The 115,343-nt window shown below is 70.5% G+C and carries 105 protein-coding genes, 3 tRNA genes and 2 pseudogenes (1 of these 110 running past the window's edge); 40 read left to right on the top strand and 70 right to left on the bottom strand.

What is annotated here, in order from left to right:
• Positions 1-364: the beginning of an FAD-binding oxidoreductase gene (locus ACG83_RS25070; RefSeq protein WP_054568731.1), read on the bottom strand. It extends 1,100 nt beyond the left edge of the window; the window shows 364 of its 1,464 coding nt (coding positions 1-364); the start codon lies at positions 362-364; the stop codon falls past the left edge of the window.
• Between the two features lie 402 nt (positions 365-766).
• On the opposite strand from ACG83_RS25070, the gene ACG83_RS25065 reads away from it, so the two are divergent.
• The gene (locus tag ACG83_RS25065; RefSeq protein ID WP_054568730.1) at positions 767-1,969 is read left to right on the top strand and encodes an amidohydrolase family protein; all 1,203 of its coding nucleotides are present in this window, start codon (positions 767-769) and stop codon (positions 1,967-1,969) included.
• A 168-nt stretch (positions 1,970-2,137) separates the two neighbouring features.
• Here the strand turns inward: ACG83_RS25065 and ACG83_RS25060 are convergent, their stop codons facing one another.
• A complete protein-coding gene (locus tag ACG83_RS25060; protein WP_054568729.1) occupies positions 2,138-3,055 on the bottom strand; it encodes an NADP-dependent oxidoreductase in 918 nt (305 codons plus the stop codon).
• A 461-nt stretch (positions 3,056-3,516) separates the two neighbouring features.
• On the opposite strand from ACG83_RS25060, the gene ACG83_RS25055 reads away from it, so the two are divergent.
• The 8 genes from ACG83_RS25055 (at position 3,517) to ACG83_RS25020 (ending at position 11,769) form a co-directional block, all read left to right on the top strand.
• Positions 3,517-4,686 carry an IS30 family transposase gene (locus tag ACG83_RS25055; protein WP_083473546.1) on the top strand — a complete coding sequence of 390 codons (1,170 nt, stop codon included), beginning with the start codon at positions 3,517-3,519 and terminating at the stop codon, positions 4,684-4,686.
• A 563-nt stretch (positions 4,687-5,249) separates the two neighbouring features.
• Complete coding sequence (locus ACG83_RS25050) at positions 5,250-5,840, top strand: NADPH-dependent FMN reductase (RefSeq protein ID WP_054568727.1); 591 nt, start codon at positions 5,250-5,252, stop codon at positions 5,838-5,840.
• Between the two features lie 170 nt (positions 5,841-6,010).
• A complete protein-coding gene (locus ACG83_RS25045; RefSeq protein ID WP_054568726.1) occupies positions 6,011-6,745 on the top strand; it encodes a TNT domain-containing protein in 735 nt (244 codons plus the stop codon).
• A 206-nt stretch (positions 6,746-6,951) separates the two neighbouring features.
• Positions 6,952-7,734, top strand: a complete 783-nt coding sequence (locus ACG83_RS25040; protein WP_054568725.1) for an enoyl-CoA hydratase/isomerase family protein — start codon at positions 6,952-6,954, stop codon at positions 7,732-7,734.
• 11 nt (positions 7,735-7,745) lie between these two features.
• The gene (locus ACG83_RS25035; protein WP_152991528.1) at positions 7,746-8,621 is read left to right on the top strand and encodes an SDR family oxidoreductase; all 876 of its coding nucleotides are present in this window, start codon (positions 7,746-7,748) and stop codon (positions 8,619-8,621) included.
• Positions 8,618-9,385 (top strand): TetR/AcrR family transcriptional regulator, encoded by a 768-nt coding sequence (locus tag ACG83_RS47635; protein ID WP_054568724.1) that lies wholly within the window; start codon positions 8,618-8,620, stop codon positions 9,383-9,385. The genes ACG83_RS25035 and ACG83_RS47635 overlap by 4 nt, the downstream gene beginning before the upstream one ends.
• Positions 9,386-9,415: 30 nt before the next feature.
• Entirely contained in the window at positions 9,416-10,633 is a 1,218-nt protein-coding gene (locus ACG83_RS25025; protein WP_152991517.1) for an acyl-CoA dehydrogenase family protein, read from the top strand.
• Positions 10,633-11,769, top strand: a complete 1,137-nt coding sequence (locus ACG83_RS25020) for an acyl-CoA dehydrogenase family protein (RefSeq protein WP_054568722.1) — start codon at positions 10,633-10,635, stop codon at positions 11,767-11,769. The genes ACG83_RS25025 and ACG83_RS25020 overlap by 1 nt, the downstream gene beginning before the upstream one ends.
• A 255-nt stretch (positions 11,770-12,024) precedes the next feature.
• On the opposite strand, the gene ACG83_RS25015 is transcribed toward ACG83_RS25020, so the two are convergent.
• The 7 genes from ACG83_RS25015 to ACG83_RS24985 form a co-directional block, all read right to left on the bottom strand.
• Entirely contained in the window at positions 12,025-15,903 is a 3,879-nt protein-coding gene (locus ACG83_RS25015; RefSeq protein WP_054568721.1) for a diguanylate cyclase, read from the bottom strand.
• A gap of 319 nt (positions 15,904-16,222) precedes the next feature.
• Entirely contained in the window at positions 16,223-18,109 is a 1,887-nt protein-coding gene (locus ACG83_RS47775; protein WP_054568720.1) for an Ig-like domain-containing protein, read from the bottom strand.
• A gap of 190 nt (positions 18,110-18,299) precedes the next feature.
• Complete coding sequence (locus ACG83_RS25005; RefSeq protein ID WP_054568719.1) at positions 18,300-19,382, bottom strand: hypothetical protein; 1,083 nt, start codon at positions 19,380-19,382, stop codon at positions 18,300-18,302.
• Positions 19,383-19,677: 295 nt separating this feature from the next.
• Positions 19,678-20,790 carry a hypothetical protein gene (locus ACG83_RS25000; RefSeq protein WP_083473545.1) on the bottom strand — a complete coding sequence of 371 codons (1,113 nt, stop codon included), beginning with the start codon at positions 20,788-20,790 and terminating at the stop codon, positions 19,678-19,680.
• Positions 20,787-24,353 (bottom strand): AAA family ATPase, encoded by a 3,567-nt coding sequence (locus ACG83_RS47770; RefSeq protein ID WP_054568718.1) that lies wholly within the window; start codon positions 24,351-24,353, stop codon positions 20,787-20,789. The genes ACG83_RS25000 and ACG83_RS47770 overlap by 4 nt, the downstream gene beginning before the upstream one ends.
• Positions 24,353-25,522 (bottom strand): exonuclease SbcCD subunit D, encoded by a 1,170-nt coding sequence (locus ACG83_RS24990; RefSeq protein ID WP_054568717.1) that lies wholly within the window; start codon positions 25,520-25,522, stop codon positions 24,353-24,355. The genes ACG83_RS47770 and ACG83_RS24990 overlap by 1 nt, the downstream gene beginning before the upstream one ends.
• An 83-nt stretch (positions 25,523-25,605) precedes the next feature.
• The gene (locus ACG83_RS24985) at positions 25,606-27,537 is read right to left on the bottom strand and encodes an ATP-binding protein (protein ID WP_054568716.1); all 1,932 of its coding nucleotides are present in this window, start codon (positions 27,535-27,537) and stop codon (positions 25,606-25,608) included.
• Positions 27,538-27,934: 397 nt separating this feature from the next.
• Here ACG83_RS24985 and ACG83_RS24980 point away from each other — a divergent pair, with 397 nt between their 5' ends.
• Positions 27,935-29,341 (top strand): DUF234 domain-containing protein, encoded by a 1,407-nt coding sequence (locus tag ACG83_RS24980; RefSeq protein ID WP_054568715.1) that lies wholly within the window; start codon positions 27,935-27,937, stop codon positions 29,339-29,341.
• A gap of 103 nt (positions 29,342-29,444) precedes the next feature.
• Here ACG83_RS24980 and ACG83_RS47630 read toward each other — a convergent pair whose 3' ends face one another.
• Together ACG83_RS47630 and ACG83_RS24975 are read right to left on the bottom strand one after the other, a co-directional pair.
• Complete coding sequence (locus ACG83_RS47630; protein ID WP_255354773.1) at positions 29,445-29,570, bottom strand: hypothetical protein; 126 nt, start codon at positions 29,568-29,570, stop codon at positions 29,445-29,447.
• A 55-nt stretch (positions 29,571-29,625) separates the two neighbouring features.
• A complete protein-coding gene (locus tag ACG83_RS24975; RefSeq protein WP_235498168.1) occupies positions 29,626-30,441 on the bottom strand; it encodes a carotenoid biosynthesis protein in 816 nt (271 codons plus the stop codon).
• A gap of 359 nt (positions 30,442-30,800) precedes the next feature.
• On the opposite strand from ACG83_RS24975, the gene ACG83_RS24970 reads away from it, so the two are divergent.
• Positions 30,801-32,003: a pyridoxal phosphate-dependent aminotransferase gene (locus ACG83_RS24970; RefSeq protein WP_054568713.1), complete on the top strand. Its 1,203-nt coding sequence runs from the start codon at positions 30,801-30,803 to the stop codon at positions 32,001-32,003.
• 16 nt (positions 32,004-32,019) lie between these two features.
• On the opposite strand, the gene ACG83_RS24965 is transcribed toward ACG83_RS24970, so the two are convergent.
• Complete coding sequence (locus tag ACG83_RS24965) at positions 32,020-32,670, bottom strand: cysteine hydrolase family protein (RefSeq protein WP_158230813.1); 651 nt, start codon at positions 32,668-32,670, stop codon at positions 32,020-32,022.
• A 254-nt stretch (positions 32,671-32,924) separates the two neighbouring features.
• On the opposite strand from ACG83_RS24965, the gene ACG83_RS24960 reads away from it, so the two are divergent.
• Complete coding sequence (locus ACG83_RS24960; RefSeq protein ID WP_054568711.1) at positions 32,925-35,021, top strand: FAD/NAD(P)-binding protein; 2,097 nt, start codon at positions 32,925-32,927, stop codon at positions 35,019-35,021.
• A 151-nt stretch (positions 35,022-35,172) separates the two neighbouring features.
• Positions 35,173-35,559 (top strand): annotated as a pseudogene (locus ACG83_RS46930) (hypothetical protein); the annotation flags it as partial.
• Positions 35,560-35,563: 4 nt separating this feature from the next.
• On the opposite strand, the gene ACG83_RS24950 reads toward ACG83_RS46930, so the two are convergent.
• From ACG83_RS24950 to leuC, 3 genes are read right to left on the bottom strand one after another with little or no spacing between them, the layout of a single operon-like run.
• Positions 35,564-36,550: a LysR family transcriptional regulator gene (locus ACG83_RS24950; protein ID WP_054568709.1), complete on the bottom strand. Its 987-nt coding sequence runs from the start codon at positions 36,548-36,550 to the stop codon at positions 35,564-35,566.
• Positions 36,551-36,567: 17 nt separating this feature from the next.
• Complete coding sequence (leuD, locus tag ACG83_RS24945) at positions 36,568-37,155, bottom strand: 3-isopropylmalate dehydratase small subunit (RefSeq protein WP_054569126.1); 588 nt, start codon at positions 37,153-37,155, stop codon at positions 36,568-36,570.
• A gap of 11 nt (positions 37,156-37,166) precedes the next feature.
• Complete coding sequence (gene leuC / locus ACG83_RS24940; RefSeq protein WP_054568708.1) at positions 37,167-38,567, bottom strand: 3-isopropylmalate dehydratase large subunit; 1,401 nt, start codon at positions 38,565-38,567, stop codon at positions 37,167-37,169.
• Between the two features lie 247 nt (positions 38,568-38,814).
• On the opposite strand from leuC, the gene ACG83_RS24935 reads away from it, so the two are divergent.
• The 3 genes from ACG83_RS24935 (at position 38,815) to ACG83_RS24925 (ending at position 41,517) form a co-directional block, all read left to right on the top strand.
• Positions 38,815-39,819 (top strand): TauD/TfdA family dioxygenase, encoded by a 1,005-nt coding sequence (locus ACG83_RS24935; protein ID WP_054568707.1) that lies wholly within the window; start codon positions 38,815-38,817, stop codon positions 39,817-39,819.
• 94 nt (positions 39,820-39,913) lie between these two features.
• Positions 39,914-41,092: a pyridoxal phosphate-dependent aminotransferase gene (locus ACG83_RS24930; protein WP_054568706.1), complete on the top strand. Its 1,179-nt coding sequence runs from the start codon at positions 39,914-39,916 to the stop codon at positions 41,090-41,092.
• Positions 41,093-41,310: 218 nt separating this feature from the next.
• Positions 41,311-41,517 (top strand): hypothetical protein, encoded by a 207-nt coding sequence (locus tag ACG83_RS24925; RefSeq protein ID WP_054568705.1) that lies wholly within the window; start codon positions 41,311-41,313, stop codon positions 41,515-41,517.
• A 10-nt stretch (positions 41,518-41,527) separates the two neighbouring features.
• On the opposite strand, the gene ACG83_RS24920 is transcribed toward ACG83_RS24925, so the two are convergent.
• The gene (locus tag ACG83_RS24920; protein ID WP_198955628.1) at positions 41,528-42,349 is read right to left on the bottom strand and encodes a helix-turn-helix transcriptional regulator; all 822 of its coding nucleotides are present in this window, start codon (positions 42,347-42,349) and stop codon (positions 41,528-41,530) included.
• 65 nt (positions 42,350-42,414) lie between these two features.
• Here ACG83_RS24920 and ACG83_RS24915 point away from each other — a divergent pair, with 65 nt between their 5' ends.
• Positions 42,415-43,857, top strand: coding sequence for an MFS transporter (locus ACG83_RS24915; RefSeq protein ID WP_054568703.1), 1,443 nt, complete (start codon positions 42,415-42,417; stop codon positions 43,855-43,857).
• A gap of 36 nt (positions 43,858-43,893) precedes the next feature.
• Positions 43,894-44,919 (top strand): type I glyceraldehyde-3-phosphate dehydrogenase, encoded by a 1,026-nt coding sequence (gene gap / locus ACG83_RS24910; protein ID WP_054568702.1) that lies wholly within the window; start codon positions 43,894-43,896, stop codon positions 44,917-44,919.
• Between the two features lie 59 nt (positions 44,920-44,978).
• On the opposite strand, the gene ACG83_RS24905 is transcribed toward gap, so the two are convergent.
• The 6 genes from ACG83_RS24905 to ACG83_RS24880 form a co-directional block, all read right to left on the bottom strand.
• Positions 44,979-45,779: a response regulator transcription factor gene (locus ACG83_RS24905; protein ID WP_076830121.1), complete on the bottom strand. Its 801-nt coding sequence runs from the start codon at positions 45,777-45,779 to the stop codon at positions 44,979-44,981.
• 891 nt (positions 45,780-46,670) lie between these two features.
• Positions 46,671-46,743, bottom strand: a tRNA-Glu gene (locus ACG83_RS24900).
• 166 nt (positions 46,744-46,909) lie between these two features.
• The gene (locus ACG83_RS24895; protein WP_054568700.1) at positions 46,910-47,752 is read right to left on the bottom strand and encodes a hypothetical protein; all 843 of its coding nucleotides are present in this window, start codon (positions 47,750-47,752) and stop codon (positions 46,910-46,912) included.
• A 108-nt stretch (positions 47,753-47,860) separates the two neighbouring features.
• Entirely contained in the window at positions 47,861-50,224 is a 2,364-nt protein-coding gene (locus ACG83_RS24890; protein WP_054568699.1) for an ATP-binding protein, read from the bottom strand.
• A gap of 388 nt (positions 50,225-50,612) precedes the next feature.
• Positions 50,613-52,646 carry a serine/threonine-protein kinase gene (locus tag ACG83_RS24885; protein ID WP_054568698.1) on the bottom strand — a complete coding sequence of 678 codons (2,034 nt, stop codon included), beginning with the start codon at positions 52,644-52,646 and terminating at the stop codon, positions 50,613-50,615.
• Between the two features lie 31 nt (positions 52,647-52,677).
• Positions 52,678-57,432, bottom strand: coding sequence for an AAA family ATPase (locus ACG83_RS24880; protein ID WP_235498167.1), 4,755 nt, complete (start codon positions 57,430-57,432; stop codon positions 52,678-52,680).
• A 473-nt stretch (positions 57,433-57,905) separates the two neighbouring features.
• Here ACG83_RS24880 and ACG83_RS24875 point away from each other — a divergent pair.
• From ACG83_RS24875 to ACG83_RS24845, 9 genes are all read left to right on the top strand, one after another.
• Positions 57,906-57,980: transfer RNA gene (locus ACG83_RS24875), tRNA-Asp, on the top strand.
• A 28-nt stretch (positions 57,981-58,008) separates the two neighbouring features.
• A tRNA-Phe gene (locus ACG83_RS24870) sits at positions 58,009-58,085 on the top strand.
• A 751-nt stretch (positions 58,086-58,836) separates the two neighbouring features.
• Positions 58,837-59,040, top strand: coding sequence for a hypothetical protein (locus ACG83_RS24865; protein ID WP_054568697.1), 204 nt, complete (start codon positions 58,837-58,839; stop codon positions 59,038-59,040).
• Positions 59,037-59,960 (top strand): hypothetical protein, encoded by a 924-nt coding sequence (locus ACG83_RS44520; RefSeq protein ID WP_152991515.1) that lies wholly within the window; start codon positions 59,037-59,039, stop codon positions 59,958-59,960. Before ACG83_RS24865 ends, ACG83_RS44520 begins: the two co-directional genes overlap by 4 nt.
• 81 nt (positions 59,961-60,041) lie before the next feature.
• Positions 60,042-61,163, top strand: a complete 1,122-nt coding sequence (locus ACG83_RS44515) for a hypothetical protein (RefSeq protein ID WP_152991514.1) — start codon at positions 60,042-60,044, stop codon at positions 61,161-61,163.
• A gap of 8 nt (positions 61,164-61,171) precedes the next feature.
• On the top strand, positions 61,172-62,200 hold the full coding sequence (locus ACG83_RS42805; protein WP_083473542.1) for an ImmA/IrrE family metallo-endopeptidase: 1,029 nt from the start codon (positions 61,172-61,174) through the stop codon (positions 62,198-62,200).
• A 231-nt stretch (positions 62,201-62,431) separates the two neighbouring features.
• Positions 62,432-62,704: a multiubiquitin domain-containing protein gene (locus tag ACG83_RS24855; protein ID WP_054568695.1), complete on the top strand. Its 273-nt coding sequence runs from the start codon at positions 62,432-62,434 to the stop codon at positions 62,702-62,704.
• Between the two features lie 59 nt (positions 62,705-62,763).
• A complete protein-coding gene (locus ACG83_RS24850) occupies positions 62,764-63,087 on the top strand; it encodes a hypothetical protein (protein ID WP_235498166.1) in 324 nt (107 codons plus the stop codon).
• Positions 63,069-64,496: a ThiF family adenylyltransferase gene (locus tag ACG83_RS24845; protein ID WP_054568693.1), complete on the top strand. Its 1,428-nt coding sequence runs from the start codon at positions 63,069-63,071 to the stop codon at positions 64,494-64,496. Before ACG83_RS24850 ends, ACG83_RS24845 begins: the two co-directional genes overlap by 19 nt.
• A 66-nt stretch (positions 64,497-64,562) precedes the next feature.
• Here the strand turns inward: ACG83_RS24845 and ACG83_RS24840 are convergent, their stop codons facing one another.
• The 5 genes from ACG83_RS24840 to ACG83_RS24825 all read right to left on the bottom strand — a co-directional run bounded on the left by ACG83_RS24840 (position 64,563) and on the right by ACG83_RS24825 (position 68,694).
• Positions 64,563-65,798, bottom strand: a complete 1,236-nt coding sequence (locus tag ACG83_RS24840; protein ID WP_054568692.1) for a site-specific integrase — start codon at positions 65,796-65,798, stop codon at positions 64,563-64,565.
• A complete protein-coding gene (locus ACG83_RS42800) occupies positions 65,795-65,980 on the bottom strand; it encodes a helix-turn-helix domain-containing protein (protein ID WP_083473540.1) in 186 nt (61 codons plus the stop codon). The genes ACG83_RS24840 and ACG83_RS42800 overlap by 4 nt, the downstream gene beginning before the upstream one ends.
• 411 nt (positions 65,981-66,391) lie before the next feature.
• Positions 66,392-67,081: a recombinase family protein gene (locus ACG83_RS24835; protein WP_054568691.1), complete on the bottom strand. Its 690-nt coding sequence runs from the start codon at positions 67,079-67,081 to the stop codon at positions 66,392-66,394.
• A gap of 74 nt (positions 67,082-67,155) precedes the next feature.
• Positions 67,156-67,830 carry an SAM-dependent methyltransferase gene (locus ACG83_RS24830; protein ID WP_235498165.1) on the bottom strand — a complete coding sequence of 225 codons (675 nt, stop codon included), beginning with the start codon at positions 67,828-67,830 and terminating at the stop codon, positions 67,156-67,158.
• 135 nt (positions 67,831-67,965) lie between these two features.
• A complete protein-coding gene (locus tag ACG83_RS24825; protein ID WP_054568690.1) occupies positions 67,966-68,694 on the bottom strand; it encodes a hypothetical protein in 729 nt (242 codons plus the stop codon).
• Between the two features lie 501 nt (positions 68,695-69,195).
• Here ACG83_RS24825 and ACG83_RS24820 point away from each other — a divergent pair.
• The 10 genes from ACG83_RS24820 to ACG83_RS24775 all read left to right on the top strand — a co-directional run bounded on the left by ACG83_RS24820 (position 69,196) and on the right by ACG83_RS24775 (position 82,619).
• Positions 69,196-70,065 (top strand): hypothetical protein, encoded by an 870-nt coding sequence (locus ACG83_RS24820; protein WP_235498164.1) that lies wholly within the window; start codon positions 69,196-69,198, stop codon positions 70,063-70,065.
• Positions 70,062-70,481 carry a pilin gene (locus ACG83_RS24815; protein WP_054568689.1) on the top strand — a complete coding sequence of 140 codons (420 nt, stop codon included), beginning with the start codon at positions 70,062-70,064 and terminating at the stop codon, positions 70,479-70,481. The genes ACG83_RS24820 and ACG83_RS24815 overlap by 4 nt, the downstream gene beginning before the upstream one ends.
• 3 nt (positions 70,482-70,484) lie before the next feature.
• On the top strand, positions 70,485-72,692 hold the full coding sequence (locus ACG83_RS24810; RefSeq protein ID WP_235498163.1) for a hypothetical protein: 2,208 nt from the start codon (positions 70,485-70,487) through the stop codon (positions 72,690-72,692).
• Positions 72,689-73,984: a PrgI family protein gene (locus tag ACG83_RS24805; protein ID WP_054568688.1), complete on the top strand. Its 1,296-nt coding sequence runs from the start codon at positions 72,689-72,691 to the stop codon at positions 73,982-73,984. The genes ACG83_RS24810 and ACG83_RS24805 overlap by 4 nt, the downstream gene beginning before the upstream one ends.
• Entirely contained in the window at positions 73,981-75,867 is a 1,887-nt protein-coding gene (locus ACG83_RS24800; RefSeq protein WP_054568687.1) for a VirB4 family type IV secretion system protein, read from the top strand. Before ACG83_RS24805 ends, ACG83_RS24800 begins: the two co-directional genes overlap by 4 nt.
• Positions 75,868-75,902: 35 nt before the next feature.
• Positions 75,903-77,993, top strand: coding sequence for a type IV secretory system conjugative DNA transfer family protein (locus tag ACG83_RS24795; protein ID WP_369812920.1), 2,091 nt, complete (start codon positions 75,903-75,905; stop codon positions 77,991-77,993).
• Positions 77,994-78,608: 615 nt separating this feature from the next.
• The gene (gene ltrA / locus ACG83_RS24790) at positions 78,609-80,045 is read left to right on the top strand and encodes a group II intron reverse transcriptase/maturase (protein ID WP_054568686.1); all 1,437 of its coding nucleotides are present in this window, start codon (positions 78,609-78,611) and stop codon (positions 80,043-80,045) included.
• A gap of 11 nt (positions 80,046-80,056) precedes the next feature.
• The gene (locus ACG83_RS24785; RefSeq protein WP_235498161.1) at positions 80,057-80,620 is read left to right on the top strand and encodes a type IV secretory system conjugative DNA transfer family protein; all 564 of its coding nucleotides are present in this window, start codon (positions 80,057-80,059) and stop codon (positions 80,618-80,620) included.
• A gap of 16 nt (positions 80,621-80,636) precedes the next feature.
• Positions 80,637-81,653, top strand: a complete 1,017-nt coding sequence (locus ACG83_RS24780; protein ID WP_054568684.1) for a replication-relaxation family protein — start codon at positions 80,637-80,639, stop codon at positions 81,651-81,653.
• Positions 81,654-81,710: 57 nt separating this feature from the next.
• The gene (locus tag ACG83_RS24775) at positions 81,711-82,619 is read left to right on the top strand and encodes a bifunctional lysozyme/C40 family peptidase (protein ID WP_054568683.1); all 909 of its coding nucleotides are present in this window, start codon (positions 81,711-81,713) and stop codon (positions 82,617-82,619) included.
• Between the two features lie 322 nt (positions 82,620-82,941).
• Here ACG83_RS24775 and ACG83_RS24770 read toward each other — a convergent pair whose 3' ends face one another.
• The 30 genes from ACG83_RS24770 to ACG83_RS24635 form a co-directional block, all read right to left on the bottom strand.
• Complete coding sequence (locus ACG83_RS24770) at positions 82,942-83,424, bottom strand: hypothetical protein (protein ID WP_054568682.1); 483 nt, start codon at positions 83,422-83,424, stop codon at positions 82,942-82,944.
• Positions 83,425-83,491: 67 nt separating this feature from the next.
• Complete coding sequence (locus ACG83_RS24765) at positions 83,492-84,052, bottom strand: hypothetical protein (protein ID WP_054568681.1); 561 nt, start codon at positions 84,050-84,052, stop codon at positions 83,492-83,494.
• Between the two features lie 519 nt (positions 84,053-84,571).
• Complete coding sequence (locus tag ACG83_RS24760; protein WP_054568680.1) at positions 84,572-85,087, bottom strand: transcriptional regulator; 516 nt, start codon at positions 85,085-85,087, stop codon at positions 84,572-84,574.
• A gap of 390 nt (positions 85,088-85,477) precedes the next feature.
• Positions 85,478-85,966 carry a DUF3846 domain-containing protein gene (locus ACG83_RS24755; RefSeq protein WP_054568679.1) on the bottom strand — a complete coding sequence of 163 codons (489 nt, stop codon included), beginning with the start codon at positions 85,964-85,966 and terminating at the stop codon, positions 85,478-85,480.
• 68 nt (positions 85,967-86,034) lie between these two features.
• Entirely contained in the window at positions 86,035-86,355 is a 321-nt protein-coding gene (locus ACG83_RS45500; protein ID WP_054568678.1) for a hypothetical protein, read from the bottom strand.
• A 17-nt stretch (positions 86,356-86,372) separates the two neighbouring features.
• Positions 86,373-86,789, bottom strand: coding sequence for a hypothetical protein (locus tag ACG83_RS24745; RefSeq protein WP_063793205.1), 417 nt, complete (start codon positions 86,787-86,789; stop codon positions 86,373-86,375).
• A gap of 57 nt (positions 86,790-86,846) precedes the next feature.
• Complete coding sequence (locus tag ACG83_RS44510) at positions 86,847-87,257, bottom strand: hypothetical protein (RefSeq protein ID WP_054568677.1); 411 nt, start codon at positions 87,255-87,257, stop codon at positions 86,847-86,849.
• A gap of 47 nt (positions 87,258-87,304) precedes the next feature.
• A complete protein-coding gene (locus tag ACG83_RS24735; RefSeq protein ID WP_054568676.1) occupies positions 87,305-88,216 on the bottom strand; it encodes an N-6 DNA methylase in 912 nt (303 codons plus the stop codon).
• 89 nt (positions 88,217-88,305) lie between these two features.
• A complete protein-coding gene (locus ACG83_RS24730; RefSeq protein ID WP_054568675.1) occupies positions 88,306-88,566 on the bottom strand; it encodes a hypothetical protein in 261 nt (86 codons plus the stop codon).
• 114 nt (positions 88,567-88,680) lie between these two features.
• Entirely contained in the window at positions 88,681-88,839 is a 159-nt protein-coding gene (locus ACG83_RS45495; RefSeq protein ID WP_161934791.1) for a hypothetical protein, read from the bottom strand.
• Positions 88,836-89,162, bottom strand: coding sequence for a hypothetical protein (locus ACG83_RS24725; RefSeq protein ID WP_054568674.1), 327 nt, complete (start codon positions 89,160-89,162; stop codon positions 88,836-88,838). The genes ACG83_RS45495 and ACG83_RS24725 overlap by 4 nt, the downstream gene beginning before the upstream one ends.
• Before the next feature lies 1 nt (position 89,163).
• Positions 89,164-90,054, bottom strand: a complete 891-nt coding sequence (locus ACG83_RS24720) for an ArdC family protein (protein WP_063793204.1) — start codon at positions 90,052-90,054, stop codon at positions 89,164-89,166.
• A 189-nt stretch (positions 90,055-90,243) separates the two neighbouring features.
• Positions 90,244-90,678 (bottom strand): hypothetical protein, encoded by a 435-nt coding sequence (locus ACG83_RS24715; RefSeq protein ID WP_054568673.1) that lies wholly within the window; start codon positions 90,676-90,678, stop codon positions 90,244-90,246.
• Complete coding sequence (locus ACG83_RS24710) at positions 90,678-91,118, bottom strand: hypothetical protein (protein WP_054568672.1); 441 nt, start codon at positions 91,116-91,118, stop codon at positions 90,678-90,680. The genes ACG83_RS24715 and ACG83_RS24710 overlap by 1 nt, the downstream gene beginning before the upstream one ends.
• 42 nt (positions 91,119-91,160) lie before the next feature.
• Positions 91,161-91,694, bottom strand: a complete 534-nt coding sequence (locus tag ACG83_RS24705; RefSeq protein WP_054568671.1) for a hypothetical protein — start codon at positions 91,692-91,694, stop codon at positions 91,161-91,163.
• 222 nt (positions 91,695-91,916) lie between these two features.
• Complete coding sequence (locus ACG83_RS24700) at positions 91,917-92,144, bottom strand: hypothetical protein (RefSeq protein WP_054568670.1); 228 nt, start codon at positions 92,142-92,144, stop codon at positions 91,917-91,919.
• A 111-nt stretch (positions 92,145-92,255) separates the two neighbouring features.
• Positions 92,256-92,528, bottom strand: coding sequence for a hypothetical protein (locus tag ACG83_RS24695; RefSeq protein ID WP_235498160.1), 273 nt, complete (start codon positions 92,526-92,528; stop codon positions 92,256-92,258).
• 32 nt (positions 92,529-92,560) lie between these two features.
• Positions 92,561-93,010 (bottom strand): hypothetical protein, encoded by a 450-nt coding sequence (locus tag ACG83_RS24690; RefSeq protein ID WP_054568668.1) that lies wholly within the window; start codon positions 93,008-93,010, stop codon positions 92,561-92,563.
• 2 nt (positions 93,011-93,012) lie between these two features.
• Positions 93,013-93,426: a hypothetical protein gene (locus ACG83_RS24685; RefSeq protein WP_054568667.1), complete on the bottom strand. Its 414-nt coding sequence runs from the start codon at positions 93,424-93,426 to the stop codon at positions 93,013-93,015.
• Positions 93,427-93,430: 4 nt separating this feature from the next.
• Positions 93,431-93,787, bottom strand: a complete 357-nt coding sequence (locus ACG83_RS44505) for a hypothetical protein (RefSeq protein ID WP_054568666.1) — start codon at positions 93,785-93,787, stop codon at positions 93,431-93,433.
• A 46-nt stretch (positions 93,788-93,833) separates the two neighbouring features.
• Positions 93,834-94,205 (bottom strand): hypothetical protein, encoded by a 372-nt coding sequence (locus ACG83_RS24675; protein ID WP_054568665.1) that lies wholly within the window; start codon positions 94,203-94,205, stop codon positions 93,834-93,836.
• 93 nt (positions 94,206-94,298) lie between these two features.
• Entirely contained in the window at positions 94,299-94,637 is a 339-nt protein-coding gene (locus tag ACG83_RS24670) for a hypothetical protein (RefSeq protein WP_054568664.1), read from the bottom strand.
• A gap of 49 nt (positions 94,638-94,686) precedes the next feature.
• A complete protein-coding gene (locus ACG83_RS24665; RefSeq protein WP_054568663.1) occupies positions 94,687-95,055 on the bottom strand; it encodes a hypothetical protein in 369 nt (122 codons plus the stop codon).
• Positions 95,056-95,142: 87 nt separating this feature from the next.
• Positions 95,143-95,919 (bottom strand): hypothetical protein, encoded by a 777-nt coding sequence (locus ACG83_RS24660; RefSeq protein WP_054568662.1) that lies wholly within the window; start codon positions 95,917-95,919, stop codon positions 95,143-95,145.
• 95 nt (positions 95,920-96,014) lie between these two features.
• Positions 96,015-96,485: a hypothetical protein gene (locus ACG83_RS24655; RefSeq protein ID WP_054568661.1), complete on the bottom strand. Its 471-nt coding sequence runs from the start codon at positions 96,483-96,485 to the stop codon at positions 96,015-96,017.
• A 27-nt stretch (positions 96,486-96,512) separates the two neighbouring features.
• Positions 96,513-96,749 carry a hypothetical protein gene (locus ACG83_RS24650; RefSeq protein WP_054568660.1) on the bottom strand — a complete coding sequence of 79 codons (237 nt, stop codon included), beginning with the start codon at positions 96,747-96,749 and terminating at the stop codon, positions 96,513-96,515.
• Positions 96,750-96,791: 42 nt separating this feature from the next.
• Positions 96,792-97,226, bottom strand: a complete 435-nt coding sequence (locus tag ACG83_RS24645) for a hypothetical protein (RefSeq protein ID WP_054568659.1) — start codon at positions 97,224-97,226, stop codon at positions 96,792-96,794.
• 93 nt (positions 97,227-97,319) lie between these two features.
• Positions 97,320-97,532 carry a hypothetical protein gene (locus ACG83_RS44500; RefSeq protein WP_134351612.1) on the bottom strand — a complete coding sequence of 71 codons (213 nt, stop codon included), beginning with the start codon at positions 97,530-97,532 and terminating at the stop codon, positions 97,320-97,322.
• Between the two features lie 742 nt (positions 97,533-98,274).
• Positions 98,275-99,108 (bottom strand): hypothetical protein, encoded by an 834-nt coding sequence (locus ACG83_RS24640; protein WP_054568658.1) that lies wholly within the window; start codon positions 99,106-99,108, stop codon positions 98,275-98,277.
• A 775-nt stretch (positions 99,109-99,883) separates the two neighbouring features.
• The gene (locus ACG83_RS24635; protein WP_054569121.1) at positions 99,884-100,357 is read right to left on the bottom strand and encodes an SRPBCC domain-containing protein; all 474 of its coding nucleotides are present in this window, start codon (positions 100,355-100,357) and stop codon (positions 99,884-99,886) included.
• A 394-nt stretch (positions 100,358-100,751) separates the two neighbouring features.
• Between ACG83_RS24635 and ACG83_RS24630 the strand changes: the two genes are divergently transcribed.
• A complete protein-coding gene (locus ACG83_RS24630; protein ID WP_054568657.1) occupies positions 100,752-101,207 on the top strand; it encodes a helix-turn-helix domain-containing protein in 456 nt (151 codons plus the stop codon).
• On the opposite strand, the gene ACG83_RS24625 is transcribed toward ACG83_RS24630, so the two are convergent.
• The 12 genes from ACG83_RS24625 to ACG83_RS24570 all read right to left on the bottom strand — a co-directional run bounded on the left by ACG83_RS24625 (position 101,199) and on the right by ACG83_RS24570 (position 112,253).
• Positions 101,199-104,165 carry a BTAD domain-containing putative transcriptional regulator gene (locus ACG83_RS24625; RefSeq protein ID WP_054568656.1) on the bottom strand — a complete coding sequence of 989 codons (2,967 nt, stop codon included), beginning with the start codon at positions 104,163-104,165 and terminating at the stop codon, positions 101,199-101,201. The two genes, ACG83_RS24630 and ACG83_RS24625, sit on opposite strands and share 9 nt — an antisense overlap.
• Positions 104,162-104,548 (bottom strand): pilus assembly protein TadG-related protein, encoded by a 387-nt coding sequence (locus ACG83_RS24620; RefSeq protein WP_235498158.1) that lies wholly within the window; start codon positions 104,546-104,548, stop codon positions 104,162-104,164. Before ACG83_RS24620 ends, ACG83_RS24625 begins: the two co-directional genes overlap by 4 nt.
• A gap of 41 nt (positions 104,549-104,589) precedes the next feature.
• Entirely contained in the window at positions 104,590-105,036 is a 447-nt protein-coding gene (locus tag ACG83_RS24615) for a TadE/TadG family type IV pilus assembly protein (protein WP_054568654.1), read from the bottom strand.
• A complete protein-coding gene (locus tag ACG83_RS24610) occupies positions 105,033-105,422 on the bottom strand; it encodes a TadE family protein (RefSeq protein ID WP_054568653.1) in 390 nt (129 codons plus the stop codon). The genes ACG83_RS24615 and ACG83_RS24610 overlap by 4 nt, the downstream gene beginning before the upstream one ends.
• 175 nt (positions 105,423-105,597) lie before the next feature.
• Positions 105,598-105,795: a hypothetical protein gene (locus ACG83_RS24605; RefSeq protein WP_054568652.1), complete on the bottom strand. Its 198-nt coding sequence runs from the start codon at positions 105,793-105,795 to the stop codon at positions 105,598-105,600.
• Between the two features lie 28 nt (positions 105,796-105,823).
• Positions 105,824-106,732: a type II secretion system F family protein gene (locus ACG83_RS24600; RefSeq protein ID WP_054568651.1), complete on the bottom strand. Its 909-nt coding sequence runs from the start codon at positions 106,730-106,732 to the stop codon at positions 105,824-105,826.
• Entirely contained in the window at positions 106,729-107,637 is a 909-nt protein-coding gene (locus tag ACG83_RS24595) for a type II secretion system F family protein (protein ID WP_054568650.1), read from the bottom strand. The genes ACG83_RS24600 and ACG83_RS24595 overlap by 4 nt, the downstream gene beginning before the upstream one ends.
• Positions 107,634-109,079, bottom strand: coding sequence for a CpaF family protein (locus tag ACG83_RS24590; protein WP_054568649.1), 1,446 nt, complete (start codon positions 109,077-109,079; stop codon positions 107,634-107,636). The genes ACG83_RS24595 and ACG83_RS24590 overlap by 4 nt, the downstream gene beginning before the upstream one ends.
• Positions 109,076-109,903 (bottom strand): hypothetical protein, encoded by an 828-nt coding sequence (locus ACG83_RS24585; protein ID WP_054568648.1) that lies wholly within the window; start codon positions 109,901-109,903, stop codon positions 109,076-109,078. Before ACG83_RS24585 ends, ACG83_RS24590 begins: the two co-directional genes overlap by 4 nt.
• A gap of 4 nt (positions 109,904-109,907) precedes the next feature.
• A complete protein-coding gene (locus ACG83_RS24580) occupies positions 109,908-110,681 on the bottom strand; it encodes an SAF domain-containing protein (RefSeq protein ID WP_235498157.1) in 774 nt (257 codons plus the stop codon).
• Positions 110,674-111,447 carry an ATP/GTP-binding protein gene (locus ACG83_RS24575; RefSeq protein ID WP_235498156.1) on the bottom strand — a complete coding sequence of 258 codons (774 nt, stop codon included), beginning with the start codon at positions 111,445-111,447 and terminating at the stop codon, positions 110,674-110,676. The genes ACG83_RS24580 and ACG83_RS24575 overlap by 8 nt, the downstream gene beginning before the upstream one ends.
• A 239-nt stretch (positions 111,448-111,686) precedes the next feature.
• A complete protein-coding gene (locus tag ACG83_RS24570) occupies positions 111,687-112,253 on the bottom strand; it encodes a hypothetical protein (RefSeq protein WP_054568646.1) in 567 nt (188 codons plus the stop codon).
• A gap of 589 nt (positions 112,254-112,842) precedes the next feature.
• Here ACG83_RS24570 and ACG83_RS46920 point away from each other — a divergent pair.
• Both ACG83_RS46920 and ACG83_RS24560 read left to right on the top strand, forming a co-directional pair.
• Positions 112,843-114,321 (top strand): hypothetical protein, encoded by a 1,479-nt coding sequence (locus ACG83_RS46920; protein ID WP_369812919.1) that lies wholly within the window; start codon positions 112,843-112,845, stop codon positions 114,319-114,321.
• On the top strand, positions 114,318-114,968 hold the full coding sequence (locus tag ACG83_RS24560) for a 2'-5' RNA ligase family protein (protein ID WP_054568644.1): 651 nt from the start codon (positions 114,318-114,320) through the stop codon (positions 114,966-114,968). Before ACG83_RS46920 ends, ACG83_RS24560 begins: the two co-directional genes overlap by 4 nt.
• Before the next feature lie 55 nt (positions 114,969-115,023).
• On the opposite strand, the pseudogene ACG83_RS46915 reads toward ACG83_RS24560, so the two are convergent.
• Positions 115,024-115,343, bottom strand: a pseudogene (locus tag ACG83_RS46915) (HAD family phosphatase); the annotation flags it as partial.

Raw genomic sequence — 115,343 nt, 5'->3', positions numbered from 1 at the left:
TGATGACGATCTCCAGCAGGCGGCCGGTGTGCACGAGCAGCGTGGGGCGGCTGCGGTCGAGCAGCTCGAGTGCGCCGTGCCCGGTGGATCGCACCTCGATGTTCAGGTCGTGCGTGTTGGCGAAGTCCACGGCGGCGACCACATCGGCCGCGTCGGAGGCGATGACGACCGCCGCCGGCGTGGACACGACCGCGACGTTCCACGGTGTGGCGGCCTGGGTGTAGGCGTTGCTGCCGGGCAGGGCGACCTCCCCGCGGACCACGGCCGCGAGGTCGGCCAGGGGCAGTCCCAGGGCCAGGCCCTCGGTCACGTCGTGAACGTGGGGCAGGTCGTGGGACGAGTAGTCGGGCGTGAGCGTGGACATGACGCCTCCGTCTGGCGGGGTGGGTGCCGGGCTGGACGGGAATCAGCGTGTGGTCCGGCGCTTGGGCCTTTCCTGCGGCTGCCTGAGAGGCGCTTGCGGCCAGCCGAGACGGCGCTTGCGGCCGGCCGCCACGCCACTTGCGACCGGCCAGGGAGGTGTTCGCGGCCGGCCGGGTGTCCGCGATCCGTGCGCTGCCGCTCGGCCCCGGCGTCGTCTCCGCGGCGCCGTCCGCGCAGGTCAAGCGATTTTGACGTCGAAGTCAATAAGTGTTAGCGTGAGACAACATCGAGAAATGATGTTCTGGGGTGGGCGCATCCATCCCACGGAGGCCTCGCCGGGGGAGTCCTGTGACTGCCTCACGGCGTCGAGCCGGTGCCGGTCAGCCGGCGTACGGAGGTAGTCATGCCCAGGTCGGACGTCGACTTCCCTGTCTTCGACGCGGACAACCACATGTACGAGACAGTGGACGCCTTCACGAAGTACCTGCCGAAGGAACATGAAGGCCTGATCAAGTACGTGCAGGTGAACGGGCGCGACAAGATCGCGGTTCGGGGTGTGATCTCCGAGTACATCCCCAACCCGACGTTCAATGTCGTGGCGCGGCCGGGTGCCTGGGAGGACTACTTCAAGAACGGCAACCCGGAGGGAAAGTCGACCCGGGAGCTCATGGGCAAGCCGATTCGCTCGCCCGAGGCCTTCTTCGCGCCGGAGCCCCGGCTCAAGCTGATGAACGAGCTCGGCCTGGACCGCGCCATCATGTGGCCGACGCTGGCGAGCCTGCTGGAGGACCGGCTGCGGGACGACCCGCGGGCCACCCACATCGTCGTCCACGCGCTGAACCAGTGGATGCACGAGCAGTGGACCTTCAACTACGAGAACCGCATCTTCGCGACTCCCGTGATCACGCTGCCGATCGTCAGTGAGGCGATCAAGGAGCTTGAGTGGATCGTCGAGCGGGGCGCCAAGATCATCCTGATCCGTCCGGCGCCGGTGCCCGGCTTCGAGAGCTTCCGCTCGTTCGCGCTGCCCGAGTTCGACCCGTTCTGGAAGAAGGTCGTCGAGGCCGACATCACCGTCGGCCTGCACTCGTCCGATGACGGCCTGACCCGGTACTACAACATGTGGGAGGGCCGGCAGGACGGCGAGCACCTGCCGTTCGCCACGCCGAGCGCCTTCACCGACATCATGCACAAGCAGCACCGGGGCATCTTCGACACGGTGACCTCGCTGATCGGGCACGGGCTGCTCACCCGCTTCCCCCAGCTGCGGATCCTGCCGGTCGAGAACGGGTCGGGCTGGGTCCGGCCGTTCATCGAGGCCGCCGGCGAGTCCTACGCCAAGAGCCCCAAGCTCTACGACGAGGACCCGATCGAGGTGCTCAAGCGCAACATCTGGATCCACCCGTTCTTCGAGGAGAACACGAAGTACCTCATCGACCTCGTCGGCGTCGACCGGGTCGTGTTCGGATCCGACTACCCGCACGCCGAGGGCCTGTCCGACCCGCTCTCCTACATGGACGACCTTGAGGGCCTGTCCAGGGAGGACAAGGCCAAGATCATGGGCGGCAACCTCGCCACGGCGCTGAAGCTTCCCGCCACCGTCTGAGCAGCCGTTCTCTGAAAGTCTGTTCTCCGCACGAAGCCTGTCGCCCCGGCCGGACAACGAGGTCCGCCGGGGCGGCAGGCTTTCGTCCGCCGCCCACCAGCAGGGCTCAGGCCAGCCCAGGACGTCCTAAGCCAGCTCAGGACGTTCCTCAGCCAGCTTCAGGACGGCTCAGGACGGCAGCATCAGCACGACCTTGCCCCGGCCGTGCCCGGTCCCGACCTCGCGGTGGGCGTCCGCGGCCTGCTCCAGGGGATAGGCACGGCGCAGCTCGACCCGCAGCCGCCCGTCGGCGTACAGCTCGACCAGGTCGGTGAGCCGGGCCGCTGACCGCCGGCTGCCCAGCCACCGCACGCCCAGCTCCTGGACGAGGTCGAAGGCCACGATCGTCCCGATCCGGTCCCGGTCCTCGACGAGCGCCACCGCGGCGCGCAGACCGTCGGCGCCGGCCGCGTCCAGGCTCGCGTCGACGCCGCCGGGCGCGACCGCCCGGACCCGTTCGACCAGACCGTTGCCGTAGGCGACCGGGATCGCCCCCAGGGCGCGCAGGTAGTCGTGGTTGGCCGGGCTGGCCGTCCCGATCACCGTCGCACCGGCGAGCCTGGCGAGCTGCACCGCCACGGTGCCGACCGCGCCGGCGGCCGCGTGGATGAGCACCGTGTCACCGGCGGTGACACGCAGGTCCTCGATCGCGGTGTGGGCGGTCTGCCCGGCGCCGGACAGCCCGCCCGCGATCTCCCAGGGCAGCTCCGCCGGCCTGCGGACGACCTGGCTGGCCGGGGCGACCACCTGCTCCGCGTAGCAGTTCAGGACGCGGAACCCGAGCACCTCGTCCCCGGCGGCGATGTCCGTGACGTCGGACCCGACCTCGTCGACGACTCCGGCGAACTCGTTGCCGGGCACCATCGGGCCCGCCGTCGCCTCGACACCCATCGGCATCCGCCCCTGGCGGACCGACAGGTCGACGGGCTGGACCCCGGCCGCCCGCACCCGGACCCGGACCTCGCCGGCGCCGGGCTCCGGCGAGGGCAGATCCATCACCTGCAGCACCTCGGGTGGACCGGGAGTAACGAACGCGGCAGCCTTCACTGGGCCTTCTCCATCTCACGGTGCATGGTCAGGGGTGCGGCAGGTTCGAGCCGACGACGGAAAAAGCTCATCGCCCGCCAACACCTTCCGATTCGGTCGGGCCGTTCGGTCGGGCCGGCATCGCGGGCACAAGGAGGCGCCATGCCGGTGCGGGACAGCCTGCCGGTTGAAGTGAGGTTGAGGTCAAGAGCTGGTCAAGAGCCGTTGCGGGGCGACGTCCAGGCGACGGTGAGCAGGCGACGGAGGGCGCAACGGCGTAACGGCTCAACGGCGCAAGATCGCTAGTTGGTGCGGGGAGGTTCGCACTCCACGAACGCGGCCGGACTGCCGGACTCCCGGACTGCCGGACCCCCAGTAGCCCGGTGGCGCCGGTGGTCCGGTTTGGTGAGTCGCAAGAAGTGCGAATTTCGGTTGGGTGGTCTCAGTCGGTCATTGCACACCTGTCTTGATAGGGGTGTGGCATGCCTGGTGGTCGGCCGCGGTTGGGGTGGGATGTGCGTGGACGGTTCTGGGATGCGTATGGGGCGGGTGAACCGGTGGTGGTGGCGGCGCGGCGGGCGGGGGTGAGTCCGTCGGTGGGTCGGGTGTGGATGCTGGCGGTGGGTGGGGTCCGACCGCGGCCACCACAGCCGCGGTCGCCGTTGCGGTTGTCGATGGCGGAGCGGGAGGAGATCTCACGGGGCCTGGCGGAGGAGCTGAGTTTCTCCGAGATCGGCCGGCGGGTGGGCCGGCCGGCGTGCACGGTGTCGCGGGAGGTGACCCGGCACGGGGGCCGTGAACGTTACCGGGCGGTGGTCGCGGACCGGGCGGCGGTGGCCGCGGCCCGGAGGCCGAAACCCGCGAAGCTGGCGGTGGATCGGCGGCTGGGCAAGGTGGTGTCCTGGCGGCTGGGGCAGCGCTGGTCTCCGCAGCAGATCGCGCGGAGTCTGCGGGTGGACTTCCCCGACGATGAGGGGATGCGGGTGTCCCACGAGACGATCTACACGTCGTTGTATGTGCAGAGCAGGGGGGCGTTGCGCCGGGAGTTGACCCGGTGTCTGCGGACGGGGCGGGCGGTACGGGTCCCGGCACGGCGCGCAGCGCGTCCGGATGGCCGTGGACGGATCCCGGGCATGGTGATGATCTCGGAGCGGCCGGCGGAGGCCGAGGACCGGGCGGTTCCCGGCCACTGGGAAGGTGACCTCATCCTGGGGAAGGACAACCGGTCAGCGATCGGGACCCTGGTCGAGCGGGCCAGCCGCTATGTGACCCTGCTGTACCTGCCGGGCGGCCGGTACGACGCGGCGACCGTGACCACCGCGCTGGCCGAGGCCGCCGCCGGGATCCCCGAGCGGCTACGCCGTTCGGTGACCTGGGACCAGGGAACGGAGATGACCGGGCACGCCCGGTTCACGGTCGCGACCGGGATCCCGGTCTACTTCTGTGATCCCCACAGCCCCTGGCAGCGCGGGAGCAACGAGAACACCAACGGTCTGCTCCGTCAGTACTTCCCCAAGGGCACCGACCTTTCCGTCCACACCCCCGACGACCTCGCCCGCGTCGCCGCCCAGCTCAACGCCCGACCTCGACAGACCCTGGGTTGGAAGACACCATCACAGGTCTACACAGAAGCCTGTGCGATGACCCCCTGAAGACAAGCGACCGAAATCCGCACTTCTTGCGGGATGTCAGGCGAGCATGCACCCCATTTGTCTCTCTTGAGGTGAATCGCTGGTGCTCTGTGGCCCGTGCGGGATCATCGATTGGTGGCCGTGCGGGCGGAATCCACGTTCCGTCAGGCGCGACTCCGCCAAGCCCAGGCTGGTGGCCCGGATCCGCCGCTCCTCAGGACCCTTTCACCGGCTCCCTGACGACCACGATCCTCAGCTCCTGCCCGGCAGAGCCGCGGCTTCGGGTCGCCGCACGATGCCGGTGCTCGTGTGTGCTTGTCGTGCTCCTGCCGTTGCTCATGGATCGGTACTGGCTGTCCCGCTGTGGCAGGGCGACCGGCTCGACGTCACGGTGAAGGCGCGGAAGCGGCACAGGGTACATCAGAATCCCGCCCTCTGGCAGCCTCACCCGTGCTGGACGGAACCGGACAGCACTTTCTGCGGTTTCCGGGTGTTGGAGCTTGACCTCAACTCGACTTGAGGTTCTAGGTTTTTGGACCAGACCCCGACGAATGCGGGGCCAGCGAGATGCGGGGATTGTTCTCATGACCAGTGCGCCAGCACAGCCGGTAAACCTGACCGTCATCATCGGAAGCAACCGGGTGGGGCGTTTCGCCCCGGTCGTGGCGCAGTGGTTCCTGCGTCAGGCCGCCGGCGACGAATCGATGACGACAACCGTCCTAGACCTGGGTGAGACCAGCCTGCCGGAGCGGCTGGGATCCCCGCGCGGAGCGGAAACCGACGAGCTGACGGCGGTGACCCGGCAGCTCGACGCCGCGGATGCCTACGTCGTCATCACCCCTGAGTACAACCACAGCTTCCCGGCCCCACTGAAGAATCTCGTCGACCTGCACTACACCGAATGGCAGGCGAAGCCGGTGGGGTTCGTCTCCTACGGCGGGCTGTCCGGCGGCCTGCGCGCCGTGGAGCACCTGCGTCAGATTTTCGCGGAGCTGCACGCGGTCACCATTCGCGATGTGGTCAGCTTCCACGGGGCCTGGGAGCGCTTCGACTCGGATGGATCTCCGCGAGACGCCGAAGGCGCCAGCACGGCGGCCCGGACGATGCTCGACGAGCTGCGGTGGTGGGCGACCGCGCTGAAGGAGGCCCGAAGCCGGACCCCGTACAAGTTCTGACCGCGCCTTCGACCGCCCGGTGATCCGGTACCCGAACCGGTTCCCGATCCGGCGCCCGTAAGAGGCGACACGCGGCGCAGTACCGCAACCCGGCCGTGTCCGCGAAAGCCCAGATCGGCTGGCTACTCTCCGTGGCCGCATATTGATTCCAAAAGCCACGGGAGAAGCAGGTGTTCTTTCGCAGAACGCTCATGTCGTTGGTCGCCGGCGGGCTGTTGTTCGCGGCTTCGGCGCAGGGCGCGGCGGATGCCGCCACCAAGCCCCTGATCAAGCCCCTCAACCAGTGTTCGAAGGCCGATCTGCGGAACGATCTCCGCCTCGGCCCGGCCAAACTACCGTTCTTCGGGTCGGTGGCGAAGGAGCTCGACGGCTACGAACGTACCGGAGGGCATTCGATCCAGCAGTTCCTCGGTACCTGGTGGGATCCGTCGCTACCCTCCAAGCCCTATTTCCCTGGAATTGATGGATTCTGGGTCTACCCGCCGCAGGATGGTTACTATCTCAGGCCCGACGGAACGCAGGTCCGGACTACGACGACCTTGGTTCCAGGTCAGTTGATCGACCGTTTCGGCCTGCCAAGCGGCAGTTTTCTCTCCCCACGTGGAACCGACTACGACGCACGATCGCTCCCGCCGTCGAATCTCGATGACACCACCAACCCGGGTGGGTGCAACTATCACGTCTACCAGGTGCTGAAGCCGTTCGACGTCTATTCCGGCCCGATCCGTCCATGGTTCGACCAGCCCGGGAACGGCCTGCAGTACCAGACGGTCTGCGCTCTCATCCCAGAATTCTCGGGAGGGGAAAAATGTGTGGAGACGGGGGGGATCAACCTGCGCGTTCAGTATCTCGTCGACGCGCACTACCTCGTCGAGGTGCCGGTCGTGGACCGGCGCATCCTCTAGCCGGCTCCTGAGCCGACATCCCTGACGGAGCGCCGGCCTGTCGCCGTCCAGCGTCCCGCGACCGGGTCTGCCGGGCGCTCCTGGTCCGCCGGGCCGCTCCGGATGGCTCCGGATGGTCCGAACGAAGGTGGAAAAGCGGCGTTCTCTGCGCTAAAGTGCCGTTCTGATCATCCAGAACGTCATTTTGATCAAGCTGAGGACGGTGCATGGCCGACGCGCGGGTGCGGCTCGACATCGACGGTCCGGTCGCAGTGATCACCAACGACAACCCGTCGAAGCACAATGCCTTCGACGACGAGATGGATCTCGCCCTGTTCGAGATCCTCGGCGAGCTGAAAGCCCGGCGGGACGTGCGCGCCGTGGTGTGGCGGGCCGAGGGGAAGTCCTTCTCCTCCGGCCGCGACGTCGGTGCCCTCGGCGGCGGAGCCGTCGAGATCAGCCATCACGACCTGATGAAACGCGGCCACCGCGGCATCCTGCAGATCCTCGACCTCGAGGCGCCGGTCATCGTCGCCATGAAGGGCTGGTCGATCGGCGCGTCGTTCCAGCGGGCGCTGATCTGTGACATCCGGGTAGCAGCGGAAGGCGCCCGGTTCATGCTGCCCGAGGTCGGCCACGGCGTCATTCCCGACACCGGCGGAATGGCGCGGCTGTTCCAGATGTGCGGCCACGGCGTGGTCAGCGACCTGGTGCTCACCGGGCGGCCGATGGACGCCGCCGAGGCCCTGGCGCACGGCGTCGTGTCCCGGGTGGTTCCGGCGGACCAGCTCGACAGCACCGTGATGGAGATGGCGGCGAAGATCGCCGCAGCGCCGACCGTGACCGTGAACATGGCACGGCGGGTGATCCGTCACCTGTCGGAACCCGCGCTGCGCTCGTCGATGGCGGACGAGTTGATCTACCAGACGTTCGTCAGCAGGTCGGACGACCTGGCCGAGATGAGACAGGCGCGCGCCGAGGACCGGGCACCGCGCTACACCGGGAGCTGACAGCCTTGACCATGACCATCGGCCTGCCCGAACCACCGGCCCCCGGAGCGACCGCGCTGCCGCCGGGTACCTTCGCCGGAGTAGCGGTGGTGATCACCGGCGGCGGCACCGGGCTCGGGCGCGCCATCGCCACCGAGTTCGCCCGGCTCGGCGCCGACATCGTCCTCGGCAGCCGCAAGGACGCGCACCTCGAGGCCGGCCGGGCGGCGATGGAGGAGCTCGGAGCCCGCGTGCTGGCCGTCAACTGCGACATCCGGGACCCGGAGCAGATCGCGGGGCTGTTCACCGCCGCACAGGAGGAGTTCGGCCTGCCGGGCGTGCTGGTGAACAACGCCGCCGCGAACTTCCCCGTCCCGGCCGAGGAGATGTCGCCCAACGCCTGGCGCACCGTCGTCGACATCACCCTCAACGGCACGTTCTTCTGCGCCCGTGAGTTCGCGCGGCGCCATCTGGCGGCCGGCACGCCGGGATCAGTCATCAACATCGGCGCGTCCTACGCCTGGACCGGGGGGCCGGGGTTCGCGCATTCGGCCGCGGCGAAGGCCGGGGTGAAGAACATGGTCGAGACCCTCGCCGTCGAATGGTCGCCGTACGGGATACAGGTCAACGGGCTGGTGCCCGGCATGTTCCCGCATGAGGACCAGACGGCGGACATCAAGGGCAACCTCGCCCGCAGCTCCGACAAGGACGCGACCCAGCCCGCGTTGCGGGTCGGGCGCCTGCGGGAGCTCGGCTGGGCCGCCACCTTCCTGGCCTCGCCCTACGCGCGTTTCATCTCCGGCCACACGCTTGTCGTCGACGGGGCCAACTGGCAGCGGCGATCGCTCACCAACCCGGCCGTGGTCACCGTCCGGGATCAGATGGGCCGCGGCCCCTTCGCACCGTGACAGCGCCGCATAACGTCCCGCCGCCGAACGTCTCGCCCCCGGAGCTCCCGCCACGGGGGGTCGAGCGGGCGCTCGCCCGTCAGCGGCACCGCTACGAGGACGAGGTCGAGCGCCTCATCGACGCGACCTTCCGGGTCATGCGCGAACGCGACACCGCCAATCCGTCCGTCAGCGACATCCTGGCGGCCTCGGGTCTGTCGACGACCGCGTTCTACCGCCATTTCCCGACCAAGGACGACCTGCTGCTCACGCTCCTCGAACGCGCGCACGACATCACCAGGCGGCACATCGAGGAGCGGCTGGCCGCCGAGAGCGACCCGGTCCAGCGGATCGCCGAGTGGGTGCGGGCGATGTTCGACCTGCTGCGCACGGACGACCTGGTGGTGGCTAACCGGCCGTTTCTGCTGGCTCATCCCAGGCTGCTCGAGCGGTTCCCGGCGGAGCTCGGCGCCTGGTTCGACGCCCTGATGGCACCGCTGGCGACGGCGATCGCCGACGCGAGGCGAGCGGCACCCGGGGCGCCCACCCTGCCGGCAGCACCCACCCTGCCGCCAGCACCCACGCCGTCGGCGGCACCCACACTGCCGGACGTGCCCGGGCCCGACGCCGCGGTGGACGCGCGCCTGGCGATGCAGCACGTCTTCGGCATCCTCGTCGATCACGCGGCGCTGCGGCGCCGGCTGGAGGCGCGGACGGTGGATTCGGTGATCTCCTACACCTGGCGTGCCGTTCTCGCCGCCGGCCCGGCGACTCCATCCTCGTGACGAGCTAGGGGCGCGCGGATGGACATTCGGTTGAGCGGCGAACAGCGGATGCTGGCGGACCTGGCCGCGCGGATCGCGGCCGATCTCGCACCGGGCGGCGTCGCCGCCCTGGCGCCCACCGCACGCGGGGACGGGGACGAGGCCCGCTGGTCGACCCTGGTCGAGGCGGGTTTGGTGGCCTTGCACATTCCGGCGGAGCGCGGCGGTGCTGACGAGGGCGGTGCTGACGGGGGCTGCGCCGATGGGGGCGGTGCTGACGAGGGCGGCGGCGATGGGGGCGGTGCCGGCGGAGGCGGGGTCGTGGCGGCCGCGCTTGTCGCCGAGCGGCTGGCGGGAGATCTCGTTCCCGTGCCTTTCGTGGGCGCCGCCGTGTGGGCGCCGACCCTGCTCGCCGCGGCCGGCGACCGGGCGGCGGTACAGGCCGTGGCCGCGGGCACGCTGCGGCTCGCCCCGGTTCTGCGCACCGATCTGACCGGGCTCGCCGGTCCGGGTGAGCCCGGTGTCGCCTTTGACGCCCAGGGCGCCGACGCGGGTCTCCGGCTCGGCGCCGGCGGCTGCCTACGGGCGGTGCGGCTCGGTGAGTCGGCCGGCGGCGCCGACCTGACGAGATCGATGTGCCCGGTCCCCGCCGACGCGCCGGCAGCCAGCGGGATTCCCCCGGTCGGCGGGGCGCTCACCCGCGACGATCTGGCCCGAGCCGAGGCGGTCGTCCTCGCGGTGCTCGCCGCGGACCTGCTCGGGGTGATGGGCCGCGCGCTCGACGACGCCGTCGCCCACGTCCGCGGGCGTGCGCAGTTCGGCGTTCCGGTCGGCTCGTTCCAGGCCGTCCAGCACCTGGCCGCGCATGGCGCCGTCCTCGTCGAAGGCGCGCGCAGCTCGATGTGGCACGCCGCCTGGGCGGCCGGTGAGCTGCCCACCGCCGACGCGCTGCTCGCGGCCCGGCAGGCGAAGGCGTTCTGCGCGAGCGCCGCCCGCGAGGTCGGTGAGATCGCCATCCAGATGCTGGGTGGGATCGGCCTCACCTGGGAGCACCTGGCGCAGGTGCGGCAACGCCGCATTCTGCTTTCCCGGCGTGTTCTCGGGGATGAGAACGCCCAGTACGCAGCGATTGCCGCCACCCGGCTGGCCGGTGTCGGCGCGGGCACGGGCTCGGAATCGGCGGCGGAACCGGGAACAGAACCGGGAACAGAACCGGGAACAGAACCGGGAAATGAATCGCGCGCGGGAGCAGGAGCGGGAGCGGGTTGATGGACTTCTTCGACAGCCCCGCGGAGGAGACGTTCCGTACGGAGCTACGTGCCTGGCTCGCCGCCCAGCAGGTCACGCCGCTGCCATCCGATCCGGACGCGCGCATCGAGGCACTCGGGCAATGGCACCGGAAGCTGGCCGCCGCCGGATATGTCGGCCTGACCTTCCCGGTGCAGTACGGCGGACGCGGGCTCGCCCCAACCTTCGACGCGATCCTCAATGACGAGCTGGGGTTCGGCGGCTATCCACCGCCGCCCGCCATCCACCACATCACCAATGCGATCCGCCTGTTCGGGTCGGATGCGCAGAAGGCGCGGCACCTGCCGGGCATGCTTGCCTGCACGGAACGCTGGTGCCAGGGCTTCAGCGAGCCGGATGCGGGCAGCGACCTCGCGTCCGTCCGTACCCGTGCGATCCGCGGCACCGACGGCGAGGGCCGCGACGTCTACCGCGTGCACGGCCAGAAGATCTGGACCAGCGAGGCGCTGTGGTCGCAGTGGTGCCTTCTGCTGTGCCGGACCGAGCCCGACAGGCCGGCGCACCGCGGACTGTCCATGCTGCTCGTCCCGCTGGACCTGCCCGGCATCGACGTGCGTCCCATCGTCACCGCCGGCGGGGCCCGCGAGTTCGCCGAGGTCTTCTTCGACGACGTCCAGGTGCCCGCAGCCGGTTTGCTGGGCGCGCCGGGGCAGGGCTGGGCGATTGCCATGCAGCTGCTCGGCTATGAACGCGGGCCCGGGGACATCGGCTGGGTCGCCCGCCTGATGCGGATGCTCACCGTTCTCGAGGACGACATCCGTTCCGGTCGGGTGGTCACGGATGAGACCGGCCGCCGGGATGTCGCCCGCGCCTGGGTGACGCTCGAAGCGCTCCGGCTGCACGTCGCGCGGACACTTTCCGCCCGCCTCGACGGATCGCTGCCGGGCCCCGAGGGCTCAATCGACAAACTGCTCGTGACGGAGGCCGACCAGGTTCTCAACCACGTCATCATTGATCTGCGCGGAGCGGTCCCGCTGCTGGCCGAGGAATCCTGGCTCGATGCCTATTTCTGGTCGCGGGCCCAGTCGATTTTCGGCGGGACCCAGCAGATCCAGCGCTCGATCGTCGCCCAGCGTGTGCTCGGCCTGCCGAGATGAAACCGCGCGCCGGGCCGGGCGGCGGCCCGGTGGCCCGGTGCCCGGCGGCGGACGGACCAGAACTTTCGGGGTGTGTTGATCCACAGGACGGTGGTCGGAACGGCCTCCCGGTTGCTGAACTGGTGGGCTCGCTCGCTCTTTGAGGGACGCACCGTGCCCGCACCGGCCTCCCTGCCGACCGCCGGCTGCTCCAACTGATCGGTGGTGCCGTGCCCGGAAATCCCTGACGGGCACGGCACCACCGTCGGCCGATCGTCAAAGCAACGGGAGGATCGCGATGCCGACGGTTCCGCGGGCCGTGTGCTTCGCCCGGTACATCGCGCTGTCGGCCGTTCTCAGGAGGTCACTGGGATCAGTGCCGCCGGCGTGGGTGAGGGCGACTCCGACAGTTGCGCTCAGGCCGATGAGATCGTCACCGTGGTGCACCGGGTCGGCCAGGACCTGCCGGAGGCGACGTGCCACGGCGGTGGCCTGCTCCTGGTCGGCCGCACCGAGAACCACGACGAACTCGTCACCGCCGAGCCGGTAGGCCGTGTCGCCGGGCCGGCAGGCGTGGACGAGCCGGCGGGCCACGGTGCTCAGGACGACATCCCCGGCCTCGTGGCCGAAAGCGTCATTGATCTGTTTGAAGCGGTCCAGATCGACGAACACGATCGCGGTGGTGCCCGCACCGGGCCGGAGTGCGTCCAGGAGCGCGGTCCGGTTGGGCAGGCTCGTCAGCGGGTCGTAGCGCGCCTGGCGCAGCAGCTGATCCTGCATGCTTCTGCGTGCGGTCACGTCGTGAATGGTTGTCAGCCGTCCGCCGATATCGGGGTGGGCGAACTGGTCGGAAGCACGGAGGTCGAACCAGCGGTACACCCCGTCAGCCCCCCGAAGCCGGAGATCGCGCACTGTCGTGACGTCAGTGGGCGGGCTGCGGCCGGTGTCGTCCGCCGGGGCGAGCGCGCGTCGAAGCTGGCCGATGTCGTCGGGATGCACCATGCCCCACTGCTGCCCCCGGACGGCATCGGCGTCGTAGCCGAGCAGACGGGTCACCGCGGAGCTGACGAAGGTGACGTTGGCCTGGCGGTCGGTGACGAGCACGATGTCGTGGACGTTGTGCAGCAGAGCGGACAGCCTGTCGTTCTCCCGGCGTTCCGCCTGGGCGAACAGCCGGGTCGCGAGCGCCAGCCCGAACACGGTCGCCGCCACCGAGCAGATGAGCAGCGCGTTCTGCCACGACTGGTCGGGGCGCAGCCCGGACCGCACGGCCGAGGTCGGAAGTTCCAGCATGACGTACCCCCCGTCGGCCAGGGCGGGATCACGGACGGCGAACGCGGTGGAATCCTGTTCGGTCGTCGCCGCCCTCGGCAGACGTACCGCGCCGGAAGCGGGCAGTGTGGCCAGGACCGCGGGGTCGGCGAGGCGGTGGCCGATGAGCCCGCGGTCCCAGGAGTACCTGGCCACGCCGTTGACGTCCAGTTCGGACAGCCCGCCCGTCGAGCCGAGGCCTACCGACCCCACCGCCTCGTACCCCAGTTGCTGCGGTGAGATGTCGGCCCGCATACCCATGGAGACCACCGCGATCGACACGCCGTTCCTGAGCACCGGGAACAGCGAGTAGTTCCAGTAGGCCCCGTCGACCGACTGCACCGGCAGGTTGCCGACGCGGCCACTCAGCGCGGTGGCGAACGCCGGGTCGGCGGCCCGTACCGGGTTGGGCGCGCCGGTGGGCGCTGCGTCGATGACCTGGCCGTCTCCGCTCATCAGCGCCACCGCCATGCCGTCGGACGGCGCGGCGAACTGGTTCAGCACGACCTCGTTGGTGGCGGACGGGGTGAGCGTCCACGGCACGGCGGAGATGGCGGCGATCAGGTTCTTCGTGGCGCCCGACGCGTCGTTGTAGCGTGCGGAGCCCTCCGCCACCTCGGCGAGCTCGCCGAGCCGCGCCTGCATGGCTCGGCGTTCGGCCGCCCGGTCCAGACTGAGGGCGGTTCCCACCATCACGGTCAGCAGGACCGCGGCGAGGGCCAACGGCCCCCAGGTCTGCAGTCGCCAGGCGAGGCCGCAGTGCCCGCGACCGGCCTTCGCAGCCGGCTGGTGCTCTCTCTGCCGCGGCCGCGCGGCGCCGGCCGGGCGAACCTCTCCGGCGGCGACCCCGCCGCTGGGGAGGTTCGCGGCGGTGCCCTCCTCGCCGGGCGGGACCGCTCGGGGAGCTGGCTCTACCTCACTGAGCGAGATCGGAGCCGACTGCGGTCGGCCCGGACGGGCGGGGGCGGCGCACTCCTCGATCACCCAGCGACTGCCGCCGCCGCGTTTGGCCCGGTACATGGCGTGGTCAGCCTGCCGCACCAGCTGGTCGGGGCTGACGCCGACGCGGGTCGAACCGTCCGGAACGACCGCGCCGACGCCGACGCTTGCGCTGACGCCGACGCCCAGCCGCCGATCATCGACTGTGATCGGGCGCGCGAGAAGGTCGACGACGCGAGCGGCCACGCGGATGGCCTCGGCCCGGCCGACGCCCTGGAGGAGGACGACGAACTCGTCCCCGCCAAGACGTCCGACGACGTCTTCACGTGGCGAGTTGCCGGCACGGTCACTCCTGGTGCGCACGGCGTCGACGAGCCGGTGGGCGACGACCCGCAGAACGTCGTCACCCACCTGGTGACCGTGGGTGTCATTGACCGCTTTGAACCCGTCGAGGTCGACGAACAGCAGGAAGACGGAGGCGTTGGTGGCGACTGTCGCGGCCAGAGCGCTGTCGACCGCGGCCATCACCGCGGTCCGGTTGGCCACACCGGTCAGGCCGTCGGTATGCGCCTGGTCGGTGAGACGGTCCTGGAGATCCTTGCGAGTCCCGATCTCATGGCAGGTGACCAGGACTCCGCCCACGGCGGGATCGTCGCGCAGATCGGCGGCCTCGACGTCGAAGCAGAGCCATCCGGTGGGGCCGATCGCGGGGGAACCCCGCGCGTCGCGCAGGAGCCTGACATCAAGCTCCGGCGGCAACCGCGGGTTGTCGATCAGAGCCCGGACGCGTGGCACGTCCTCGGGGTGGACGAGGTCCGTCAACGGCTGGCCGAGATCGGCCTGCGGAGTGCGGCCGAGCAGGTGGCGGCCGGCCGCGCCGACGAAGGTCAGCCGGTGGCTGTCGGGCTCGGCGACCAGGACGAGATCGAGCGTGCCGGACAGCAGCGCGTCGGTGCGCGCCCGGCGGCGTCGCGCCGCATGGGTCCAGAGCACCCCGAAGAGCGCCAGAGATATCAGGCAGGCGGCGTACACCGTGGCGAGGGTGATGTGACGTTCTCGCTGATGTTCACGCAGGTCGGCGTAGAGGTCGGCCTCGCGGCGCTCCAACAGGAGGTGGTAGCCCGTGCTGGGGACCAGGTGCGCGAAATGGACGACCCGGTCGTCGCCGTGACCTGTCGTCCACTCGCTGGTGGTGTCCGCCGCGATCCTGGCCAGGTCGGCCGGGGCTGTTACCCGCGTCCCGATCAGATCCGGATCCCAGGCGTTCACCACGACTCCGACGCGGTCGATCTTGTAGGTGCCCTCGTCGGCGACGGTCTGGGCGAAGGCCTGGAACTGGGAGTTGTCGTTCGCCGTCACCAGGACCGCCCATGGCCGCGCCCCACCGACCGGCGCCGCCGTGGCGACCAGCTTCCTGCCGGCCAGGTCGAACAGGTTCGACGCGGCTGCTCTGCCTGCCAGCGCCGAGTCCCAGGCATCCCCCAGGTCGGTGACGGTCGGTGACGGCTGCGCCGGGTCGAGGCTGGTGATGACCGATCCGTCCGGTGTGTACAGCGCGACGGCCTGGTTCGGGACCAACGCCGGCGAGTTCGTGAACAGTCGCAGGAGCTGCCTGTTGAGCGCCGGGTCGTCATGCGCGAACGGAGTGACGGCCACCTGGTCCGCGAGCAGCTGCGGATTCTCGAGAAGGTTGGACATGTTCGCGAACTGGCCGACCAGGCGCTCCCGGTCGGCCAGCCGCTCGGCCTCCTCGGCCGCCAGCCGGACCCGACCCAGCACGACCATGGCGATGCCCTGCCCGGCGAGAAGGCACAGCACGCCCAGCAGCAGCAGCCGGACGTGTCGGCCCTGGGTGCGCGGGCCCAGTGGGCGGACCCTGCCAGCCGACGGTCCGCGGCCGGTCATGTGGGTCCGCGTCGCCGGCGCGGGAACCCCCGCCCGCGGTGTCCCGGAGCGCGCGCCACCCTGGGAGCCTTCCCGGATTCGGCCGACAGGATGCACCAGCGTCGAACCCGCTGCTCCAGGAGGTGCCTCTGGTGTGAAGGTGCCTCTGGTGTGAAATGCCGCCTGTCCGGGCTTACACCGGGTGCTGACGACGAATGTCGGGCCGAAGTCGCCCACGGTCGCCTTCACACAGCGGGATGGGTCGGACGGCGCCGCCGGTCGGGCGGCGCCGTCCATTCAGGGATGTCGCCCGATCAGCGACGTCCTGCGTTCACTCGCGTTACCTGCACTGGCCGGAGCGCGGGCCGCCGGCGGTGTTCCCGACCTGCTGCAACGTCGGTTCGTTGCCGCTGCAGCTGAGCGGGCCGGAGATCTGGTTGTAGCTGAATCCGGGCACGATGTCGCCCGGCAGCGGGCCGCTGCCGCTGTTGTCGGTGATCTTCGCCGGGCCGCCGACGGTGTTGCCCGAGGCCTCCAGGCCGCCGGAGTTCCCGGTCAGGGTCAGCGGCCCGCTGACGGTGTTACCGGCGCAGGCGACGGCGTCGCCCGGGTCGGCGCCGACGAGCACGAAGCCACTGCTGTTCCTGATCGTCACCGGGCCGCTGATCGTCGTCTGGCAGATGGAGACGGCGACCGCGCCGTCCGCGGTCACCGGCCCGGCGAGAGTGGCGCCGGAGAGGGCCAGCGCGCCGCCGGCCTTCACGGTCACCGGCCCGTTCTGCCGGCCGCCGGGGCCGAAGCACAGGGCCTGGCCGGCCGCGACCGTCAGCGGGCCGTTGCGCGTCGTGGTGACGCACGGCTGGCTGAATCCGACGGTGACAGCCGTCGGAGCCGAGGTGACACTCCCCGAGTGGGCCTCGTCGCCGCTGTAGTTGACGGTGATCGGGTGCGTGCCGGGCTGCAGCCCGCGCAGGCTGACGCCGGCGGTCCCGTCGACCAGCGTCGCCGTCGCGAGAGCGACGTCCCCGTCCAGGAAGGTGACGGTTCCGGTGGGAGTGCCGGCGTCCGCCGGTGTCGGCGCCACGGTGGCGGTCAGGTCCACGGCCTGCCCGAACAGCGGCGTGGACGTGCTGGCGCCGAGTGAGACCGACGACCCATAGCGGAACGAGACGGTGGCGTGCCCGCCTCCGTGGTTGACACCGGACACGAGGGAGACGTCCGTCAGCGTCGGCGCGGCATAGCCGCTGCCACCGCCGCCGCCCGCGCCGTAGTAGTTGCCCGGGTTGCCGCCGCCGGAGCCGCCACCGCCGCCGCGGTAGCCGCCACCGCCGCCACCACCGCCGTTGCCTCCCCCGCCGCCGTTTCCGCCGGGGCCGCCGCTGCCCGGGTTGACCTGACTGGTGACCGGGTCGAGGTCGCCGCCCGCGATGCCCGGGCCGCCGATGACGGTGTTCGGGCTACCGGCGCCGTGCGCGGTCTGGGTGGCGCCTTTGCCGGCCAGCCCGGAGCCGGCGGGGCCGCCGCCCTCGCCGCCGTCAGCGCCGGCCAGGCCGCCGCCGTCACCGCCGTGCAGCAGGGGGCCGCCGTTGCCGGCGCCACCCCCGCCGCCGGCCACCATGATGCGGTCGTTCGGGCCGAAGGCACCGACACGCACATCCGAGCCGCCGCCGCCGGCCCCGCCACCGCCGTGGGCGCCGCCACCGCCCCTTCCGTGCCCGATCCCGCCGTCGCGGGCGAACTCGCCACGCCGGGACGATCCGGGCACACCAGCCGCGCCGACCGTGATCTGCAGAACCTGCCCCGGGCTCACGGCCACGGTCGCCCGGGTCTGCCCACCGAGGCCGCCCGGAGCCCCGGCGTTCACCGGGTTCGGGGTGACATACCCGGCCGCGCTTCCGCCCTCGGCGCCGTACAGGTCGATGGTCACGCTGGTGACGCCGTCGGGAACGGTGAACGTGTCGGTGCCGGCGGTGGTGTAGACGCAGGACGGCGCCGGCGCCGCCGTGAGAGCACCCGCCGTGCCGCAGGCGGCAAGGCCGCCGCCGGTCTCGGCCGCCGAGGCGGCGGTAAGGGGAAATACGAGTGGAACCGCCGCGGCCGCCGCGACGACACCGACCAGAGCACCGGCCGTCCCGGTGATTCGGCGTCTGCGAACGAGTGAGCCTTTTCCATCGTCGGTTCGGGCCTGTGACCTCGGCCCGACCACCGCGAGATGGAAAAGGCTCAATGGACCACGCTTCAAGGAAGTGCACCGCCTTTTCGGGCCCGGGCGCTGTCGCCCGGGCCCGTGATAACCGCAGATAACAAAGGGACTAACAGTGGGCCTTTTCCATCGCATGACCCACGGCCGGGAACGGCCGAAGGCCCGAGTCGACGATGGAAAAGGCCCACACCGGGTCAGGGGGTCGTAGCAGAGGTCAGACGCCGTCGTCGGCGCACAGCGCCCAGGCCTCGGTATAGGTGTTCGGCGAGCTCGTGCCGCCGGTGTGGCTGTAGGCCGTCCAGTAGGACGCGGTGGTGGTGCCGTCGGCGACGGCCGTCCCGCCGGAGTTGCTCGGGTAGCTGCCGTTGAGGTGCGTCCCCTGCGAGCCGGGCCCGGTGAAGGCTGTGGTCGTGACGCTGCCGCCGCTGACGGCGGCGCCACCGCTGATCAGCTTGCCGTCCTGGCCGCCGCAGCCGACGGTGGCGGTCTGCCCGGAGGTCGCGGACGTCGGACCGCTCACCTCGGTGTACCGGACGGTCACGGTGACGCCGCTGACGTTGATCGAGTTACCGCTGCAGATCGCGTAGGCGTAGGTCGTGTTGCCGCTGTTGCCGCCGCCGCCGTTCCACCCGACCGCCGACCAGGCGTTCGGGTTGGTCTCTCCGTTGCCTGCCGCGATCTGGCCATAGCTGTGGGTGGAGTCGTTGAAGGTCGGGAAGCTGGCGATCGGCTTGAGGCTGCCGATGCTCGCCGGTGTGGTACGCGCGCCTCCCCCGAGCAGGACCGTGTTCGTCGGGCAGACCGCTGTCACCAGGCCCACCGTCGACGCGCTCGCCGGGCCGGCGACCTTGTTCATGACCACCTGGGTGTGATTGATCAGGTTGCTGGTCACGCACATCGCGTAGGGCGTGCTGGAGAACGCGGCGTCGGCCGCGCCACCCGCCCCGCCGATACCGAGCCAGTAAGCGATGTCGGTCCCGACGACGCCGGTCGTGCCGGTGTACTCGGTGCTGCCGTCGGGGCTCGGCGAGGTGCCGTTGACGTGGTTGCCGTTCGACACCGTGCCGGTGCCGATGGCCTGGTTGATACCGCCGCCGAAGGCCAGGCCGCTTGCACAGTCCGCATGGGTGGAGATCTCGGTGAAGGGGGTCCCGGGGCCGCTGGTCGCCCCTGGTGTCTTCACGGTGACGCCGACGGTGTTGGCATGTGCCGCACCGGGAAACGCCACGGCCAGTGCCACACCGAGGGCCAGCGTGCAGCTGACCCTGCGTGCGGGCATGCCAAAGAGCCTTGTCATCGGTTTCCCCCTCGTGACCTTCGCTTCGGTGCACGAGCGAGCGACCGTGCCCGTCCCCACCGGCGAATGACGTCTGTGTGAAACGCAGGATGTGCGACGCTGCACTACATCCGCTGATGCGGAGCAATTGATGACTATAGACCGCACCTACGGAACTTGTGGCAGATTGCTACGACTCACCTGTAGGAGCTGACACGACGAACCGCTGCTCCGGGCAGGTGGCCTCGGTCGCACGATGCCGCTGGCGGACGTCAGCAGCCTCGCGAGATCACTCTCGGTGATGTTGCGGGGTCGGTCAGGCGGTGGCGCCGCGGCGCAGGGAGCGGTACAGCAGCTGGGCGTCGCCGAGGCGGCGGCGTAGCGTTCGTTCCAGGCCGGCGATGGGGTAGAGGTTCTGCGGGGCGCGGGCGTCCTTGAACTCCTGGGACGCGAACCGGGGCAGCGTGGCCTGGCTCAGGTCCGCGAGCTCGACGGCATGTTCGACGGACGTGCCGGAGCCGCACTCGACCCGCACGATGCCCGCCCAGGGCGCGCCGGGGCGGCAGGGCAGGCGCAGGTACCAGCTCGGGCGATCCCAGCTGCGCCCCACCGTGAACACCGGGGTGCGTTCCCCCGGTCCCAGCCGCCCGACGACGGCCAGCGGCGGGCCTTCCAGGTAGGACGAGTGATGGGTCTTGACGAAGCCCAGCGTGCGGGGGAGTGCGCCGGCATGCAGGGGGCCGTCGACGACCAGCAGCGCGTCCGTGAAAGCTCGGTCGGCCCCGTGGGCTTCGGTGGCCGGGAACGGGTGGTGGGCCCGCAGGTCGCGGTGGGCGCCCAGGGCGGTGGTCATCTCCAGTCCGCGCAGTTCCCGCTGGAGGGCGAGGTTCAGGTCGTCCGGGCCGGTGCCGTCCGTCTGATGCAGGTGGTAGGTGCCCTCGGCGGTCCTGACGTCACCGGCCTGGCGAGCCGACGTGAATAGGCCGCGGCGCACATGCGCGGCCAGCAGGTGGGCACCGGCGCCGCAGCAGCAGACGACACCGCCCGCGTAGGAGGCGCAGATGGCCGGTGCGGCGATGTTGGCCGCGGGGGCGCCGGCCGCGGGGGCGCCGGCCGGCTCGGTCTCGTGGATCCAGGCCCGGGCCTCGACACGGCGCACACCGTCGACGAACAGCACCGCGGACGGCGGCGTCACAGCGAGACCACGGGCCGCCGGGGTGGGGACCGGTCGCCAGGCGGGCACCGGCACCTCCACGCCGGCGTTGGCCGGCGTCTTCGACTCCTTCAGGCCGTCGTCGGCGACGGAGGTGCCGTAGCTCGGGTCCCAGGCGTCGACACTGAACCGCATCCCGCCCACGCCGGCCCGCGGGGCCGGCACCGCGGACGCGGTCGTTGCGGCGGTGGTCCGCCGGTGGCTGTCATCGCTCACGTGGACTCCCTCCGGATGGTGGAGGTGCGCTGGTCACGGGTGACGGCGAAGCGTACCGGCACCCGTTCGGCGAGAGCGCCGACGTGGGTGACGATGCCGACCATCCGGCCGCGGCCGGCGCTGGTCCCGCCGCTGGCGAGGTTCTCCAGCGCGGTCGCGACGACGTCCAGGGTGGAGTCGTCGAGGGTGCCGAAGCCCTCGTCGAGGAAGATCGAGTCGAGCCGGGCGGCGCCGGCCGCCGCCATCGTCGTCAGCTGCGCCGACAGGGCCAGGGCGAGCGCGAGGCTCGCCTGGAACGTCTCCCCACCCGACAGGGTCCGTACCAGGCGGCGCGAGTCGGCGTCGGCGTGGTCGACGACGAGGAACTCGCCCTGTTCGTGGGTCAGCTCGAACTGGCCGCCGGACAGCTCGGCGAGGGTGACCGACGCGTCGGAGACCAATGTGTCCAGCGCCGCGGCGACCAGCCATCGCTGGAACCGGTTCGAGCGCAGCAGAAGATCGAGCTGGTGTGCGACCTGCTCCTCCTCCCGCGCGCGGGCCAGGTCGGCACGCAGCGCGGCGGCCTTGGCACGTCGCTCGGTGACCCGACGAAGCTCGGCTTTCGCCTGTTCCAACGCGGACGACGTCGCCTGGGCCGCGGCATCTCCGACGGACCGCCCGCCTGGCCTGGGCCGTGGCACGGCGTCGGAGACGATCCCGCCGCGTGGCTGCCGCTGCGGCTGCGGCGGCGGGCTGTCCTGCCTCGGCAGCGGGATGCCGTGCGCGACGAGGACCTCGGTCAGCGCTCGCGTCACTGCCTGCCCGGCCTGCTCGGCCTGGCTGACCTGTGCGCGCAGGCCGGGCAGCTCGCGCTCGCGCGCCGACGACTCGGCTGCCGTCCAGCTGGTGAGCGTCGTCCAGCCGGCGAGCAGATCCTGGCCGTCGACCGTGGGCGCGCCGAGCGCGACGACGGTGTCCCTGGCGCGGGCGAGCACGGTCTGGGCGTCGCCGCGGGCCCGCTGCGCGGCGCGCAGGCCGGCCTCGGCGGCATCGGCGTCCGCCCGGGCGGCGCGCAGGCCCTGGTCCGCTTCCGTGACCGCCCGGTCGAGCTGGTCGAGCTCGGCGAGCGCTGCCGTCACCTCGTCGGCGGGAGGGGCACCGGCGAGCGTCGCACGCAGCTCGGCGACCTGGCGTTCGGTGGATGCCAGGCCGACCGCCGCGTCACGCTCGGCACCGACCGCCGCGAGCTGGTCGGCTTCCGCCTGCCCGGCGGCCGCGTCGGCGTGGTCGTATGCGCGCCGGGCGTCGTCGCGGGCGGCGCGGGCCGCGGTCTCCTCGACGGCGGCGGCGGTCAGCCGCGCTTCCCGCCCGGTTGCCTGGTCCTCGGCCCAGGCGACCAGCCGCGCCCAGCTTCCGGCCAGGTCCGATCCGCTCCCGCCCCCGCCATCGCCATCGCCCCCGCCATCGCCGTTGCCACCGGCACCGATACCGGGCCCGGGTCCGGGTCCGGTATCCGCGGGCTCGTCGGTGAGGACCGGAGCGCCGAGCACGACCAGCGGGTCGCGGGCGGATGTCAGTGCGGCGCGAGCCTGTGTCTCCGCCGCGGCGAGCTGGGTCACCACCTGACCGGCCTGGTCCGCCGCGCGGCGCGCCGCGGCAAGCTCCTGCCCGGTCCGGGCTACCTCCTGCTCGCGGTGGGCGATCTCGGTGAGTCCCGCGTCGACGCCGGCGGAGTCCGGGGCGTCGGCGAGGGCAGCCCGCAGGTCGTTGACGCGTGCGCCCAGCTGGTGTGCCTGCAGGCCGGCGGCGAGCTCGGTGCGGTCGGCCTCGGTCGCGCGCTCGTTCGCGAGGTCGAGGGCCGCGGTGGCGTCATCCAGCGCCGCCTGCGCCATCGCGAGGGCCGCGGGCGCCCCCGGCTGGCCGTCGCCTGCGGGCTGGCCGTCGCCCGTGGCCTGGGGGCCGGCCGGCTGCCGGCTGCCGGCCGTGGGCAGGGTGACGACGGTCTGCTCGCACACCGGGCACGGTTCGCCCGCGACGAGGTGCGAGCGCAGCGCACCCGCCAGATCAGCGGTTCGCGCGTGTTCCAGCGCCCGCGCGGCCTCGTCGCGGAGCTGTCGAGCGATCTCGACGGCGGCGACCGCGGTGTCCCGGTCGGCACGGGCCGCGGTGTGGACGGATTCGGCTTCGGCGCGGGCGACGAGCTGGCGGGCGAGATCGTCGTGGTCGGCGCGGGCGCGTTGCAGCATGGTGCGGTCGGGGGTGGCGGCGAGCGCGGTGCGGGCGTCGTCGTCGGCCCGTTCGGCGTCGTGGCGGCGCTCGGCGGCGCGGTCGGCGTCGTGCCGGGCGGCACGCAGCTTCCCGGCCAGCTCGACCACGCCCGCCGGGGTGCGCACGGCGGCGAGCAGCTCACGTTCGGCTCGCAGCCGGGCGACCTCGTCAGCCAGTGCCTGGGAGGTCCGTTCCGCGGCGTCCCGCGCCGCGGCGGCGGCCTCACGGGCGCTTCGGGCGCCGGCAACGGCCTGCGCCACCCGGGTCAGCTCGTCCCGCGCGGCGACGTGCGCGGCCCGGGCCCGAGGGAGATCGGTGAGGGCGGTCGCCAGGCCGTCGTGGTGGCGGCGGGCCTGCTCCAGGGGAACGCGGTCGGGCGCGGCGGCGACCGCGGCGCGGGCGGCGGTGTCGGTCCGCTCGGCCTCCTGCCGGGCTTGGGTCGCGTCGCCGGCCGCTGCGACGGCCCGCGCCAGCCGGGCCGTCAGCTCGACGACGTCCCCCGGCGCCCGGATCGCGGCGAGCAGGTCGCGCTCACGTTCGACCCGGCCCAGCTCGGCGGTGGCGTCCGCGGCGACGTTCGCGTGGGTGGCGAGCTCGGCTCGGGCCCGGTCCACCTCGCCGGTCAGGGCGGTCAGCGCGTCCACCCGGCTGCCGGCGGCGAGCTCGGCGTCCTCGGTGGCGTCCTGGTAGCCGGCGAGCTGCTCGTCGAGCACCGCGGCCCGCTGCCGGCGGTCACCGGCGCGGACGGCGGCCGCCGTCCGGACCTCGTCGTAGACGCCGAGACCGAGCAGCCTGGTCAGGATCCGCTGCCGGTCGGCGGGCTTGGCGTGCAGGAACTCGGCGAAGTCGCCCTGCGGGAGCACCACGCAGGAGCAGAAGTGCTCGAAGCCGAGCCCGAGCAGGGCCTCGACGGCCCCGGTCACCTCGGAGTCGGCCGCGACGACCTCGGTCGCCTCGCCGGCCGCGCCGAGCCCGCCCGGGTCGAGCAGCTTCTCCAGCCGCGCGCCGCGGACGGAGACGGAGCCGCTGGCGGACCTGCGCAGCTCCCGGGCCACCACATACCGGGCACCGGCGGCGTCGAAGACCAGCCGGACGGTGCCGCGTACCGCCGTCGGGGCGAGGGCCAGTGACACCAGCCGGCGGTCGTTCCACCGTGGCACCGAGCCGTACAGCGCGAACGTCATCGCGTCGATGACCGTGGACTTCCCCGACCCGGTCGGCCCGACCAGCGCGAAGTAGTCGACCTCGGTGAAATCCACCGTCGCCGGGTCGCGGAACGAACCGAACCCGGCGATCTCCAGCAGTACGGGACGCATCAGCCCTGCCCTCCGACGATCTCGTCGTGCAGGGCGGCGAACAGCGCCTCGACCCGCTCGTCCGCGACGCCCTGGGCGCTGAGGTACTCACCGAACAGCTCGGCCGGCCCGCGCTGCCCGCCGTTGGACGGGCGGCTGGGCCGGTCCCCGTCCACCGGCCGCGCGAACTCCGGGTCGATGCGGACCTCGAGCGCGTTCGGCAGCAGCTCCTGCACCTCGTCCCGCAGCCCGGCCCGGGCCGGCTCGCGCACCAGCACCCGCAGCAGCGCGTCGCCGTACTCGACGGCCTGGTCGCCGAGCTCCGCGACCGTGCCGCGCACCGTTCGCAGCCGGCGCCCGGCCGCGATCGGGACGTCGATCCCGCGGGCGGGGATCCCCGGTGCCGCCTCGACGACCCGCACCACGGGGGTGTTCTCCTCCTCGCCGAAGTCGAGGGCGAGCGGTGAGCCGCAGTACTCGACGGGGCAGGGCGCCGGCAGCGTCTGCCGGCGGTGCAGGTGCCCGAGGGCCACATAGTGCGCGTCGGCGGGGAACGCGGTCGCCGGCACGAAGTAGTCGAAGATCGACTGCGCGAGCCGTTCGCCGCCCCCGAACCTCCCGCCGACGACGGTGAGGTGCGCGAGCACCACGTTGACGGCGTCGTCGGCGAAGCCCGCGGCGAGGCTGGCGAGCAGGTCCCGCACCGCCTGGTCGTAGCGGCCCGTCTGCTCGGCCGGGGTCTGCGTCACCAGCTCGACGGCCCGGACGGCGTACCGCTGGGACAGGAACGGCAGCACCGCCACCCGTACCGGCTCGCCGCTGCCGCGGGCCACAAAGGAGATCACCCCGCCCTTGTCCGCCCGGCGCGGGGTGCCGACGAAGGTGATCCCCGCCGCCGCCATCAGCGGGCGGTACGCCTCGAAGGACCTGGCATGGTCGTGGTTCCCAGCGATGACGATCACCTCGGCTCCGGTGCCACGCAGCCCGAGCAGCGCCTGGATCGCGAGTTTCTGTGCCTCGGCCGACGGCGCGGCCGACTCGTAGACGTCGCCGGCGACCAGCACGGCGTCGACCTCGTGGGCGCGGGCGATCCCGACGATCTCGCGCAGGACCGCCTCATGGTCGTCGAGCCGGCTGCGGCCCTTGAGCGACTTCCCGATATGCCAGTCGGATGTGTGCAGGAACCTCATGGCAGCGGTCCTTCTCGGCGGGGCGGGCGTGGCCGGGCGGGTCAGATCGGCAGCGGGTCAGAAAGGCAGGTCAGAACGGCAGGTCAGAACGGCAGGGGGTCGTCGGGGTCGGGCAGCAGGTTCCACGGGTCCGGGCGGGCCGGCGTGCCCGGCCCGGCGGAGCCGCCCGGTTCCGCGGAACCGTTCGCTCCCGCCGCGCCGTGCGTCCCTCCGCCGTGCGTCCCTCCCGGGCCGCTCGTCGTGGCCGGCGCTGCCGGCCCGGTGCCGTCGGTCTCCGACGGTCGGGTCGCCCAGGCGGGGAACGGGAACGAGACCGCGAGCGGGACGGGGATCTCGGGCTGCGAGACGAACATCGTGCCCGGCTTGGCCAGGGTCGCCCGGGAGCGCTGCGCCGGTGGCAGGAAGCCGTACTCGGGCCGGCCGGCCTCGGCCGTGTCCAGCCGGCCGACGATCTTGATGGAGCTGTTGGCGATGATGCGCCGCTCCACCTCGCTCGCGGTCTGCTGCGCCCCGATCAGGATGATGCCCAGCGACCGGCCGCGCTCGGCGATGTCGAGCAGGACGTCCTTGATCGGGCTGGCGCCCTCGCGCGGGGCGTACTTGTTCAGCTCGTCGAGCATGGTGAACAGCAGCCCGCCCGGCCCGGCCTCCTCCTTGCGCCGGGTCTCGTCGGCGAGAACCACTCCGACCACGAACCGTTGCGCCCGCTCCGGCAGGTTGTGCAGGTCCACGACCGTGACCTGCTGGCCGGTGGTGCTCACCCGGCGGCCGGGGCTGTCGGGCAGATCGGCCCTGATCAGCCCGCGCAGCGCCCGCAGCGACGAGCGCAGCCGGCGGACGAACGCGTTGACCGTGCCGGTGCCCGTCGCCGGCCCCGCCCACACCGCGCGGGTGGCGTCGTCGTTGACCCGGTCGATGACGAAGTCGACGAGGTCGTCGTACGTCCGCAGGGTCCGGCCCTCGACCGTGATCGCACCGTCCGCGCCGAAGGGCCGCGCGTCGAGCCGCAGCCGGTTCGTCACCTGGTGCACGACGATCGTGTACTGGTTGCGGTCGTCCTCCGCGTCGGCGAACACGTACGGCAGCAGCTCGTCGGCGCAGAACTCGCGCAGCGTCCACCAGAACGCCTGCACACCGGACGTCCGGGCGGTGACATGCGGCCGGCCACCGGTGTCACCGGGCAGCGGTGGGGCGAAGAAACCGGCGGAGGCGAACGGCTCGGCCGGCAGCCCCAGCTGCGCGTAGACGGCCCGGACGTTCTCGTCGATGCGGCTGTTGGGGTGGTCCAGGAACAGCAGGTCCTCACCCTTCACCGAGAAGATCAGCGCCTTGGCGTTCACCGCCTCCCGGCCGAGCACGCCGCTGCGGAACACGGAGTAGAGCAGGAACAGCGCGAAGCTGGTCTTCGTCGCGACCCCGGAAATGCCGCTGATCGACACGTGCGCGCCGCGGGTGCCGTTGAGGAACTCCAGGTTGACGTAGATCGGAGTGCCGTCCCGGCCGAGCCCGACCGGGATCGGGCGGTCCATCTGGTCGAAGTACAGCGCCGTCGCCCGCTCGTCACCGGTCGCCCGCCGGACCAGCTCACCGGGCCGCGGCGGCACGAAGATCTCCGGCTCGACCCGGGTGGTGGTGACCTCGGCGATCTCCTGCACCTGCGCGGGCAGCACCCCGTCGGCGATGAGGAAGACGTCCGAGTCGAACGACGCGCCCTCGTGCCGCGCCTCCACCTGGGTGACCACCCCGGCCGTCATCACCGGCCCGACCCCCGGCACCTGGCGCACCGTGACGACCACATCGTCGAGCTGCAGGTAGTTCCCCTCGGCCAGCGCGACGTGGAACAGCAGCGGTGTGGCCTGCTCGGTTCCCATCACCCGCCCGACAACCCCGCTGACCTGCTGCCCGGGGCCGGAGACCGCCCCGTTCGGAACGCCGGGTGCGTCCGGTACGGCCCCGCCCGGCCAGGCGCCGTTCGGTGCCGCGCCGCCAGGCCCACCGGCCTCCGTCACCGTCACCGAAACGCCACCTCCCCGCACACCCGATCACCGTGGGCTGCCGGCAGTCGCCCCACCGGACCGATGGTGCTGCTGGCGGCGCACAGCGCCTACATTCGGTGGATCGTATGCCGCACCCGGCGAACCAGCCGGACCTTGGGCCCGCGTCTCCCAGGTCCGGTAGATCGATGCGGCAGGTCGAGGAGTGAAGGATTTTGGTCGTCGGGACGACCACGATCCTCCACTCCTGCCTGCGGGCAACGCCAGTCGCGGAGGCGCCCGGCCGGAGCCGCGACTCGAGGAGTCGTCGCCGCGCGGCCACCGCGGCCCTCGCCAACGCCGGCGTTACTAACATCAGCGTCGGTAACTTCGGTGTCGGTAACATCGGTGTTAGTCTCTCCGTGTGCGCGAGGACTTCGTGGGGCGTGGCGAGGAACTGGCGCGGCTGGGTGCCCACCTCGAGACGGTGCGCGGCGGCCGGGGCCGGCTGGTCAGCGTGCGAGGGCGCCGGCAGGCAGGCAAGTCCAGGCTGATCGGTGAGTTCGTCCGCCGGTCCGGTCTTCCGCAGCTGTTCGCGACCGGTTCGCGCCAGGCCACCCTCCAACGCGATCTCGACGGGTTCGTCGAGGACGCACGTCTGGACTGCACGCTGCCCGGTGCCGACGGGCTGACGGCGGGCGGGTTCACCAGCTGGGAGCAGGCGCTGCGTGCCGTTCACGCGGCTCTCCCCGCGGACGGGCCGTCCATTATCGTGATCGACGAGTTTCCATGGCTGCTGGAACGTGACCCGGGAATCGACGGCACACTGCAGAAGCTGTGGGACAGGCTTTTCGAGGCCCGCCCCGTCCTGTTCGTCATCATCGGCAGCGACCTGGCCGTGATGGAGATGCTCACCGGCCATGACCGGCCGCTGTTCGGGCGGGCGCGGGAAATGGTCGTGGAACCGTTCTCCGTCGGCGACACCGCCCGGATGCTCGAGCTCGACGGTGACGGCACCCGTGCCGCGGAGGCGTTCGACGCCCAGCTCATCACCGGCGGCTATCCCCGGCTGCTGCTGGAATGGCGACGACTCGGTGGCCTCTCCGCCTTTCTCACCGAACAGCTTTCGGATGACAACTCCGAGCTCCTCGTCACCGGGCAGCGGATCCTCGACGCGGAGTTCCCCCGTGATCTGCAGGCGAGTGGCGTGCTGCGGGCCATCGGTGCCGGGGAGCGAGCCTTCTCCGCGATCGCGTCCCGGGCCGGCGTGGCGTCGACACCACTCACCCGCTCGCTGGACCTGTTGGCCGTCAAGAAGGTGATCGCGGTCGACCGCCCGTTGGCGGCTCGGGCCGGGACAGCATCCCGCTACCGCGTTGCCGATCCCTACCTCCGGTTCTGGCTGCGCTTCCTGGAAAGCGCGGTGGTCGACATCCAGCGCGGCCGGCCGGACCTGGCGCAGGCCAGGGTGGCCGGCGGCTGGGCGGCCTACCGCGGCCGGGCCGTCGAGCCGCTGGTCCGCCAGGCACTCACCCGACTCGCCATCGATGATCCTGTGCTTGGCGGCGCCGACTCCGTGGGCGGCTGGTGGCCGCGCAGCCAGACTCCCGAGGTGGATCTGGTCGGTGTGCGGCCGCACGGAGCGGCGAACGAGGTGACCTTCGTCGGCTCGATCAAGTGGCGGGACAGCGAGCCGTTCGGCCAGGCCGACCTCGACCATCTGTTGCGGGACCGGGTCAGCGTTCCCGGTGGCGACGCCGCGCCCCCGATCGCCGTCACCCGGACGACCAGCCAGGTACCGGGCCTGCCGAGCTATGACCCGGCCCGCCTCCTGCAGGCCTGGTAGGCCGGCGTCCCGCGGGTGCCCGGGACAGCACCCAGCCGCCCATCGCGCCGACCTTCTGACCTGTGCTCGGGGCTGCCCGTTTCTCAGCTCTGCAGCAGGCTGTTCAACCGGGCGTAGGCGGGGGCGCCCAGCAGCCGGGCCGAGCCCGGATCCGAGGCGTGGCCACGACGAAGACACCGGTGTCGTGCAGCCGGGCGAACACCGCCGCCCGGCTCGCCTGCGCGGTCATGTGGCCTCGCCGCGGCGGTTCAGTGGACACACTCCGGAGGGCCTCTTTTCGGCTGTCAGCGGCGCGTTGTCCTGGCCAGGGCCAGGACGGCGACGAAGCCCAGGGTCATCAGGCCCGTCACGAAGGCGGTGCCGTAGATGTCGCCGATCACGAAGGTCCGGTCGCCCACGGTGATCTCGCCCGGCGGCGGTGAGAGGTAGAACCCGAGCAGCGGCAGGACAGGCAGTGCCCACACCACGCTCGGGAGGATTCGGGCTGCCTGGGTGCTCGCCGGCCGGTCGCGGGAAACTCTGGATTCGACGAGGGCGAAGAGCTGGAAGATGACCCAGCCGGTGAGAAGCCAGCCGAGGAAGTTCGAGATCGGCACCCCGTAGAACCCGCCGGGGTGGCGGTAGTCGTACCGGGCGTTGACCGTGGCGAACACCGCGTCGAAGGTGAAGTCCCAGCCGGCGAGAACCACGGCCGCGACGAGCGGCGTCGTGAAACGTTCGGCACCGGTCGGCCGGGCCGGGTTGGCACGGACGATTCCGGCGGCCAGCACCCAGGCGATCCAGCCGTAGCCGAAATAGGCGATCGGGACGACCAGCGGAATGTCCAGCAGGCGCGGCCCGCCGGTGTTGTGCTCGTAGAAGCCGAACGGGAACCCGCTGGCCACGCTGCTCGCTTCCAGCGCGAACGCGACGACGTAGCTGATTCCGAAGAAGGCGCCGATGCCCCGCCAGCCGGCCGAATACGAACCGTGCGCCAGGCTGAACAACAACGCCACGCCGGGCAGCAGATCCATGGCGGAGTCGCCGAGTGACTCACCGGCCCCCACGGCTCCCGCGATCGCGGCCAGCGAGGCGATCAACGTCAGGATCCAGAGGAGCATGCCGTGGATCCGTCCCGTGGGTCGTCCGCCGGTCCGGTCGCCGGCCGGGCCCGAGCCCACGTCGGACCCGTCGCCGGCACTGGTTCCGAGGGTTTCACCCGGACCGGTACCTGCGGTTGTTGGCCCTGGTAGAGCCGCGCTAGCCATCCGACGCCCACCCATCCACACCCGCGACCTATAGGTATAGAGATTTTAGGTGGATGTTGCTCCAGGTGCAGCGGTCCGCGGCGTCGCCGCCTGCGTGCGCCGCAGCCCGGGCAGACGATCGAACCCAGCGGCGGGCAGGAGATGACTCCCGCGGTGCGCCAGGCCCAGCGAGTGGGCTTGCACGAGGGCCTCGTCCTGAGAACGGTGAAGACATGAACGCCAGGCCACCGCTGAAACCCAGCCCGCCGCCGAACGCCAGGCCCCTGCTGAACCGCCGGCTGGACGGACTCGGGACGACGATCTTCGCGGAGATGTCGGCACTGGCGACGGCGACCGGGGCGATCAACCTGGGCCAGGGCTTCCCCGACACCGACGGGCCCGAGGAGATCCGCGAGGCCGCCGTCCGTGCGCTGCGGGAGGGAAAGGGCAACCAGTACCCGCCGGGCCCGGGCATCCCGGAGCTGCGCGCGGCGATCTCCGACCACCAGCGGCGCTTCTACGGCCTCGGCTTCGACCCCGACACCGAGGTCCTGGTCACCGCCGGCGCCACCGAGGCCATCGCCGCCGCCATGCTGGCGCTGCTGGAGCCGGACGACGAGGTCATCGCCTTCGAGCCCTTCTACGACTCCTACGCCGCCTGCATCGCGATGGCCGGCGCGAAGCGGGTACCGCTCACCCTGCGAGCACCGTCCTTCCGCCCGGATCTGGACGAGCTGCGCGCCAGGATCACCCCGCGGACCCGTCTCCTTCTCCTCAACACCCCGCACAATCCGACCGGGATGGTGCTCACCGCCGGCGAACAGAGCGCCATCGCCGCCCTCGCCGTCGACCATGACCTGCTCGTCGTCACCGACGAGGTGTACGAGCACCTCGTCTATGAGGGCACGCACCATCCCATCGCGGCCCTGCCCGGAATGCGGGACCGCACGGTCACCATCGGCTCGGCCGGGAAGACCTTCTCCTTCACCGGATGGAAGGTCGGCTGGGTCACGGCGGACGGCCCGCTCGTCTCCGCCGTCCGGACAGCGAAGCAGTACCTGACGTATGTCAGCGCGGGACCCTTCCAGTACGCGATCGCCGAAGCGCTACGGCTGCCCGACTCGTATTTCGACCGTTTCCGCGCCGATCTCGGCCGTAGGCGTGACCTGCTCGGTGACGGCCTGCGCGCGGCCGGGTTCGAGGTCTACCAGCCGCAGGGCACGTACTTCATCACCACCGACATCACGCCTTTCGGCGAGAAGGACGCCTACGCATTCTGCCGCGCGCTCCCCGAACGCTGCGGCGTCGTGGCCATCCCCAACTCGGTCTTCTACGACGACCCCGACGCGGGTCGCAGCCAGGTCCGTTTCACCTTCTGCAAGCGGGAGGACGTCCTGCATGACGCGACCGCCCGCCTGCGCCGGCTGGGAGACTGAGCCGGCCGGGCTGTGATCAAGGTGTTGGTGACGGGGCGGGGCTTCCTGCTCTGCTTCGGCGGCTCCTGGGCGCCGGCCCGGGCTGTCCGGCGAACGCCTGGTCGACAGTGGTGACGGTCGCGGTACGCGCGATCAGGGTGAGCGCGGCCTCGTGAAGCTCCTGGCTCAGGCTGGCGGTCGCGTCCGCGAGTACCTCGACATCGAAGTCGCGGTCGTGAGCCTCGCGGGCGGTCGACAGCACCACCAGGTCGGTCGACACGCCACTGAGCATGAGCTTGTCCACTCCCCAGGTACGAAGCCGCAACGCCAGCTCGGTACCGTAGAACGGGCTGATTCGGTGCTTGACGATGACCGGTTCGCCAGCGGCTCGCGGCAGCCGGTCATGGATCTCGGTCGCCCACGTCCCCAGCCGCAGTTTTTCCGCCGGCCGTGCCTCGGCGAACACCGGTGACCTTTCCGGCCATTCTGAGTAGTCGGCCGAGAAACCCACCACGACGTAGATCACGGGCAGCTCGGCCGCACGGAACCGCTCTATCGCCTCGACGGTCCGGTCGAGGACCCCGCGCTGCTCCACCTGCGCGGCGTACCCGTGGTGGGCGTACTGCCCGGCCGGATGAATGACATCGTTGATCATATCCATGACCAGGAGTGCGGCGGTACCCGTCATGAGGATCTCCTGTTTCGTGCCGTGGGCGTCGTCGGCGTTGCCGACTATCCGGCCGGCGAGGCCGGGCGAGACGGTCGGTGAACCCCGGTATTCACATTCATTCGACATCGGACGATAGCAGTCGGGCGACGAAAAATCGCGCCTTGCAACCATGAGGGATCTCGATGGAAAGATGAGTGAAATGCTGTTGTGTGGCCGGCCCCGGCCGAACTAGCCTCGTCGTGCCGGAACGACATGAAAGTCGAGGCGAAGATATGGGACGAGACGCGTGGCGCCACAGCGGACGGCAGGCCACCGACCTGGATTCCGATTCCACCACGGTCTTCGAGGGGTCCGCCGGTGCCGTATCCGGCGCCGTATCCGACGGCGGGGCCCGGCCAGCCGGGGCGCAGGGTGGGCGCCTGCCCGGCCTCGCTGGTCCGACGGCACCCGGCAGCACCGACCGGGCGCCGGACTATCGGATAGCGGTTGTCGGCAGCGGTCCCCGCGGGATGAGCGTGCTGGAGCGGTTGGCGAGCCGGCTGCTCGCCTCGCCGGTCGATCGAGGCGTCCATCTTTATCTGATCGACGGCGTCGAGGTCGGCTGCGGCCGAGTCTGGCGCACCGACCAGCCGCAGTGGTTTCTGATGAACACCGTGTGCCGGGAGGTGACGATGTTCTCCGGCCCGCCGGACGAAGGCCCGCCGCGGCCTGGGGCAGGGCCGTCGCTCGCGCAGTGGTGGCGCGACAACGCCGAGGACTACGTCGGGCCGGACGGATACGCGCCACGGCGGCTACACGCCCGCTACCTGCGGTTCGTGCTGGAGACCGTCGAGCGGGCGCTACCCGGGAACGTGGTGACGCACCGCGTCCCCGCCATGGTGGAGGACATCGAGCCGACCACGGACGGGTATCGGCTCGATCTTTCCGGCGGAAATGCGTTGCTGGTCGACCGGGTCGTCCTTACCACCGGTCATTCACAACTCGAACAGACCGGCCGCCACCGGGTCTATGAAAGGTTCGCCGCGACGCGGCCGAACCTACGGTATTTTCCCGGCGACTCGCCGGCCGATCTCCCGCTGGATACCGTGCCGGCCGGTTCGGCGGTCGGGGTGATGGGGCTCGGCCTCACCTTCTACGACCTCATGCTGGCGTTCACCCTCGGTCGGGGTGGCCGCTTCCACGAGGACGGTGACGGGCACCTGGTCTACCTGCCCAGCGGACGCGAGCCACGGTTGTACGGCGGTTCACGCAGCGGCATGCCGCTGCCGGCTCGAGGGCGTAACCAGAAATCATCCGAACTCGCCTTCACACCGACCGTTTTCACCACGGCCAACGTCACGAGAGGCCACGACTTCGGCACCCTGGACTTCACCCGTCACATGCTTCCCTGGATCATCGCCGAGATCGAGCTCGTCTACTACCAGACCGCTCTGCGTGAGCAGGGGGACGCCGAGGCGGCGGCGTTCCTGACCGCTGCGGCCGGCCGGATCGCGGCGACCGCCGTGCCGCCGGTGAGCGAGCTCGCGCGGCCGCTGCTGCGGGAGCCGATGCCGCCACTCGACTTCGAACGGCTGTGCCGGCCGTTCGTCGGCGCGACCTTCGACCACCCCGACGAATTCGATCGGGCGCTGACCGAGTACCTGCGCCGCGACCTGGAGCGCGCCGAGCGGGGCAACTACGCCGACCCGATCAAGGCCGCGCTGGACGTACTGCGCGACACCCGCTGGGTCGTCCGGGAGATCGTGGACTTCGGTGGCCTCACCCCGGACTCGCACCGCGACGGATTCCTGTCCTGGTTCGCGCCGCGCAGCGCGCTGCTCGCAGCCGGCCCACCGAGGTCGCGGTTGCGGCAGGCGCAGGCGCTACGAGACGCCGGCCTGCTGCGGGTGGTCGGTCCGGACCTCCAGGTCGGCACGGACGAGTGGCGCGGCTGCTTCACCCTGTCCTCACCGGCGGTGGCCGATTCGATCGTGGCCGTCGAGACCCTCATCGACGCGCGGACTCCGACCACCGACATCAACCGTGACCGGTCGATCCTCACCCGCAACCTGGTACGTCGGGGAGTCTGGACCGAGTTCACCAACGGAGCTGGTCCCGACGCCTTCCGGACCGGCGGCGTCGCCGTCACCCAGTCGCCCTACCACCCGATCGACCGCCGTGGCCGGCCGGATCGCGGCCTGTATGTGCTCGGCATCCCCGCCGAGCACACGCGTTGGTTCACTCTGGTCGGCAGCGGCCGCCCCGGCAGCTGGAACGAGTTCACCCGGGACGCCGACGCGATCGCCCGCGACGCCCTGGCGGGTATGACGGTGCAGGCCCCGACGCAGAGACGTTCGGCGCGGGACGTGCCCGCCGTCGCGCTCCGTTGACCGCCAGCTGGCCTGCCTGAGCGCCGCACCGCACCGCGCTGCACCGCACTGCCCGGCCCGGCCATCGGCGTTGGGCCGGGTCACGACCCATCGAGCACGACAGGAGCGATCACACCGTGACCACATCAGAGCTCGTGAACGACCAGATCTCATGACCACATCGGAGCTCAGCCGCGTTTCGGAGTCCGTGCCCGGCACCGTGGTCTTCCGGGACCTGCTGTCCGAGGCGAATCTGGCGGGACTCGACTGGCAGACCTGGCTCCAGCCGGACCGGAAAGGTGCTGAGGTCTTCGCGTTGTTCCCCGAGCCCCCGTCGACCGGCTTGCCCCCGTCGACCCCGTCGAACCCGCCGACCCCGTCAGCGGCGTCCCCGCCGTCCCCGCCGTCCCCGCCGTCCTCCGGGGTAGCCGCCTTCCTCACCCGCCTCGCCCCCGGCGCGCACGGTGACCTGCACGAGCACCTCGGGCACGAGCTGATGTTCGTCCTCGCCGGCGAGCTCATCGAGGACGACGGCAGCCGGTACGGCGTGGGCGACATCGTCGTCAAAGCGCCTGGCAGCGTGCATCGGGTGATGACGGACGCTGGCTGCACCGTCCTGGGGGTGCGGGCCGCTCCGACCCGCCCGGCTGGCGCGGGCGAGACGGCGACGACGGAGGGCGCTCCAGCTGCCTGACGACCCGATGGGCGACGTCGACGAAGGTGAGGGTCGACCGCGACTGACGCCCGCCGGTGGGAACGCCCAGCGCGACCTCCCGGTAGACCGCCGGGGTGAGCGACACCCCGCTCACCCCGGCGGGCAGCGACGACACGGCCCGTGCCGGCAGGATCGCGATGCCGAGACCGGCGGCGACCATCGCCAGCAGCCCGTTCAGATCGTTCATCCGGTAGCTGACCGTCGGTTCCAGCCCGACCAGCCGCAACGCCGCACGCACGGAGGGCTCGACCGCACCCACCGGGAGCAACAGCGGGTGCTCGGCCACCGCGCGGGTATCGACCGCGTCGAGTGCGGCCAGCTGGTGGGACGTCGGCACGAGCAGCTGGAACTCGTCGCGCCACAGTGGAACGGTGCTCAGGTCGGTTTTCGGCATCGTCACCACACCGACGTCCACCGTGCGCTGACGAAGCCAGCGGGCGATCTGTTGGTCGGTGCCCTCACTCAGCTCCACCCGCAGCCGGGGGGCCTCGACGCGGAGGACGTCGATCACCCGGGGCAGGAAGCCGCTGGTGAAGCTCTGGCTGGTGGCGAAGCGAATGGTTCCGTCCGTTCCGTCCCTGGCCAGCCGTGCCGCCCGGCGGATCTGCTCGGCCTGGGTGACGACGGCCCGGGCATGGTCGATCACAGCTCGTCCGGCATCGGTCAGGCGTGCCCCGCCTCGCCCCCGTTCGAGCAGTGCGCAGCCGAGATCGGCCTCCATGGCCGCGATCGCGTGGCTGACGGCCGACTGGCTGATGCCGAGACGGCGTGCGGCCATGGTGAAGCTGCCGCTGTCCGATGCCGCTACCAGAGCCGAGCACTGCGAGATCTTCATGGCCGGTGCCCGCCGACTCAGCGGGTTGTCGGCAGCAGGCGGCGGCGACCCGCTTCGTAGCTGGTGATCAGATCGGCGTGGAGCATCGTGTCGTCGATCGCGTCGGTTCCGGCGAGGATCCTGGCCCGCATCCGCGGGTCGATCTCGAAACGGCACCGATGCCCGGCCCATCCCACCTGCTGCCGCAGCAGGTCGACGGTCAGCGCGGTCGCCGGCTCGGCGGTCACGACGGTCCACAGCTGTTCGATCACGACGGCGGGCAGCACAATCGCGACCAGCCCGTTCAGCAGGGCGTTCTCGCGGAAGATATCGCCGAAACGCGGCGCGAGCACGACTCGGAACCCGTAGTTCTGCAGCGCCCAGACGGCGTATTCCCGCGAGGATCCGGTGCCGAAGTCCCGGCCGGCGACCAGAACGGTGGCGCCGTGGTGTTCCGGTCGGTTGAACACGAACTTCGGGTCCTGGCGCCAGTCGGCGAACAGCGAGTCCGCATGACCTGTGCGCGACGAACGATTGAGGAAACGCACCGGGATGATCTGGTCGGTGTCGACGTCACTCCGGCGCAGTGGCATCGCGGTGCCGGTGTGGACGGTGAGCGCCTGCACGTGAACCTCCGTCACAGGTCGGTGGGCGCGGCGAGGGTACCGGCGACCGCGGTCGCCGCCGCCACCGCGGGCGAGACCAGATGGGTACGCGAGCCGCGTCCCTGCCGGCCCTCGAAGTTGCGATTGCTGGTGGAGGCGGCGCGCTGGCCTGGCCGCAGACGGTCCTCGTTCAGCGCCGCGCACATCGAGCAGCCGGCGGCCGGCCGGAAGTCCGCGCCAGCCGCCGTGAACACCGCGTCGAGCCCTTCGGCGCAGGCCTGCCGACGGACCGCCGCCGAGCCCGGAACGATGATCATCTGGATGCTGTCGGCGACCTTGCGGCCCTGCAGTACGGCCGCGGCCGCACGGAGGTCCTCGATCCGGCTGTTGGTGCAGGAACCGACGAAAACCGTGTCGACCGCGAGGTCGCGCATCAGCTGACCTGGCCGCAGGTCCATGTACGCCAGCGCACGTTCGGCGGCCGTCCGTTCGGCCGGGTCGGCGAACGCGGTCGGCGCCGGGACCCGGCCGTCGAGCGAGACGCTCTGCGCCGGATTGGTGCCCCAGGACACGTAGGGAGACAACGCCGAGGCATCGATGTCGACCTCGCGGTCGAACGTGGCGTCGTCATCGGAGACCAGCGTCCGCCAGTAGGCGAGCTCAGCGGCCCAGTCCGCGCCGGTCGGCATTCCCGGCCGGTGCCGAAGATAGTCAAAGGTGGTCTCGTCCGGCGCGACCACGCCGGCCCGGGAGCCGGCCTCGACCGACATGTTGCACAGCGTCATCCGGCCTTCCATCGACATCCGGCTGATCGCTTCGCCGCGGTACTCGATCAGGTGTCCCTGGCCGCCGGCCGTCCCGATCTGTGCGATCAGCGCCAGCACCAGGTCCTTGGCCGTGGTCCCGTCGGGTAGCCGGCCGGAAACCGTCACGGCCATGTCGCCCGGACGGCGGATCGACAGGGTCTGCGTCGCGAGGACGTGCTCGACCTGCTTGGTGCCGATTCCGAGCGCGAGCGCGCCGAACGCGCCCTGGGTGGTGGTGTGCGAGTCGCAGCACACGATCGTCATCCCGGGCCTGGTCAGGCCCAGTTCCGGGCCGATGACGTGCACGATTCCCTGAGTCGGCTCGCCAAGCCGGTGCAGGCGGACACCGAACTCCGCACAATTGCTCCGCAGCAATGAAGACTGCTCCAGGGCGTCGGGACGCTGGATGGCCCGACTGGTCGACACCGTTGGTGTGTTGTGGTCTTCCGTGGCTACGGTGAGTTCCGGACGTCGCACCGTGCGACCGGCGGCCCGGAGGCTGTCGAACGCCTGCGGTGTGTTCACCTCATGGAGCATGTGAAGATCGACATAAAGAAGGTCTTCACCGGTGGAATCGCGGCGGACCAGGTGTTCTTCCCAGATCTTCTGGGTCAGCGTCTTCCCCACCAGGGTCTCCTGTCGGCAGGCCGGAGTCGGCTCGCTGATTGAACCCGGATCGAGATGTGTTCGCAACCTCCCGCCACCGGTGCCCGGGCGGCTTGAAAGGGCCGGTGAACCGGCCCTCCATATTTGGTTGATGTCATCCTCCCGGGTGGAAGGGTGACCGGATCAATTTCCTCCATCGGTCGATGACGAAGCTCTTTGGCGGCGGCGACACTCGCGTCGGGATTCGACTAACCCGGAGGTAATGCTCATGGAGCCGCTGGTTGTCTTCACCGACGACGAGGCCCGAATGCTGCACGATCGGCTCGACGGCGTCGACCGGAATCCCTACCGGGACTACCCGGCCTTCCGCCTGGCAGTCGCCGGCCTGGTCGAGCGCGGTGACGTGCCCGGATTCTTCGTCGAAGCCTGCCGGCGAGTCCACCGGGAGCGGACCGCGGGGGTCGCGGACATCCACGTGCTCCGCAACTGTCCGGTGGACGCGGAGATCCCGGAGCTCGGCAACGAGGACCCGTCCGCCCGGAAGCACGAATTGAAGAAGACGTTCATCGGCGAAGCGCTGTTGGAGCTCTTCGCGCAGCTGACCGGTACACCGCTGCTGGCGTACGCCCGCAACCAGGGTGACTTCTTCTCGGACGTCGTCGCGATCGACCGGTTCGCCGGAATGCTCACTGGGTACAGCGACAGCGAGCTGTTCTTCCACAATGACCGCACGGCCCACGAGGTCCGTGCTGACTATGTTTCGCTGCTCGGGATGAGGTGCCCGGCCGAGGACCTCGTGTACACCGGCTTCATCGACGGCCGCAACCTGCTGGAACACCTGGACGACCAGACGCGGCAGCGTCTTCGGGAGCCGAACTTCTTCACCCCGTTCGACGTCTACTCGCGCAGCAAGAACGCGGACCTCACCGGGTCGGAACGGCATCCGATCCTGGAGAACCACCACGCTTTCCGGTACCTCGACACGCGCACCACGGTCGCACCCGGAGCGCCGCTGTATGCCAAGGACGCCCTGCTCGAGATGAAGGACGCGGTGTCGCGCGCGACGCGGGTGCGTCACCGGATCATCGAACGGGACCTGCTCGTGTTCTCCAACCAGGACGGTCTGCACAGCCGGGAGAAGATCGACGTGGTCGACCCGGATCAGGTGCGCAGCCGCTGGCTGCTCAAGACCTACGCGTTTCGCGACGTCGCCGCGAGGGACCGGCACCGGGACAAGTGGCTGGACGGCGTGCCGGGGCGGGTGGCCGACTGAGCGCCGCGCCACGGCGGTCACCCCCGCCACCACCGGTCCTGCGCATCAGCCCTGCCCGTCCTCGTCCGCTCGCCCTCAGCACCGGAGGCCACCAGTGCCGACGCCATCCGATCGCCTGCGTTCGGTTCCCAGATCAGCGACCTACGCCGTCCTCGACCTGGTTCGGACCCTGCGCTCGCAGGGCCACGATGTCGTGGACCTGGGTGGTGGTGAGCCTGACTTCGACACCCCACGCCACATCAGCGACGAGGCGGTGGCCGCGATCCGCGGCGGGCTCACCCACTACACACCGAGCCGAGGACTGCCTGAGCTGCTTGAGGCAGTCGGCGAGAAACTGGCCAAGGACAACGACGTGCTCGTCGATCCGGCCACCGACATCGTCGTCACGCCGTCGGCGAAGCACGCGCTGTTCGTCTCGTTGCTGGCTGTGCTCGACCCGGGCGACGAGGTCGTCGTCCCGACTCCCAGCTGGGTCAGTTACGCGGCGATGGCCGGCATGCTCGGGGCGCGCCCGTCATTCGTCGAACTGGGCTCGCGCAGCGGCTTCCGACTGACCAGAGCGGCACTCGACCGTGCGCTGACTCCGCGGACGAAGGCTGTGCTGGTCAACACGCCCAACAACCCGACCGGTCGAGTGCTCGACCACGACGAGCTGTCGGCACTGATGTCCTTCGCCGTCGACAACGACCTGTTCGTGGTCTCGGACGAGATCTACGAGAAGATCAGGTACGTCGACCGCAGACACGTCAGCCCGGCGGCGCTGCCCGGCGGCTCCGTCCGCACCCTGACGGTGAACGGCTTCTCGAAGGCACACGCGATGACTGGTTGGCGGCTCGGTTACGTCGCCGGGCCGACCGAGGTCATCGGGGAACTCCTCAAGGCACAGCAGCACACCGTCGGGTGCGCCGGTTCCTTCGTCCAGCGGGGTGGGGTCGCCGCCCTGACCGGCTCGCCGGGGCCGGTCGAGACCATGGTGGCGGAGTACACCGCCCGGCGAGACCTCCTGGTCTCGAGGCTCAGCCGGCTGCCCGGGGTCGACTGCGCCGCACCGGAAGGCGCGTTGTACGTCTTCCCCGACATCACCGGCGTCGGTCTCGGCGACTCGGCGGCCTTCACCACCTGGCTGCTGGAGCGGGCGCAGGTCGCGGTGACGCCGGGGTCGGCGTTCGGCCCCGGCGGCGAAGGACATGTACGGCTGTCGTTCGCGAACTCGCTGCCGGTGCTGGATGAGGCGCTCGACCGCATCGAGCGGGCGCTGCACGCGAGCCGATGACGGACTGCGCCGGGTCCGTCCGGTCCCCGCCGCCGTAGCCCACGGAGCCGGCAGACCCGTTCGGTGAGCACGAGCGGCCGGATGCGTACCCGGAGTACCCGTGGTCAGCGCATCGGCGCGGTTCACCGGTCCGGGCCTGCCGGCGATGCCCATGGCAGGCCTCGCCTCGACACAGCGGATTCGACGTAGCGAAGTCGTGAGAACTGATCGGAGCTCCGATGTCTGACCTGCAGCCGAACGACGACTCCCCGACGCGGCGCACAGCGCCCCGACCGACCGACCCTGACACCGGCCAGCCGGGCGGGCCAGCCAACGCCGGATCGGCCTCGACAGAGGCCGTACGGGGCGTGCTCAGAGAGCCGGGCCGAGCGTTGACGGTCGCCGCCGCCGACCAGGTCTACCTTGAGGCGAAGCTCTGGATCTGAGGGCCGGCTTTCACCGGGCCGCCGCCAGCAGCGGCGGCCCGGTGACCTGCTCCCGCCACGAGGAGACGTCCATGGCGAAGGTCCGCTCGAGGCCGTCGACGCCGGACGGCGTCACCTGGATCACCCGTGGACTGCGGCCGGGGCGTACCCAGCCCAGGTCGAACAGCCGATGGGTCATCGCGGCACCGAGTGCGCCGGCCAGATGGTGCTGGCGCCGTTCGCTCCAGTCGACGCAGTAGCGGGTGACCGGGCGGCGGGGAGGAAGACCGTCGAGGTCCACCCCGAACTGCCGCAGCTCGGACCGGCCCCGCGCGGTCACCTCGTAACGGACGTCTCGACCGTACGACGCCGGCCGGTCGCGGCCGGCCCTCGTCGAGGGGTGGACTCCGTTGTGCCCGGTGAGCAGCTGGGCGTCCAGCAAGGCACGCATCAGACCGACGCCGAGCATGCCGGCGACATGGTCATAACAGGTGCGAGACCGGCGCAGGCCGTCGACATGTCTGCTCTGGCGCAATGACGTGACCGGCAGTGGTGGCGAGATGACCGCGAGCGCCTCGAGGGCGGCGGCGACGTCGGTGCTGGCCAGCTCGTAGTACCTGTTGCGCCCTTCACGGCGCACCGTCACCAGGCCGGCGTCCACCAGCTTCGCCAGGTGCGCGCTGGCCGTCGCGGGACTCACCCTGGCCTCCGCCGCCAGGACGGTGGCCGGAATCGCCCGGCCGTCGCACAGCGCCTTGAGGATGCGGGCCCGGGACGGGTCGGCGATCAGCGCCGCCGCGCGGGCGATGTCCGGGTCGGCGCATGCTTGGTCAACCTGCTGATCGAGGTTCACGACCCGCACCCTACCGCGAACATGCTTCGTCGGGGGACGAAGCTTTTCTCGCTGACACTGAGGCCATGAACGCCGTAGACACCGCGCTGCCGCGAGTGCCGGCCTCCGCCCCGGCAGCCACGCCACTGGCGCTGGGTCCGCTCGTGGTCCTGAGCCTCGGCTACTTCCTGGTGATGCTTGACGTCACCGTCGTGACCGTGGCGGTGCCCGAGGTACGGCAGTCGCTCGGAGCCGGGCCAACCGGCCTGCAATGGGTCGTGGACGGATACAGCACCGTCTTCGCCGCCCTGCTGTTGCTCGGCGGCGGTCTCGGGGAGCGGCTCGGTCACCGCCGCGTCTTCATGGCTGGCCTCACACTGTTCGCCGCCGCCTCGGCGCTGTGCGCGCTTGCGGGGACCACCGGCGTGCTGATCGCCGGCCGGATGTCGCAGGGCGCCGGCGCGGCCCTGCTGGTACCGACCTCGCTCGCCCTGCTCGCCGGCGCCTACCCGCAGCGGTCCGCCAAGGCCCGCGCGCTGGGACTCTGGGCCGCCGTCGCGGGCGTGGCGTTCGCCGCCGGGCCGGTCGTGGGTGGGTTCCTCGTGGCCGGGCTCAGCTGGCGCGCCGTCTTCTGGATCAACGTTCCCGTCGTGGCGCTCGCGCTCCCGCTGACGACGCGGTATGTGCCGCGACCAGCCGCCAGCGACCGGACCCGCCGGATGGACCCGATCGGGCAGGTGTGCGCCGTCGTCGGGCTCACGGGCATCGCGGGCGCGCTCAACCAGGCGGCCTCGTCCGGTTGGACGTCTCCGACCGTGTTGCTCGGATTCCTGGTCGGTGCCGCCGGCCTCGCGGCCCTCGTCGCGGCCGAGTACCGACTGGACATGAGGTTCCGCGGCGGCCTGACCGCCCGGCCGCCCATGCTGCCGCTGTTGTTGTTCCGCAACCTCGGATTCAGTGCGACCGCGGTGATCGGAATCCTTCTCAACCTCGGCTACTACGGGATCCTGTATCTGAGCACTTTGTACTTTCAGGAACAACGAGGGTACGACGCGCTGACCACCGGCCTGTTGCTGTTGCCATCGGTGTGCATGGCGCTGGTGGCGGCACCGTTGTCGGGTCGGCTCACCGCCCGGTACGGCCCGTACTGGCCCATGGCGGCCGCCCTGGCCCTCGGCTCGGCGGGGTTCCTGGGCTGGCTGGCGGCCGGACCGGACAGCCCCTACCCAGCGTTGCTGTTCGCCCTGGTCGCGACCGGCCTGGCGACTCCGATGACGGTGCCAGCCGCAACCGCCGCGGTCATCGAGAGCGTGCCCGCCGATCGGGCCGGTACCGCCTCCGCCGTGTTCAACGTGGCACGGCAGATCGGAAACGCCGTGGGCGTGGCGCTGTTCGGGACGTTGATGGCGACGTCGTCCTCACCGACGGCCGGCCTGCACCTGTCGGCAGTGATCGCTTCCATCGCCTTCCTCCTCGGTTCCGTGCTGGCCCTGACCGCCCGGCGTCAGCACGTCGCCGTGGCTCCCTGACCGTCGTGCCGAGAGCAACGAGAACAGGAGTATGAGATGAGTGTTCGGGTAGCGGTGAACGGGTTCGGTCGGATCGGTCGAACCGTCACCCGGATCGCGCTGGACCGCCCTGGCGTGGACATAGTGGCCGTCAACGACCTCGAGCGGCCAGAGCTGCTCGCTCACCTGTTCACCTACGATTCGACCCATGGCCGGCTCGCCGAGAAGGTCGTCGTGGACGACGGCGATCTGGTGGTCGCCGGGCGTCGAATCTCGGTGGTCCAGGAACGCGACCCGGCGGCGTTGCCCTGGCGCGAGCTCGGGGTGGACCTGGTCGTCGAGTCGACCGGAGTGTTCACGGACGCGACGGCCGCCGCGGCGCACCTCAAAGCCGGCGCGTCGCGCGTCGTGATCGCGGCACCCGCGACCAACGAGGACGCCACGGTCGTGTTGGGGGTGAACGAACACGTACTGCACGAACGCCACCAGGTCGTTTCCAACGCATCGTGTACCACGAACTGCGCGGCGCTGTTGGCGAAGACGTTGCACGATGCCTTCGGCGTCCGGCGCGGCCTGATGAACACCGCCCACGCCTACACCTCCGACCAGCGCCTGCAGGACCTGCCGCACCGTGACTACCGCCGGGCCCGGGCCGCCGCCGTGAACATCATCCCCACCACCACCGGCGCCGCCAAGGCGATCGGCAAGGTGCTGCCCGCCCTCGCCGGCAGGATCGACGGCCTGTCCATGCGGGTACCGGTTGTCGACGGTTCCGTCGTCGACCTGACCGTCGAGGTGGCGACCCAGGTGACGGTCAGCGACGTGAACCTGGCGTTCCAGAAGGCGGCGAGCGGTGACCTGGCGGACCTGCTGGTCTACACCGAAGATCCACTCGTGTCGGCCGACATCGTCGGAACAGCGGCTTCCTGTACTTTCGACGCCGCCCTGACGATGGTCAGCGACGTCGACGACGCGGGGTCGCTCGTCAAGGTCGTCGGTTGGTACGACAACGAGACGGGCTTCTCGCATCGGACCCTCGACCTGGTGGAGCTCCTGGGCCGCCACGTCACCGCCGCCCGTTGACCTGTCCCGGTGCCGTGATTGACGTGGGCGGCGACCTGCCGCCCACGGAGATCACACGATCAGCGCGATCTGATCTTGAGTACCGCCTCGAGTCGGTTGCGCGCTCCGAGCTTCGGCAACGCGTGGGAGACATGGCTCTTCACCGTGGCGGGAGACACCTGCAGCACGCTCGCGGTCTCGGTGGTCGACATCCCCTGGGCGAGCAGGCTCAGGACCTCGAGTTCTCGCTCGGTGAGCGCTGATCGGCGGCTGCCGCTGCCACTGCCGCCGGCTCGGGCGGGCGTAGCCGAGAGCCCGGCCGGTCGCACCATTGTTTCGAGGCTCGGCGACAGCAACGTGTACCCGGCGCCGACCGCACGTACCGCGACGGGAAGACCTTTCATCTCGGCGTCCTTGACCAGAAAACCAGTCGCGCCCGCGGCAGCTGCTGCTGCCAGCCTCGCGTCGTCCCATTCGGTGGACACGGTCAGTACGGAGATATCCCTCGCCGTGATCTCGGAAATCAATTCGGCGGAGTCGTCTCGTGGTTCTGTGGACAACACGACGACGTCGGCGTCGCTTAGATTCTCCCACCTCTTGACCGGTATCGAGCTGTCGACGCAGCCCAGCAGGTGGAGAGTATTGTCCTGATCTCTCGCGTTGCGCACCACCCTGCTGAGTACATGCCGCGATATCGGATCGTGGTCCGCCACCAGGACATCAATTCGCAGGATGTCGGCGAGGCTCTCGGATGAGTCGATGGCAGCTGGCTCGGGCGAAGCACGCGACGATCGGTCGGCTGTGGCCTCGTCCGCTCTGGAGCGCTGGTCGGCGTCGACACGGCCGTTCACGGTCGGGGTGGCGGCGTAATGCGTGATCACCAATGCCGTCTCCTAGGCATACCTGCCTGGTAGCTTGTCCACGCGACAGGATTCTCGGCGGCGGATGACGACGGGCCGGAAGATCCCACCAGGCATCGGGAGGGAAGCTGGGTGTGAAACCTCGAGCGGTGCCGACTTCTACGGCGCGGGGCCGCCGCAGCGTGAGCCGGATTCCGTTAGGCGTTCAGGATGCGATGGCCTGTGAAGACTCGGTGTTCGCGGCCGGCTACGGCGGACGGCCCGGCGAGGTGGGAAATCCGAGGGCGACCATACTTCTACTATAGCGAGCCCATCGCGGAACGATCGAAGCGATTCCTGATATTCGGAGACGCACCCGCGCCCGCTTCTGGGGTGACACGTCTGACCAACTGTACCGGCGACGTCGTCACCTGCGAGAATCTATGAAACCCACATGTCCGGGATGTCGCCGGCCGCGCGGTCTCGAAAAATTCCGGTAGCCCTGTGAGGATGGCCACAGATTCGGGGTGTGTGAAGATCGTTTTCGGTCAGGGTTTCGGTGGGTTTGGCCTGGCGCCAGTCCCGAATCCTGATCGGATGGTCCGTGCGTGGTCCTTTTCTGGTCTCCACGGTGTGGTGGGTTGCATCCTCGGGATCGGTTGGCCGTGTTCCGGACATGGCGTGATCGCACCGGGTTCCGGTGAAACCCGCATCGTCAGGAAGCTCCTGGCTGGCCTGGCTGGACGGACGGTCGACAGCCGAGGGGAGGGGCCCACACCACGTAGGGCATCCGGCGGATCTCGGCGCCAGCTCTGGCGCGGCCTGTCAGAGTCCGCCGGTGTCATCCGGGCACGGCCGGGGCCGGAGAGCCCAAGGAGGCCCAGCGAGGCCAGACCCCCTGGTAATCCGAGGGTTTGGCTGGTGATCGAACAGTACCCCCAACGGGATTCGAACCCGTGCTACCGCCTTGAAAGGGCGGCGTCCTGGGCCGCTAGACGATGGGGGCAGCGGGCCGAAGCCAGGCGAGGATCCGCCGCGGCGTCGGCATCAGAACAGGGCAAGCATAGGGGATCCTCCGTCCCTCCGACAAACGCCCACCACGGCGCCCCGGCGCCGGGGGCCGCCGGGGCCGTGAGCCGGTTCGACAGTGCCTGGTCGGGGCTTCCGGCCGGTCAGCGGAACCGGGGCGCGCGCCCGACATCCCGCGGCCAGGTGAGGGCGGGCCGCGGGTCCGTCCGGCGGTAGCGGGAGCGGAAGAAGGCGCGTACCGGCCGCCCGCCGATCGCGATCGTGTGCTCGATCCCGGCCGACGGAACCGGCGGAACCGACCGAACCGACGTAAGGGGCGTGCGCGGCGACAGGTGGGCGCGCGGCGCGGTGTCGGGCACGGGGCTCAGGACGTCGAAGGAGAGCGTCACGTCGTCGGACTGCCACCGTGGCGTGTTGGGGTCGTACACCCGCAGGGTGACGCGCCGCCCGCGCTGCTCGTAGGCGTAGGCGAGAACCTGGTGGTTGAGCCCGAGCCGCATCGGGTCGGCCGAGCGGGTGGTGATGATGCCGAGCGGGCTCAGTAGCCCGCGGTCCAGGTCGTGCCGGATGTGCGGCCACTCCCTGGCCACGCTGGCCGAGGTGGCGCCGGGCAGCCGCAGCCAGCCGCGGACGAGGTCGGTGTCGGCGTCGGCTGAGCTCATGAGGCGGTAGTAGCGCAGCACCCCGCGCGGGCCGTCGAAGCTGTCGAAGAGCCGGCGCACGATGTAGCGGTACAGCGGACTGTCCGGGTCGGGTGGCGTCGCCGCCGCCGGGGGCGCGACGCCGAACTCGAACATGTCCCGGACGGCGTAGATCATCCCACCGCACAGGCCCCGGCTGGCGTCGCCGATCGGGATCGAGCCCAGGCCCGGTACGGGGACCCGCAGCACCGGCTGGCGGGGAAACGCGTTCGTGAAGGCGAAGGCATGGCTGCTCGGCTGGAAGTTCGACACGGCTGCGCGCGTCAGTGCGCTCCCGTTGGTCACCCTTCCATTTTCACGTCTCCGGTGCGGTCTGCGGGCGGAAACGACCGCCCTGTGGACGAGTGCGGGAATGCTCCGCCGGCCCGGCTCCAGCACGGGAGGGCTTTTCGGTCATGGGCCGCGCCGGAGGCGTCTTTCCCGATGGCGGCCGGCCGAGGTCCCGGACAGGCGGGCGGACGGGGTCCGTGCGGCGGGGAGGCCGGTGGCGCCGGCGCGGCCGTGACCACCCGGGCTACCTGGGGCACCCGGGCCGCCTAAGCTACCCGGACCGCCCGGGATGCCTGGGATGCCGGGAAACTCCGCGCCATCCGGGAGGCCTGGCCACCGGGCGCCGAGCGCGTCCCGGATCGCCTCCGTCAGCGCCGTCGGCGTGAACGGTTTGGGGAGGTAGGCGTAGTCGAGGGTGGTACCGCCCTCGGCGAGCATCCCGCGGCTGTAGGCGGAGGTGAAAACCACCGGCAGGCCCGGGAACATCCTGATCAGCTCCTCGGCGAGCTGTCGGCCGTTGCGGCCGGGGAGGATGACGTCGGTGAGCAGGAGGTCGATGGACGTCAGCCCGCGAGCGAGATCGATCGCGGTGCGGCCGTCGGCGGCGGAGACCACGAGGTAGCCGGCGGCGCGCAGCACCCGTTCGGCGAGGTTGCGCACGGCGTCGTCGTCCTCGGCGAGCAGGATGGTCGCGGATCCCCGCGCCGGCCAGCCGCCTTCGCGCCGGGGCCAGCAATCCTGCCCGGCGAATCCCGCTACGGGCACCGCCGGAGGGGACGAACCGCCCGCTCCGTGATGGTCGTCCGCGTAACGGCGGCTTCCGGCCGCGGTGGGGCGGTCGTCGGCGAGGGGCGCGGGTGCGTCGGCGCACCCGGCGGTCCCTGGGCTCCCGGCGGCCCCTGCGCTCCCTGCGCTCCCTGCGAGCCTGGCGCTCTCGGTAGCCCCGGCGGCCACGGTGGGCCGGCCGGGGCCGGAGCCGGTGGGGCCGGAGTCCGCGAGCGCGGGCAGGTCGACCCGGAAGGTCGCGCCCAGACCGGGGACGGAGTCGACCTCGACGTTGCCCTCCGCCTGGCGCACGATGCCGTAGACGGTGGCGAGCCCCAGCCCGGTGCCCCGCCCCAGCGCCTTCGTCGTGTAGAAGGGCTCGAAGATCCGGGCGCGGACGTCATCCGTCATGCCGTGCCCGGTGTCGGCGACGGTGAGGCGGACGAACGGGCGGGCCAGTGCTCCGCGCAGGACGGAGAAGCCCAGCTCCGGCGCCGTGTCGTCGGCGATGTCGACCCGGATGAACAGCCGGCCGCCCTCCGGCATCGCGTCGCGGCTGTTGACGACCAGGTTGACCAGCACCTGTTCGAGCTTTCCGCGATCTATGCGGACCACCGCCGCCCGATGGGCGGGCATCACCATGAGCTCGATGTCCTCGCGGATGAGCCGGCGCAGCATGCCCTCCAGCCCGCGGACCAGGTCGTTGAGATCGACCGGCCCCGGCCGGACGTCACTCGTCCGGGAGAAGGCGAGCAGCTGGCTGGTCAGCCCGGCCGCGCGCCCCGACGCTTCGCGGACGGCGGCGAGATCCCGCAGGACGCCCTCGTCGAGATCGGTGCGGGCCAGGATGAGCGTCGCGTACCCGTCGATGACGGTGAGCAGGTTGTTGAAGTCGTGCGCGATGCCGCCGGCGAGCTGGCCGAGGGCGTCCAGCCGCTGCGCCTGGCGCAGCTGGGCCTCGATGTTCTTCTGCTCGGTGATGTCGGTGACGATCGCGAGCGTTCCGTCGAGGGCACCGGTCGGGCCGATCCGCGCGGTGAGCGCCACCTGGGCGCAGACCTTGCGCGCGTCGGGGTGGCGCAGCCCGACCTCGAGCCGGCGGGGGGTGCCGGAGCGCACGACCTCCAACGCGCACTGGATCTCGTCCCAGTCGAGATCGGAAACCAGGGTGACGAAGGGGGTTCCCGGTCGGATCTGGCCGACCAGCGCGGCGAACTGTGGGTTGCAGTAGGTGATGGCACCGTGTGAGTCGAGGAGGACGACGCCGTCGGTCGTGGTTTCGACGATCTCGCGGTAGCGCTCCTCGCTCTCGCGCAGTGTCCGCTGTGTGGCCTCACGAATCCGTAGATCCTCGAACAGTGCGGTGCCGCGGACCAGCGCGGGAAAGCGTCCGCGCAACGTCCAGTACCAGATGCCCACCGTGGCGGTGAGGACGTCCCACCCGGTGGTGAGGAACTGGACGTCGATCAGGCTCGGGTCGAAGGCGGCGCCCGAGCCGTCCGAGGCGCTGTGCGTGGGGTGACCGTCCGCGTGCGGATTGTGGAAGATGTGCGACCCGTGCCCGATCGCGCAGGTGAAGAAGATGGCGGCCGTCGCCAGGCCCAACGGGTTGTTGCGCCACTGGCCGGAGCGCCACAGGCCGCGGGCGATCGACAGGCAGATCGCCAGGTACGCGGCAGTCGTGGCGGCGTTGGCCAGGATCGACGTCGCCGAGCCGCTCATGGGCCGCTGTCTTCGCCCAGGGGTGCCCGCGCGGTGCCGGGAACCCGGATCGCCTGTGTGCGTACGGAGACGGCCTGGAAACCAGGCCCACGAACGGCTTCGTGATGAGCGCAGCGATCTGCCGTCATTGCAATTAAGTCGTCACTTCTGGTTACGGAATCCCCCACGCGCCCATCTTGCTCCGGTCCTTGGCCGGGCGGAATACGGACCACTGTGGTCCCGGGTGTGGCTGTGCGGTTCCGAGCGTGCCGGCTCCGCCGCAGCTGCCGAGCGAAACCTGAGGATCGTGGTCATTGCGGCGACCAGAATCGTCAGATCTTGCGGGCTTCGGCTTCGGCTTCGGGCAGGGCCGCACAGGTGGTCGGTGTCGCCGCACAGGTGGTCGGAGTCAGAGCTGAGGCAGCTGCGCCGGGGCGACGACCGTGACGCGGTTGCGGCCAGGCTGGGCGATGTACAGCGTGCCGTCCGCACCGACGGCGAGCTGCCTCGGATCCCGGACGGGCACCACCCCGGGCCGCGACGCGATCACGGCGACGACTCCGTCCGGTCGGACCGCCAGGACCCGCTCCCCGGACGGGTCGGCCACGTAGCAGGTGCCGTCGGGGGAGAGCGCGAGACCCGTCGGCGTCCCCATGTCGGTGCTGGTCGCGATGCCGCCGTCGGCCGCGGGACGTCCCCCGTAGCCGGTGCCGGCGATCGTCTCGACCCGCCCGTCCAGCCCGACCCGGCGGACCCGCCGGTGCTCCGGGACGGCGATGAGCAGACGTCCGTGGGCATCCGTCGCCAGTGCGACGGGCCGGCCGATCGCCGCCCGCTCCGCCGGCCCGCCGTCACCGGAGAAACCGGCAGAGCCGGTACCCGCGACCACGTGGGCGGACCCGTCCAGGTCGATTCGCCAGACGCGGTGCCCGTCGGTGTCCGCGACCAGCAGCGTGCCGTCCGCGGCGACGGTGACGGCCCGCGGACGTCGCAGCGGCACGGAGGTCGCCACCGTGATGATCGTCCCGTCGGGTCGCACCCGGCGGATACGGTCGTTGAAGGAGTCCGCGATCAGCAGCGATCCGTCGGGGGCGAGCGTGAGGCCGGCCGGGCTGTCCAGGTCGGCCGCGGTGGCAGGCCCGCCGTCGCCGCCCAGCCCCGCCTTTCCCGAACCGGCGACGACGGCGACGACGGCAGGAGCGCCATCGGGGCCGGCCACAGGGCCGGTCACGGGCCTGGCTGCGGGGCTGGCCGCGGGGTCGATGCGCAGCACGCGGTGCGCGAGCGGTTGCGAGACGTACAGCAGGCCGTCGCCGCCGGTGGCCAGCCCCAGCGGGCTGTCCACGGTCAGGTGGGCGATTCCCCGGCTCGGCGCGCCCGCCCCGGCGGTCCGCCGGCCTGCCCAGCGGCGTAGTCGCCCGCCGGCCCGGTGCACCGTGTCCGTCCGTGGCACCGGCACCGGCACCGGCACCGGCACCGGAGCCGGAATCGGAGCCGGAGCCGGAATCGGAATCGGAGCCGGTGGGGTGGGCGCGGGCGCTGCCGGAAACCGCGTCGCGGTTGGCGCGGACGCCGCCAGGTTCCGGACGACATCCGGAATGTGCAGGGGCGATGTGCAGGCGGTCAGCCAGCCCGGCCCGAGGTCGCGGGCGGCCGCGTGGGCGAGGGCCAGGGCGAGGTCCAGCGCGCTGCCGGGCCGGGACGTCGGCTCGGGCGCGAGCGCGTGCCGGACGACGCTGCCGATCGCGGGAGGCAGCATGCCCCGACCGGGCTTGGGCGCCCTGGCGCGGCCGGGGGGTGTGGGTGCGAAGCCGGCCGGCCACGCCACCGGCGGGGTCCGTCCGGTCAGCAACTCGTGGAGGACGACACCGAGCGCGTACAGGTCCGTGGCGGGGCTCAGGCGCGCCCCGGTGAACTGTTCCGGCGCCATGTACGCCGGGGTACCGACGATCGTGTTGGGCCCGCCGTCACCCGCGGTGGTCGCGGCCATTTTCGCGACCCCGAAATCGGTCACCTTCAACGTGCCCTCGGCGGTGAAAAGAACGTTGTCCGGCTTGACGTCGCGGTGGATCACCCGCTGGCGGTGCGCCGTGTCCAGGGCCGCTGCGATCGCCAGGCCGTACCCGACGACCTCGGCGATCGGAAGCCCGCCGGCGGCGCGGGACCGCAGGGTCCCACCGTCGCACAGCTCCATGACGAGCAGGCCGAGCCCGTCGTCCTCGACATAGTCGAAGATCTCCACGATGTGCGGGTGACGCAGCCGGGCGAGCAGCCGCGCCTCCGCCGGAGCGACAGCCGGCAGGGCGAGGACCTTGACCGCCGTGCGCCGGTCCAGCCGGATGTGCCGGGCCTCGATCACCAGCCCGAACCCACCCGACCCGAGCACACCGAACAGCTCGTAGCCCGGCAGCGCGGCCTCGACCCGGGCGCGGTCGAGGATCACGGAACCATCAGATCAACCCGTGTGGCGACGATCAGTCACAAGGCGGATCGTAGGGGAGATCGGGTACGAACTGCCGCCATTCCGCCTCCGTGATGCCCACGCCGGCCCGCTCGCAGATCCGGTTCCCGACGCGGTCGACGTCCAGGTCCCATACGACCCCGGGCTCGGTGGCGACGGCGCCGACGAGGCGCTGGCCGTCCCGGGTGAACGCGATCGCGACGACTCCGGCCTGGTCGCCGGCCGACCGGGCCAGCTTCTCGACCAGCTCCGGATCATCCCGGTCGGTCACATCCCACACCCGGACCGTGTTGTCGTTGCTCCCGGTGACCAGGTACCGCCCATCCGGGCTGTACGCCACGGTGAGCACACCGATCGTGTGCCCGGGCAGATCCGCGAGCTGCCGGGGCCTGGCCGGGTCGGTGACGTCCCACGTCGTCGCGAACGGCCCGGCGGCGCCGACGGCGAGGCTCCGCCCGTCCGGAGAGAAACGGACCTCCCACACCCCGCCGGGGAACTCGGGCAGCTCCGAACGCGGCCGCAGCCGCCGCGGGTCCGACACGTCCCAGATCCGCACGGACCGGTCCGCGGCCGACACCAGCGACCTGCCGTCCGGCGAGAAATCCAGGAAGCGGACAACGGACCGGTGCCCGGCCACGGAAGCGAGCCGCCGTGGGCCGGTCGGGTCGGTGACGTCCCAGGTCTCCACCCTGGACTCGAAGCCGACCCCCGGGTTCGTGCTGAACCCGCCGACGGCGAGGGTCCGTCCATCCGGGCTGAACAGCACTCGCGACGACCCGCCCGGCGGGCCCTCCACCGCCGCGAGCCGCCTGGGATGGCCCGGATCGGTGATGTCGTACAGGACCAGGTTCGAGATCGTGCCGACCGCGAGGAGACGCCCGTCCGGGCTGAAGGCCGCCGAGCCGGTCAGATCGTTGTCGTCCACGAGGACGTCCGCCACCGCGCTGAGCAGCCGCGGCGCGTACGTCTCGGTGACGTCCCACAGCTCGACCGCCTCGTCCGCGGTCACCGCGACGACACCCGTCGCGGAGCTGACCGCCAGCTCCTGCTGACCGCCGTACCGCCCGATCAGGGCAGGGCCGGGCATCTCCCAGACCCGCAGCGCACCGTCGGCCGAGACCGAGGCCAGGCGGGTGCCGTCCGGGCTGAACGCGACATCCCACACGTTCGGGCCCTCCTGCAGGAACGTCAGCCGCTCGTCGCTGACGTCCAGGTCATAGATCGAGACGCCGAGGAAGCGGTTGCCGGCGATGGCGACCAGGCCACCGGACGTACCGGACCGACCGGACGGACCGGGCGGGCTGGACGGGCTGGGCGGGGCCGCCGCCACCGTCGTCAGCCCGGCGGTGCCGGAACTGCCCCGCCCCGCGAACGTCAGATGCATCGGATCGGCCCCGGTGAACTTGCGGACGTAGCCGCTCAGGCCGGCCGTGTACACGGTGCGGCCGCCGTCGGCGAACGCGATCGCGCGGATGGCACCAGCCTGGTCCTCGCTCGGGCCGCCGTCCTCGAACAGCGCCGCCACGGGCAGCGGGTTCCCCGGATCAGCCACCGACCAGACCAGCGCCGAGCCGCCCCTGTCGCCAGCGGCCAGATACCGCCCGTCCGGGCCATACTCGACCGCCATGATCGGCGACCTGTGCAGGAACAGCTCGCCGGCCTTCACCGGACGGCGCGGGTCGGCGACGTCGAACAGGTAGGCGGTGTTCCCGTACCCACCGACCGCGAGCTGATCGGACGTCGGGCTGAACGCCAGGGCGTACACCTCGGTGTCAGCCTGCTCCAGCGTCGTCAGCAGCTTCGGCGCCGTGCGGTCGGAGCGGGGCGTGCGGTCGGAGCGGGACGGGTGGTCGGAGTGGTCGGAGATGCCGGAGATGTCCCACAGCTTGGTCAGGCCGTCGGCACCGCCGGTCGCGAGCACCGTTCCGTCCCGGTTGAAGGCCACCGCCTTCACCGCCCGACCGTGCCCCCCGGCCCGTTCGTCCGGGATCCGCGCCAGCGGCGTGGTCCGGCGCGGATCCCGGGCATCCCAGATCGCGGCCGTCCAGTCGTCGCTGCCCGTCGCGATCAGCGAGCCGTCCACGCTGTAGGCGACCGTGCCCGCCGACTTCGTGTGCGCCAGATAGCGACTCGGCACACCGGCGCCCCCGTTGAACGCCGACAGCACCGCCCCCCGTGCCTCCGGGGTGTCCGCGGTGCGCAGCGCGACCAGGGCGAGCTGCGCGGCCAGCGCCGGATTGTCCCGGCGCGCCGCATCCGCCTGGGCGGCGATGCGCTGCGACAGCGCCCGGTCCCGCTCCCGCGCCGAGGAGACACTCTGGTCGTAGGTGACACCGGCCAGCGCCCCGGCCACCAGCAGCAACACCGCCAGCGCGGCGACGAGCTGGCGCAGGCGCCGCGCCCGCCGGGCAGCCGCCCGCTGCCGTTCGGCCTCCGCACGCACACTCTCGTCGAAGAACCGTCTCGCCGCCTCGGACAGCACCCGGCCGCCGCCGACCCCCGCCTTCGCCAGCTCACCGACCGCCGCCTGTGCCAGCTCATCAACCTGCGCCAGCTCACCAACCTGTGCCAGCTCACCGACCCACTCGCGCGCCGCGGCGAGACGGCTGCCGGCGAACAGGTAGGACGGATCCCGCCCGTTGCGCTCCCACACCTCGGCGGCGTCACTGAGCTGCTGCGCCGCCACCGCACCGGTGCGGTCCATGTCAAGCCACTCACGCAGCCGCGGCCACGATCGCAGCAGTGCCTCATGCGCGATCTGCAGGCTGTCGCGCTCACCCTCGGCGTCCGCCTCGACCAGCCGGGCGTCGACGAGGACGTCCAGCACCGTCGCCGCCGCGGCGGAGGGAACCTCCGCCAGCAACGTGGCACGGCTGACCCGCCGCCTGGTGTCCGCGCCGTTCTCGCCAACCCTGATCATGCGCATGAGCAGCGGACGAACCGCCTGCTGAGCCTCGGCGTCCAGCCGGGCGTAGGCGGCCTCGGCCGTCTGCGCGATCGCTCCCGTCAGCCCGCCCACCCGCAGGTAGTCCGCGACGGTAAGCGAATCCGCTCCGGCCGGTGCGCCGGTGCCGGAGTGCGTACTGCCGCCGGTCTGTGCCGGGGCGTCGGGGTGCGTACCAGCGCCGGGGTGCGTACCGGTGTGGGGGTGCGTACCAGCGCCGGGGTGCGTACCGGTGTCGGGGTGCGTACCGGCGCTGGACTGCGTATCGGCGTCGGCATGCGCACTGGCGTCGGCATGGGCGAACCACGTGGCGCGCAGGGCGTGGGCGAGAAGCGGCAACGACCCCGGGTCGGCGACGAAGCCCGCACTCGCGCGCACACTTGCACTCGCGTTCGCGGCGGTGCCCGTGCTCGCTCCTGCCCCTGCCCCTGCCCCTGCCCCCGCGCCTGACGTCGTGGCGGCTCCAAGATCGTGCAGGACGAGCTCGACGAGCGCAGGCTCGACTTCGCGGCCCACCGAACGGGCCGGCCGCACCACGATCTCGCGGATGTCGTCGGCGGCCATCGGCCCGACCACGATCTGGTTGACCTGCAGCGCCTCCACCAGCTCCGGGAAGGCGGCGCACGGCCCGTAGAAGTCGGCCCGCAGGCCGAGCACCACGACGACATCCCCCATGGCCGTCGCGCACAACGCCCGGACGAACGCCTCCCGCTCGGCATGGTCGTCGCAGTGGGTGAAGATCTCCTCGAACTGGTCGACGGCGATGACCATTCGTGGCCGGCGCGTCAGGGCTCCTTGCGATTCCGCCGTGCCCGCTGTGCGTTCCGTGCCCGCCGTGGGTGCCATGCGTCCTGCTGTGCCGGTGCGAGCTGTGCGGGATTCGGCCGTCGGCGCGCCGGTGCTGACCGTAGTGTCGCCTCCGGCCGATCCGGAGCCTGCCGAAGCCACTGACCCGGCGGTCTCGGCCGACCCGTCGGTCTCGGCTCGCCCGGCCAGAAGCTCGCCGAGGATCAGCCCGAGGCGCTCCGGCTCGCCCCGCAGGCCGTCGCGGAGCACGCGCGCTATCGCGGGCATCCCGAATGCCTCGACGGTTCGCTGGACGAGGTTCTCGAGCGGATGCTCGCCGGGTGTCATCACCAGCCGCAGCCATTCACCCGAGCCGCTCACCGCCCCGCGGGCAAGAGCGGGCAACAGCCCGGCACGCAGCAACGACGACTTCCCGGACCCCGACGCACCCACGAGCACCAGTGGCCCAGGCCGTGACGCCGTCGACTCGACCTGGGCGAGGAGATCGGAGACCAACTGGTCACGCCCGAAGAACCACTGCTGACTCGTCTCGTCGAATCCCCGCAGGCCCGGGTACGGGCAGGCGGCGGCTTCCGCGTCTTCCGCGTCTTGCGCGTCTTGCGCGGGCAACGAGGCGGCGGCCGCGGTTTCCACCGACGACGCCGCGGTCTCCGCCGATGACAATGCGGAGGGAGGTCGAGCGGTGGCGGCCACGAAGCTTTCCGCCGACGGCGGGAGCGGTGGAGGGCCCTCGATCACCTGGGTCGGCACGGCCTCCTTCACGACCAGCGGAGGCGTCCGGACCAGCGCCGCCTCTCCTGCAGGCGCTGTGACGTCCTTGGCGTCGGTCGCCGGAGACGCCGGGGAGCCGGTCTCCACGTGGCCGGCGGCTTCCACGACGCCGGATGTCTCCGACTGCGGCTGCGACGCTGGTCCTGAGGGTGCTCCAGGTCCGCCGAGCCCCGCAGGACCTGGGGGGACCGCGTCGCCCTTGCCGAGGCCATCATGATCGGAAGCCTCGGAAGCCTCGGATGCCATGGGACCCTCGTTTCCGCCGCCAAATCGGAATCGTCCGTGTCGTAACCAATTGTGCACTCAGGCGATCCGACCGGGGCGTCGGTCGGCTGATCAACGGAACGGCGCGGGGGCTGCGGCCGACGTACCTCGTGGTCAGCCACCCGGGGCCAGGTTTCCCTCGGGCCCATGCGTGCGAGAGAAGAAGCCGGGCGGGCCAGTCGCCAGACTCCCCGGCGCCCACGCCGCCAGTGCCGGCGCCTGCCCACGGCCGAACCGACCCGGTCCGGCCGCCCAGCCCCCTCGATCCAGGTGCTCGACCAGCCTGTGAAAACTTCCCGTCCCCCAGCGGCCGGATGGGGCGCAGCGTCCTGTAGCATGACCTCCAGTTCGACAGTCGCAGGTCCGGGGCGCCGGCTCAGGCGGTCTGGAAAAGACATTTGGAGCAAGGCCATCCGATCCTCTAGGATGGGCAGCACACAACTGAAGATGAACATGGTCCCGTGGTGAAGTCTGGAGTTCACGCCGCCCTGTCAAGGCGGAGGTCGCGGGTTCGAATCCCGTCGGGACCGCGTTTTTTGAGCACCATATGCAAGACATGGGCAGGTAGCTCAGTCGGTACGAGCGTCCGCCTGAAAAGCGGAAGGTCGGCGGTTCGACCCCGCCCCTGCCCACCATCCCTGACCTGCGGCTTCATCATGAAGATGATCTCCCGTGGCTCGCTCAAAGATCGTTATATGGCAATGGATGTGGCAACGGCCGTGGAACTCCACGGCCGTTCTCGTTCTCTGTCGTAGAGACATCATCCCAGCCGATGTCCTCGCTGCCCAGCTTAGCTTCTCGTCGAAGGAGATGCGTGTCTAGATCGTCACGATGACGTCGGTCCTGGAGCTGCCGGCGGTACCCCCGGCAGCATGTGGGAACTCGCGGCGGTGCGGTGTGACGTCGATCCGACCGTTCCGTGCACTGTCGCTCCCCGCCGTCGCCCGTGTGTTCGCGCGTCGTCATGGCGCACTCCTCGCCGCTGCGTGAGCCGGGGTGGCTATGCGCCAGGCCGGCGCAGCGCGGCTATAGAGCCCTGTGTCAACAGTTAGTACGATCCCGGGCGAACGGGAAGCGCCCTGTTGAGCGTCTGGGGTGTGCGAAGGGCCGAGGGCGCCTGCCGCGGCTGAAGCTTTGCGGAAGTTGAGGTGAGCGAGCACGGACACTCGTTCGCGGAACGATCACGGTGCGGTGGCGCCTGTAGACGTTCCGCCTCCGCGAGCGCAGCGTAGCGACCAAGGGGGGGAGACCCTGCCCTCGCCGCCGTCGCCAGGCGCTCTCTACTTGATTGATACGACACTCGTCAGCGGCAGAGATAAGAAGCCGCATCGGCCGGGAGTCGTGCTTGCGCCACCAGCGCCAGGGCTCGCGGTGGTTAGCCTCCTGATGCGTACGACTGTGCTGAACGAGCGGGGAGTGCGTCACAAGGCCAACCCTGCTTTGAATTTGTCCAAGGACGGCGTCTTTGCCTACCGCTATCTGAGGAGCGTGGACCTCGCGTTCTTCACCGTCCCGGGCGCGGTCGAGTACCTCGGCATGCTGGAAAACGCGTGTTTCGCGAAGATCCTTGAATGGTGGGAGAGGTCGTGAGCGGCGCGAGGCAGGAACTGCTCGACACCGGCGCGCTGGGGCCGATCGGCGTCGAGCTGCTTTACAAGACCGTCCGTCAGGTCGTGCGGAGCCGGAACCTTCCACCGCCACCAGGGATGCCAGCCTGGACCTCGGAAGAGCTTACTGAGGCAGCACACGATGTGTTCGCTGAGCGTGGACCGCAACGATTGCTGAACCTGGCCGCACGGAGCACGGACGAAGCCAGCTTCCGTGCTCAACTCTGGCGGACTGTTGTCAATGATCTGATCTCGCGAGGGCGGAGGACGGAGCGTGGCCGCCTGACGGAGAGGGTCAAAGACGTGTTGCCTCATGTTCCTGGTGCTACGCAGCAGGCGGGTAGGGTTCGCCTGACAGACGCGACGGGTGCCGGTTCCTCACGGTTCGATGACCTAGTGCAGGCAGCAGCCGGAGTGCAGGTCAACGTGCCGGCCTGGGATCCAACCTCGGACCGGAATCCTCCGATTGCGGACCGAGACAGCCTCGTGGCGATGATCAAAGCGGTTCTCTTGGTGGCGCCTAGTGGTCTCTCGATGACAGAGCTGGTCTCTACCCTGGCCGTTCGGTTGCGTGTATACGACATGCCAGACCAGATGGAGATCAGTTTGCTCGATCAGGTGGCTCCTCCAGCCATGGAAGATCCAGCGGGCCTAGCGGAAGATCGAGAGGCAGGCGCGCGGCTGCTTGCCCACCTGACCCCGCATGAGCAGATGGTGCTGCCGTACCTCGATGAGTCTGCGACTGTGGTCGCTCGGCAGACTGGGTTGGGTCGTACCAAGGCATGGCAGACGGCCAACAGCACCCGGCTCAAGCTGGCGGAGCTGATGCAGGATGATCAGGAGGCCGCGGGCGCGCTCCGCGAGGCTGCAAGTATGGCTCGGGCGGCGTGGCGGCTGCCGTGACATCTTGCGTCGCGGACGATCAAGATGCGGTTCCGCGTTTCCCAGAACGGATGGACATTGGGGCTTGAGAGGGGGCCAACGATGAACGTCCGAGACGGGGCCGGACACCACTGGCATCCGGCCGAGTACGAGCTCGCCGATTACATGGACGAGCTTCTGGAAAGCTCGCGCGCGACGGAGGTAGGCGAACATGTCTCGTCCTGCCCTGCCTGTCGGCATCTGATCGAGGCAGCCGGCCCGCCGCTTGCTCAGGACCCCCGTGACCTTGCTCCGAAGGTCTGGGGGCGAGGATCGTTGCCGCGCATACCCAAAACAATGACGAACGCCCTAGCTGAGAAGCTAGTCAGTGCACCCAAGTGTGGTCAACTCTGGCGCCTGCGAGTTGATGACGGCATGGGGCGGGAAATCGCTGAACTGGGTGTTATCGTTACCGTCGATGACGACTTTCTACTCGTCGCTCCAGTCACGACTGATCCAGCGGAAACCAGCGATCATTGGACGCTTCAAGCGGTAGAGGAGAAGTCGAAACTTCATTTCGCCGTATGGTTTTCCTTGGAGACTGCAGTCGGCTGGGAGGCGCTTGACATTCATTTGGGAGCAGTGGACGCCGATCAGGTGGAGATGGTTCACCGTGCCATCCGCCGCAATCAGGATCCTCCGGCCGGCCTGCCGATGGGACGGTCATTCGATGCTGACCTCAGCGTCTACCTGAAAGAGATCCGCTCACGCTTCCTGGAAATTGGCGAAGCCCGACTGATCGAATTTCCTGAAGAAGACGACGAAGAAGATGAGCCCGCGCAGGGATTCGATGTCGTATCTGCGATGAAGAACGCAAGTTGGACCATTGGGCGCCTGTCCGGTGTTGCCGGCATTACGTCTAAAGACGCTCGACTAGTACTTCAGGGGTCCAAGAATCTAACGGCGAGACAACTAGACCTGATCTCAAAAGAGATGGGCCTTAACGTTCGCCCTGCGGCAGCGGCGGCGCCTGATTCTGTCTGGGTCTCGGCGGTCGCTCGACCAGAGTTCCGAGGCCGGTTTGAACGCGTGGCCGAGAAGATGAAAGTCAATGGTTGGCAAATGCGTGCGGCTCAGGCGACAAGTCCGGTTGCTGCGCGCGGAAATTTTGGCTCCCTGGACGATTGCATCGTGCTTGTGGAGCAGCAGTTGTCGAGGCTTGAATCCGACGCTGGATTGGCGTGATCAGCTAGATGGATATCGGTGCACACGCCAGGTTCGCACGCCTGAACGCAGAGCTAGTCTCCCGGGCGGTTGAGGCAAAATTCGCGAGCTTTAACAGTTATGTCCGCGAGTTTGGTGCAAGGGCGGCTGCCGAGCAACTCGGAATAGCGGTGACCCTTCAAGATCGGCCGGTCTCCTCATCTTGCTCGGTTGCCGGAAGCAGCGACGCTGAACGCCGATCTATCACGGTGGTGAGGGCAGCCGCACCTAGGATGACCTTCACGGCGCTACATGAGATTGCGCATGTGGAAGGCGCCACCGACGATGATTTCCAGCAGGCGCTATACGACATGCCGGACGGCGCCCGCGACGCTGAGGAAGATGCCTGCGAGGCTTTCGCCGCCCGCATCCTGCTGCCTGATTCTCAGGTTGACGCCATCTTGGACCACCAGGGGTGCACGGCGGCAGGGATGGCCAAACTCGTCGGCGCACTGCCCAACGTGTCCCGTGAGGCCTGTGCGGTGGCGATCGCTCATCGTCTACGCGCCCCCGGATACGCTGCAATCCTGAGGCAGGACGGCTCACTCCAGTTCGCTGCCCGCTCTGGGGATAGCCTTTCCCTGCGGCGTGCTAGTGATCAGTCCGGTACCGACCTCTGGGCTGGCGTTCTCCGCGGCGGGCGGTTCCGCGACCAGGGGCATCTAGCTTTTTCTGGCGGCAGCCTGACCAGCCGTCTCTATCTAGACGCCCTGCGCGTCGACGACATCATATATGTCGTGGGAGTAGTCGACTCCCCGGACTGGCCAGTTCTCCACTTGATGGATAAAACCTCAGTTCGTGAACGTCATATAGAAGGTCACTGTGATCGATGCGAGATAGATTTTGTCTCCACTCGGTCCTGCCCGAGCTGTGGGGCTGCGATACATGATCTCTGTGGCGTGTGCGATTGTCCCGCGCCAGCAGCACGTGGGGCTCGAACCTGCCGGATCTGCCGCATCGAGCTTCCGCCCGGCATGTTCCTGGGGCCGGACTCCGAGATCTGTAACGATGATCTCTAACAGGCCACCTACCAGGTGTCAGTTTGCGTCAAAATTTCGCTGCTCTCCTCCTAGAAACTGCGTCGACGGCAGCGTGTAGACGTCTGCCTGTCGATGTCTGCCAGCCCCCGGATTTCCAGCTGGACGATCCGTGCGAGGTTCCGCGTCTTCCCTGGGTGAAAAGCAGGTACTGGAGTACACGATACTTCTCGCCCGCCTTGCAATGTGGCAGGCCTAATAGGGAGGAATGATATGACGACTACGCCGACGGCAGTGGCCGAAGCCGCGCGCCGTCCACCGCGGATCCCGGTGACGGTGAACCGGCAGCCGGTCGAACTGCCCGACAAGGAGATGACCGGGCTGGAGATCAAGAAAGAGGCGATCAAGCAGGGGGTCGCGATCGAGGTTGGCTTCCAGCTGTCGGTGCGGCACGGGCAGCACTACCAGGTCGTCGGCGACAGTGACCTGGTCAAGGTGCATCCGAAGCTGGAGTTCATCGCCGTGGCGCCGGACGACAACTCGTGACGGCATTCTCCGCGGCGGTCGCGGAGGCTGTCGACGCCGTTCGGGCGCACTTCGCCGGCGTGCTGGTGGAGGTCATCCCGGACGGCGCCGGCGGCGCCGACGTGATCGTCGAACAAGTCGATGTTGGATCGACCTATGACCCATCCGTGACCTGGCTCGGTTTCCACATCAACGCGGCGTACCCGGCATCGGATGTATATCCGCACTACGCCGGCCGTCTCTCGCGAGCCGACGGCCAAGCCCTCGGCGAGGCCATCACCCTCACCACATGGCACGACCGGCCGGCCATTCAGATCTCACGCAGCTCCAAGCAATGGAACCCCGCGATCGACAATGCGGCGCTCAAGGCCGAGAAGGTGCTGCTGTGGCTCGCATCGCGGTAAACCCGCCGGCAGTGGGGTGGAGCCTGACGATCCCTCCTGGGCTCTGGTCTACCCTGGCCAGCCACCTCTTCAGGGATGGCGAGGAGCACGGCGCGGTCATCCTCGCCGGCTACGCCGACGGCCCGCGAGGACCCCGGCTGCTCGCACGCGACGTCATCCTGGCCGAGGACGGCGTCGGCTATGTCGAAGGCACCACGGGTTACCGGGCGCTCGACGCCACGTTCGTCCGTGACCAGGCGCTCCGCGCTCGTGACGAGAACCTCGCCTACCTCGCGGTCCACAACCATGACGACATGCTCTACCCAGGATCGGTCGGCTTCTCGCCCACCGACCTCGCCAGTCACGAAAGGGGCTATCCCGCCCTGCGTCAGATCACCGGCCAGCTGGTCGGCGGACTCGTCGTCACGCCCCGAGCCGCCGCCGGCGACCTTTGGCTCCCCGACGGGACCAGGGTAGCCTTGGCCGAGACGGTTGTTCTGGGCAACAACATCATCCGGCTCCGGCCGAGACCTGCGGAGACCGCTGATGCGGACCAGCACTGGCACCGGCAGTCGCTGCTGTTCGGGTCCGCTGGGCAGCTGACCTTCACGCGGCTGCGGGTTGCCGTGGTCGGCCTCGGCGGAGCGGGGAGCATCATCACCGAGCTGCTCACCCGGCTCGGAGTCGGCGAGCTGATCCTTATCGACGACGACCGCGTCGACAAGACGAACCTCCCACGCCTCGTCGCCGCCGAGCCAGACGACGTCGGCAAGCGCAAGATCGACCTTGCCGCTCGTAACGCCCGCCGCGCGAATCCTGCAATGCGGCTGACCCTCATCGACAAGCGCGTCGAGCACCCAGACTCCCGTGCCGCGCTGACGACCTGCGACTGGATCTTCCTCGCCGCAGACAGCCACTCTGCCCGCCACTGGGTCAACCAGGTCGTCCACCAGTACCACATCCCAGCAACCCAGCTCGGGGTCAAAATTCCGGTCGGAGTCGACGGAAGGATCGGCGACATCCACACAGCGACCCGGATTCTTCTTCCCGGGGCAGGTTGCCTCTGGTGCGACGAGCTGATCAATCCGACGCAACTCGCCATCGACATGCACCCTCAAGGCGAGCGGGAGGCTGCACAGTATGTCCCGGAAGTACCAGCCGCCAGCGTCATTACTTTGAACACCCTTGCTGCCGGCGAGGCGGCGAACCATTTCATGTTCGCCGCCGTCCGACTCCACCACCATAACGCCGAGGCCGCCTCCGTCCTGCACCAACCACAGAGCCGCGACCGCCTTCTCCAAACAGGAAGGCAGTCTGCCAGCTGCCGGTTCTGCACGACAACGGGCGACCTGGGGAAGGGCGACGACACCCTGGATGGGCTGGTCCAGCGGGAACAGAAGGAGTTGACTCCTAACCGTCTACCTATTTGACCGATCCGGCAACTAGGTTGCGCGGTTCCGCCGATCCGAGAACGACAAGTATCTGCCGAAGGGACTTCATCCCAGCCGGTCGCCCAGTTTGCTGAGCGCTGCCCGCTTTTCGTCGAGGGATACGTGCGCGTAGATCGTCATGGTGACGTCGATTGCGGAGTGGCCGGCGATGTCGCGGACGATGTGCGGGGGGACTCCCGCGTCGAGGAGCAGGGTCACGCAGGTGTGGCGGAGATCGTGCAGCCGCACGCCGTCGAGACCGACCTGGGCCGCGAGAGGCTTCCAACTTCGGTGCAGGTTGTCCGGGGAGACCGGGGTGCCGATGTAGGTTGTGAACACGAAGCCGCTGTCCACCCAGTCGCGGCTCGCGAGCGCACGTTCGTCGTTCTGGCGACGCCGGTGGTCCTGCAGGGCGGTCGCGACAATGCCGATCAGCGGAAGGGTCCGTTCGGAGGTGCGGGTCTTGGGCGCCACCACCCGTAGCTCGCCGTTGATCCGCTGCAGGGAGTGCCGCACGGTGAGGGTCTGCGCGTCAACGTCAATGTCTTCCCAGCGCAGACCGAGCAGCTCGCCCCTGCGCAGCCCGTAGTAGAGCGCGAGGACGTAGAGCGCGTGGAGCCGGTCGTCGGCTGCGGCCTTGAGCAGGTGCTTGGACTGATCGATGTTCAGGCCTCGATGGATGGTGTACGAGGGCCCGGACATCTTGACGAGCTTGGCGACGTTCCGGCTGATCAGTTCCTCCCGGACCGCGGCGCCGAGAGCGTTGCGCAGGACGCTGTGGACCTGCTGGAGTAGACGCTTCGACGGGACGCGGTGGCAGCACCGGCCGACGGCACAGCACCGCTGCTGTTTGGCCGGGCGGCGGGTGTCGTATCCATGCTGGCAGCACAGGCAGGTGTTCTCCACGCGCTTGAGGAACAGCCGTACGTCGGCCCCGTTGAGCTTGTTCAGCCGCTTCTTCCCGAGGTGCGGCACGAGGTAGGTGCGCACGATGACCTCGTAGCCCTGGAGGGTGCGGGGCCGGCAGGCGGGGCCGGCGATCTCCGTGAGCCAGTAGGTGAGGAATCGCGCCATGGTCCACCCAGTAGCGTCCGCGGGGATGCCCTGGTCGGAGCGGGCCTGCGCCGCGGTCAGCTTCGCGCGGACGTCCTCCTGGGTCTTGCCGTACAGCCGACGGCGCTCACGTGTCCCGTCGGGCATCAGCACGTAGGCGGCGCCGACCCACAGGCCGTTCTTTCCCTGGTAGATGGATCCTTGTCCGTTGGCCCGGCGGGTCCTCTTGTTGTCGGGTTCCTTGGTCACGGGGGCTCGCTTTCTTCGAGGAGAGTGTTGATGGCGTCCGCTAGTGCGGCAGCAGGAACGAGACGTCGGCGGCCGATCTTGACGGTTCGCAGTTTCCCTGAACGGATCAGGTCGTAAAGGGTGGAACGCCCTATGCCAAGGGTCTCGGCGGCTTCATCGGTCGTCAGAAGAAGCTTCTCCACGGATTCCTCCACGTAGGAGGAAGAAGAAGCAGTATCGAGGTCTCAGAGAAAGCCACGAGTGTGGACGTCGTAGAGCTTGGCCCATGCTTCCAGGCTTAACGACGCCTCTGAGAGTGTGCGCTACACGTACTGGCGCGAACTTTTCGTCGTCGCCTCAACGTCCGTTCGGATTTCCACAGTAGGACTTTTTGCGGGAAACGTCCACTGCTGTAAGGAGCTGTTCTCCTTGCCGCGACGCCGCCGCGGCTATCTCTATCGCGCGGCAAGGTGGCGCTGCCCGAGATTCTGGAAATCCACCTGACGTGCCGGCCGGGCCTCCGCTACGAGCGTCGGGCCGTGGTGCTTCAGGCGCACTCATCGACGCTGCTTCTTCTCCTGCGGGATATAGATCAGCTCAATCGAAGCGGTGGTCTATCCGCGGCCAGCGGCGCCAGAATCGGGGAACTCCCAGGGCGGCAGGTGCGGGCTGATGATCGCGGTTTCGGGGGTGGTGAGGAGTTGTGCGCGGAAGAAGGTGCGGCCGTCGATGATCGGCTGGTGGGCGTGCGGGCAGACGATCCACTTGTCGGGTGGGACGGGCTGGCCGGCGTGGGTGCGGCCCCAGACGGTGGCGCCGGTGTAGACGGGGTTCGCCAGAACGCGGGCGACGTTGGTGGAGGTCAGCTGCCACGGTCGCTTGGTGGTGGCGTTGACCAGCGGTACGAGACGGTCGTTGTGGACGGCGCGGAGGCGGGTAGCGATGGCGCGGGGGCTGAGTTCGTCCTCGACACGCCACTGGTAGATCGTCCCGATGATGTAGGCGGGGCCGGGGGCGACGACAAGACGGATGCCCTGGCGGACCCGCCCATCGGTGCCGACTTCGGTGACGCGGCGGGGGCGGTAGCCGAGGGGGACGGGGCCGAGGTGGAAGCCGGCGCGGACCAGGTCGATCTGAGCGGCGCGGGCGAGTTCGGTGGTCCAGGCGTGATGCTCCGCGAGAAGAAGTGCCCGCCGCGCGGCACGGGCAGCGCGGCGGTGGGTCAGGCGCCACCACCAGCCGGGCCGGCCGGCCGGCGTCCGCAGGGCAGGCGGCAGCGCGGGGATGGGCAGCAGATCGGACATGCGGGGCTCCAGCCAGAGCGAGAGCCGGCCGCGGCGGGGTGAACACACCCCGCCCCGGCCAGCGGAGGGGTGGTCTAGTCGGCCGAGTGGGGCGAGGCGTCGAAGGCGGCGCGCGCTGGCGGCGGGTCCGGCGGTCGCGGATGCTGCGCTCGCCGACCGTCGAGGCGGAAGACGATCACGTCCTGGTGGACCGGGTAGGCCCGTGCACGGGATGCCGGCCGGTCCGTGCTGAGGTCCCGCATGTAGGGGACTGCGGTGAGCGCGACGGCGCGCTGCACGGGGCGCCAGCCGGTGTCCCGGCCGGCGACGGCGACGTGGCTGGCCAGGTCCATCCCGTCGCCGACGCGGTAGGCGGCGATGACGACGAGGTGCCCGTCGGGCTGGAGCAGACCCCGGTAGGTGGTCAGCCGTTCGCGCAACCAGTCCCTAGTCGGACCGGCCGACTCGGCGGGGTCGGTCGGTCCGAAGGCGGTCAGGAGCAGGTCGACCGGTCCGAGTCCGGCCCAGGACTCGCGGTCGGGCAGCCGGTCGAGGATCATCCCGTCGCCGCGGGCACCACGGGCCTTCGCCAGGGTGAGCGCGGCACGGGCGGCCTCCCACCGGTCGGGGCCGGTGGTGATGCCAATGGCGTGGCGGTGGGCGTGCACGGCCTCGGTCACGACGGCTCCCGGCCCGCAGTCCGGGTCGCACACTGTGTCCCTGGGCCGGCTGTAGACCGCGATCGCGTGGGCAGCGACTGCCGCTGGCACGGTCGCGTCCCCGTGCGAGGAAACCGGCCCGGCTGTGGGCCCGTCAGTCTGACGGGGTGGTGATGGTGTGCCGGCCGGTCGGCCAGACCGTCGCCCACCGTGGGCCGCAGCGCCACGTCTCGACCTCGCTGGTCATCAGACTGCGTCCCGCGGCGGTGGCACCGGCGCGTGTACGGGCGTGAACAGCAGCAGGTCGGAGTGCACCCGCTGGGCGACCACCCCGGCGGGGATGGGCGTGGCGGGCCTGTTGAGCTGGCTCAGAGGGATCTCCAGCAGGACGATCCGGTCGAGGAGCGCGAGACTGCTGCGGTCCGCCGCGAGGGCCAGTTCGACGGTTGGGTCGATCAGCCAGCCGCCGAAGCTGTCGCAGCGGCTGACGACGGCGAGCGTCCCGCCGTCGGCTAGCAGACCGCCCCAGTCGATCCGGGTGAACCAGCTGAGTCGGGTCGGTTCCACGGCCGTGACGACCAGCAGAGGGCGGTCGGGGTCTGGACCGGGACCGGCCACAGGGCCCAGTCCGGAGCCGGACCCGGCCCATCGTGGCGACGCGTCGGCGGGCGCGGTCCGGGCCTGGACGCGCCGGCCGAGTCGGGAGACGGTCCCGGCACAGTCGGCGAGTTCCTCGCCCAGCTCTTCGTCGCCGGGCGCGGCCAGCCGGCCGGTCTGCGACAGAGGCGGCTCGGTCAGCAGCAGGACCGGGTCGTCGGGCCGGCTGACGGTGACGACGAGACGTTCGACGGCGGCCGGGAGCCAGGCGGCCGGAGTCTGGTCGGGTGTGGCTGGCGGGCACGGCCAAACGGTGGCCGGCCGGCCCGCCGGGACGACCGGCAAGGTGGTGCGGTCGGTGTCGGACGGGGTGGGCACTGGTGGTCCTGCCTTTCACGACGGGCGTGTTTTCGTGGTCGTAAAAGGAGACCGGCTGCTGTGCCGTTTTTTGCCACCACCCCCACGATTTTTTCCAAGATTTTTCCCGCTGTGCATGGTTTAGTCCGGTCGGACTATTGATCGCTGTCATCCCGCTGGCGGCGCCCCGGCGAGTGGCCCGAAAATTTTTTCAAGATTTTTCTCGCTGGTTCCGGCGAGGTCCGACTGGTGATCGCTGGGCACGTGCCAGCGATCACCAGTCGGAAGCTGGCGGCGTTACAGCATCGCAGGTCAGAGGCTCACTGTCGGGTCCTGGTCAACTGCTGGCACGCAGCGCGGCTGGGGTTGGGGGATCGGCTTGCATGATCCCGCTGTGACTGCTCTAAATGCACAGCGATCTTTTCTGTGCATTCGCTGGGAGATCGCGCTGTCTTTTCGCTGTCTTTGATGTGGCGTCCTTAGAGCTGGCCGAATTCCGCGACACCCGAAGGACGGCGAACAATGCCCGACGAAACGTCCTCCCTTCCCGTACGAACCGCTGGCGCGAACGCGCCGGCATTGCCTCTGGCAACCTTGCGGGACTGCTTCGCGCTCCTGGTCACCGACCCTGACCCGCTCGCTCTGGACGGCACGCGCGTGCCAGACCTGCCGGACCGGCTGGTGCCGCTGGACGAGCTGCGCGACCGGCTCTTGGCCCGTGCCTGCCCGCAGGCCACCAGCGACGCCGCCTGGAAGACGGTGATCCGCCGCGCCCGCGCCCGTGGGGACGCATGGACGGTCGGCGCCGCCGGGATGGCGCTGCCAGCACTGCGGGCGGTGGCTTCCTTGCTCGGTGAGCACAGCGACGTTGACCCGGCCGACGTGCAGGCCGAGGTCCTGACCGGCTTCCTCACCGCGCTGGCCACGATCCGACTGGATCTGCCGCGGATCGCGGTGCGGCTGCGCTGGGCCGCCTACCGCGCCGGTCTGGACCTGATCACCCAGTCCCTGGAAATCCCCCATCCCGACCCGGGCCTGTTCCTCACCCGCACCGTTGCCCAGACCCAGGCGGACAGTCCGTATGAGGTCCTCGCGGTCACGGTCGCGGACGGGGTCCTGACCGAGACCGAGGCCGCCCTCGTCGCGGCGACCCGGCTCGGCGACGTCTCGGTCCCCGCCTGGGCCGCCCGCCATGCCACCCCGGTACGCACCGCCTACCGGCTGCGCGACCGGGCTGAACAGCGTCTGCTCGCCCACCTCACCGGCCGCGGGCCGCAGGCGAGCGAGGGCGAGCCGCCGTCCCGGCCGCCCGGCCCGCTGGCCGGCAGCGCGGCCCCTGCCACGGTGCCCCATCCGGCAGCGGTGTTGGCGGTCACGGGGGTGTCCGCATGAACCCGATCCTGCCAACCCAGGGCCACCCACTGCATTCGGCCCGGCGGGTCGGATGGCGTCGGGCGGTCCTGCTCGTCGCTGTCGTGGGCGTGTTCGTCCTGGCCGGCGGCGTGGCGGCGTTCGCGGTGTCACCGTCACCATCGGTGCCTCCAGGAGCACCACTGGTGCCGGCGGTGCCGGTGGCACCCGATCTGGACACGGTCCTGACCAACGTCCGCAACTGGATCATGGGGATTCTGGCGCTGCTGGCGACGACGTTCCTGAGCGTCGGGGGCGTGCGCTACCTGATCTCCAACGGGGAGCCGAGCGAGGTCGGTAAGGCCAAGGACGCGTTCCGCAACGCTGGCTGGGGCTACGGGCTGACCGCGCTCGCACCGGTCGTCGTCGGGGTCCTCAAGCAGATCGTCGGGGGCTAGGCCGTGACCGCCGCCTCCCGCCGCCGCGTCCAGTCCTCCGGTACCCCGGGCATGCCGCCTGCCCAGACGCGCCGCCAGGTGAGCGTTCCTCGGCTTCGCGACCGTGGATGGGGCCGAGGGGCGCTGCTGGCCGGGACGGCGGCGTTCGCCCTGCTGCTGGTGGTCGTGCTTCCCGCGGTGGCCTTCGCGGCTCCCGCACCGCCGGTCCCCGCGACCGCGCCGTCCACCGACACGCCCACCCCCACCGGTCCGACCCCGAACGCGCAGCCTGGACCTTCCCCGGTTCCACCGGGCCAGGAAGCGCCGGCGACACCAGCTCCCTCAGACGGAGGTGCCACGCCCGCGCCCGACACTCCGGACACCCCGCCCGACGACACCAACACTGACACCGATAGCGGCGGCGCCGGTGCTCCCGCCGAACCGTGCCCGGCCGACACGGCGGACTGCTCCACCGCCGCGGAGGTACCGCCGCCACCGACGCCGACACCGCAGACGACCCCGGCGGCACCGGAAACCAGCGGTGACGGCGGCGGGATCGTCGGGTGGATCACCGACGCGATCAACGGCGCTATCACCGCGTTTTTCCGCGCCTTGGTGACCGCCGCGCTGAATCCTCTGCTGGACCTGCTCGGCCGCACGTTGTTGACGACGCCGGAACCGTCGGAGCTTCCCGCGATCGGGGAACTGTGGTCGACGTCGTGGGCGATCAGCGCCACCGCCTACGGAACGCTGATCATGTTCGGTGGGATCACGGTCATGGCGCTGGGCACGGTCCAGTCCCGTATCTCGATCAAAGAAGTCCTGCCGCGGATCCCGATCGGTTTCCTCGCCGCCGGGCTGTCGCAGTTCCTGGCGACGAAAGCCATCCAGATCGCGAACGTGCTACCCGGCGCGATCCTGAGCGACGGTCTGGACCCGGACGCCGCCGCCGAGCAGCTGAAGACCATCATCCTGGCGGCGATCGTGCCGACACCCGGTGGTGTCGGGAAGAGCATCTTCGTCATCTTCCTCGGCCTGTTCCTCGCCGGATCGGTCGTGGCGCTGCTGTGTACCTATATCGCCCGGGTCGTCATCGAGGTGGCACTTATCGGTGCGGCGCCGCTGGCGTTGGCGGGGCATGGACATCCGCTGACTGAGAAGGTGGCGTTCTGGTGGTGGCGGGCGTTCTTCGGCTGCCTGGGTATCCAGATCGCCCAGTCGTTCGTCCTGATCGCCTCGTTCAAGGTGTTCTTCACTCCGGGCGGGTTCACCATGTTCGGCCCGACGCCGGACGGGGTCGTTAACCTGCTCGCCGCGATTACCCTGATCTATTTCCTGTTCAAGATTCCGTTCTGGTTGATGCCGAGGATCGGCCACGGTGGTGGCGGCATTCTTGGCCGGGTCGTGCGCGCCTACGTCATGGGCCGGGCGCTGGGCATGCTCGGTGGCCGATTTGGACGCGGCGGCGCCGGGCGCGCGGGCGAGCGGACCAGCCGAGGCCGCGGCGGACGTGGAAGCGGTGGCCGCGGAGGTGGTGGCCGGGGGCGGCCCCGGCGTGGTGGTCCGGGCGGGGGGCGAGGGGGCGGATCGCCCAGCCCCTACGCGCATGTCGGGGCCACCGCCACCGGGCAGTTGATGCTCCCGCTGACCCAGGTGCCTCGGGTTCGTCGCCCGGGAACGGCCCGGGGTGTGCCCCGCCCGGCCCGGCCGGCGGGTCCGGCGGGCCGGGGCCGGCCGCGGCACCGCCAGTTGACCATCCCGTTCGGTCAGGCCGTCGCCCCGGGCGGGCGGTATCTACCCCACGGCGGCGGTGCGTGGGTGGGCCGGGACGGTCAGCTGCTGCTGCCGTTCGAGGTGGACCAGCCCCGCTCTCCGACCGCGGCCCTACAGCCCGTGCGGCGTCCGGCCTCGGCATCAGCACGGGCTGGTGCGGGCCGTCGGTCTGGTCCCGGCCGGCCGGGACCGTCTCGGCCAGCACCGCCGCGGGCCCGGCAGCCGGAGCTCCCATTCGACCCCTACCGGGGCATCCGCCCGGACCGCACCGGCCAGTACGCCCTCCCGCTGGAGGGCCTGCACCGCACCCCACGCCCCGCCCGCCCGGCCCCTGCTCCGCCGGCGTCGCGTCCGAGTTCCCCGGCGCGGCCGGTCCCGCCGCGCTACCGGCAGCAGCTGCTGCCGCACATGCCCCACCGCCCCCGCCACCCCCGGAACGGAAGTGATCAGCCGCGATGACACATCCGGTAGTGATTCCCGCCGATGTTGATCGTGAGGACCGGATCGTGGCGAACCTGACCGCCCGCCAGGTCCTGATCCTCACGCTCACCGGCATCGTGCTCTACCTGGCCTGGGCCGGAACCCGGGCCCTGCTGCCGCTGCCGGTGTTCGTCCTGCTCGCGGTGCCGGTCGCCGTGGGCGCCGGTGTCCTCGTCCTGGGCCAGCGTGACGGGCTGTCGCTGGATCGGCTGCTGGTCGCCGCTGTCCGCCAGCGCACCAGCCCGCGGCATCGGATCAACGCCCCCGAAGGGGTGATCCCGCCCCCGTCGTGGCTGGCCGCCCGCGCCACCACCGGCGGCCCCAATGAACGGAGATCTGCCGCCGGCGGGCAGAGTGCGGCGCCACTGCGGCTGCCGGCCCGCACCGTCACCGGCCAGGCCGGGGTCGGGGTGATCGACCTCGGTGCGGACGGGCTGGCGGTCGTCGCGGTCGCGAGCACGGTGAACTTCGCACTACGCACCCTGGGCGAGCAGGACGGGCTGGTCGCCGTGTTCGCCCGCTACCTGCACTCCCTCACCGCGCCGGTGCAGATCCTGGTGCGGGCCATGCCTGCGGACCTGTCCGGCCAGATCCATCTGCTCGACGACGCCGCCGAGCAGATGCCCCATCCGGCGCTCGCGCGCGCGGCCCGTGAACACGCCACCTACCTGGCGCAGCTCGCGGACGAGATGCAGCTGCTGACCCGCCAGGTGCTGCTGGTTCTGCGTGAACCGCTCGCCGCCGCTGGTCCGGTTGACGGGCTCGGGGGAGCGTCCGGGCTGGCCGTGTGGACGGGTCGGCGGGCGGCGGCCCGCGACGCCCGCCGCGCCGGAGCAGCCGCGCGCCGTGCCGCGCATACCCGGCTCGCCCGCCGCCTCGGCGAGGCCACCGACCTGCTCGCCCCTGCCGGGATCATCGTCACGCCGCTGGACGCCGGCACCGCGACCAGCGTGCTGGCCGCCGCCTGCAACCCCGCCGGCCTGGTACCACCGGCCGCGCTCGCCGCCCCCGACGAGGTCATCACCGCCGACCTCCCCGAGCCTGCCGGCAGCTACCCGTACCAGTCCCACCCCGCCGACGACGGCTTTCCGGAAGACGACGGGTTCGACGCCCCGGACCCGGCAGCCGACCCCGGCTACGACGACCCGTTCGACGACTCCGACGACCCCGACTTCTGGGACCCGCCCGCCCCGCGCCCGCCCGCCGGCGGTTCCGACGACAGCTCCCGACGGCCCGCACGACCCACCGCCCGGAGAGGACACCGCCGATGAGTAGACGAACCCGGCGCCAGGCCCAGGCTCAGGCCCTCTGTCCGTCGCCAGCGTCGGTGGATGCCGCCGCGGCGGCGTTCGGTCCGGACGCGCTGTCGATCGCGCCCCGCCATCTGGACGTGGGCGGGGACTTCCTGGCCACGATGGCGATCACCGGCTATCCCCGCGAGGTCCACGCCGGCTGGCTCGCCCCGCTCCTGACCTACCCGGGCCGGGTCGACGTCGCCGCACATGTCGAGCCGATCGACCCGGTCACCTCGGCGAACCGGCTCCGCCGCCAGCTCTCGAAACTCGAATCGGGCCGGCAGCTCGGTGACGAGTACGGCCGGCTGGTCGACCCGCAGGTCGAAGCCGCGACCGAGGACGCCTACGACCTGTCCGCCCGCGTCGCCCGCGGCGAAGGCAAACTCTTCAGATTCGGCCTGTACCTGACCGTCCACGCGGGCAGCGAAGCCGAACTGGCCGACGAGGTCGCCGCCGTCCGCGCACTGGCCGCCAGCCTGCTGCTCGACGCCAAACCGGTCAGCTACCGCTCCCTCCAGGGCTGGGTCAGCACCCTCCCCCTCGGGCTGGACCAGGTACGGATGCGGCGCACCTTCGACACCGCCGCCCTGTCCGCGGCGTTCCCGTTCACCAGCCCGGATCTGCCGCCCACCGACCCGACGTCCCTCGCCCCGACCGGCGTGTTCTACGGCCTGAACGTCGCCAGCAACGGGCTGGTCTACTGGGACCGGTTCGGCGACATCGACAACCACAACTCGGTTATCCTCGGCCGCTCCGGCGCAGGCAAGAGCTATCTGGTCAAACTCGAACTCCTGCGCTCGCTGTACCGCGGCGTCGAAGCGCACGTAGTCGACCCCGAGGACGAGTACGCCCGCCTCGCCGGCGCGGTCGGCGGCAGCTACCTGCACCTCGGCGGCGACGGGGTCCGGATCAACCCGTTCGACCTCCCGATCCAAACCACCCCCGACGGCCGACGGACCGCACCCCGCGACGCGCTGGTGCGCCGCAGCCTGTTCCTGCACACCGCGATCTCCGTGCTGGTCGGAGACATGACGGCGGCCGAACGCGCAGCCCTCGACACGGCAATCACCGCCACCTACCAGGTGGCCGGAATCAGCTCCGACCCACGGAGCTGGAACCGTCCGGCGCCGCTGCTGACCGACCTGGCCGCGACCCTGGCCAGCTCCAGCGACCCGGCGGCGGGGACGCTCGCCGCCGGGCTACATCCCTTCACACAGGGTGCGTTCTCCGGCCTGTTCGACGGCCCCACCAGCGCGCCCGGCGACGGCCATCTCGTCGTCTACTCGCTACGCGACCTGCCCGACGAACTCAAAGCCATCGGCACCCTGCTCGTCCTCGACGCGATTTGGCGGCGGGTGTCCAACCCCGCCGACCGCAGGCCACGCCTGGTCGTGGTCGACGAGGCGTGGCTGCTCATGCGCCAACCCGCCGGCGCGGACTTCCTGTTCCGCATGGCGAAGTCCTCCCGGAAGTACTGGGCCGGGCTCACCGTCGCCACCCAGGACACGGCCGACGTACTGGCCACCGATCTCGGCCGGGCGATCGTCACGAACGCCGCCACCCAAATCCTGCTACGGCAGGCACCCCAGGCCATCGACGAGATCACCGCCGTGTTCGACCTGTCTCAGGGCGAACGGCAGTTCCTGCTCTCCGCCGACCGCGGACAAGGACTCCTCGCGGCCGGGGCACAGCGGGTCGCGTTCCAGGCCCTCGCCTCCGGAGTCGAGCACGCCCTGATCACAACAAACCCGGCCGAACTTACGGCAGAGACCGATGGGACCGACGACGGCTTCTTCGATCTCGCCATATCAGACGACCCGGTCGATCCCGACGGCCAGATCTACCTCGACCCCGCCTGACCACCACCGTCTGTAGCCGCACGGAGATCGTGACCATGGACCTGTTCGCCGCGGCAGCCACCACGCCGTCAGCATCGACCGCCCCCTACGACCCCTGGAGCATCCTCCCCGCACTACTGGACCAGCTGCGGGCGTGGGCACCGGTCTGGGGACCCGTCGCCGGCCCGCTGCTCGCCATTACCGCCACCGGCCTACTCACCCTGCGGCGGCGGATGCGCCGCCACTACCAGCAACGCCTCACCACCGGCGCCCGCCTCGTCACCGTGCTGGCCCCACCCACCGTCGACCCGGCCGGCGCGAGCGCGCTGTGGGCGAACCTGCTCGGCCTGCTGCGCCCATCCTGGCGACGGCTGGTCGGCCAGCCGCACCTCGTGTGGGAGTACCTGTTTGACGCCGACGGAGTCCGCATCCAGATCTGGGTCCCCGGCGTGGTGCCCGAGGGCTTCGTGGAGCGGGCCGTCGAAGCGGCCTGGCCCGGTGCCCACACCCGCACCACCCCCGCCCGAGCGCCGCTGCCCGTCGTCGCCCGGCTCGGCCGGCGGCTGCTGGCCGCCGGCGGGGAACTGTGCCTGGGCCGGCCGGAGGCGCTACCAATCCGTACGGATCATGATGTCGATCCGATCCGCGCGCTGCTCGCCGCGCCCGGCGGACTGGCGCGCACCCAGCGGGCAGCCGTGCAGATCCTGGCCCGCCCCGTCACCGGCCGCCGGGTCGCCCGATCCCGCCAGGCCGCCCGGCGCCTGCGCACCGGCGGCTCCGCACACCTGATCGGTGGGCTGCTGGACCTGCTCACCCCCCACGCCGGCCGCACCCGGCAGCGCCGCCGGACAGCCATCAGCACTGTGAAGGCCGACCCACAGAGGTCGCTGGCGCAGTCCGCGGAAGACCGCGCCATCGTCACCAAGCAACGGGGCGCCCCGTACGAAGTCCGAGTCCGGTACGCCATCGCCGCGATCCTCGACGAACAGACCGACGAGACCACCACCGCCCAGGTGACCAGCCAGCTACGCGGCCGGGCGCACGCGATCGCGTCGGCGTTCGCGGCCTACGGCGAACACAACTACTACCGCCGTGTCCGGCTGCGCCATCCGCTGCCCGTCCTCGCCAGCCGGCAGTTCGGCCACGGCGACCTGCTCTCGGTCGCCGAACTCGGCGCGCTGGCGCACCTGCCAGTGGACGAGGCAACTCCCGGCCTCCAACGCGCCGGCGCGAAAGCGGTCGCCCCACCGCCCGGCGTCGCCGGTCCGGGCCCGAACGTCCGCCCGATCGGGCGGACCGACGCCGGGCACACGCGGCCCGTCGGCCTGCGGGTCCCCGACGCCCGACACCACCTGCACATCCTCGGCGCCACCGGCTCCGGCAAGTCCGAACTCCTCGCCCGCATGACCCTGGACGACATCGCCGTACGCCGAGGCGTGGTCAACGTCGACCCGAAGGGCGACCAGATCATCGACATCCTCGCCCGCTATCCCCTCGACGCCCTCGACCGCCTCGTCCTGTTCGACGCCGAGTCGTCCAGCCGGCCGCCATGCCTCAACCCGCTGGACCAGCCCGACCGGACCCGCGCCGTCGACAACCTGGTCTCCATCTTCTCCCGCGTCTACCACGAGTCCTGGGGCCCACGGACCGACGACATCTTCCGCGCCGGCCTGCTCACCCTCGCCGCGCAACCCGAAGTCCCCGTCCTGACCCAGCTACCCCGGCTCCTGACCGACGGCGCCTACCGGCAGCGCCTCGTCGGCGAGATCAAAAAGGGCGACGGCAACGACATCCTGGACGGCTTCTGGCAGTGGTACGAAGCGCTCTCCGAACCCGCGCAGGCACACGCCGTCGCCCCGCTGATGAACAAACTCCGCGGGTTCCTCCTACGGCCGTTCGTGCGCGCAGCGATCGCCGCTGGTCCCTCCACCGTCGACATGGATGCCGTGCTCAACGACGGCGGTGTCTGCCTGGTCCGCATCGCCCAAGACGCCCTCGGGGTCGAGACCGCCGCGCTCATGGGCTCCATCGTCGTGTCCGCCGTCTGGCAGGCCACCACCCGGCGCGCCCGCATGCCCCAGGGAAAACGCCCGGACGCCAGCCTTTACTTGGACGAGGCGGTGCGCCACGAAGCGCTGCAGGTCTGAGAGCGGCAGGTAGCCGCTGATGACCGCAACACCGGGTGGGGTGAAAGGACCCACCGCCAGCCAGTCGCAGCTGGCTGGTGAAGCTGAGGACAGTCCGATCCGGGAAACGCCGGTGAGGGCGGGAGCAGTCCTGACAACGACGGGACGGCCTGGAACTACCAGACAGGCCGGGTCCGGCAAGCGAGACGGAAAGGTGTACGAGAGGAACCGGCGTATGAAGCCCCGTAAGCGAGGAACCAGCTCCAACCTGGTGGATATGGGCTGGGATGCAGCGCGTGACCGTCGCGATCAACTGTGGATGGTCAACTCCGTAACCGTGTCTGCTTCGACGGGAAGGAGGCCAGTGGGAATGCCTGCGGCGTACCACTGGCGATGCTGCCGGGGAAGAGTCGGGCACCTCCTCCGTCAACCGGTGTGCAGTGAACGTGGGAACCATCCGTGGCCGCCCTACCCGCCGGGAGATCGTCCCGGTGAAGGGCAGGACCGTTGTCGTCTGACGGCCACGCGATGGGGCGGAGGACCCGTAGTAGTCCGAGCGCGGGAAAGCCGCGTACATGGCGAAGGGGTCCAGCAAGTCAAGCAGCCGAAGAACGGGAATGCCAGGAGGGTACGCCGGTGAATACCGACGCATCGACGGAAGCGCTCATGCGGGCGCGCCGTCGGGTACTGGGGATCCAGACCAAGCTGCACCGCTGGGCGACCAGCGATCCTCACCAAAGGTTCGATGATCTGTTCAATCTCGTCACCGACCCGGCTTTCCTTTTGGTGGCTTGGGATCGGGTGCGGGGCAACAAGGGCGCCAGGACCGCCGGCGTGGACGGCCGCACCGCGCGGTCGATCCAGGTGACGGACGGTGTCGAGCAGTTCCTCGACGAGCTTCGCGGCTCGTTGAAGGACCGCTCGTTCACCCCGTTGCCGGTGGCGGAACGGATGATCCCGAAAGCCGGCGGGCAGCTACGCCGGCTGGGGATCCCGACCGTCGCCGACCGGGTGGTCCAGGCGTCGCTGAAGCTGGTGTTGGAGCCGATCTTCGAGGCGGATTTCCGCCCGTGTTCCTACGGGTTCCGTCCGAACCGCCAGGCCAGGGACGCCGTCGCCGAGATCGTTTTCCTCACGTCCGGCCGTCGCACGTTCGACTGGGTCGTCGAGGGAGACATCAAGGCGTGCTTCGACGAGATCGACCACACGGCCCTGATGGGTCGGGTGCGTCGACGTGTCGGAGACAGACGTGTCCTGAACCTGGTGAAGGCGTTCTTGAAAGCTGGCATTCTCACGCAGGAACGCCAGCTCCGCAAGACCGATGCCGGTGCCCCGCAGGGGGCGATCCTCTCACCGTTGCTGAGTAACGTGGCCCTGTCGGTGCTGGACGATTTCATCGCCCACGCACCGGGTGGCCCGTCGACCAGTCCGCATTTTCGGGCCAAGCGTCGCCGGCAGGGCCTGCCGAACTTCCGGCTGGTTCGTTACGCCGATGACTGGTGCCTGATGGTGGCAGGTGACCGCGACCATGCGGAAACCCTGCGTGAGGAGATCGCCGGGGTTCTGTCCACGATGGGCCTACGCCTGTCCGAGGGCAAGACCCTGATCACCCATATCGACGAGGGTCTGGACTTCCTGGGGTGGCGCATCCAACGCCACCTGAAGAAGGGGACGACGGATCGGCGTTTCGTCTACACCTACCCGGCGAAGAAATCTCTCGCCAATATCACCATGAAGGTGAAGGCGTTGTGCGGGCAGACCACGAACCAAGACCTGGCCGACCTGCTGCCTGGCCTCAACCAGGCACTGCGGGGCTGGTGCACCTACTTCCAACCAGGGGTGTCCTCGAAAACGTTCCAGTACCTGCGCGCTTTCGTCTGGAAGCACGTCTGGGAATGGATCCGGAGGAAGCACCCCAAGAACAACTGGAAGGAACTCCGCCGCCGCTACTGCGACGGCGGCTGGTGGCCCAGCAGCAACGGGATAACCCTCTTCAACCCCGGCGAGGTACGCACGACCACCTACCGGTACCGAGGAAAGGTCATCCCCACGCCATGGTCGGTCGAGCAGTGAGGAGCGCCATCGTGCCCGAGCGGGACCTGCGGAGAGCCGGATGCGTAGAGATGCGCATGTCCGGTTCGGGAAGCGGCTCGCGGAATCCCACCGGTGGAGACACCGGCAGGGCGCCGCGAGTCGACTTTCACCACAACTTCCTCACGCTTCCGTACGCGTTGGAAGACATGCTCGCCGCCGCCCGTGGCTACCGACTCGGGATCACCCTAGCGCATCAGAACCTCGCCCAGCTGCCCCGGCACCTGGAAGAGAGCATCGCCGCGAACGCCCGCAGCAAGCTCTACTTCACGATGTCGCCACTCGACGCGAAACGACTCGTCCGCCACGTCGAGCCTCGCCTGTCCGAGCACGACCTGGCCAACCTCGGCCGCTTCCACGCCGCCACCCGCCTCGTCGTCGCCGGCGAAGAGGCACCGGCGTTCACGTTGCGCACCGAGAAGCTCCCCGCCCCGGTGCCCGGCCGGGCCGCGCAGATCCGCCGCGAGCTGCGCCGCCGCGCGCCCACCCTCACACCGACGCCGCCGGACCCGACGGCCCCGCAGCCGCAGGCGGACCCCCGCCGATCCGCCCGCTGACCACCTCGGAGCCCTCATGGTCGCCTATCCGCATCCCCAGCGTGCCCTGCGTATCCCGCCCCGGGCGCCCGGCCGGGTCGTCGCCGACGCCGCGCTGGTCACCTATCTCGCCCGTCACCTCTCCCCCCGTGACCGGTGGATCGCCCGACTGGCCCACGAGCACCGGGTGTTGACCACCCACCAGATCGTCGAGGCCGGCTGGCCCAGCCGACGGGCCGCGAACCGCCGGCTGCGGGAGCTTTACCAGTGGCGGGTCCTCGATCGATTCCAACCCCTCGTCCCCGTCGGCCAGGGACAACCCCCGGCCCACTACGTCTGTGACATCGCCGGCGCCAGCGTCCTCGCCGCCGAAGACAGCATCGAAATCAAGGACACCGGCTACCGCCACACCCGTGCGATGGCCATCGCCCACTCCCTGCGTCTGGCGCACACCGTCGCCGTCAATGGCTTCTTCACCGCCCTGATCGCCCACGCCCGCCAACCCACCCCACCCGGCACGCTGACCGCCTGGTGGTCGGAGAGCCGCTGCCTGCGGTCGTTCGGGGACATCGTCCGCCCCGACGCCTACGGCCGCTGGACATCCGCCCGGGGAGAGATCGAATGGTTCCTCGAACTCGACTGGGCCACCGAGCCGCTGGGACGACTCGCCCTCAAGATCAGCGACTACGGGCGGCTCGCCGCGGCGACGAGGATCAGCACACCGGTGCTGTTCTGGTTCCCCACCCCCCAGCGCGAGACCCACGCCCGCCGCGCACTCGCCACAGCGCTGACCGGGCTCGACCAGCCCGACATGGTCCCCGTCGCCACCACCGCCGCCACCCTCGCCCCCACCGACGCCCAGCTCGATCCCACCCTTGCCCGCTGGCTACCACTGGCCCAGAGCCGCGGCACCCGGCTTCCCCTCGACCAGCTCACCTCCGCCTGGCCCCGGCTCCGACCCCCCGACCCCGTCGACGGCCGGACCGGCGGCACCCCGGCGGGGCCGGGACTGCGTCCGCCCGCACCGATGCCCCCACCTGGCAGCAGGGGGTGAGCGGCCACGACCAAGTACCTCGCCGCCGCCGTCGCCACAGTCGTCCTGCTCATCGTGATGATGGGCGCTGCCGCCGCGCAGATGGCCGAACGTGTCCTGTGCCTACCAGTCGTCGGCTGGTTCCTCGGCTGCTCCAGCGGTGGCAGCCCCAGCCAGACCGCGCTCGACGACATCCCCGCCGACTACCTCAACCTCTACATGCAGGCCGCCGCGACCTGCCCCGGCCTGTCCTGGACAACTCTCGCCGCCATCGGCAAAGTGGAATCTGATCATGGTCGCAGCAGGCTGCCGGGCGTGGTCAGCGGCACCAACAGCGCCGGGGCCGCGGGCGACATGCAGTTCCTCGCCCCGACGTTCGCCGAGGTCGTCGCCCGCCACCCGCTCCCGGCCGGCGGCGCGAACCCGCCCTCGCGCTACAACCGCCAGGACGCCATCTATGCCGCCGCGTTCTACCTCTGCGACAACCACGTCGCCACCGACCTCACGGGCGCCCTGTGGACGTACAACCATTCGGACATTTACGTAGCCCAGGTCGTCACCCAAGCCACCCAGTACAGCTCCACCAGCGGCTTCGCCGCCGACACCGCCCCGTCCGACGCCGGCTACGCCGCCGTCCTCTACGCCCAGGGACAGATCGGCCTCCCCTACCTGTGGGGCGGCGACGGCCCGGCCGAAGGCGGCTGGGACTGCTCCGGCCTGACCCGCGCCGCCTACAAGGCCGCCGGCATCGACCTACCCCGCACCGCCCAGACCCAGTACGAAGCGGGACCTGTGGTCCCGCCCGGCCAACCACTCCAGATCGGCGACCTCGTCTACTACGGCACCGCCACCAACATCCACCACGTCGCGATCTACATCGGCAACGGGCAGATGATCAGCGCTCCGGGGCAGGACCAGCTGGTGCACGTCGCCCCCTACAGATGGCCAGGAGACGACTATTTCGGGGCGACACGTCCAGGAAAGTGAGGATTTGTAAGTTTTCATCGGACATGAGTGCCATCGTCCAATGAGGCCCTTTATTCACCCTATGGGACAAGCGGATGGGAAGAGGCTCGCGCCTGCCCCCGCAGCGAACCCATCCGGCCGGGCGCATCCGGGTCCCCTTGACAGACCTGCTGGCTCGGCTCCGGGGCCGGACGCTACTCATGCCCTGGTCCTGGTATCGCGATCGACCCGGCCGGGACGGCGTCGGCCCACGGTTGCTGCTGCCAGGACGTCACGCGCGCTGAGGAATCGGTGACCGAAGCCCTTCGTGGCGCGGGCCTGTGTCAGCCGGTGGGCGGTGTGCTCAGCTGTCGGTGAGCTGGCGCAGGAGGCGGACGCCGGGCATGCGGTCGTCGGCCCGCATCGGCACGTCGAAGATCTCCGGCTCGTCGAAGACGGGCCGGCCGTTCGGTCGGCGGGTGTAGGGCGCGAAGCCGAAGTCGGCGCCGTCGACGGTGTCGTAGGCGGTCCACGCGATGGCCTCGTGCTCGCCGGGGCGCAGCGGATGGTTGGAGACCGCCCTGGCGCTGAAGATGCCGGGCTCGGTCTTGATGACGACCTGGGGGACGGCGAAGGCGAACCGGCGCAGGTTCAGGGTGCGGGCGTGCTCGGCGGCCTTGTGCTCGAACGCGACGGTGGCGTCCTGATCACGCAGGTAGTCGTAGTCGGACAGGATCTGGCGGCGGTCGCCGTCGAGGATGACGATCGCGGGTGCCTCTTTGAGGCCGATCGCGCGTTGGACACGGCCGACGACGTCGGTGACCAGCGTCCAGGTGTCGTCGTTCATGCCGGGTGTCCTTCGGGTCTGGGGGAGGGGCTGGCGGCCTGGGAGCGGGCTGCGGGACGGGGCCGTCTCAGCGCGGTTCGGGGCCGCCGTCTCGGCGCAGGCCGGCGCGCAGGTGCAGGGTCTCGTCGAGGATCTCGCGCAGCAGCGCCATCCCGGGAAACCTCCGTGACGGGTCGATCGGGACGGTCACAGTGAACTTCTCGTCGCCGTCGAGGCCGAAGGTGTAGGTGCCGTCGGGGTTGCGGGTGTAGAGCGCCGTCCCGGTGGTGACGCCCTCCTCGACGTCGAAGATCGTATAGGCGATCACGTCGTATTCGTCGAGGTCGTCGCGCAGCGGGCCAGTGTAGGGCGAGCGCAGGGCTACCGAGTCCTCCCCGACGAGCGGATGTGGTGTGACGATCATCGGCACAGCGAGGATCAGCCGTTCGAGGTCGATGCCGGCGACCTCGCGGGCCAGCTGCCGCTCGTAGGCGACGGCCTTGGCGGGGTCGCGCAGGTAGTCGGCGAAGCGGTGCTCGCGGGTGGGCTGGCCTTCCAGGACCGCGAGGGCAGGCTGGTCGCCGGCCCGGAGAGCATCCTGGAGTTCGCCGATGGTCGTGTCCAGCAGGATGTGGGACTCGATGTTCACCGAGGCGTCCTCTTCGGTCAGGTCGGATGTCGTGGCAGGAACCGGATGGTCCCAGTCTGGTCCGACGGGTGGCGGCCTGTCCTCGACAGGGGGCGTCAGCCGCTACCCGCGCGGCCTGACCGGACCCGATCTGTGTGCCACGGGCTTCTGATGGTGTCGTGGTGGTCATCGGGTGTCGTGTCCGAGGTCAATGACGTCCCAGCCGTCGTCGACCTTCATCACCGAACCGATCCTTCAGACGCCCGCCGTCGTGGCGGGCGATGAATTCACGCATAGCAAGCACCTCTCTTTCCTGGGAGCAAGATTTGGATGGGAAGTAGGTCCTCACGGACGCATACCCCACCTGGGCGGCCTCGCGGTCCCTGGGATGGCCGTGGCGGGCGCGCGGCGGGGAACCTCGCGCGTCCGGCCCGGCCGGGGATGCCCGACGATCCGCCGGTTCGTGGCGGCACTGGAAGTCGTCGGGCACATTCTCGCGCCGTCGCCGGCCAGCCTGATGACCTTGCCGGCGTGGGTGGATCAGGCGGTGTCCGAGGCGGTCCCGAGGTCACTGGTGGGGCCGAGCGCATTCCACTGCCGAAGCATGTCGATCAGCTCGTCGGGGGTGCGGTCGTAGAGGATGGCGAGGGTGCGTAGATCTCCTTCGCGGATCGAGAGGACCCGGCCCGCGTAGTCGCCGCGTTCCCGCTGGATCTCGGCGACCCAGCGGCGTAGCGCCCCGGTGTCCTCAGTGGGCACCCTGGCCAGGGCGGGCAAGTTGAGCACGACGCGGGCGGTGCGCGGCAGGAGCGGGTCGGGTCGTGCGCTGGGCAGGAGCTCGGCCACGGGGACGCCGTAGAACGCGGCGAGGGCGGCGAGGTTCTCGATACTCACCATGCGGTCGCCGCGTTCGTAGGAGCCGACCGCCGCGGTCTTCCACCGGCCGAGGGAGAGGGTTTCGACCTGCTGGAGGGAACGGCCCTGCTGGGTGCGGATGGCGCGTAGTCGGGCGCCCACCTCGCGGGCGTAGGCGCGGTTCTCGCTGGTCGTGGTCATGCTTCCTCCGGTGGATGAGCGGTTGGGAACGGCCCGGCGCGGGGAGCGGCGATCGAGTCGCGGTTCCCCCGTGGGGTCGGGTCCGAGGCGGGTTGTGTGCGACACGAGCCGCGCGGCGAGCGATCAGGAGTTGGCCCCGACCGGGACCAGCGGAGCGGGCCGAGCGGCAGCTCACGGGGCCTGCCGGGCTGCGGCTGCGCCGAATCCCGACAGGTGCGCTCGGGCCGGCGTCCCCGGGCGGGCCGAGGACGGGCCCGGCCAGGCGACGCGAGCTAGCCAGCAGCTCGGCCTACAGATCAGCGACACGGACGTTCAGCGAGTACGACCGTCAGGCGGAGTCGCTGACGGTGCCGCCACCCGGCCTGGAGCTTCGTCCTGGGTCGTCGTGGTTCAGGTCTGGCCGGTGGGGATGACCCGGACGTCGAGGATCTCCGGGTCATCGAGGGCGAGCAGGGCGGTGGCGTAGGCGTCGAACGGCTCGTCGTAGACAGTGCCCACGGTGCCCGGGAGCGTCGTCCATCTGCGACGGCGGCGCGACCGCATCTGCACCTGCACGGCGGTGCCGGTCAGGACCGCGAGAAGATCGGCGGGGGTGTCGGTGTCGAAACCCCGGCGTTCCGGGCCGGCCAGGTAGGCGTCCCCGACGATCACATCCTGGCCGCGTAGCTGCGGGGCATGGACCCAGGCCAGCAGGGTGGCACGGCCGTTGCGCGGCAGCCCATCGATCTTGCCGTTCTCGTTGACGTAGAGCGTCGCGGCGGGGCGGGTGAGGTCGATCGGTTCGATCGGTCCGCCCACGAGGGCCTGCGCGGCGCGCAGGCTGGTTTCGTCATGGTCGATCAGGCGGATCGGCTCCAGCGGGTCCGCTGGCACCAGCACTATTTTGATCATTGTCGGGTGCTTTCCGGGAAGGCGACCGCTGCCCTGTCCCGTGTGCTCGGAGGGTCTCAGTGCTGGTCGCTGGGGTTGGTAGGTGTGGAGGGTCGGGTCCACTGGCGGGTGTGGGGGTCCCAGACGGCTTCGCGGTGAAGGCGGTTGAGGTCGGGAAACTCCTGGAACGGGGCGGGCATCATCCAGTCGAACGCCCGGCATTCGGTCTCACCGGGGTAGGTGCCGGTCCATGGGTCATCGCCGTGGTCATGCGGCTGGTCGCAGCCGGCGCGTTGCAGCCCGGTCTGGTGGCAGCGGGCGATGTCGCAGTCGGGGTGGTGGCGCCGGCCCGGAAGCGCGTCGCATCCAGGGCACGGCGGTGCGGGCTGGGTGGACATCGGTGGCCTTCGGATGATCAGGGTGCGCCGGTGATGTCAGGCCGCTCGGTCGCGTTCGCCGCCGTGGGTTCCTGACGGTCACGCGATGCCTCGGGCTGCGCGTGACCGTCGTGGGGCGGGGCGGTTCCTCCCGCGGCGACGCGGCAGGGGACGGGGTGGCCGTGGGTGGGGTTGGCGCAGTCGGACCGGTCGACCCCGGTCAGGTCGCCGTAGATGTGGTCGTCATCGACGTAGATCACGAACGGCGGGGCGTCCTCGGCGTGGTCGAGGGTCACGGCGGTGTCGATGTGGATCAGTAGGTTTCCGGCCTCGTCGAGGCAGATACTGATCCGCAGCGGGAGGTGGACGTTGCCGGGTTCCCAGCTGGCCATCGGGTGCGGCGGGAGCGCTTCGAACACCTCGACGGTGCCGAAGCTGACAGACATGTCGGGCATGACGACCTCCGGGGAAGGCACGGTGAGGGGGCGGTGTGCGGCTTCGGGATGGGCCGGTCAGTGGCGGGTGCGTCGGCTCAGGGCGTCGGCCCGGACGCGGACGAGGCGCACGACGGTGAGCACGGTGGGCCGCGTGCGGTCCAGCGGCGGGCGCAGAATGTCGCGGTCGTAGGCGCCGAGCAGGAGCCCGGCGGTGACGGTGTGGACGGCCTGCGCGGCGTCGTCGACGGCGGGCCGGTGGCCGTTCACGCTCGGGGTCCAGCCAGCGGGCGCGACCGCCACGGTCGGGGGCACGCGGAAGATCAGGGTGACGTGGGTGGGGTCGCCGTGGTGGTCGACGTAGAAGGCGCCGTCGGGCAGGTCGGCGAGGGCGGTGCCGATCGTGGCGCCGTCCGCACCCGGCCGGACGGTCATATGGATGGTGTCGGCCTGGGGACGGTGGACCGACACGAGCGGCTCCGAGGACATCGGAAGGGTCCAATCGTGGGATTCCGGGCGTGGCGGCCCGGATGAGGTCATGGCAGGTCGCTGTCTGTTCGATCGAGGTGGCGGAGCAGGGTGAGCGCACGTGCGGCCTGGTGGACGTCGCGGGCGAGCGCGAGAGCTTCCGCGCGCTCGCCGAGGGCGCGGGCCTGCCAGTCGTCGGCCAGGACGTCGCCGTGGCCGATCAGAACCTGCGGTCCGAGATCCCAGATGATCACATTGGTGGCGAGGGCGGCGAGCGCGAGCTCGTCGCGGTCGACCGCGACCCAGCGGATGGTGCGCGGATCGCCGCCGGCGTCGCGGATCGCCTGCGCAGCGGCGCGCAGCAGCCCGCCGGTTCCAGCGGTGGGCTCCCATACCAGCTCGCCCGCCTGCGGCAGCGTGCCGCCGAGCCGGGCCAGCAGGTCGGCCAGGTCGGGCGGGGTGTAGTACTGGCCGCGTGCCGCGCGGGCGCCGCGGGTCCGTAGAACCATCAGCAGCGGGCCGAACAGGTCGACGTCGTAGCGGGCCGCGCCGAGCAGCTCGTGCAGCCCGGCTCGCAGCGCCGCGTCCACGACGCGGCGCACGGCGCGCAGCAGATCGGGGTCGGGGGCGGGGTCGGTGAACCACGGCGCGGCCAGCAGCGCGACCCGGGGGAACAGATCGGGGCGGACGCGGGCGAACATCTGCCAGGTCGCGCGCAGAAACCCGAGCAGCCCGTTGTCGTCGGTGCCGGTCAGCTGGGCGACGACCCAGGCACGTTCGTCGGCGTCATCGGGGGTGCGCAGCGCGAGGGCCGCGACGACCGACAGCGGGATCTCTGTCCGGTCGCTGGTCGCGGTGGTGTGCCATGCCTGGTCGACGGCCTCGGCGATCCGATGGGCCTGCGCGAGTGCGCCGGCCGGCGTGGTGGGCCGTGGGCGGGCCGGACCGGGTGCCCGGACGGGCCGTGACGATGCGCCCATCGCGATCTCCTTTCACAGGGCGGAAAAGCACGTGAGCGCCCCCGTCACCAGGGGCGTGGCGGGGGCGCTCGTAGGGAGATGAGGTGCGGTCAGGTGGGGCGGCGGGTGAGGTGATGGATCGGGGCGGCCCGGCCGGTGGTCATCGCCGCGCCCGCCAGCGTCAGCAGCGTTTCGGCGACCTCACGTGGCACGAGGGTCCGCAGCCGGAGGTCGGCGTACTCGGCCGAGTAGGGGCCTTCGATCGGCAGCAGCAGCCGTAGGGAGGGCTTGAGCAGGTCGACGGCGATGTAGAGGCCGTCCGCGCCGGGCCACAGTTCCAGCTCGAAGCGGGGCGCGATGATGCGAGACATAGGAGAACCTCCCGGTGAGAGGCAGACGCGGCGTGGCGCCGCGACGCGACGGCGCGCCCCGGGAATCGGGCTGGCCACGCGTCCGCTCGTCCGGCGATGCGTCGACCCGGCGGGTTACCGGGCGGATGGCACGGCGGACAGCGGCGCGCCGAGGTCCTCGGACCGGCCGTTGACCCGTGGAACGGGAAAGACCATGACGGGGACGGCAGCAGCGCCGCGCTGGACGGCGACCGGATCGTCGGCCAGCCGGCCGCACAGCGCCGCGGTGCTCACCGAACCTCCCCGAAGATCATCCGTTCGGTGTAGGTGAGCAGGTCGGACAGGTCCGTGTCCCAGCCCTCGGACCGGGCTTCGGGGATGCGCCGGCCGCCATCGGTGATCAGGAAGAACCAGATGCCGATATCGGCTGGGTCGTGGTCCTCGCCATCGGTCTCCTCACCGCCCGACCCCACCGTGAAGTTGATCTCCACAGTGACGGTCGGGCTGGTCTTGCGCAGAACCTCGAACCCCTCGCCGTGGTCGACGACAGTCCAGCCGGTCGGAAACCGGTCGGGCAGGTCGATCGCGATGCCGGTGTGCCGGTCGACGGTCCGCATGTCAGCCGTCCTCGCCGAAGCTGACACCGAGGATGTGGTCGGCGGCGTGCTGGGCCTGCGCTGCGGCCTGGACGACCAGCTTGGTGTCCTCACGCAGTACGCCGAGCCAGGAACGCAGGTAGGCGGCGCTGTTCTCGACAAGCGCTTTCTGGTCGATTCCGGCGATGGCGCACAGCAGGGCCGCGCCCATCTCGGCGACCAGTTCCTCTTTCGAGTAGACCGGGTCGCCGAACCTGCCGAACGAACCGGTGCGCACCCCGTCCCGGTCGAGACGGTTCTCGTGGCCGGTGGAATGGGTGAGTTCGTGGAACAGGGTCGCGTAGTACTCCTCGGCGGAGTCGAACGCGTCGATCGGTGGCATCGTTACTCGGTCGACGGCCCCGGACTCGTAGTAGGCCGCCTCACCGGTCCGGATCGAGGGGCTGTCCTGGTAGCCGTCGGCGATGGCCTCCGCCGTGGCGATGCGTTCGACGTCCGGCCGGTTCAGGGCGGCGTAGGTGGGTTCCTTGCCCTCGTCCCAGTCCGCCTGGTCGGCGTTGAACACCCGGTAGTAGCGCAGCAGGAAGCGACGCTCGTCCTTCTCGTCGTCGGCCGTCGCCTTGTGGAGGTAGGACTTCCAGAAGACGACCAGGGTGGAGTGCTCGCCCTTGCGGACAGTCCCGCCCCGCTCGTTGATCTTCTTGAGGGTGCCCCACCACGGCGAGCGGTATCCGTTCGTGAGCGCGGTCAGGCCCAGCAGGAAGGGGTTGACGCCCCGGTACGGCTTGCCCGTCGCGAGCGACAGGGGCACGCCGACCTCGACGTTCCATGGCTGATGCCACGGGACCGTGCCGTTCTCCAGAGCGTTGATGACGGTGTCGGTGACGATCTCGTACACGTTCTGCCGCGTCACCTCGCTACACCTCCTTTGTGGTTGCCCGCTCGATGCGCGGGCAGCCGGTGAGGGTCGCCCGCGCAGGCGGAGAGCTGTTCGTGCGGCGATAGCGGTGATTCGCCGGAATGCGGGCATGGCGATGCCCCGGCCGCCCATCGGGACGGGGCGGCCGGGGAAAAAAGCCCGTGCGGTGTGTGTGGCGACGACTCAGGAGCGGTCGTCGCTGGTGCTGCCGTGGACGTCGACCGCCAGGGTGAAGGCGATCTCGGTGGTGTCGGGGTCCGCGACGATGGACCACTCGTCCAGCAGTTCGGAGATCCGTTCCGTGACCGCCTCTTCGTCCTTGTCGGCGCTGCCCCCGTCGGTGAAGATGCTGATCAGCCGGCCGCGTGGCTCGCCCAGCTCGTCGGTGTAGGTCTCGACCTCCAGCTCGGTGGCAGCCGGGCACACCGCGCGGGTCTCGCCTTCGATCAGGATCTCCAGCAGCAGCCGCCACTCGTCGCGGGCGGTCAGGAACGTGTCGCGGACCCGCTCACGCCGCCGCTGGGCACGTGCGTAGGGCGTCTCGGACCGCCGGGCCAGCGCGGTCGCCACGCCACGGCCCAGCCGCGTCCAACCACGCCTCGCGTTGTCGGCGCGCATCACTGAGCTCCGTGGGACAGGCCGTCGACCGGGGCGGCAGCCGGCGGGGATGTATCGCTGGGGTCGGCGGCGGGCGGCGTGTCGACCAGATCCACGTGCAGCGGTTCGCCGGCAGCGTCGGCCTGGCGCAGCGCGGCGAGCGTCGCCTCCGCGAACGCCCGCAGGCCCTTGCGGGAATAGCGGGCCACGGGCTTGCGGCGGTGCCACACCGGATCGTTCCAACCGAACTTCTCGATCCCGATGCCCCGGTCGGTCTCGGTCTCGTTGCGCAGTTCGGCGTAGAACTCCTTACTCGGCCCGTGGTGGCGGATCTTCAGATTGACGACCAGCGTCGCCGGGTCGATGTCCTCGTCGACTCGCCGCACGACCCACCGGTAGGTCAGCCGCCGGTCAGCGTCGTTGACCAGCAGCGTCGGTTCGCGTTCGGTGATGAGACTCATGGTCAGTGCTCCTTTCTCGTCGTCGTCCCGCCACCCCTCGGATCAGGGGTGCGGAGACGTGTCGGGCGTTTCGTGCAGGCGGCCGTCATGGCCGTAGGTGAAGGTGCGCAGCCGCTGGTAGGGTTCCGGTCGGAACAGCGGCATTCCGTCGACGACGTACGCGGTGAAACCTCGGCAGATCCACATCACCCACCGGTCCGGCCTCTCCTCGGCGCCGTCTACCGGCAGCACGTCGGCGGAAAGGCGACCGGCTTTCCGGCGCATGTCGCGGCGCGCGAGATGCGGACACAATCTGGTCGATGCCTCGGCACACGATTCATGCATCGGAGGATCGTGATAGACCTGCGCGGCCACAGGCTTCGATTCGCCGAGAAACGCGACGAACGGGTCCAGCGGATTCCCGCAGATCCCGCAGAGGTCCTCGGCGGCGAGACGCAGGGCCTCACGGCCATCGACGAGGGAGAATTTCGGCGTCCCGTCAGGGAAGCGTGCCGTGGATGCCGGGATTGGCAGTCCCCGTCGCTGGTCGATGGGCAGCGAACGCATCAGGTCTGGGAGTTCAAGGGCATGGCCCACTACCAGTCCTTTCTCGCAAAGATTCGGGAAGGTTTCCCGGAAAGAAGGCAGCTGAAAGCCGTGTCAGGGAACCGGCGGCGCGCGGCATCAGCGGCCCACACGGCATGAGGAAATTCCGTTCAGGTTTACGCTAAAGAGACCCCGGACTGCCGGCAGGCGGGGCGATGTCGCGCCACCTGCCGCTGTGGGCGGCGGGCGTGGGCGTCGCGGTGGTGGACGCGATCAGCCGACGTAGATGGCGTTCCGCTCTCGCGCGAGCGCTTGAAGTGCCTCCCGCTCCGTGTGGTACCACAGGATCGGCGGGCGACGTTGGCCGTCAGTCGGACGGACAGTGGCCAGATTACCGGTGTTGACGATCTCCCCGGTCTCGATGGCCTCGCCACCCTGGCGAACTTCATAGCCGTAGTTGCGAAAACCGGGCAGGATGGTTCTGTGAACGGTGCGAAACATGGTCGGGCCTTTCGTGAACAGGGGAGCCCATCATGGCCGCAAAGCCTCCGCGCCCACCCGGGACGGCGAATGGCGGTATCGTGGCCGTTGCCGGGCTCGGGAGCGGCGCGGCTACCGGCGGGCCTTGCGCCAGATATCGGCTTTCTCGCGCATCCGGTCGAGGGCTTGCTCCCTGCCGGGAATGTCGTACAAGCCGTCGAAGCCTTCCTGGTCGTTGTGCAGCAGCCCGACGTGGAACTCACCCGGCCGGGCGCTTTCGGCGACCACCGCCCACAGCGGCATATAGATTCCCGCGCGAGGAATGTAGACGCCGGCGACCACGGGGCCACCGAAAAACCGTGCGGGCAGGGGAAATTCAGGTGCCATTGTCGTTGGTCCCTTCATGGAGGCATCCGGAACCCCGGTGCTGCTGGATGTCAGGGGGCCGCGGTGGGCCGTGGGTGCCAGACGGGCCGGCCGTCGTCGTCGACCCGTTCGAGGCCGAGTGCGTCAGCCCAGACGGCGCAGCTGTGGCAGGAGCGGGTGCAGCGGGCGCAATCGCCGCGGTGCAGGATCTCCCGCCAGTGCTGCTCGACCCCGGCACGCGAGACGTGGGAGTAGGCCCAGGTGTCGATGTCGTCGGTGAGCCGGTCGCGTAACGCGACCAGGACGCGCAGGACCCGGTCGGGGTCGTAGCCGGGCATCGTGTGGTCACCGATCCCGGCGGCGCGTAGCGCGTCGAGCCGCTCGCCGTGGCCGCCGGTCAGCGGTGCCAGCAGCGCGGAAGCGTCGAGCCGGTCGTCGTCGGTCGGTGGGCCGCCCCGGTTGACCGGCCGTCGCCGTAGCTCGTCGGGGCGGGCCGCGCGGCGCCCGGGTGGGCGACTCATCGTCAGCTCCGCGCCGTGCCGGAGCCCATGGTGACCACGGGTTCCGTTGTGGCTGCGGGTGGTGTGTCGAAGCGGATCAGGTGGCCGTGTTCGTAGTCCTCGGCGATGGCGCCATCGACGGCGGCGAGGTCCGCGACTCTGTCAGAGATCTCGCCCCAGTCGTTCGGGGCGTTGTGCTCGTCGACGTCGATCGTGGTGTCGTCGGCGAGCAGGACGCCGTCGGCGGAGGCGGTCGGGTAGTCGCCCCAGACGACGTCGCACAGCACGGCCACGGCGGTCGGCCAGGTCTGGCGGACCAGCGCGGCGAGCCCGTCGTCGGCGGTGATCCGTCGCAGGAGTTCGGTGTTGATCGCGGACAGGGCCGCGTTGAGGTCGGCCTCGTCGGCGGTCGGGAGCAGAGACGGGTCGATCAGCACGGGCCTACCTCCCTCGGGTGGACGGGGTGTGTGGGAGCTGGAGAAGCCGGTTGTCGGCGTGGAAATGGCCGGTCTCGGCGATGCGGAGCAGGTCGCCGCGGATCTGTGCGGCGACCTGCTCGAAGCCGGGGTCGCCGTTGCGTTCGGCGAGAACGTCGGTCAGGGTGCACACCATGTCCAGCTGATGATCACCATCGACGCCGACCCCGGTTGCACCCCGGAAGGCAGCGACGTCGCGGACGTTGCGGGCGATGCGGGTCGCAAGCAGGAAGACGAGCCGGTCGGTGGTCTGGGCATGCGCGAACGCGGTCTGCCGGTAGTCGTGATCGGCCGCCACGATCGCGCTGTCAAGGTCATCCATGAGTACGTCGCTTCGGAGAGTGAGCCGCACGGGGGCGGCGGACGGTTCAGGGGACGGGCAGGGGCACCCATTCCGTCGGTGGGGTGGGGTTCGCCTGCTCCGTGTCGATCAGGTCGCGGATCTGTTCGTGCAGGTAGTCGTCGGCGTCCGCGAGGCTGGGGTCGTCGGCCCAGACGATCGCGTCGACCAGCGACGTCGTCTCGACGACCACACCGGCGAGCGCGTCGGTGGTGTAGTGGTGGCCGCAGTGCGGGCACTCGACAACGGTGCACAGCAGATAGGCCGTCCAGGTTCCGTCAGCGAAGTGACGGCGTTCCTCGGCGACGATCTCCGGATCACCGAGCGGTGAGGCGTAGTAGTCGATGTCTTCGGCGATGTGGACACCGACCCGGGTCGGGCCGGCGGTGGGCGCGGTCATGGGCGGCTCCGGCAAGGAGAAGGGCTGCGTGGCTGATGGGCCGTGCCCTGCGCGGCGCGGCGGCCGTCTCGCGTGCGGACCGGCCGGCACCGATCAGGAACGCGGATGCGCGAGAGGCGGGCCGACGATCTCCCAGGCCCATTCGTAGGCGCCGATGTAGTACAGGCCGTCCGGAGCGGGTTCGACCACGGCCGTGGAGGCCCCCTGACCGCTGTGGACCACGACGGTGCCGTCGTCGCTGATCGTGATCGTGTCGATCTCGTCGGCGGGTACGGTCGCGGCCAGCGCGGCGGTCTCGGCCGCCAACTGGCGGACCTGGCTGGCGGTGAAACCGGGAACCGCCCAGCCGTTCCACCGCTCGTCGGTGGCCGGGACCTCGTACTCGCTGTAGACGCCGCTGATGGTGACGTGCATGGTTGCAGCGGGTGTCATGGTGTGTCCCCAAACGTGAGGACCATGGACCTACCAGCCGGCCAGCCGGTCAGCCGGTGGGCAGGCAGCAGGACAGGGGGATGCCGCGTACGTCATAGGTGGTGGCGTCGAGCGGGATGAAATAGCGGGTCTGAGAGGTGCCGCGTAGCCGTTCGGTCGAGTCGGTGTCAAGGGTGATGGTCGCGTGCTTGCCGTCGATCTGGGTGATGCTGCCCGTCAGTCCGTTGAGGTACTTCGGTCGGACGTTCGCGATCTTGACAGTGGTGCCGGTGGTCAGTGTGGCGGTCCGGATCGAGGCCAACGCGGCCCGCCGTTGCGTGATCGAGGTGGACAGCCGGGTCAGGTCGTCCTCGGTCGCGTGGGAGAGCACGAAGTCGGTCGCGCTTTGAAGAGTCGGGGTCGGAATGTTCTCGGGCATGCGGCGCCCTGCCTTTCTTCAGCGGATGGGTCGGGGACATGCGCGGGCCGGTAACCCGGCCCGCGACGAACGGGGACGTCGGCGCTGTCAGCCGACGGTGAAGCTGACCCGGCCGGACACGCACAGCGGCTCCGGGCACAACACTGTGTTGGCGGCGTGGCGACGCGCGTCGTCGAAGTCGAAGTCGGCGTGGGCCTGGTTGGCGTGGAAGGTCCACGAACCGTCGGTGGCGTACCAGTCGGCGCCGCAGCTGTCGCACACGGCGTGGCAGGTGAACACGTCGGAGTCCTCACGGATCGCGTAGATCAGCGCGTCCGTGTCCAGCTCCGGCGGTCCGGCGCACACCAACCCGACGTCACGCGACCGGTAGTCCCCGACCGCGCCGTGGACGTACACGCCGGGCCAGACCACCCCCGGTCGGGTGACGATGTCCCACTCGTCGGCCGGGCCGACCAGAGCACGCCGCCACCGGTAGACCACCCCGACGGTGTGGAACGGCCGCAGTACCCGGATCGCGGTCAGGCTGCGGCCCTCGTCGAGGTAGCTGGAACTGGACGTCTCGTAGGCGAGATCGTGCACCGTGAGGTAGCCGAGCTTCTCCAGCTCCCGCAATCCGTCGGTGTCATCCAGGTAGGCCGGACCGTCCATGGTTCCGGGCGCCACATCCTCCCGGTCGATCTTCGTCAGGGCGTCGGCCACATACAGGCTGGTGTCCGCGTCGTAGCCGCCCGGCCGGTCGGTCATGCGCAGCACGGTCGCCAGCGTGGGCGCGTCGGCCACCCTGATCCTGTTCAGGATCTCGGTGACCGTGTCCCGCGCGTCAACCGACAACTCGTGGTAGTCGATGTGCGTCTCAACGTTCACGGCGTCACTCCTTCCGTGACATCCGCCCGGTCACAGCGGGCGGGCAGGCTGACGCCGGCCCCGGACCGATCGATCCGGGGCCGGCGCGGTGAAGGTCAGCTGCCGATGAGGTAGGTGCCGTCGTGTAGCGGCGTGAGTGGCCGGTGCCCGCAGGGGGCGTCCGGGTAGGGCACGTGCAGCAGCAGCCGGCCCGCGATCACGCTGTCGGCGTCGTCGGGTACGCGGCGCACCGTGAACGTGAACGCGCCGCGCGGGTCCCCGACGGAGATGTGGACGGTTACCGAGTCCTCGGACTCGTCCGCCGTGACGCCGGCGTGGTTGCACCAGCTCAGCGGCACCGCCTCCGGCACATGCCCCCCGCCCGTCTCCGCGTCGTTGGAGTCGGCGTCCGGGCAGTCCGCGCCGCTTGATTCCCCCAGCCAGCGGCCGTCCGAGGATTCGGACAACGCGTCGCCGCAGCTGGAGCACCGGTAGGTCGTGCCGTCGCCGCCGATCTCGACGGTGACGCTTTCGTGGTCGTCGTCCACGGTGTCGACGGTCCGGCCGTCGACCTGCACCGAGAACATCGTCCCTTCCGCCTCCTTCAGGCCGGGTCAGGATTCGGTGTAGATCCGTCCCTGGTCGTCGCGGTGGAAACCGGCCTCTCCGAGCGTGATCGGGGAGCTGAACGGCCGGCCGTCGTCGTCGAGCAGCTGCACCGCGGGCGACCGGCCTTCCGGTGCCTGGATCTCGCAGCGCATCCGGCGGCCCGCGACCCGCAGGTACATGCAGACCTCCGAGTACGGCAGCACCACGCTCCGGGTCTCACCCGGAGCCACATAGACGATCACCTTTCATTCCCTTCTGGTTTGCTCCGGCCGGGCCGGGCGTGCTCAGAGCACGTCGACCGTCCAGCTGTCGCAGTCGTCGGCCCGACCGGCCACCTGAAGCTCGATGTCGCCCATGGAGCGGGCCAGCTCGTGTAGCCGGTCACCTTCCGCGCCGAAACCGCAGTCCCACAGACCCGCTCCAGCGCCCTGCCTGGACAGCACGTACTCGGCGCCCAGTTCCTCCGGCGTCGGCACCTTGTCGCCCAGACGGCATGCGAGACCGAACAGGTCACCGATCCCGAAGATCAGGAATTCGCGGATGTCCTCCATGGGCTCGCCGTCGAGGAACTCGATCTCGGTTCCGTCGAATCCGCTGCCGTAGAGGTTCGTGGTCTGATCCGGCGCCCACTCGACGACCGCCGTTCTGATCAGCTCACGCCAGACCCCCAACTGGAAACGCGTCAGGAAGTCCGGCGAGACGGTGTCACGGACAGACACAGGTCTTGCCCCTTTCTGCCGATGCGGTCGTAACCGCACGGCACGGACAGGAGGCACACCGGCCCAGCGGGTGTGCCTCCTGTCCGTCGCCGGTCATTCCGAGGTCTTGTGCTTGCCGTCGCGCAGGAACGCGTCGACCACGTCCCGCCCGAAAATCGCCACCGCCATCAGGATGTGGATGAGTAGGACCTCAACGGACACGAGCAGCAGCAGCTCCAGAAGGCAGAGCAACGCGGCCACCGCCAAGTGGTGACGCCCACCCCGCGCCGACAGGTTAGACGCGAGGTTCGTGCCGAGACGACCCATGGAGACCCTCCGATCAGACCGACGAATACCGCTAACGGTTGAGCTTTTGGGGCGGGATATTCCCTCACCTTGATACGACGTCGGGAACGCTCCGACCGTCCAGCCGAAAAGCGTTCTGGCGTGCGCACCAGGGTGCGGAAGTCCCTCACCTTGATACGACGTCGGGAACGCTCCGACCGTCCAGCCGAAAAGCGTTCTGGCGTGCGCACCAGGGTGCGGAAGTCCCTCACCTTGATACGACGTCGGGAACGCTCCGACCGTCCAGCCGAAAAGCGTTCTGGCGTGCGCACCAGGGTGCGGAAGTCCCTCACCTTGATACGACGTCGGGAACGCTCCGACCGTCCAGCCGAAAAGCGTTCTGGCGTGCGCACCAGGGTGCGGAAGTCCCTCACCTTGATACGACGTCGGGAACGCTCCGACCGTCCAGCCGAAAAGCGTTCTGGCGTGCGCACCAGGGTGCGGAAGTCCCTCACCTTGATACGACGTCGGGAACGCTCCGACCGTCCAGCCGAAAAGCGTTCTGGCGTGCGCACCAGGGTGCGGAAGTCCCTCACCTTGATACGACGTCGGGAACGCTCCGACCGTCCAGCCGAAAAGCGTTCTGGCGTGCGCACCAGGGTGCGGAAGTCCCTCACCTTGATACGACGTCGGGAACGCTCCGACCGTCCAGCCGAAAAGCGCTCTAAAAAGCCGAAAGGGGCACCGGGCTAGGTGCGCCCGGTGCCCCTTTCGGCTAGGTGGCTCAGTCGTCGGGAAGCGCTCCCGTACGCCGCTTGTCGCGCCGCGTGGCGCTGTAGGCGAGCATCTCGCGCGTTTCGTCCAGCCGCTGTGTGAGTTCCCGGAGTTCGGCTAGGGCAGCGTCACGGGCACGGCGGACGGCACGGCGGGACCCGTACTGTCCGCCGTAGAGCTGCTGTGCCACGTGGGAGAGCACTCCGGCCCGTCCGATGTCGTCCGCCTTGCTACCTTCCGCTAGAACGCGATCGATCACGGGGAAGTCCCGACCGTCCCCGTAGGCCGAACCCCACACCACGTCGCTGATGCTGGCGAGGTAGCTTCCCGTGGCGACGAACTCCGCGTGTGCCACCCCCCGCATGTACTGCTCACCCGGCGTCGCGTCGATTTCGTCTGGCTCATCGTCCGTCCGGAAGCCGTTGCGCGCGGCAGCGTCCTTGACCGCCCACCCCATGATCATTTTTCGGTCCGCGACGAACTCCCGACCCTTACCCGTCACGTAGAGCCAGGAATCAGGCGTGCGTGTCGCGACGGACAGGGAGGCAGGCTGAAACCGGCTGCTGATCTTCGCGAGGTTCTGAGCGAACAGGAGTACCGCGTCTTGGGTGACGTCGTCGCTGATGTCTGCCGTGCCGTACTTGCCGAACGGTCCGCCCGCGATGGTGGTGTTACCGTCCATGCGCTTGCGCGACCGGGTGAAGTTCACCGTGCGGCAGTACTTCCGCGCGATGGTCCGGATGTCCTGCCAGTCACTGTCGGTGACCAACGCCATGTCGTCCGGCTGGACGCGCGAGCCAGGAAGCGCGGACGGCGTGTCCGACGTGAAAACAGGATTGCCCATGACAGACCTTCCTTACAGGGGGTTGGTTTCCGGGGGGTTCTCCCTCACCCGGTGCCGATACCTAATTCTCCGCCTATGCACGTCCGAATTCAACCCCCATTCGTCCATCAATTCAAGATTCTTTATGTGGGATTTCGGGGCCAGAATCGCCGGATTGCCGACGGCGACATCAACGGAAAAGCGAAGGGAAAGTGAAGAGCGAAATACAAAAGCGAAAGGCAAAAACAAAGAAAACACGCCAAGCCACGAGAAAGGGCGGCCCGCAGACCAGACCCAGAAACGGCCAGCCGCCACCACGCACCCGTGTCCACCAGACCGGTCCCGCCAGCCACGCCGATTTTCAGCTCGTTGCCTCGCAGCCCAGTCTTGGCCCACTTGGGTACACCCAGCGGGCTTCCGACCTGCGTTGATGCAGCTCGACCGTGTACCCACTAAGCGGGTACGCGGTTGGGGCCGTGGTTGGGGCCGTGGTTGGGGCATCGCACAGGCCGTGTCCTGGCAGTAACGCTGCGCTCTCCGAGGGGGGTGTGCCCGCCGGCTGGGTTCGCCGCCTTTCAGCGATTACCTTTCTCCATTGGATAGGCGCGTCAAATCGCCGCCGGGCGGATGCCGCGGCGCTGGACCGAGATTGGGAGCTGCTGAGGGCGAAGAGTTCGCAGGTGAATTCCGCTCCGGTCCGGTCCGGAGTCGAGCGCTCCATTGATTCTGCCACCCGGCTCGCGGACTGGCGTCACTGAACAGCCCTGCGATGTCCCTTTGTCGACGCAGCCGCCGACTATTGGAGAGGCTGGTCTTTCTCGACGAGTTCGGCGAGTTTGGCCAGGGTCATGCGGGTGGCCGTTTCGGTCTCGGTGGCGGGTATGGCGTCCGGAATGCCGTGGTGGGCGACGAGGACGGTGGTGGCGCCGGCTGCGGCGTCGCTGAGGGTGGTCGTCGTCGTCATCGTGACGGCCGCGGGCGGGTCGTCGGTTTGGAAGGCGAGCCGCTCGATGACCTGGCTGTCGGGGACGAGCCGCAGGAACCGGCCGTGGTAGGTGCCGGTGGGAACGGCGATGGCGGCGGCCTGGGCGGGTTGGTGGCGGGTGAGGGAGATCCGGAAGGTACCGCCCTCGCGGGCCTCGAAGGTGTGAACCTGGGCGTGCGTCCCGGTCGCGGCCCGCCAGCGGACGATCATGGTCGGGTCGAGCAGCGCTCGGTAGACCGCCGGCCGCGGTGCCCAGATGCGCCAGCTCACCTGCGTCGCGTACACGTCTTCGACGGTAGACACGCGGGCGGGAGACGTCGCGGTGGGCGGTCCGCGGACTGGCCTCGTCGCGGGCCGGGGTGACGTGACGTGCGCCATGGCCGCCCAGGACAGCGGGCGCTCTGGAACGGGTCTACCACCGCGAGTGGCGCCATCTTCGCAGGTGGCAGGGGCGTAGCCGGGCGATCGGGCCCCTGGTGACGATCCGGCGAAGTGGCGGCCGGCCGCCAGTGACCGGCCTGAATCGGATTGTCACGTTTACGCAGATGGTGCAGCCTTGGGTGAAGTGCCCGTCACGCAAGGACTGGGGGCGTCCGCGGTCTGGAGGGGCCGCGCTGCGGGGCGGAACGGTCAGCACGGACCCGGGACCGGGTCCGTGGATCTTTCCGTGGGAGTTTGTATGACGCTCGATGACGGAGCGCTGTCTGATTCCGATCGGCGCATCCTGTTGCACGATCTGCGGCACACACTCGATTCGGAGTGGTTGCCGGATGTGCTGGTGGCCTTGTCACAGGAGCCGTTGTCGTACACCGGCCTGCTGGGCAGGCTTCAGTCCTACGAGGCGGCCCGGGTGCGGCGGTGGCCCCCGCCGGTGGTGCGGGACTCGGTGCTGCACCGGACGTTGCGGTGGATGCAGGACCGTGGGCTTGTCGAGCACGACCGGGACGAGGTGTGGCCCTTCGCCGCCGTGTACCGGCTCACGCCGCCGGCGAGGGAGCTGGCCAGGCTGGTGCTGCCGATCGCGGAATGGGCCGCGGCACATGAGGACCTGCTGGAGCTGGACCGGAAGCTGTGGGCAGAGCGGCGCAGGCGCCGGAAGAACGGTAAGAAGGGCCGCCGGTCGCGCTCACGCTGAACGACTGTCCCGCGGGCCCCGCATCAGCTCCTGGAAGAGGCGGTCGGTGTCCGCGGCGGGCTGCTGGTCGAGGTCCGCCAGTGCCTCGACCAACTGGCCATAGGTGACGGCGATGGCGTCGTGCCGGCCGAGGCGGGCCTGGATGCGCACGATCTGGCAGTAGAGCTGCTCATTGGTCGGGTCGAGGCGGCGCAGCGTGTCGAGCAGGTCCAGGCGCTCGGGGGTGTCCTCGCCGACGGCGGCGAGGATGCTGGTCAGCGCGTCGGTCACCTGGCGGCGTAGATGTTCCCGGTGGGCCTCGGCCCAGGTGCCAGTGAGGTCCATGGCGAGGTGGCCGGTGTAGAGGCCGGTCAGCGGCAGGAGCGCGGCGATCTCCTCGGCGGTCGTCGTAGCCCGCCGGCGCGCATCCAGGGCGTCCTGGACCTGCCAGAGGTCGACGGTGAGTAGGTCGGCGCGCAGCCGCCAACGGCCCGCGTCCTGCTCGAACAGATCGTCGATCGCTCCGCCGGTGGCGCGGCGCAGGGCCCGGCGTAGCGGGCTGAGCGCGGCGTAGAAGCGGTTGTCGATCCGGTGGCGCGGTTCACCGTCGTCCGGCCAGACCGCCTCGATGAGCATGTCGCGGCGGACCCAGCCGCCATGAGCGGCGAGGTAGGCCACGAGCTCACGGCCCTTGATCCCGATGCTCTCGACGGTCTGGGTGTCGCTGTCCGGCGTGGGCTGGTAGGACAGCTGCCACCTGCCGAAAAGGGTAAGCCGCAGCGGTGTGGTCACCTCCGGCCCGCGCGGCGACGCCGCGGGCACAGCGGCGGCTGGCGTCGGCGAGGGTGGGGATGGGGGTGGGGTCGGGGGCGGTGCTTCGCCGGTCTCGGCCGCGGTGTCACCCCCGCCGTCACCAGGGGGCGGTTCGTCCGGCTCCAGCGGCTGTTCCGGCTCGCTCGGGCCGTCGACGTCGGCCGGGGCCGCCGGGACGTTACTGGGGGGCGGCGCGGAGGTGGGCGGTGGGGGCGGGGGCCCCTGGGTAGGGTTTGCCCGCCGGTACTCCTCCTGGTTGGTGGCGGGTGCGTCGGCGTCGGCGAGCAGGTCGAGCAGCTGGCCGGTGTCGTTCTCGGGCAGGGTGAACAGCCGGTTGCCGACCAGCGCGGCGGCGATGTCGGGGCTGGCGGCGCCGATCACTCCGTCGGGCCGGACCCGGGCGGTCGCGCCGGGGCGCCACTGCCCGTAGAGGATGCCGACGACGCCGAGTGGGGAGCCGTTGTCGAGCGTGGCTTGGAGGCGGCGGTCCGAGGTCTGGTCGGGGGCGGCGATGACGACAAGGGTGGACCGGCTCGGGTTCTCGCCGGCCGCGGCTCGTCGCGCCCGGGTGACGACGTCGGCTTCGAGGCGGTCCAGCAGCGTGGGCAGGTCGGCGACGATGTGCAGCCGCTGCGGCGGCGCGGCGGTGGAGTCCTCCCCCAGCAGCCGCCGCACGTCAGACGCCGGGATCAGGACTTCGACAAGGGCGGCGTCGGGCTGGTGACGATCGGCGAGCTGTGCGACGAGCAGAGCGCGGATCGCGGCGTCCGCGCCGGGCCCGATCAGCCCGAGGCCGCGGGTCGCGGCCAGGTCGAGCGCGAGCGGCTGGCCGTCGCCGGAGGTGCCGACAATCCGGGTGCCGGGTGGGGCGGCGTGGGTCGTGGCGGTGGCCGCGGCGTGGCGGCGGCCGGTGATGTGCGGGTCCCCGGGCGGGCGCACGATGACGAGCTCGCCGTCAGCGTCGCGTTCGGCGGTGGCGCTGTTGTAAGCGGCAGCGAGCTGGTGAATCACCGGTGCTTCGACCAGGTCGTCGCGGACACCACTGCCGGGGACGTAGTGCCGGCGGCGCCACAGCCGCACGGAGAACAGCGCGACGACCAGCAGCGCGACCGCTCCCAACCCGAGGTAGGCACCGGACGGGAACTGCACCCCCGGCGGCTGCGACGGAGCCGGGGCGGGCACGGTCGGTGTGCTCGGGAGCGTTCTGGGAGCCGGGGAGGTCGGAGCGGTTGTTGGGCCGCCGGCCGTGGACGGGCCGGGGGTCGGCGTACCGGGCGCGGGTGTGGAGGGAGTGGGGGTGGTCGGTGTGGTCGGTGGTGTCGTTGGTCCTGGGGCGGTCGAGGACGGTCCCGGCGCGGCCGGTGCCGAGGGTAGCGGGTCGGAGCGGGGTGGGCTCGCGGGCGGTGCGTCGGGTGCGGGCTGGGTGGGCAGGGTCAGGACCCAGCCGGGGCGGATCAGGCCCGGTTGGGTCAGCGCGCGTCCGTCGGCCTGTGCGATGCCGTGGTTGAGGGCCCAGATCTCGGGCCAGCGGGCGCCGTCGCCGAGACAGCGGTCCGCGATCCGCCAGAGCGAGTCGTAGACGCCGTTGGTCGGCAGCTGTACCACAACGGTGCCTGGTGCCGCTGTGGGCAGCGTCGCGTCGATCGGGGTGGCCGCAGCGACGGTGACGAAGCTCGGGCTGGCCGGCGCGGTGGCCGCCGCCGGGGCGACGGCGGGACCGGCGGCCGGAGTCAGCGGGCCGCGGGACTGGGCGACGGTAAGCAGGACCGCGCCGAGCAGGAACGTGGCGAACCCGCGCATCCCGCCGACCGGCAGCGCAACGCTATGGCCGGGCCAGCGCGCCTCCCGCACCACATCAGGCACGGCAAGGGCGACCGAGATCGCAAAGGCGAACCACAGCGGCCACAACAGCACCACGAGAATGTCCAGGAGCAGGGTGTCGTCCATCGGACCGGTCAGCCGCGCCGAGACCTCCGCCCAGGACGGCACGTGGTGAGGTAGCGGCCAGCCGACGAAATGCCACAGTGCCCAGGGCAGGCCACCGACCAGGGCGACCAGCGCGGCCAGGGCGATCGCCGCGCGCAGCAGTCGACCGGCCAGCAGCAGACCCGCGGTGCTCCGGCGCCGGGTGCGACGGGGCCGGCGGCGGGCGGGCGAGCGGCTCACGGGACGGCTCCAACCGGTGGGGCGGGGTGGGCGCTGCCGGTGGCGGTGACTGTGAGGGTGTCGAGCCCGACCACGCCCAGCAGCAGGTTGTCGTGCACCGCGGTGACGGTGACCGCGACCGTGTTGTCGATGATGGTCACGGTGCCGGTGGCACCGGCCTGGGCGAGGTAGGACCGTGCGGCGGCGACCGCCTGGTCGGGCAGCAGCCGGACCGTTCCACCCTGACGTAGCACGGTCAGGTCGAGTTGCTGGGCGCCGGCGCGGGCGGCTTCCTGCGCGACGCCCATCGCGGTGGTCTTGTCGGCCAGCGCACCGCCGGCGTCCACGATCAGCCCGGCGAACATGACGAACGCGGCGAACAGCACCACCACGAACGCGGTCACCGTTCCCTCGTCCCGCCCGCGGCGAGCGGGTCGCGGGCGGCTCACGGCGCCTGTCCGAGCTGATCGCCGTAGATGTCCACCGGTGAGGTGGAGCTGGCGTGGAGCGTCGCGCTGCCCGGCGTGCCCAACATTGCAAGATCGTCCAGCCGGGTCGTGCAGGTCAGGGTCACCCGCACCAGCGCACCGGGCGCCAACCCGGCCGTGTCAGTTTCGACGGTCAGGTCCTGGCAGGTGACCCCGGCGTTAGCCAGCGCGGTCTGTGCGGTGGTACGGGCGTCGGTGGCCGCCTGGGCGGGGGTGCGGGCGATCGACGCGGCGCGGGCGGCCTGGTGGGCGACGTCGGCGATGCGCAGCTTCGCGTCCGAGATCCGGTAGCACAGCACGAGGAACAGCAGCATGAGCAGCAGCGCCGGCAGGATCAGCACGAGCTCGGCGGTGGCCGACCCCTGGTCAGGCCCTCGGCGAGCGCACCTGGGTTCGCGGGTCACGAGGCCGGCCTCCTGCGCTCAACTGGCCCAGCCGCGTCGACATCGATGCCGAGTCGAAATCCGGGGATCACGCTGGCGGCGGTGCCGCGGATGTGGACGGTCGCCGTCTCGCCATCGCGGGTGACCGTGACCTGCGGGCTGGTGAGGCTGGACCGGCCAAGTTGGTCGAGGGTCACCTGCGCCTGCTGTTCGCCGGCGGTGGCGCTGCCGCCGTCGGCGCGGGCGGCGGCCAGCGCACGGCTGGCGGTGGCCTGCGCGATGTGACGGGCATGCGCCCAGACCGTGACCTGCGCGAGCAGCAACACGATGCTGAACAGCAACGGCAGCACGAAAATCATCTCGACGGTCAGTGCCCCGGTATCCCGGCCACGGCGAGGGGGCGGCATGGGCCGTGTGCACCGTCGCCCTCGGTCCGGTTGGACGCCGCGAGACCTCGGGAGCGCCCGTCGTGACATGCTGGGACTGCCCCCCGCGGGCCGGCGTGCCGATCCGGGGCGTCCTGGCTGCGGGCGACGTCGGTCCCTGACCGGACGGAGCCGGGCGGTCATCGTCGGGCGCCTGCTACTTGAACACCACGCTGCGCGCGGCGTCCAAGATCTGCGGGCCGAAGATCCCGATCACGGTCAGCGCGAGCGCCGCCAGGAACGCGATCCAGATGACGGTCTCGGTGGTGTTGGAGCCCCGGTCGCGTTCCTCGGGCGGCACCTGAGTGAGGCGGTCGTGGATACGGGACCACCAGGTCTGGAGACGGCCGGACACGGTTCCTCCGATGGTCAATAAGTGTTTTCTACAGGGATCGGGTGATTTGTGTCAGAGCGGGATAGAAGACGAACAGGATGAAACCGATCGCGATCAGGACGCCGGGGATACTCATCCGTTCGGTCGCGGCGTTGGCGTCGGCCTCGGCGTCCTGGGCCTGGCGGACGCGCAGCGCGGCGGCTTTCGCGTCCAACGACTGGCGGACGCGGGCGCCTTCGGTGCCGGCGAGCGCGACCGCGTCGGACAGTTCGACGAGTTCGGAGATCTGAAGCTCCGCCCCCAGCTGGCCGAGCGCCGCCCAGGGGCTGATCCGGGTCTCGCGGGCGGTGCGCAGCGCGCGGCGGATCGCCACGAACGGCCAGCCGTTCCCGATCGCCGCCGCGTCGGTCAGCGCGGTCTCGACGCCGGCGCCGCCGGCGAGCAGCACCTGGATCAGTGACAGATAGGCCGACAGGGCGTGGCGGAAGGTGCGGCGCTGCCGGTCCGCTTCCGCCCGCACGGTGAGGTCGGGCAGCAGGAACCCGACGACGCCGAGCAGCAGGGCGACCGCGGCCGGCACCGCCCACGGAAACGGCCGGCCCCCCGCCGCGAAGGCCAGCCCCACCATCGAAGGGAACAACAGCCCGGCCACGGCGGCGGTCGCCTTCTCCGCGAGATGGGCCTCGGGGGAACGACCCAACGCCGCCAGATCCCGGCTCAGTGCCACGGTCGGTAGGCCAGTAGCGCGCAGCAGACCGACGAACGGCCGGCCCATCCGCACCGCCCACCCGTCCTGCTCCGCCGGCACCGTCAACGGGGTCGGCGAAGCCGGGGCCGGGGTCGGATTGAGCCGGGCGATAACCTCCTCCAAGGAGGGACGGGGTGGGAACAGCCACATGACCAGTGCCCACAGACCGGCCCCGACCCCGGCGCCGAGCAGCATCAGCAGGGCACTCATCGGGATGCCCGCCCCACCGTCGCCGGAGCCGCCCCCGCGGCCTGCGGCGCCATCGGATCGTCCTTCTGCAAGAATCGGCCCGGGTTGTCCATCTTCGCCATGCGCTTCAGCCACACGAACCCGGCGACGAAGATCGCCCCGACGGCCAGCAGAACCAGCTGACCGGCAGCGGTGCTGTACGGCCCCAGGAATGCACGGTTGAAGATCACCAGTCCGCCGGCGAAGACCAGCGAGGTCACGACAACGACTCGCATCGTGGTGCGCATCCGTGCGCGGCCGACCTCGATGCGGCCCAGCATGTCGACCTGAGCCCTGGCCGTGGCAGCGAGCTGGCCGAGCAGCCCGGACAGCTGGCGGGCCTGATGCTCGCTGGCGAGGATCAGCGCGCCGATCACCAGGTCGGCCAGCGGGTCGTCCAGGTCGTCGGCGAGGCCGCGCAGCGCCGGGCCGAGCCGTTCACGGCGGTCGATCCGCGCGGCCAGCAACGCGATCTCGCCGCGGATCGCCGCCGGCGCGGTCTGCGCGGTGGCCAGGATCGCCTGCTCCAGACCGGCCGCAGCCGCGAGGGTGTCACGCAGCTGCTCGGCCCAGACCGCGATGCCCTGGGTGCGGGCGACCTGACGGGTCTGGTCGCGGTCCGGGCCCAGCATCCGTGGCAGCCCATACACGGCCATGGCGATCAGCAGCCCGCCGACGACCCAGCCAGTCACCGCCCCGGCCACGATCCCGGCGGCGACCGAACCGGCGGCCCACCAGCCGAACCGCGGATCGGTCCGCCACGGCCACGCCCGCGGCCGGCGCGCGGGACGGTGCGCGCCGTCGTCGGGCACACCGCGCCACCCGTAGACGATCAGTAGCAGGCCGGCGCCGACACCGAGACCGAGTAGCCCGAACACGCCGGTCATCCCCACCACCCCCGGGACAGCACGTCCGGGTCGAACCCCACGTCGACCAGATCATCAAGCAGGTCCCCGGTCGGCGGGGCGGCCGGCAGGCCCCGCCGGTCGGGGCCCGGCCGGTACAGCTCGTTGGTGATCACCTGGGTTCCGTCGGCGTCGACCACCTCCCGCACCGAGGAGACGACGCGGCGGCCTCGTTCCCCGCGCGGCTCGGCCAGGTGGACGACGACGTGGATCGCCGAGGCGATCAGGAGGTTCGTCGCCTCGACAGGAAGCCGTTCCGGACCCTGCACGGCATAGCTGGCAAGGCGGGTGAACACCCCTCGGCTCGTCGAGGAGTGCAGCGTGGTCATCGACCCGTCGTTGCCCTGCGACATCGCGTTGAGCATCGGGATCACTTCCGGCCCGCGGACCTCACCGACGATCACCCGGTCCGGAGACATCCGCAGCGCGGCCCGCACCAGATCGGAGGCGGAGATCGCGCCTTCGCCTTCGGTGTTGGGTTCGCGGACCTGCATCGCGACCACGTCCGGATGAGCCCGCTCGTCCTCGTCGAGCCCGAGCTCGTACACGTCCTCGACGGTCACCAGCCGCTCGTGCGGGGGGATCTGATCGGCCAACGCGAGCAGCATCGTGGTCTTCCCGATCGCGGTGCCCCCGGCGACCACGATGTTCTTCCGGGCCGCCACCAGCGCGGCCAGGAGCGCCTCCAGCCCGTAGTCGATCGTGCCGTTCGCGCGCAACGCCGCGAGGCTGACGTGGCGGAACCGATGCCGGCGGATACTGACGGACGGCCGTTGGGTAACGGCCATGACCGCGAAGACGCGGCTCTTGTCGGCCAGGTGGAAGTTGACCATGGGGGCGCCGCGGTCCCAGCGGCGTTCTTCTACCCCGGCGTGCGCCGCCAGGTCCCGGATCAGGTCGATCAGCTGGATGTCCGAGTCGGTGATCGCTGGGAGTCGTTGTCGGCTGCCGTCGGCCCGGCGGATGAACACCCGGTCCCCGTTGATGTTGATGTTCTCGATCGACGGGTCGGCCAGGAGCGGTTCGAGGCCGCCGAGCCCGAGGACCTCGGCGAGGACCTCCGCGAGGACACGCTGCTCGTCCTCGGGTGTCAGGACCCCCGCGCCGCGGGCCAGCTCGGCGGTGGTGTGCGCCTCGGTCAGGTCCACGAGCACAGACCGGGCGAACGCCTCACGCGCGCCTGCGGTCAGCGGCGGGGAGCCGGCGTCCTCGTCCATACGCAGCCGGCGGGCGAGCGCGGCCCGCAGCCCGTCCCGGAGCCGGCCGCGCAGGGAATCAGCCGCCGTCCCCGAGGCCCGGCCCGGAAGATCGGTCGGCGTGGGGCCCGCACCGCCGCCGGTCCAGGACGTGAGCGGAGCGGGCCAGCCTGCCCCGTTACCAGACGCCGCCGGGCGGTGCGGGTCGGGCCAGGACGGGCCCGTCATCGCCGCACCGTCCTCGTCGGCGGCAACGCGGCCCGGTCGTCGAACCCGGCTGATCCTGCGCCCAGCGCTGGGGTCGCCGCGGCGACCGGCACCGTGGCGGCGAGATAGTCCGCCATGCCTGCCACCGTCCGGCCGAGCTTGGAGCGGCTGATCCCGGTGCGGGTCTGGCGGCGGCCGACGAGCACCTCCGCGGCCGTGGTGTCGTAGGGCACCGGGCCCAGCACCCGCGACCCGAGCACGCGGGCGATCTCCCGGACCCGGTAGTCCGGTGATCGGTACGGCTGGGCGACGACGACCACATACCAGGCCGGCACGCCCCAGCCCTGCACCACGTGCATCCGCGCCGCCAGGTGCGCCAGCTCGTCATCGCGGGCCCGCGCGACCAGCAACAGCACGTCCGCCGCCCGCAGTGCCGGCCCCGCCGGCGACCGCGGATCGAGCCGGCCGCAGTCCACGATCACCGTCCGGCCGCCGGCCCGCGCCGCGGACCACAGCAGCGACCAGCCCCCGCCGTCGAGCTCGCCGAGCACGTGGCTGGCCTGCTCGGCGCCCGCCGGCGCGGGGATGACCGCAAGACCACCGGGCAGCTGGTGGGCGTGCTCCTCCGCGGAGCGCTGCCCCCCACCTCGACGGCCGGCGGCGGCGAGCGTCACCAAACCCCGGCCGCCCGCCAGCAGTCCAAACCGGGCGCCTAGATCACCGCCAGCGGGGTCGGCCTCCACCAGAAGGGGATCTCCGGCGTCTGTGGGCCAGCGGTCCGCCAGTGCCAGTGCCAGCGTCGTCGCGCCCGGCGACGCTTTCAACGAACCCACGGCGATGATCACGCGGTCACCGATTCGTTCGGTTGACCGTGACGACGCCGATCTGCCCGGCCGGTGCCGCCGCCAGCGCGTGGGCGTCGGCTTCGGCGAGCTGGAGCGAGATCACCGTCGTCTGCTCGGTGTCCGCCGCCACCACGGCCACGACTGTCGCCGGCCACGACCGGGCCTCGCCGGCCGCCGCGGTCGACACCGCACTGGTCGCGGGAGCGACGACGACCGTCACCCGGGAGCCCGGTGCCAGACCGGTGGGGAACTGGCCGGCCTTCAACGCCACCGCCGCGATCGCCTCGCCCGCCGGCGGGACCTGCGCGGCCCCGACCGCCGCCCGGCTGAGCACCGTGCCGGCGGGCAGGCTGTACGCGACCGGCTTGCCAAGCACCCGGTCCCGTTCGCCGGCGCCGACGGTGTCGACTCCGTCGGCGGAGATCCGCACCTCCCGCACGTCCTCAGCGGCCAGGACATGGCCCACCGTCACCGGCCGGGCGAGCACCAGCACCGGCTCCCGCGACCCCACCCGCGCGCCCGCGACCAGGCCAGCGACGGCGCAGCCCACCACCAGCACCACACCCAGCAGCAGATACGGAACCCGGCGACGGCGCCGCGGACCGCCGGTCAACCGGGCCGCAGGGGCGCCGCCGGTCCGCCGGCCGGCGCGGTCTGGACCGGCCGCCCGCGGCGTCGAGGGTTGGGCCGTCACCATCCGATGCTCCCCGGTCCGGACCTGGCACAGCCGTCTGGCCCGCCCGCCCTGGTGATGCCGGTCACGGTTGTCATCAGCCACCGCCTGTCGTCAGCGCGGGAACATCGATCACCCGGGCCCGCGTCGCCGACACGGTCGTCAGCCCCGGGAACGCGCCTGTCTGGCCGGCGCCGGCCCAGGTCACGTCCCAGCGGACCGTCGCCGTCACCGCGAACGTCCCGCCCGGTTCGTCGAGTGACCGGCGCTGGTAGACGTGGCCGCAGTCCGGCGACCCGCTCTTCGGATCGGCCCCGGCCGGGAACGGCGTGCCCGGCCCCGTGCAGGTCACCGTCCCGCCATCCCCCAACGTCCAGACCACCTCCACGGGCCGGGCGACCGCGCTCACCGACACCCCACCCGCCGCGGCGGTCGCCGCCACCTCGTTCCATCCGGCGGAGTCGAGCCACAGCCAGGTCGGCAGCCGCACCAACTGGTCGGCGACCGGGCTCATCACGATCGCCGGGCCGGCCAGCCTCAGCTGGTTGCGGGCCTGCTGCGCCAACGCCTCCGGGTCCGGCGTGGGCGCAGCCCCCGGGCCCGTGTCCGGAATCCACACCGGCGCCCGGTACAGCGCGTCCCGCTCACCGCTCGATGTGCACTGGTAGATGTACCAAGCGCCAGGCCCCTGCCCCGGCTGCGACGCCACCGGACGCACCGACAACCCCGACGAACCGAGCGTCGCCGGCCGCACCACCAGCCCACCCTCTCCCGGTAGCTGATAGGAGGCGGGCCGCGCACCTCCGGCGGGCGGCTGATAATCGCTGCGGACATACGCGCAATCCGCGATGTCGAGCGACGGTTCACTCAACGACCGGTCGCCTGGAGGTGCGCTATTCGGTTGACCACGCCCCGCTTCAGGAACGTCGCCGGCGGATGAGGGGCCACCGCCCGGTGCTGGGACCGGGGCCTGCCCGTCGCTGCCCGCCAGCAGGCGGCATCCCGGATAGGGATTCTGATCGCACTCAGTCGAGCCGTAGCCGTTCGCGAACGCAGGTGAGGCGCTGATACCGATCGCGAGGGCGACGGAAGCGATGACACAGCCTCGCCTCAGCACGATCCCGCCGCCCCGACGCCGAACTGCGTCACGCGCCAGAGGCCGTCGGTGTGGATGCGAACTTCCGCCATGATTCTGTGAAACCCGCCAGGCGTGTCCGTAAACGCCGAACCATCAGCCTTGTACCGCACCCAGTTTCGGCTATCACTACAGTCCGAGATCATCACGGTTTTCGGCGTATCCGGCGGCTCCACCGATGTGACCTCTGGCCTGTTGATGGGCTCGCCCCGAGAGACAAGTCCATTGGCGTGATCCGCGTAGAGGCCACCGGTGAGGACCTGCAAAGCCTCACCGGAGGCATAACGGGAAAGAGAGGGCGCCTGCCAGTCCGCGGTGCGACCAGCCTGCGCGTCGGCTTTCCACATCCCCACGTACGCCGCGACCGCGTCGCGGCGCGCGAGGTCCGCCGGGGACGTCGGCGTCGGCGACGACGGCGCGGGCGAGGAGACAGTGCCGCTGCTGGCGTCCGGGTCGGGCGTGGAGCCGCCGTCCGAACCACAGGCAGCGAGGAGCAGCACGACAGCGACCACGACGCTGGCGCCGGCGGCGCTCAGCCGCATCCGGCAACGCCGTCCTGATGTACGAGCCCGGACCGCCACAGTGCCCACCTCGCAGGAAATCCCAACGAATGGCCAACTCGCCTGGAAAGGAAAAAACCCTCCATCTAGGACTACTCCGGCCGTGTTGCATCGCAGCGGTCCCGCTACGCAGCGGGACCGACATCCCAGCGGGAAATGACTCATCCGAACTAGCCGCTATCACCCGATCGGACTACTGCACTAGATCGCTGTCATGGCCCGAACAGAGGTTGTGAGGCGTGCAGGTCCTCGTCGAGCCGCGGACGGTAGGCGACAGCACGCCACCAGCGACGGGCATCCTGGACGGCGCACTCCCATCCACAGGCTCCCATCCACAGGCACCCATCGGCAGCCGCGAACACATCTCAGGACCGCCGAGGCAGAGAACAGCTCGCCGACCCGGCGCGGTGGGCCGCGCTGGACCACTTGGGACGATGAGGATCGAGGGCTACTGTTGGCGCATTCCGACTCGCTGTCCGCCACCAGCTTGGTGCAGGACGAGGGAGGAGCCCGAGACCTCGTGACGACCAGGCCCAGCCTGCGGGTGGAGCAGGCGGAGCTACGGGCGCGGATGCGCACGGCGGGAATGTCTCACGACGAGATCGCCGTCGAGTTCGCCCGCCGCTACCAGTTGCGCCCCCGCGCCGCCTACCGCGTCGCCCACGGCTGGACCCAGACGCAGGCTGCGAACCACATCAATGCCCACGCCGCCCGTACCGGTCTGGACCCCAGTGGTGCCGCCCCTATGACCGGCCCGCGGTTGTCGGAGCTGGAGAACTGGCCGCTGCCGAACAACCGCCGCCGGCCCACCCCCCAGATCCTCGCGCTGCTCGCCGAGGTCTACGGCACCGGCATCCACAACCTGATCGACCTCGACGACCGCGAAAACCTCGCCCCTGCCGACAATCTCCTCGTCAGCAAGACACCGAGAACCATGCGGGTCAGCCTCGAAGAACTGCCGAAACCCAGGGGCGCAAGCCAGGCCGAGATCGCAGGAAAAGGCATCAGAACGCCTACTCCGGCGATGACCTCGCCAGCCGCGGAAGCAACCGTTTCCCTTGGTGGCGGATTTGACCGGCAGGCGGAAATGTTCGGCATCGGCGTTCGGCTGCAATATTTCGCAGGACCCTCCACGCAAACGCCTTTCCTCGATTATCTCGACGGTTTCATCGAGGACTGTGTCGCCTCCTATGAGGCGCGGGGCCCAGAGCATCTGATGCCTCTTGTCGTACGCCAGCGGAAGGACGTGCAGACCCTCGTCGAGGGCTGGCAGACGTCCCGGGACCGTATCCGGATGCTGCGGGCCGCGGGGCGGCTGTCGGGGCTGGCCGGCTATATGGCGGTGAACCTCGGGGACTTCCCACTCGCGCGCGCCTACTGCTTGGAGGCGTTCACCCTCGCAGTGGCCGTCGAGGATAGCGATCTGGCGGCCTGGGTACGGGGCACCGAAAGCCTGTGCGCCTACTACTCCGGTGACTACCGGCTGGCGCTGGAACGGGCACGCGAAGGACAGACCCACGCCGCGGGCGGGCCGCAAGCGATCCGTCTGGCGATCAACGGCGAAGCCCGCGCCCTGGGCCAGCTCGGCGACCGCGACGGCGTGCGGGAAGCCGTCTGCCGCGCGTTCGACCTCGCCGAGGGCACCGAGCTACCCGAGGGCATGTCGCCGTGCATCTCCTTCGGCGCCTACAGCTTCGCGCGGATCGCGGCGAACGCCGCGACCGCCCACGTCGGCACCGGCGACACCGCCCTCGTCCAGAGCTACGCCCAGACCGCCAGCGGCATGCCGGGCGCCGACCGTTCCCGGTGGAGCGACGTCCTGATCACCCTTGACGTCGCCACCGCGCTGACGGCCGGCGCCGACCCCGACCCGGAACACAGCGCCGCGCTCGGCGTCGAGGCCCTCACCCGCGCCGGTGCCGCCCCGATCGAGTCGATCCGCCAGCGCGGTCGGGAACTGGCCCGCCGCACCGCGCCTTGGCGGGCCCTGCCCGCCGTCGCCGAACTCGCCGAGGTGTCCCAGGCACTGCCTCACAGCGCGTCACGGTGAGCGAGCACGACCCGGTCCACGACGACTGGGAACGCTTCCGGGTCCTACCCTCCATGATCGACCACTGGGACCGGCCCGGCTGGACCCCGGGCCGGAGTAGCTTCCACTGGTTCCTGACCTTCGACAGCGCCGCGCTACGCGACCTTGCCGCGACCTGCCAGCAGCAGCTGCACGACCTCGCCTGTCTCGACCCGGTGCCCGGCGAAGGGCTGCACCTCACCGTGCGCCGGCTCGCGTTCACCGACGAGATCGATCCCGCCACCCTCGGCGCGGTCACCCGCCGGGTCGCCGAACAGTGCCGTCACCAGCCGGCGTTCCGGCTGCGGGTCGGACCGCTGGCCGGATCGAGCGGCGCGGTCCGCTTCACCGTCACCCCCTGGGAACCCCTGATCAGACTGCGGAGCTCCGTGGACGACGTGTCTACCGCCTGCGGCCTGCCCGCCGTCAAACGGCGTTTCCGTCCGCACGTCGGCATCGCCTACAGCAACCGCGACACACCCGCGGAACCGATCATCCACCGGGTCGCGGGGCTGCGTGACCTGCCCCCCGCCGAGATCTCCGTGGCCGATCTACGGCTGGTCCGGCTGTACCGCGAAGGCCGGACCTACCAGTGGGACACCGTGGCCGTCGTCCCCTTGAGCGCCTGACAGGTCTCGTCTGGTTGCCCGGGTCGGCGGCGCGAGCCGCACCCATCGGATGCCGTCATTGGCGGTCCAGCACATCGGCCGTTGGAGGGGGCGCTGCGGCTTCCCCTGGCCCGGTGTGAGTAGCCCCCTGAGGGTCGCGCCCCGCGCCACGCGGTGCGGGGGTTGCAACAGGACGGGCAGGGGTCTCGCCGGTCGGGACACCGAGGGCGGTGCGCAGGTGTGGGGCGTGGAGGTCGCTGGCGGTCAGATGGGCGGCCAGGGAGATGGTCGGGTGTGCCGGGACGCCGATGACGTACATGCCGGCGGTGCGGGCGGCGAGGACGCCGGGGGGTGAGTCTTCGATGGCGATGCTTCGCGCTGGCGTGGCGCCGAGTC

It is taken from the genome of Frankia sp. R43, from assembly GCF_001306465.1.
GTDB classification, from domain to species: domain Bacteria; phylum Actinomycetota; class Actinomycetes; order Frankiales; family Frankiaceae; genus Parafrankia; species Parafrankia irregularis.
Note: the sequence above shows the minus strand (reverse complement) of the source record. Positions and strands in the feature narration are given on the sequence as shown.

Bases quoted from the DNA above. Each gene is read 5' to 3' on its own strand.
- ACG83_RS25065 (WP_054568730.1), top strand. From the start codon at position 767: ATGCCCAGGTCGGACGTCGACTTCCCTGTCTTCGACGCGGACAACCAC.
- ACG83_RS25055 (WP_083473546.1), top strand. From the start codon at position 3,517: ATGCCTGGTGGTCGGCCGCGGTTGGGGTGGGATGTGCGTGGACGGTTC.
- ACG83_RS25050 (WP_054568727.1), top strand. From the start codon at position 5,250: ATGACCAGTGCGCCAGCACAGCCGGTAAACCTGACCGTCATCATCGGA.
- ACG83_RS25040 (WP_054568725.1), top strand. From the start codon at position 6,952: ATGGCCGACGCGCGGGTGCGGCTCGACATCGACGGTCCGGTCGCAGTG.
- ACG83_RS25035 (WP_152991528.1), top strand. From the start codon at position 7,746: ATGACCATCGGCCTGCCCGAACCACCGGCCCCCGGAGCGACCGCGCTG.
- ACG83_RS25020 (WP_054568722.1), top strand. From the start codon at position 10,633: ATGGACTTCTTCGACAGCCCCGCGGAGGAGACGTTCCGTACGGAGCTA.
- ACG83_RS25015 (WP_054568721.1), bottom strand. From the start codon at position 15,903: ATGACCGGCCGCGGACCGTCGGCTGGCAGGGTCCGCCCACTGGGCCCG.
- ACG83_RS25005 (WP_054568719.1), bottom strand. From the start codon at position 19,382: ATGACAAGGCTCTTTGGCATGCCCGCACGCAGGGTCAGCTGCACGCTG.
- ACG83_RS47770 (WP_054568718.1), bottom strand. From the start codon at position 24,353: ATGCGTCCCGTACTGCTGGAGATCGCCGGGTTCGGTTCGTTCCGCGAC.
- ACG83_RS24990 (WP_054568717.1), bottom strand. From the start codon at position 25,522: ATGAGGTTCCTGCACACATCCGACTGGCATATCGGGAAGTCGCTCAAG.
- ACG83_RS47630 (WP_255354773.1), bottom strand. From the start codon at position 29,570: ATGACCGCGCAGGCGAGCCGGGCGGCGGTGTTCGCCCGGCTGCACGAC.
- ACG83_RS24975 (WP_235498168.1), bottom strand. From the start codon at position 30,441: ATGCTCCTCTGGATCCTGACGTTGATCGCCTCGCTGGCCGCGATCGCG.
- ACG83_RS24970 (WP_054568713.1), top strand. From the start codon at position 30,801: ATGAACGCCAGGCCACCGCTGAAACCCAGCCCGCCGCCGAACGCCAGG.
- ACG83_RS24965 (WP_158230813.1), bottom strand. From the start codon at position 32,670: ATGACGGGTACCGCCGCACTCCTGGTCATGGATATGATCAACGATGTC.
- ACG83_RS24960 (WP_054568711.1), top strand. From the start codon at position 32,925: ATGGGACGAGACGCGTGGCGCCACAGCGGACGGCAGGCCACCGACCTG.
- ACG83_RS24950 (WP_054568709.1), bottom strand. From the start codon at position 36,550: ATGAAGATCTCGCAGTGCTCGGCTCTGGTAGCGGCATCGGACAGCGGC.
- ACG83_RS24935 (WP_054568707.1), top strand. From the start codon at position 38,815: ATGGAGCCGCTGGTTGTCTTCACCGACGACGAGGCCCGAATGCTGCAC.
- ACG83_RS24925 (WP_054568705.1), top strand. From the start codon at position 41,311: ATGTCTGACCTGCAGCCGAACGACGACTCCCCGACGCGGCGCACAGCG.
- ACG83_RS24915 (WP_054568703.1), top strand. From the start codon at position 42,415: ATGAACGCCGTAGACACCGCGCTGCCGCGAGTGCCGGCCTCCGCCCCG.
- gap (WP_054568702.1), top strand. From the start codon at position 43,894: ATGAGTGTTCGGGTAGCGGTGAACGGGTTCGGTCGGATCGGTCGAACC.
- ACG83_RS24890 (WP_054568699.1), bottom strand. From the start codon at position 50,224: ATGAGCGGCTCGGCGACGTCGATCCTGGCCAACGCCGCCACGACTGCC.
- ACG83_RS24880 (WP_235498167.1), bottom strand. From the start codon at position 57,432: ATGGCATCCGAGGCTTCCGAGGCTTCCGATCATGATGGCCTCGGCAAG.
- ACG83_RS24865 (WP_054568697.1), top strand. From the start codon at position 58,837: ATGCGTACGACTGTGCTGAACGAGCGGGGAGTGCGTCACAAGGCCAAC.
- ACG83_RS44515 (WP_152991514.1), top strand. From the start codon at position 60,042: ATGAACGTCCGAGACGGGGCCGGACACCACTGGCATCCGGCCGAGTAC.
- ACG83_RS42805 (WP_083473542.1), top strand. From the start codon at position 61,172: ATGGATATCGGTGCACACGCCAGGTTCGCACGCCTGAACGCAGAGCTA.
- ACG83_RS24855 (WP_054568695.1), top strand. From the start codon at position 62,432: ATGACGACTACGCCGACGGCAGTGGCCGAAGCCGCGCGCCGTCCACCG.
- ACG83_RS24835 (WP_054568691.1), bottom strand. From the start codon at position 67,081: ATGTCCGATCTGCTGCCCATCCCCGCGCTGCCGCCTGCCCTGCGGACG.
- ACG83_RS24820 (WP_235498164.1), top strand. From the start codon at position 69,196: ATGCCCGACGAAACGTCCTCCCTTCCCGTACGAACCGCTGGCGCGAAC.
- ACG83_RS24815 (WP_054568689.1), top strand. From the start codon at position 70,062: ATGAACCCGATCCTGCCAACCCAGGGCCACCCACTGCATTCGGCCCGG.
- ACG83_RS24805 (WP_054568688.1), top strand. From the start codon at position 72,689: ATGACACATCCGGTAGTGATTCCCGCCGATGTTGATCGTGAGGACCGG.
- ACG83_RS24800 (WP_054568687.1), top strand. From the start codon at position 73,981: ATGAGTAGACGAACCCGGCGCCAGGCCCAGGCTCAGGCCCTCTGTCCG.
- ACG83_RS24795 (WP_369812920.1), top strand. From the start codon at position 75,903: ATGGACCTGTTCGCCGCGGCAGCCACCACGCCGTCAGCATCGACCGCC.
- ACG83_RS24780 (WP_054568684.1), top strand. From the start codon at position 80,637: ATGGTCGCCTATCCGCATCCCCAGCGTGCCCTGCGTATCCCGCCCCGG.
- ACG83_RS24775 (WP_054568683.1), top strand. From the start codon at position 81,711: ATGATGGGCGCTGCCGCCGCGCAGATGGCCGAACGTGTCCTGTGCCTA.
- ACG83_RS24770 (WP_054568682.1), bottom strand. From the start codon at position 83,424: ATGAACGACGACACCTGGACGCTGGTCACCGACGTCGTCGGCCGTGTC.
- ACG83_RS24760 (WP_054568680.1), bottom strand. From the start codon at position 85,087: ATGACCACGACCAGCGAGAACCGCGCCTACGCCCGCGAGGTGGGCGCC.
- ACG83_RS45500 (WP_054568678.1), bottom strand. From the start codon at position 86,355: ATGTCCACCCAGCCCGCACCGCCGTGCCCTGGATGCGACGCGCTTCCG.
- ACG83_RS24745 (WP_063793205.1), bottom strand. From the start codon at position 86,789: ATGCCCGACATGTCTGTCAGCTTCGGCACCGTCGAGGTGTTCGAAGCG.
- ACG83_RS44510 (WP_054568677.1), bottom strand. From the start codon at position 87,257: ATGTCCTCGGAGCCGCTCGTGTCGGTCCACCGTCCCCAGGCCGACACC.
- ACG83_RS24735 (WP_054568676.1), bottom strand. From the start codon at position 88,216: ATGGGCGCATCGTCACGGCCCGTCCGGGCACCCGGTCCGGCCCGCCCA.
- ACG83_RS24730 (WP_054568675.1), bottom strand. From the start codon at position 88,566: ATGTCTCGCATCATCGCGCCCCGCTTCGAGCTGGAACTGTGGCCCGGC.
- ACG83_RS24725 (WP_054568674.1), bottom strand. From the start codon at position 89,162: ATGCGGACCGTCGACCGGCACACCGGCATCGCGATCGACCTGCCCGAC.
- ACG83_RS24715 (WP_054568673.1), bottom strand. From the start codon at position 90,678: ATGCGCGCCGACAACGCGAGGCGTGGTTGGACGCGGCTGGGCCGTGGC.
- ACG83_RS24710 (WP_054568672.1), bottom strand. From the start codon at position 91,118: ATGAGTCTCATCACCGAACGCGAACCGACGCTGCTGGTCAACGACGCT.
- ACG83_RS24700 (WP_054568670.1), bottom strand. From the start codon at position 92,144: ATGTTTCGCACCGTTCACAGAACCATCCTGCCCGGTTTTCGCAACTAC.
- ACG83_RS24695 (WP_235498160.1), bottom strand. From the start codon at position 92,528: ATGAAGGGACCAACGACAATGGCACCTGAATTTCCCCTGCCCGCACGG.
- ACG83_RS24690 (WP_054568668.1), bottom strand. From the start codon at position 93,010: ATGAGTCGCCCACCCGGGCGCCGCGCGGCCCGCCCCGACGAGCTACGG.
- ACG83_RS44505 (WP_054568666.1), bottom strand. From the start codon at position 93,787: ATGGATGACCTTGACAGCGCGATCGTGGCGGCCGATCACGACTACCGG.
- ACG83_RS24675 (WP_054568665.1), bottom strand. From the start codon at position 94,205: ATGACCGCGCCCACCGCCGGCCCGACCCGGGTCGGTGTCCACATCGCC.
- ACG83_RS24670 (WP_054568664.1), bottom strand. From the start codon at position 94,637: ATGACACCCGCTGCAACCATGCACGTCACCATCAGCGGCGTCTACAGC.
- ACG83_RS24665 (WP_054568663.1), bottom strand. From the start codon at position 95,055: ATGCCCGAGAACATTCCGACCCCGACTCTTCAAAGCGCGACCGACTTC.
- ACG83_RS24655 (WP_054568661.1), bottom strand. From the start codon at position 96,485: ATGTTCTCGGTGCAGGTCGACGGCCGGACCGTCGACACCGTGGACGAC.
- ACG83_RS44500 (WP_134351612.1), bottom strand. From the start codon at position 97,532: ATGGGTCGTCTCGGCACGAACCTCGCGTCTAACCTGTCGGCGCGGGGT.
- ACG83_RS24640 (WP_054568658.1), bottom strand. From the start codon at position 99,108: ATGGGCAATCCTGTTTTCACGTCGGACACGCCGTCCGCGCTTCCTGGC.
- ACG83_RS24630 (WP_054568657.1), top strand. From the start codon at position 100,752: ATGACGCTCGATGACGGAGCGCTGTCTGATTCCGATCGGCGCATCCTG.
- ACG83_RS24610 (WP_054568653.1), bottom strand. From the start codon at position 105,422: ATGCCGCCCCCTCGCCGTGGCCGGGATACCGGGGCACTGACCGTCGAG.
- ACG83_RS24600 (WP_054568651.1), bottom strand. From the start codon at position 106,732: ATGAGTGCCCTGCTGATGCTGCTCGGCGCCGGGGTCGGGGCCGGTCTG.
- ACG83_RS24595 (WP_054568650.1), bottom strand. From the start codon at position 107,637: ATGACCGGCGTGTTCGGGCTACTCGGTCTCGGTGTCGGCGCCGGCCTG.
- ACG83_RS24590 (WP_054568649.1), bottom strand. From the start codon at position 109,079: ATGACGGGCCCGTCCTGGCCCGACCCGCACCGCCCGGCGGCGTCTGGT.
- ACG83_RS24570 (WP_054568646.1), bottom strand. From the start codon at position 112,253: ATGCGGCTGAGCGCCGCCGGCGCCAGCGTCGTGGTCGCTGTCGTGCTG.
- ACG83_RS46920 (WP_369812919.1), top strand. From the start codon at position 112,843: ATGCGCACGGCGGGAATGTCTCACGACGAGATCGCCGTCGAGTTCGCC.